111 protein-coding genes, 1 tRNA gene, 2 pseudogenes and 1 riboswitch (2 of these 115 only partly in view) are annotated in these 115,343 nt (G+C 43.3%); of the genes and pseudogenes, 84 read left to right on the top strand and 30 right to left on the bottom strand.

From position 1 onward, the window contains the following. The 11 genes from NYE65_RS12360 to rbsB form a co-directional block, all read left to right on the top strand. Positions 1-145, top strand: the 3' portion of a protein-coding gene (locus NYE65_RS12360; RefSeq protein ID WP_340861014.1) for a pyridoxal phosphate-dependent decarboxylase family protein. 1,364 nt of this gene lie to the left of the window's left edge; only the last 145 of its 1,509 coding nucleotides appear in the window; the start codon falls outside the window, past its left edge; its stop codon occupies positions 143-145. 2 nt (positions 146-147) lie between these two features. Further along, positions 148-1,950 carry an IucA/IucC family protein gene (locus tag NYE65_RS12355; protein ID WP_328175823.1) on the top strand — a complete coding sequence of 601 codons (1,803 nt, stop codon included), beginning with the start codon at positions 148-150 and terminating at the stop codon, positions 1,948-1,950. Continuing rightward, positions 1,940-2,524 carry a GNAT family N-acetyltransferase gene (locus NYE65_RS12350; protein WP_223255865.1) on the top strand — a complete coding sequence of 195 codons (585 nt, stop codon included), beginning with the start codon at positions 1,940-1,942 and terminating at the stop codon, positions 2,522-2,524. Before NYE65_RS12355 ends, NYE65_RS12350 begins: the two co-directional genes overlap by 11 nt. Further along, a complete protein-coding gene (locus tag NYE65_RS12345; RefSeq protein WP_328175822.1) occupies positions 2,499-3,827 on the top strand; it encodes a lysine N(6)-hydroxylase/L-ornithine N(5)-oxygenase family protein in 1,329 nt (442 codons plus the stop codon). Before NYE65_RS12350 ends, NYE65_RS12345 begins: the two co-directional genes overlap by 26 nt. Before the next feature lie 21 nt (positions 3,828-3,848). Then, entirely contained in the window at positions 3,849-5,660 is a 1,812-nt protein-coding gene (locus NYE65_RS12340) for an IucA/IucC family protein (RefSeq protein WP_328175821.1), read from the top strand. Between the two features lie 411 nt (positions 5,661-6,071). Continuing rightward, complete coding sequence (locus tag NYE65_RS12335) at positions 6,072-7,058, top strand: LacI family DNA-binding transcriptional regulator (protein ID WP_268591266.1); 987 nt, start codon at positions 6,072-6,074, stop codon at positions 7,056-7,058. After that, positions 7,055-7,939, top strand: a complete 885-nt coding sequence (gene rbsK, locus NYE65_RS12330; RefSeq protein ID WP_340861013.1) for a ribokinase — start codon at positions 7,055-7,057, stop codon at positions 7,937-7,939. The genes NYE65_RS12335 and rbsK overlap by 4 nt, the downstream gene beginning before the upstream one ends. Next, positions 7,936-8,328 carry a D-ribose pyranase gene (gene rbsD, locus NYE65_RS12325; RefSeq protein ID WP_034316088.1) on the top strand — a complete coding sequence of 131 codons (393 nt, stop codon included), beginning with the start codon at positions 7,936-7,938 and terminating at the stop codon, positions 8,326-8,328. The genes rbsK and rbsD overlap by 4 nt, the downstream gene beginning before the upstream one ends. A gap of 18 nt (positions 8,329-8,346) precedes the next feature. Continuing rightward, complete coding sequence (locus tag NYE65_RS12320) at positions 8,347-9,828, top strand: sugar ABC transporter ATP-binding protein (RefSeq protein WP_328110082.1); 1,482 nt, start codon at positions 8,347-8,349, stop codon at positions 9,826-9,828. A gap of 1 nt (position 9,829) precedes the next feature. Continuing rightward, positions 9,830-10,774, top strand: a complete 945-nt coding sequence (locus NYE65_RS12315) for an ABC transporter permease (protein ID WP_258832546.1) — start codon at positions 9,830-9,832, stop codon at positions 10,772-10,774. 15 nt (positions 10,775-10,789) lie between these two features. Then, positions 10,790-11,710 carry a ribose ABC transporter substrate-binding protein RbsB gene (gene rbsB / locus NYE65_RS12310; RefSeq protein ID WP_328175819.1) on the top strand — a complete coding sequence of 307 codons (921 nt, stop codon included), beginning with the start codon at positions 10,790-10,792 and terminating at the stop codon, positions 11,708-11,710. 194 nt (positions 11,711-11,904) lie between these two features. Here the strand turns inward: rbsB and gdhA are convergent, their stop codons facing one another. After that, positions 11,905-13,287: an NADP-specific glutamate dehydrogenase gene (gene gdhA / locus NYE65_RS12305; RefSeq protein ID WP_340861012.1), complete on the bottom strand. Its 1,383-nt coding sequence runs from the start codon at positions 13,285-13,287 to the stop codon at positions 11,905-11,907. Positions 13,288-13,442: 155 nt separating this feature from the next. On the opposite strand from gdhA, the gene NYE65_RS12300 reads away from it, so the two are divergent. From NYE65_RS12300 to NYE65_RS12290, 3 genes are all read left to right on the top strand, one after another. Beyond that, the gene (locus tag NYE65_RS12300) at positions 13,443-14,348 is read left to right on the top strand and encodes a LysR family transcriptional regulator (RefSeq protein WP_340861011.1); all 906 of its coding nucleotides are present in this window, start codon (positions 13,443-13,445) and stop codon (positions 14,346-14,348) included. 404 nt (positions 14,349-14,752) lie between these two features. Beyond that, on the top strand, positions 14,753-15,745 hold the full coding sequence (locus NYE65_RS12295) for a PTS transporter subunit IIC (protein WP_340862127.1): 993 nt from the start codon (positions 14,753-14,755) through the stop codon (positions 15,743-15,745). Positions 15,746-15,855: 110 nt separating this feature from the next. Then, on the top strand, positions 15,856-17,055 hold the full coding sequence (locus NYE65_RS12290; protein ID WP_340861010.1) for a class I SAM-dependent rRNA methyltransferase: 1,200 nt from the start codon (positions 15,856-15,858) through the stop codon (positions 17,053-17,055). Positions 17,056-17,139: 84 nt separating this feature from the next. Here the strand turns inward: NYE65_RS12290 and NYE65_RS12285 are convergent, their stop codons facing one another. Together NYE65_RS12285 and NYE65_RS12280 are read right to left on the bottom strand one after the other, a co-directional pair. After that, the gene (locus NYE65_RS12285; protein WP_328175815.1) at positions 17,140-17,811 is read right to left on the bottom strand and encodes a lysoplasmalogenase; all 672 of its coding nucleotides are present in this window, start codon (positions 17,809-17,811) and stop codon (positions 17,140-17,142) included. Positions 17,812-17,945: 134 nt separating this feature from the next. Then, a complete protein-coding gene (locus tag NYE65_RS12280; RefSeq protein WP_264639950.1) occupies positions 17,946-19,214 on the bottom strand; it encodes a dicarboxylate/amino acid:cation symporter in 1,269 nt (422 codons plus the stop codon). Between the two features lie 166 nt (positions 19,215-19,380). On the opposite strand from NYE65_RS12280, the gene NYE65_RS12275 reads away from it, so the two are divergent. The 3 genes from NYE65_RS12275 (at position 19,381) to NYE65_RS12265 (ending at position 21,690) form a co-directional block, all read left to right on the top strand. Beyond that, entirely contained in the window at positions 19,381-20,187 is an 807-nt protein-coding gene (locus tag NYE65_RS12275; RefSeq protein ID WP_340861009.1) for an alpha/beta fold hydrolase, read from the top strand. A 281-nt stretch (positions 20,188-20,468) separates the two neighbouring features. After that, positions 20,469-21,224 carry a threonine/serine exporter family protein gene (locus tag NYE65_RS12270; protein WP_134782783.1) on the top strand — a complete coding sequence of 252 codons (756 nt, stop codon included), beginning with the start codon at positions 20,469-20,471 and terminating at the stop codon, positions 21,222-21,224. A 16-nt stretch (positions 21,225-21,240) separates the two neighbouring features. Next, positions 21,241-21,690: a threonine/serine exporter family protein gene (locus NYE65_RS12265; protein WP_328175812.1), complete on the top strand. Its 450-nt coding sequence runs from the start codon at positions 21,241-21,243 to the stop codon at positions 21,688-21,690. A gap of 104 nt (positions 21,691-21,794) precedes the next feature. Here the strand turns inward: NYE65_RS12265 and NYE65_RS12260 are convergent, their stop codons facing one another. Both NYE65_RS12260 and NYE65_RS12255 read right to left on the bottom strand, forming a co-directional pair. Next, positions 21,795-23,333 (bottom strand): solute symporter family protein, encoded by a 1,539-nt coding sequence (locus tag NYE65_RS12260; protein WP_134782781.1) that lies wholly within the window; start codon positions 23,331-23,333, stop codon positions 21,795-21,797. 14 nt (positions 23,334-23,347) lie between these two features. Next, positions 23,348-23,668 (bottom strand): DUF485 domain-containing protein, encoded by a 321-nt coding sequence (locus NYE65_RS12255; RefSeq protein WP_412762676.1) that lies wholly within the window; start codon positions 23,666-23,668, stop codon positions 23,348-23,350. A 243-nt stretch (positions 23,669-23,911) separates the two neighbouring features. On the opposite strand from NYE65_RS12255, the gene NYE65_RS12250 reads away from it, so the two are divergent. The 9 genes from NYE65_RS12250 (at position 23,912) to NYE65_RS12210 (ending at position 32,763) form a co-directional block, all read left to right on the top strand. Beyond that, complete coding sequence (locus NYE65_RS12250) at positions 23,912-24,874, top strand: efflux RND transporter periplasmic adaptor subunit (protein WP_340861008.1); 963 nt, start codon at positions 23,912-23,914, stop codon at positions 24,872-24,874. A 1-nt stretch (position 24,875) separates the two neighbouring features. Continuing rightward, entirely contained in the window at positions 24,876-25,616 is a 741-nt protein-coding gene (locus NYE65_RS12245) for an ABC transporter ATP-binding protein (RefSeq protein WP_328175808.1), read from the top strand. After that, positions 25,543-26,733, top strand: coding sequence for an ABC transporter permease (locus tag NYE65_RS12240; RefSeq protein WP_340861007.1), 1,191 nt, complete (start codon positions 25,543-25,545; stop codon positions 26,731-26,733). Before NYE65_RS12245 ends, NYE65_RS12240 begins: the two co-directional genes overlap by 74 nt. Before the next feature lie 108 nt (positions 26,734-26,841). Next, positions 26,842-27,513 (top strand): response regulator transcription factor, encoded by a 672-nt coding sequence (locus NYE65_RS12235; protein WP_034316054.1) that lies wholly within the window; start codon positions 26,842-26,844, stop codon positions 27,511-27,513. A 10-nt stretch (positions 27,514-27,523) separates the two neighbouring features. Then, the gene (locus NYE65_RS12230; protein ID WP_340861006.1) at positions 27,524-28,762 is read left to right on the top strand and encodes a sensor histidine kinase; all 1,239 of its coding nucleotides are present in this window, start codon (positions 27,524-27,526) and stop codon (positions 28,760-28,762) included. A 112-nt stretch (positions 28,763-28,874) separates the two neighbouring features. After that, positions 28,875-29,330, top strand: a complete 456-nt coding sequence (locus tag NYE65_RS12225; RefSeq protein WP_340861005.1) for a hypothetical protein — start codon at positions 28,875-28,877, stop codon at positions 29,328-29,330. A 262-nt stretch (positions 29,331-29,592) separates the two neighbouring features. Beyond that, positions 29,593-30,777, top strand: coding sequence for a NupC/NupG family nucleoside CNT transporter (locus NYE65_RS12220; RefSeq protein ID WP_328175804.1), 1,185 nt, complete (start codon positions 29,593-29,595; stop codon positions 30,775-30,777). 149 nt (positions 30,778-30,926) lie between these two features. Further along, on the top strand, positions 30,927-31,886 hold the full coding sequence (gene msrB / locus NYE65_RS12215) for a peptide-methionine (R)-S-oxide reductase MsrB (RefSeq protein ID WP_328175803.1): 960 nt from the start codon (positions 30,927-30,929) through the stop codon (positions 31,884-31,886). 22 nt (positions 31,887-31,908) lie between these two features. Further along, positions 31,909-32,763, top strand: a complete 855-nt coding sequence (locus NYE65_RS12210; protein WP_328175802.1) for an STAS domain-containing protein — start codon at positions 31,909-31,911, stop codon at positions 32,761-32,763. 49 nt (positions 32,764-32,812) lie between these two features. On the opposite strand, the gene NYE65_RS12205 is transcribed toward NYE65_RS12210, so the two are convergent. The 4 genes from NYE65_RS12205 to NYE65_RS12190 form a co-directional block, all read right to left on the bottom strand. After that, positions 32,813-34,465 carry a glutamine--tRNA ligase/YqeY domain fusion protein gene (locus NYE65_RS12205; RefSeq protein ID WP_340861004.1) on the bottom strand — a complete coding sequence of 551 codons (1,653 nt, stop codon included), beginning with the start codon at positions 34,463-34,465 and terminating at the stop codon, positions 32,813-32,815. A gap of 298 nt (positions 34,466-34,763) precedes the next feature. After that, positions 34,764-35,504, bottom strand: a complete 741-nt coding sequence (locus tag NYE65_RS12200) for an amino acid ABC transporter ATP-binding protein (protein WP_034316039.1) — start codon at positions 35,502-35,504, stop codon at positions 34,764-34,766. Positions 35,505-35,515: 11 nt separating this feature from the next. Further along, complete coding sequence (locus NYE65_RS12195; RefSeq protein ID WP_264639941.1) at positions 35,516-36,181, bottom strand: amino acid ABC transporter permease; 666 nt, start codon at positions 36,179-36,181, stop codon at positions 35,516-35,518. 26 nt (positions 36,182-36,207) lie between these two features. Further along, a complete protein-coding gene (locus NYE65_RS12190) occupies positions 36,208-36,987 on the bottom strand; it encodes a transporter substrate-binding domain-containing protein (protein WP_098864442.1) in 780 nt (259 codons plus the stop codon). Between the two features lie 461 nt (positions 36,988-37,448). On the opposite strand from NYE65_RS12190, the gene purU reads away from it, so the two are divergent. Continuing rightward, positions 37,449-38,351, top strand: a complete 903-nt coding sequence (gene purU, locus NYE65_RS12185; protein ID WP_328175799.1) for a formyltetrahydrofolate deformylase — start codon at positions 37,449-37,451, stop codon at positions 38,349-38,351. Between the two features lie 340 nt (positions 38,352-38,691). Here the strand turns inward: purU and NYE65_RS12180 are convergent, their stop codons facing one another. The 4 genes and pseudogenes from NYE65_RS12180 to NYE65_RS12165 all read right to left on the bottom strand — a co-directional run. Beyond that, positions 38,692-39,351, bottom strand: a complete 660-nt coding sequence (locus NYE65_RS12180; RefSeq protein WP_328175798.1) for an SIMPL domain-containing protein — start codon at positions 39,349-39,351, stop codon at positions 38,692-38,694. Positions 39,352-39,493: 142 nt separating this feature from the next. After that, the gene (locus tag NYE65_RS12175) at positions 39,494-39,688 is read right to left on the bottom strand and encodes a YwbE family protein (RefSeq protein ID WP_034316239.1); all 195 of its coding nucleotides are present in this window, start codon (positions 39,686-39,688) and stop codon (positions 39,494-39,496) included. Positions 39,689-39,800: 112 nt separating this feature from the next. Then, positions 39,801-41,321 carry an FAD-dependent oxidoreductase gene (locus NYE65_RS12170; protein WP_340861003.1) on the bottom strand — a complete coding sequence of 507 codons (1,521 nt, stop codon included), beginning with the start codon at positions 41,319-41,321 and terminating at the stop codon, positions 39,801-39,803. An 857-nt stretch (positions 41,322-42,178) separates the two neighbouring features. Further along, positions 42,179-42,311, bottom strand: a pseudogene (locus NYE65_RS12165) (nucleoid occlusion protein); the annotation flags it as partial. A gap of 372 nt (positions 42,312-42,683) precedes the next feature. Here NYE65_RS12165 and NYE65_RS12160 point away from each other — a divergent pair. After that, positions 42,684-43,880, top strand: a complete 1,197-nt coding sequence (locus NYE65_RS12160; protein ID WP_057278235.1) for a ParM/StbA family protein — start codon at positions 42,684-42,686, stop codon at positions 43,878-43,880. A gap of 8 nt (positions 43,881-43,888) precedes the next feature. After that, the gene (locus NYE65_RS12155) at positions 43,889-44,431 is read left to right on the top strand and encodes a hypothetical protein (RefSeq protein ID WP_057278234.1); all 543 of its coding nucleotides are present in this window, start codon (positions 43,889-43,891) and stop codon (positions 44,429-44,431) included. Positions 44,432-44,526: 95 nt separating this feature from the next. On the opposite strand, the gene NYE65_RS12150 is transcribed toward NYE65_RS12155, so the two are convergent. Then, on the bottom strand, positions 44,527-45,819 hold the full coding sequence (locus tag NYE65_RS12150; protein ID WP_328175796.1) for an NCS2 family permease: 1,293 nt from the start codon (positions 45,817-45,819) through the stop codon (positions 44,527-44,529). 300 nt (positions 45,820-46,119) lie between these two features. On the opposite strand from NYE65_RS12150, the gene NYE65_RS12145 reads away from it, so the two are divergent. Genes NYE65_RS12145 through NYE65_RS12135 form a run of 3 tightly spaced genes read left to right on the top strand, consistent with a single transcriptional unit; the run spans position 46,120 to position 49,823 of the window. Next, positions 46,120-47,673, top strand: coding sequence for a DEAD/DEAH box helicase (locus tag NYE65_RS12145; protein WP_340861002.1), 1,554 nt, complete (start codon positions 46,120-46,122; stop codon positions 47,671-47,673). 14 nt (positions 47,674-47,687) lie between these two features. Further along, positions 47,688-48,602 (top strand): phosphotransferase, encoded by a 915-nt coding sequence (locus NYE65_RS12140; protein WP_340861001.1) that lies wholly within the window; start codon positions 47,688-47,690, stop codon positions 48,600-48,602. A 33-nt stretch (positions 48,603-48,635) separates the two neighbouring features. Then, a complete protein-coding gene (locus tag NYE65_RS12135; RefSeq protein ID WP_340861000.1) occupies positions 48,636-49,823 on the top strand; it encodes a class I SAM-dependent methyltransferase in 1,188 nt (395 codons plus the stop codon). A gap of 105 nt (positions 49,824-49,928) precedes the next feature. On the opposite strand, the gene NYE65_RS12130 is transcribed toward NYE65_RS12135, so the two are convergent. Beyond that, the gene (locus NYE65_RS12130) at positions 49,929-51,479 is read right to left on the bottom strand and encodes an ABC-F family ATP-binding cassette domain-containing protein (protein WP_034316019.1); all 1,551 of its coding nucleotides are present in this window, start codon (positions 51,477-51,479) and stop codon (positions 49,929-49,931) included. 216 nt (positions 51,480-51,695) lie between these two features. On the opposite strand from NYE65_RS12130, the gene NYE65_RS12125 reads away from it, so the two are divergent. Further along, a complete protein-coding gene (locus NYE65_RS12125) occupies positions 51,696-53,888 on the top strand; it encodes a DNA topoisomerase III (RefSeq protein WP_340860999.1) in 2,193 nt (730 codons plus the stop codon). 54 nt (positions 53,889-53,942) lie between these two features. Here the strand turns inward: NYE65_RS12125 and NYE65_RS12120 are convergent, their stop codons facing one another. Continuing rightward, complete coding sequence (locus NYE65_RS12120) at positions 53,943-54,107, bottom strand: hypothetical protein (protein ID WP_156404392.1); 165 nt, start codon at positions 54,105-54,107, stop codon at positions 53,943-53,945. 479 nt (positions 54,108-54,586) lie between these two features. Beyond that, positions 54,587-54,660 (bottom strand) — tRNA-Arg (locus NYE65_RS12115). 228 nt (positions 54,661-54,888) lie between these two features. On the opposite strand from NYE65_RS12115, the gene NYE65_RS12110 reads away from it, so the two are divergent. The 23 genes and pseudogenes from NYE65_RS12110 to NYE65_RS12005 all read left to right on the top strand — a co-directional run bounded on the left by NYE65_RS12110 (position 54,889) and on the right by NYE65_RS12005 (position 74,142). Beyond that, the gene (locus NYE65_RS12110) at positions 54,889-55,737 is read left to right on the top strand and encodes a polysaccharide deacetylase family protein (protein ID WP_445670448.1); all 849 of its coding nucleotides are present in this window, start codon (positions 54,889-54,891) and stop codon (positions 55,735-55,737) included. Positions 55,738-55,823: 86 nt separating this feature from the next. Continuing rightward, positions 55,824-55,998, top strand: a riboswitch (cobalamin riboswitch). A 172-nt stretch (positions 55,999-56,170) separates the two neighbouring features. After that, positions 56,171-57,145, top strand: a complete 975-nt coding sequence (locus NYE65_RS12105; RefSeq protein WP_328175790.1) for an ABC transporter substrate-binding protein — start codon at positions 56,171-56,173, stop codon at positions 57,143-57,145. Continuing rightward, positions 57,108-58,163, top strand: a complete 1,056-nt coding sequence (locus NYE65_RS12100; protein ID WP_340860997.1) for a FecCD family ABC transporter permease — start codon at positions 57,108-57,110, stop codon at positions 58,161-58,163. The genes NYE65_RS12105 and NYE65_RS12100 overlap by 38 nt, the downstream gene beginning before the upstream one ends. Before the next feature lie 5 nt (positions 58,164-58,168). Further along, positions 58,169-58,918: pseudogene (locus NYE65_RS27240) on the top strand (heme ABC transporter ATP-binding protein); the annotation flags it as partial. 6 nt (positions 58,919-58,924) lie between these two features. Continuing rightward, entirely contained in the window at positions 58,925-59,641 is a 717-nt protein-coding gene (locus tag NYE65_RS27235; RefSeq protein ID WP_445670447.1) for an adenosylcobinamide amidohydrolase, read from the top strand. Beyond that, complete coding sequence (gene cbiB, locus NYE65_RS12090) at positions 59,638-60,603, top strand: adenosylcobinamide-phosphate synthase CbiB (RefSeq protein ID WP_340860995.1); 966 nt, start codon at positions 59,638-59,640, stop codon at positions 60,601-60,603. The genes NYE65_RS27235 and cbiB overlap by 4 nt, the downstream gene beginning before the upstream one ends. Then, a complete protein-coding gene (cobD, locus tag NYE65_RS12085) occupies positions 60,578-61,651 on the top strand; it encodes a threonine-phosphate decarboxylase CobD (protein ID WP_340860994.1) in 1,074 nt (357 codons plus the stop codon). The genes cbiB and cobD overlap by 26 nt, the downstream gene beginning before the upstream one ends. Next, positions 61,624-62,199 (top strand): bifunctional adenosylcobinamide kinase/adenosylcobinamide-phosphate guanylyltransferase, encoded by a 576-nt coding sequence (locus NYE65_RS12080; protein ID WP_340860993.1) that lies wholly within the window; start codon positions 61,624-61,626, stop codon positions 62,197-62,199. The genes cobD and NYE65_RS12080 overlap by 28 nt, the downstream gene beginning before the upstream one ends. Then, positions 62,196-62,987 (top strand): adenosylcobinamide-GDP ribazoletransferase, encoded by a 792-nt coding sequence (cobS, locus tag NYE65_RS12075; RefSeq protein WP_264639926.1) that lies wholly within the window; start codon positions 62,196-62,198, stop codon positions 62,985-62,987. The genes NYE65_RS12080 and cobS overlap by 4 nt, the downstream gene beginning before the upstream one ends. Further along, on the top strand, positions 62,945-63,562 hold the full coding sequence (locus NYE65_RS12070) for a histidine phosphatase family protein (protein WP_340860992.1): 618 nt from the start codon (positions 62,945-62,947) through the stop codon (positions 63,560-63,562). The genes cobS and NYE65_RS12070 overlap by 43 nt, the downstream gene beginning before the upstream one ends. Next, positions 63,478-63,942, top strand: coding sequence for a bifunctional adenosylcobinamide kinase/adenosylcobinamide-phosphate guanylyltransferase (locus tag NYE65_RS12065; RefSeq protein WP_328175782.1), 465 nt, complete (start codon positions 63,478-63,480; stop codon positions 63,940-63,942). Before NYE65_RS12070 ends, NYE65_RS12065 begins: the two co-directional genes overlap by 85 nt. Before the next feature lie 14 nt (positions 63,943-63,956). Beyond that, positions 63,957-64,541, top strand: a complete 585-nt coding sequence (locus NYE65_RS12060) for a cob(I)yrinic acid a,c-diamide adenosyltransferase (protein WP_340860991.1) — start codon at positions 63,957-63,959, stop codon at positions 64,539-64,541. 2 nt (positions 64,542-64,543) lie between these two features. After that, positions 64,544-65,038: an ECF transporter S component gene (locus NYE65_RS12055; protein WP_340860990.1), complete on the top strand. Its 495-nt coding sequence runs from the start codon at positions 64,544-64,546 to the stop codon at positions 65,036-65,038. Then, positions 65,035-65,733 (top strand): ATP-binding protein, encoded by a 699-nt coding sequence (locus NYE65_RS12050; RefSeq protein WP_340860989.1) that lies wholly within the window; start codon positions 65,035-65,037, stop codon positions 65,731-65,733. The genes NYE65_RS12055 and NYE65_RS12050 overlap by 4 nt, the downstream gene beginning before the upstream one ends. Positions 65,734-65,924: 191 nt before the next feature. Then, entirely contained in the window at positions 65,925-66,191 is a 267-nt protein-coding gene (locus NYE65_RS12045) for a GntT/GntP/DsdX family permease (RefSeq protein ID WP_340862126.1), read from the top strand. 49 nt (positions 66,192-66,240) lie between these two features. Further along, the gene (locus tag NYE65_RS12040; protein ID WP_340860988.1) at positions 66,241-66,417 is read left to right on the top strand and encodes a hypothetical protein; all 177 of its coding nucleotides are present in this window, start codon (positions 66,241-66,243) and stop codon (positions 66,415-66,417) included. A gap of 91 nt (positions 66,418-66,508) precedes the next feature. Next, complete coding sequence (gene gntK, locus NYE65_RS12035) at positions 66,509-68,053, top strand: gluconokinase (RefSeq protein ID WP_340860987.1); 1,545 nt, start codon at positions 66,509-66,511, stop codon at positions 68,051-68,053. A 213-nt stretch (positions 68,054-68,266) separates the two neighbouring features. Further along, positions 68,267-68,743 carry a Cys-tRNA(Pro) deacylase gene (gene ybaK, locus NYE65_RS12030; RefSeq protein WP_034315977.1) on the top strand — a complete coding sequence of 159 codons (477 nt, stop codon included), beginning with the start codon at positions 68,267-68,269 and terminating at the stop codon, positions 68,741-68,743. A gap of 89 nt (positions 68,744-68,832) precedes the next feature. After that, on the top strand, positions 68,833-69,951 hold the full coding sequence (locus tag NYE65_RS12025) for a PRK06851 family protein (RefSeq protein ID WP_241636630.1): 1,119 nt from the start codon (positions 68,833-68,835) through the stop codon (positions 69,949-69,951). Positions 69,952-70,117: 166 nt separating this feature from the next. Next, positions 70,118-70,984, top strand: coding sequence for a Cof-type HAD-IIB family hydrolase (locus tag NYE65_RS12020; RefSeq protein WP_340860986.1), 867 nt, complete (start codon positions 70,118-70,120; stop codon positions 70,982-70,984). 36 nt (positions 70,985-71,020) lie between these two features. Next, positions 71,021-72,100 carry a PQQ-dependent sugar dehydrogenase gene (locus NYE65_RS12015; RefSeq protein WP_340862125.1) on the top strand — a complete coding sequence of 360 codons (1,080 nt, stop codon included), beginning with the start codon at positions 71,021-71,023 and terminating at the stop codon, positions 72,098-72,100. A gap of 398 nt (positions 72,101-72,498) precedes the next feature. Further along, positions 72,499-72,918: a MarR family winged helix-turn-helix transcriptional regulator gene (locus tag NYE65_RS12010; RefSeq protein WP_053536927.1), complete on the top strand. Its 420-nt coding sequence runs from the start codon at positions 72,499-72,501 to the stop codon at positions 72,916-72,918. Positions 72,919-72,936: 18 nt separating this feature from the next. Continuing rightward, complete coding sequence (locus NYE65_RS12005) at positions 72,937-74,142, top strand: MFS transporter (protein WP_328175776.1); 1,206 nt, start codon at positions 72,937-72,939, stop codon at positions 74,140-74,142. A gap of 150 nt (positions 74,143-74,292) precedes the next feature. Here NYE65_RS12005 and bshB2 read toward each other — a convergent pair whose 3' ends face one another. The 3 genes from bshB2 to pdxK form a co-directional block, all read right to left on the bottom strand. After that, positions 74,293-74,958 (bottom strand): bacillithiol biosynthesis deacetylase BshB2, encoded by a 666-nt coding sequence (bshB2, locus tag NYE65_RS12000; RefSeq protein WP_034315960.1) that lies wholly within the window; start codon positions 74,956-74,958, stop codon positions 74,293-74,295. Positions 74,959-75,058: 100 nt separating this feature from the next. Next, entirely contained in the window at positions 75,059-75,406 is a 348-nt protein-coding gene (locus NYE65_RS11995; protein ID WP_048683611.1) for a YojF family protein, read from the bottom strand. A 123-nt stretch (positions 75,407-75,529) separates the two neighbouring features. Beyond that, positions 75,530-76,357: a pyridoxine/pyridoxal/pyridoxamine kinase gene (gene pdxK, locus NYE65_RS11990; protein ID WP_170946897.1), complete on the bottom strand. Its 828-nt coding sequence runs from the start codon at positions 76,355-76,357 to the stop codon at positions 75,530-75,532. A 350-nt stretch (positions 76,358-76,707) separates the two neighbouring features. Between pdxK and mobA the strand changes: the two genes are divergently transcribed. Genes mobA through NYE65_RS11970 form a run of 4 tightly spaced genes read left to right on the top strand, consistent with a single transcriptional unit; the run spans position 76,708 to position 79,065 of the window. Next, positions 76,708-77,328 carry a molybdenum cofactor guanylyltransferase gene (mobA, locus tag NYE65_RS11985; protein ID WP_340860985.1) on the top strand — a complete coding sequence of 207 codons (621 nt, stop codon included), beginning with the start codon at positions 76,708-76,710 and terminating at the stop codon, positions 77,326-77,328. A 2-nt stretch (positions 77,329-77,330) separates the two neighbouring features. Continuing rightward, entirely contained in the window at positions 77,331-77,795 is a 465-nt protein-coding gene (locus NYE65_RS11980) for a molybdenum cofactor biosynthesis protein MoaE (RefSeq protein ID WP_053536924.1), read from the top strand. Further along, positions 77,788-78,021: a molybdopterin converting factor subunit 1 gene (gene moaD / locus NYE65_RS11975; protein WP_328175773.1), complete on the top strand. Its 234-nt coding sequence runs from the start codon at positions 77,788-77,790 to the stop codon at positions 78,019-78,021. Before NYE65_RS11980 ends, moaD begins: the two co-directional genes overlap by 8 nt. A 24-nt stretch (positions 78,022-78,045) precedes the next feature. Further along, positions 78,046-79,065 (top strand): MoeB/ThiF family adenylyltransferase, encoded by a 1,020-nt coding sequence (locus NYE65_RS11970; protein ID WP_340860984.1) that lies wholly within the window; start codon positions 78,046-78,048, stop codon positions 79,063-79,065. A 76-nt stretch (positions 79,066-79,141) separates the two neighbouring features. On the opposite strand, the gene NYE65_RS11965 is transcribed toward NYE65_RS11970, so the two are convergent. Beyond that, entirely contained in the window at positions 79,142-79,489 is a 348-nt protein-coding gene (locus NYE65_RS11965) for a general stress protein (protein WP_053536921.1), read from the bottom strand. Between the two features lie 135 nt (positions 79,490-79,624). Then, complete coding sequence (locus tag NYE65_RS11960; protein ID WP_328175771.1) at positions 79,625-81,058, bottom strand: phospholipase D family protein; 1,434 nt, start codon at positions 81,056-81,058, stop codon at positions 79,625-79,627. A gap of 152 nt (positions 81,059-81,210) precedes the next feature. On the opposite strand from NYE65_RS11960, the gene NYE65_RS11955 reads away from it, so the two are divergent. The 3 genes from NYE65_RS11955 to NYE65_RS11945 all read left to right on the top strand — a co-directional run bounded on the left by NYE65_RS11955 (position 81,211) and on the right by NYE65_RS11945 (position 82,811). Beyond that, the gene (locus NYE65_RS11955; protein ID WP_328175770.1) at positions 81,211-81,891 is read left to right on the top strand and encodes a uracil-DNA glycosylase; all 681 of its coding nucleotides are present in this window, start codon (positions 81,211-81,213) and stop codon (positions 81,889-81,891) included. 270 nt (positions 81,892-82,161) lie between these two features. Next, positions 82,162-82,419 (top strand): YwdI family protein, encoded by a 258-nt coding sequence (locus NYE65_RS11950; protein ID WP_328175769.1) that lies wholly within the window; start codon positions 82,162-82,164, stop codon positions 82,417-82,419. A 23-nt stretch (positions 82,420-82,442) separates the two neighbouring features. Then, the gene (locus NYE65_RS11945) at positions 82,443-82,811 is read left to right on the top strand and encodes a DUF423 domain-containing protein (protein ID WP_053536916.1); all 369 of its coding nucleotides are present in this window, start codon (positions 82,443-82,445) and stop codon (positions 82,809-82,811) included. Positions 82,812-83,112: 301 nt separating this feature from the next. Here NYE65_RS11945 and gerQ read toward each other — a convergent pair whose 3' ends face one another. Together gerQ and hemQ are read right to left on the bottom strand one after the other, a co-directional pair. Beyond that, a complete protein-coding gene (gene gerQ, locus NYE65_RS11940; protein WP_328175768.1) occupies positions 83,113-83,628 on the bottom strand; it encodes a spore coat protein GerQ in 516 nt (171 codons plus the stop codon). A 414-nt stretch (positions 83,629-84,042) separates the two neighbouring features. After that, on the bottom strand, positions 84,043-84,792 hold the full coding sequence (gene hemQ / locus NYE65_RS11935) for a hydrogen peroxide-dependent heme synthase (RefSeq protein WP_053536913.1): 750 nt from the start codon (positions 84,790-84,792) through the stop codon (positions 84,043-84,045). A 239-nt stretch (positions 84,793-85,031) separates the two neighbouring features. On the opposite strand from hemQ, the gene pta reads away from it, so the two are divergent. Both pta and NYE65_RS11925 read left to right on the top strand, forming a co-directional pair. Further along, positions 85,032-86,018 (top strand): phosphate acetyltransferase, encoded by a 987-nt coding sequence (pta, locus tag NYE65_RS11930; protein WP_340860983.1) that lies wholly within the window; start codon positions 85,032-85,034, stop codon positions 86,016-86,018. Between the two features lie 34 nt (positions 86,019-86,052). Continuing rightward, positions 86,053-86,901 carry a lipoate--protein ligase family protein gene (locus tag NYE65_RS11925; RefSeq protein ID WP_328175767.1) on the top strand — a complete coding sequence of 283 codons (849 nt, stop codon included), beginning with the start codon at positions 86,053-86,055 and terminating at the stop codon, positions 86,899-86,901. Between the two features lie 231 nt (positions 86,902-87,132). Here NYE65_RS11925 and NYE65_RS11920 read toward each other — a convergent pair whose 3' ends face one another. After that, entirely contained in the window at positions 87,133-87,879 is a 747-nt protein-coding gene (locus tag NYE65_RS11920; RefSeq protein WP_095390579.1) for an RsfA family transcriptional regulator, read from the bottom strand. Between the two features lie 270 nt (positions 87,880-88,149). On the opposite strand from NYE65_RS11920, the gene NYE65_RS11915 reads away from it, so the two are divergent. From NYE65_RS11915 to NYE65_RS11905, 3 genes are all read left to right on the top strand, one after another. Beyond that, entirely contained in the window at positions 88,150-88,371 is a 222-nt protein-coding gene (locus NYE65_RS11915; RefSeq protein ID WP_268591314.1) for a DUF1450 domain-containing protein, read from the top strand. 235 nt (positions 88,372-88,606) lie between these two features. Then, positions 88,607-89,914: an HD domain-containing protein gene (locus NYE65_RS11910; protein WP_034315900.1), complete on the top strand. Its 1,308-nt coding sequence runs from the start codon at positions 88,607-88,609 to the stop codon at positions 89,912-89,914. A 32-nt stretch (positions 89,915-89,946) separates the two neighbouring features. Further along, a complete protein-coding gene (locus tag NYE65_RS11905) occupies positions 89,947-90,456 on the top strand; it encodes a YwgA family protein (protein ID WP_034315899.1) in 510 nt (169 codons plus the stop codon). A gap of 29 nt (positions 90,457-90,485) precedes the next feature. On the opposite strand, the gene NYE65_RS11900 is transcribed toward NYE65_RS11905, so the two are convergent. Continuing rightward, on the bottom strand, positions 90,486-90,671 hold the full coding sequence (locus NYE65_RS11900; protein WP_034315897.1) for a 2-hydroxymuconate tautomerase: 186 nt from the start codon (positions 90,669-90,671) through the stop codon (positions 90,486-90,488). Between the two features lie 139 nt (positions 90,672-90,810). Between NYE65_RS11900 and NYE65_RS11895 the strand changes: the two genes are divergently transcribed. Then, on the top strand, positions 90,811-91,485 hold the full coding sequence (locus NYE65_RS11895) for a site-2 protease family protein (protein WP_194719487.1): 675 nt from the start codon (positions 90,811-90,813) through the stop codon (positions 91,483-91,485). 41 nt (positions 91,486-91,526) lie between these two features. After that, complete coding sequence (locus NYE65_RS11890) at positions 91,527-92,036, top strand: YwhD family protein (RefSeq protein WP_054398584.1); 510 nt, start codon at positions 91,527-91,529, stop codon at positions 92,034-92,036. Between the two features lie 150 nt (positions 92,037-92,186). Here the strand turns inward: NYE65_RS11890 and NYE65_RS11885 are convergent, their stop codons facing one another. Beyond that, positions 92,187-94,256, bottom strand: a complete 2,070-nt coding sequence (locus NYE65_RS11885; RefSeq protein WP_328175765.1) for a transglycosylase domain-containing protein — start codon at positions 94,254-94,256, stop codon at positions 92,187-92,189. A gap of 211 nt (positions 94,257-94,467) precedes the next feature. Between NYE65_RS11885 and speE the strand changes: the two genes are divergently transcribed. The 4 genes from speE (at position 94,468) to argS (ending at position 98,557) form a co-directional block, all read left to right on the top strand. Next, complete coding sequence (gene speE / locus NYE65_RS11880) at positions 94,468-95,295, top strand: spermidine synthase (RefSeq protein WP_034315891.1); 828 nt, start codon at positions 94,468-94,470, stop codon at positions 95,293-95,295. 14 nt (positions 95,296-95,309) lie between these two features. Next, entirely contained in the window at positions 95,310-96,188 is an 879-nt protein-coding gene (speB, locus tag NYE65_RS11875) for an agmatinase (protein WP_034315888.1), read from the top strand. A 254-nt stretch (positions 96,189-96,442) separates the two neighbouring features. Then, positions 96,443-96,883 (top strand): DUF1934 domain-containing protein, encoded by a 441-nt coding sequence (locus NYE65_RS11870; protein WP_328175764.1) that lies wholly within the window; start codon positions 96,443-96,445, stop codon positions 96,881-96,883. Positions 96,884-96,886: 3 nt separating this feature from the next. Continuing rightward, positions 96,887-98,557: an arginine--tRNA ligase gene (gene argS, locus NYE65_RS11865; protein WP_106027205.1), complete on the top strand. Its 1,671-nt coding sequence runs from the start codon at positions 96,887-96,889 to the stop codon at positions 98,555-98,557. A 49-nt stretch (positions 98,558-98,606) separates the two neighbouring features. On the opposite strand, the gene uvsE is transcribed toward argS, so the two are convergent. Together uvsE and cls are read right to left on the bottom strand one after the other, a co-directional pair. Next, on the bottom strand, positions 98,607-99,560 hold the full coding sequence (gene uvsE / locus NYE65_RS11860) for a UV DNA damage repair endonuclease UvsE (protein WP_268591319.1): 954 nt from the start codon (positions 99,558-99,560) through the stop codon (positions 98,607-98,609). Between the two features lie 28 nt (positions 99,561-99,588). Further along, complete coding sequence (gene cls, locus NYE65_RS11855; RefSeq protein WP_328175762.1) at positions 99,589-100,791, bottom strand: cardiolipin synthase; 1,203 nt, start codon at positions 100,789-100,791, stop codon at positions 99,589-99,591. 292 nt (positions 100,792-101,083) lie between these two features. Here cls and NYE65_RS11850 point away from each other — a divergent pair, with 292 nt between their 5' ends. From NYE65_RS11850 to NYE65_RS11805, 10 genes are all read left to right on the top strand, one after another. Further along, on the top strand, positions 101,084-103,213 hold the full coding sequence (locus NYE65_RS11850; protein ID WP_057278311.1) for a heterodisulfide reductase-related iron-sulfur binding cluster: 2,130 nt from the start codon (positions 101,084-101,086) through the stop codon (positions 103,211-103,213). Positions 103,214-103,412: 199 nt separating this feature from the next. Further along, entirely contained in the window at positions 103,413-104,603 is a 1,191-nt protein-coding gene (locus NYE65_RS11845; protein WP_340860982.1) for an acetyl-CoA C-acetyltransferase, read from the top strand. A gap of 33 nt (positions 104,604-104,636) precedes the next feature. Further along, positions 104,637-105,488 (top strand): 3-hydroxybutyryl-CoA dehydrogenase, encoded by an 852-nt coding sequence (locus NYE65_RS11840; RefSeq protein WP_048683542.1) that lies wholly within the window; start codon positions 104,637-104,639, stop codon positions 105,486-105,488. 35 nt (positions 105,489-105,523) lie between these two features. Beyond that, positions 105,524-106,660, top strand: coding sequence for an acyl-CoA dehydrogenase (locus NYE65_RS11835; RefSeq protein WP_340860981.1), 1,137 nt, complete (start codon positions 105,524-105,526; stop codon positions 106,658-106,660). 26 nt (positions 106,661-106,686) lie between these two features. Further along, positions 106,687-107,826 carry an acyl-CoA dehydrogenase gene (locus tag NYE65_RS11830; protein WP_328175760.1) on the top strand — a complete coding sequence of 380 codons (1,140 nt, stop codon included), beginning with the start codon at positions 106,687-106,689 and terminating at the stop codon, positions 107,824-107,826. A 108-nt stretch (positions 107,827-107,934) separates the two neighbouring features. Beyond that, positions 107,935-108,567, top strand: a complete 633-nt coding sequence (locus NYE65_RS11825; protein ID WP_034315867.1) for a TetR/AcrR family transcriptional regulator — start codon at positions 107,935-107,937, stop codon at positions 108,565-108,567. A 30-nt stretch (positions 108,568-108,597) separates the two neighbouring features. Beyond that, positions 108,598-111,864 carry a fused isobutyryl-CoA mutase/GTPase IcmF gene (gene icmF / locus NYE65_RS11820; protein ID WP_340860980.1) on the top strand — a complete coding sequence of 1,089 codons (3,267 nt, stop codon included), beginning with the start codon at positions 108,598-108,600 and terminating at the stop codon, positions 111,862-111,864. Positions 111,865-112,001: 137 nt separating this feature from the next. Then, the gene (locus tag NYE65_RS11815; RefSeq protein WP_156319604.1) at positions 112,002-112,172 is read left to right on the top strand and encodes a hypothetical protein; all 171 of its coding nucleotides are present in this window, start codon (positions 112,002-112,004) and stop codon (positions 112,170-112,172) included. A 204-nt stretch (positions 112,173-112,376) separates the two neighbouring features. Beyond that, entirely contained in the window at positions 112,377-112,967 is a 591-nt protein-coding gene (gene rpoE, locus NYE65_RS11810; RefSeq protein ID WP_057278194.1) for a DNA-directed RNA polymerase subunit delta, read from the top strand. A 411-nt stretch (positions 112,968-113,378) separates the two neighbouring features. Continuing rightward, positions 113,379-114,986, top strand: a complete 1,608-nt coding sequence (locus tag NYE65_RS11805; RefSeq protein ID WP_048683527.1) for a CTP synthase — start codon at positions 113,379-113,381, stop codon at positions 114,984-114,986. A gap of 260 nt (positions 114,987-115,246) precedes the next feature. Here the strand turns inward: NYE65_RS11805 and NYE65_RS11800 are convergent, their stop codons facing one another. Next, positions 115,247-115,343, bottom strand: the 3' portion of a protein-coding gene (locus tag NYE65_RS11800) for a DUF2529 domain-containing protein (protein WP_145506368.1). 434 nt of this gene lie beyond the right edge of the window; 97 of the gene's 531 nt are visible here — the last part of the coding sequence; its start codon lies beyond the right edge, outside the window; it ends in the stop codon at positions 115,247-115,249.

Below are 115,343 nucleotides of genomic sequence, written 5' to 3'. Positions count from 1 at the left end.
GGCATTTTTAGCAAAAACGCGTTTTGACGGACAGGTATATTTAAAAATGACATTATTGAATCCAATGACAAGCCTTGAACACATAGAGGGAATTTTAGATGAAATCCGAGTATTAGGTGAAATGTTCAAGATAATGGAGGAATGAAGATGAATGGTAAGCAAATAGCTGAAAGGGCAACAATGCAAAGCTTTCTGAATTGTTATTTCCGGGAAACCGGAAATTACAATTTAGAAGAAACGAAAAACTGGCCAAACTTAGATGGGGCCATCCCGGATTCATTAGTGGTCAGTAAGCTCATGTCCCAAGATATTACAATGCTTGTTCCACTTAAATATTGGTCGGAAACGGGGCGTCATATTTTCAACTTCCCGATTTACTATCAAACGGCATCCAAGCAAGTACTTGAATTAGATTACGTGACAATGGTCTCGATCGTTTCTAAAGAATTATTGAATGAACAGGGCCGGACGGATAGTGAAGATGAATTGATGCTGCGTGTCATCCTTAGCAGCCAAAACATTCAACGGTATGTTGAAGCGAGGACGGAAGACGCTGATGCCCTTCAAAGTCCTGATTTCACCTATATCGAAGCAGAGCAGTCGCTTTTATTCGGGCACCTGTTCCATCCGACACCGAAAAGCAAGCAAGGCATTTCGGCAAAAGATGAATGGATCTATTCACCCGAATTAAAAGGGGAGTTCCAGCTGCACTACTTCCTGGCAGAACCTTCGATCGTCATCCAGGATTCCAGTGAAGTCCGATCGGCAAGTGAAATCATCAAACAGGAATTAGCCGGTGACTTGGAGATTTCCAGTGAATTTCGTGACACGTATTGCCAAAAGGAAAGCCAATACATCATTATCCCGGCACACCCGCTCCAGGCAAAAGTGCTTATCGAAAAAGAGGAGGTCAAGAGGCTGATCGAGCAAGGGTCACTAGTTTATGCAGGACCGCTTGGAAAAAAATTCACGGCCACCTCTTCATTTAGAACGGTATATAGTGCCACATCGAGATATATGTACAAATTTTCCGTTCCGGTTAAAATCACGAATTCCTTACGTGCAAATCTGCAAAAAGAATTAGATCGTGGTGTGGAAATCGCTAAATTAATAGATTCTAAGGTGGGAGACGATCTAAAAGAACGGCACCCCTCCTTCCGTATCATCAAGGATCCTGCTTACTTAACGATCAAAACGACCGAGCAAGAATCGGGATTCGATGTTGATATCCGGGAAAATCCTTTTTATGAAAACGATAAACAAGCAAGCCTGATTGCCGGCTTATGTCAGGATAATGCCTATGGTGCACCATCAAGGCTTGGAGCGATCATCCGCAAATTATCAGCTGAAGAAGACCGCAGTACCGAAGAAGTAAGTGAGGATTGGTTCAAAACCTATCTGTCCATGACATTAAAACCGATGCTTTGGCTATTTGAAGAGTATGGAATCGTTTTGGAAGCCCATCAACAAAATTCCATCATTCAACTTCAAGATGGGTATCCAGCCGCTTTTTATTATCGTGATAATCAAGGGTATTACTACTGTGAGTCCAAAGTGGACAGGCTGCTGAAGATCTTGCCTGAACTAAGTGAAAAAAGCTTCACGATTTGTTCTGATGAAGTCGCTGAAGAAAGACTGCAATACTATTTCTTTTTTAATCACTTATTAGGCTTAATCAATAATTTTGGAACGGAAGGATTAGTATCAGAAAACAATCTGTTACAGCTCGTTCAGGAACAACTGGAAACATGCAGCAGGGATAGCGAAGATGAAGGGTTGAATCGAGTTGTTTCAAAGTTGCTTCATGCCCGGGAATTAACTTGTAAGGCTAATTTACTGACACGATTCCATGATATGGATGAGCTTGTTGGTTCACTTGAGACACAATCCGTTTATACAACGATTGATAATCCGTTCGCGCAGGGGGTTATGGCCGTCCATGAAAAATAGTTATGAAGAAATGCTCAAGGACTGCAATAAACAGCTTTCATTTGTCAAAGTTGAATTTGAGAGGGATTTGGATACACTGCATGAATGGATGCATGAAGATCATGTGATACCCTACTGGAATTTGAATTTCACAAAAGAAAAATTCGCTGTTCATTTAAAAAAGGCATTGGCTGATACACACCAAACACTTTATTTAGGCTGTCTGGACTCCATTCCCATGAGCTATTGGGAATCGTATTGGGTAAAAGGCGATATCATCGAAGATCATTATGAATCCGAAGAGGGAGATCAAGGCATTCATTTACTCATTGGTGATCCGGATTATCTAGGGAAAGGACTGGCTTTGCCGTTTTTACGGGCAATGGTGAAGTTCCAACTACTGACTTCAACCACAAACAAAGTGATGGCTGAACCGGATATCAGGAATGCAAAGATGATTCATTTATTTGAAAAATGCGGGTTTACCCCAATTAAAGAGATAGAACTCCCTGACAAAACAGCATTGCTTATGTCATGCACACGGGGGAATTTCGAGAGGAAGTGGAACTATGGAGAAGCAACAATCTATCTATGACCTGGTAGGGATAGGGATTGGTCCATTTAACCTTGGACTTGCGGCCCTTTTGGAGAAAACCCCGGAGTTGAATGCCGTCTTTTTTGAGAAAAAGGGGGAATTTAATTGGCATGAAGGGATGCTGCTGGAAGGGACAACGCTGCAAGTGCCGTTCTTTGCCGATCTGGTTAGCATGGCAGATGTGACAAGCCCATATAGCTACCTGAATTATTTACAGCAGCATGATCGGCTTTATCATTTCTACTTCCTTGAAAAATTCTTGATTCCGCGAAAGGAATATAACGACTATTGCCGCTGGGCTGCCCATCAACTTGATAGCTGCCGTTTTGGCAAAGCGGTGGAGGCGGTTGAATATATAGGAGATCAAGGTGAACCCTGCTATCAAATCAGTGTAAGGGATGTACAAACACAAAAGATCGAAGTCTATTATAGCCGCCATGTAGTCATGGGAATTGGCAGTTCCCCGACTGTTCCATCGGCCTTTCAGCCCTATATGGGAGAGAGCATCCTGCATTCGGCCGATTATTTACGGAATAAAGAAAACATCTTAAAGAAAAAATCCGTAACGGTTGTCGGATCTGGACAGAGTGCAGCCGAGGTCTTTCTGGATTTGCTTAATGAGCAGGAGGAATATGGCTACCAGCTAAACTGGTATACAAGATCCAAGGGATTTTTCCCTATGGAATATTCAAAACTCGGATTGGAATACTTCACTCCGGATTACCTTGATTTCTTTTATCGGCTGCCGCAGGAAAAGAAGGATGAAATCCTGCCGAAACAGGATTTATTGTATAAAGGGATTAGCGCTACGACCATTGCAGCAATTTTTGACAAGATGTATGAGAAGTCGATTGGAAATGCCGAACTTGCCATTGAACTTCGGGCCATGACGGAAGTTGCGGCAGTTACCCCCGCCGAAAATGGCTGGCAATTGAAATGCCGACAGTGGGTTGAAGATAGCGAATTTGATGTGGACACAGAGGCGATTGTTTTTGGGACGGGATATAAATCAACCCTTCCGGCATTCCTTGAAACGATGGAGGACCATTTAGTCCGCGATGACTTGGGGCGTCTTGCAATAACGAAAGACTATAAGGTAGGAACGGCCATCCCTACACCGAATCACCTATTTATTCAAAATGGCGAGATACATACACATGGTGTGGGTGCTCCGGATCTAGGCCTGGGGGCATTCCGAAACTCGATTATCATCAATCAATTGGCAGGTAAAGAAGTTTATCCATCGAAGCCAAAGGGTGCATTTCAGTCATTCCGTGTAAAAACACCCGTAATGGCTTACTAAGAAAAGGGAAGGAAGAATTATATGCAGTTCATAAATGAAGTGGAACAGGCAGTTTCAGAAAAAAATTGGTCGATAGTAAACCAAAACCTGCTGGCCAAGATGATTTCTGAGTATATGTATGAGGATATGATCCATCCAGCTGTCCTGAACGAAAACGCAGCAGGAAATCTATATGAGTTAAAGATAGATGAGGGGAAATCTTATCGATTTTTAGCGTCGCCCCGTCTTTTTGACAGCTATGAAGTACAGACCGAGTCGATTCAGGTATGTGAAACGGAAGGTTTTACACAGGCTAAAGATGCTATTCAATTCATTTTGGACATCCAGCCATTAATTGGGATGACTGCAGAAACAACAGGACATTTAATCAAAGAATTCCACCATACGCTGCTTGCGGATCTCCAATTGCTATCCAAACCTGAACAAGATGCGGATGATTTAGTCGAACTGGATTATGCATTACTTGAAGGCGAAATGAGCGGTCACCCTTGGATTGCCTATAACAAGGGAAGAATCGGTTTCGGTTATGATGATTATTTGAAGTTCGCCCCAGAAAACCAGAAGGAAGTTCAGTTATCCTGGATTGCCGTCCATAAAACGAGGGGTGAGTTCAATTCAGTCGAAACGTTATCCTATAAGCAATTGATGGAGAATGAACTGGATGGGGAAACCCAAAAATCATTTGCAAAGACATTGACAGAAAAAGGTCTGAACGCAGAAAACTATTACTACCTCCCAGTCCATGAATGGCAGTGGAAGAATGTAATCATCCAGAACTTTACCGATGACTTGGCTAAAGGGCTGATTGTAGCTTTGGGAAATGGTCCTGATAAATATTTGCCGCAACAATCCATCCGGACATTTGTTAATGTATCGAATAAGGATAAACACCACGTCAAGCTGCCGATGAGCATTTTAAATACGCTAGTCTACCGTGGATTGCCAGCTGAACGCACGGTCATTGCCCCAAAAATCACAACGTATATAAAGAACATTTATGAAAATGACTCATTCTTGAAAGAACAATGCAAAGTAGTGCTTCCTGGTGAAGTGGCCAGTTTAAATGTTGATCACCCGTATTATTCCAAGCTAGAGAATGTACCGTATCAATATTTGGAGATGCTGGGGGGGATTTGGAGAGAAAGCATTTACAGTTATATGGAAGAAGGCGAAAAGCCCATTACGCTTGCGTCCCTTTTACATGTCGACAGCAAAGGTAAACCATATGTGGAAAGTCTTATTGAAAAATCGGGATTGACTGCAGAAGCCTGGACAGCTCAATTATTTGACGTCATCCTATCACCATTACTGCATTTCATCTATCAATATGGATTGGTCTTCTCGCCGCATGGTCAAAATACCATTTTAGTTTTGAAGGATTACAAACCTCACCGTTTGGCCATCAAGGATTTTGTAGATGATGTAAACGTAAGTGATCAGCCGCTTCCTGAATTAAGCAGCCTTCCCGATGATTTAAGGAAAGTACTAAGAAGTGAGACTCCGGAGGGGCTGGTTCAATTCATTTTTACGGGACTATTCATCTGTCATTTCCGATACTTGTCAACACTTTTGATGAAGAGGTCCCTTTTGGATGAGAATACTTTCTGGGAAGGCGTCGCTCGAACAATCCTGACACATCAGAAAAAATTCCCTATGTTACAGGATCGTTTCGATACGTTCAATTTCTTTGCGCCGAAATTAACAAAGCTCTGCCTGAATAGAAATCGGATGCTTCAATATGGGTATAGCGATGGTGAAGACCGTCCGCATGCCTCTGAGTTTGGGCATGTGAATAATGCCCTTTATGAAAAGTTACCTGCAAAATCGCTATAAAGTTAAACTGGCTCAGACTTTTGAGCCAGTTTTCTTATGGTTTTACAATTTGACCGTTGATTTCCGCTTCAGGCACTCGCTTTCCGCGGGCGGTCAGCACTCGGCTTGCGCCTGTGGGGTCTCCCCTAGACGCGCTTTCCCCGCAGGAGTCACGTACACCCGCTCCAATCAACTAGTTTTAACAGTTAGGTAGAGCTACAGTCTTTTTAGACTGGATTTTGACGTAATGAGAGTGTTAAACCTATATATGGGAAACTCAAAGAGACGAAATGTACGCATAAAAGAAGAATTGTTTTATACTTTTTTGGGTCAAAATTCCTAAAAATTATCTTTGGAATAAGGCTTGCCGTTCATTTAAATTGGTGATAAGCTATGTGTAAACGGTTACACAAAAGTATAGAGGGTGATATTTTGGCAACTATTCGGGATGTGGCAAAGGAAGCTGGAGTTTCTGTAGCAACGGTTTCCAGAGTTATGAATGGCAGTGGTTATGCACATGAGGACACAAAAAAGGTGGTCATGGCAGCTGTTGAAAAATTGAATTATAAACCGAATGAAGTGGCAAGATCCCTCTACAAACGTAAATCCAAATTGGTTGGTTTGATTTTGCCGGATATTACGAATCCCTTCTTCCCAGAAATGGCAAGAGGTGTCGAGGATTACCTGCAGCAGTTTGGTTATCGGTTGATTTTTGGAAATAGTGATGAAAAGCGAGATAAAGAAATAGAATATATTGACACTTTCCTGCAAAACAATGTAGTGGGCATGATTGCTTCGACTAGTGAAGAAGCCAATGAGAATTTCGATAATCTGGATATTCCAGTTGTCCTTCTCGACCGTACAGCAGAGAAATTACCAGCTGTTTATTCCGATCAAAAAACAGGCGGTAAGCTGGCAGCACGCGTATTGCTGGATAGAGGCAGTACGAATATCGTCCTCATTAGGGGGCCAGTCGAAATAAAGCCTGTATATGAACGGTACATGGCAGCATTGGAAGAATTGAAACAAGCAAAAGTGAACGTGCAAGTCATGGATTCATCCCTGACTCTTCATGGCGGCCAAACATGCGTGAAGCAGCTTTTCGAGCAATATCCGGAAACGGATGGAATCATTGCTTGTAATGATATTGTTGCAGCAGCAGCACTTCAAGAGATTTTAAAACGGGGAATACGGATACCGGAAGACATACAATTGATCGGCTATGATGATATCTCCTTCACAGCGTTATTGCACCCACCGTTATCGACCATTCGGCAGCCAGCCTATGAGATGGGGGCACAAGCGGCGGAAATGCTAATTAAAAGGATCAATCAAGAAAAAATGGAAGTAACACATACAAAGCTCCCTGTTTCTTTTGTGGAGAGACAAACAACAAGAAGGAAGGCGGAGAAGACATGATTAGAATTGCAGTAGTGGGAAGTTCGTCAATGGACTTAGTGGTGACATCAGCCAAACGGCCTATGGCGGGGGAAACGGTTTTAGGGGAGTCCTTTATCACGGTTCCTGGAGGAAAGGGAGCCAATCAGGCTGTTGCAGCGGCACGCCTTGGTGCAGAAGTGTCGATGGTTGGATGTGTAGGAGATGATGTCTATGGAGAGATCATTTTAGATAACCTAAAAAAAAATCATGTAAACACGAAGTATGTGGAACCGGTTACAGGTTCTGCTTCAGGGACAGCACATATTACCCTTTCGGAAGGTGATAACAGCATTATTGTCGTAAAAGGTGCGAATGATTTCATTACTCCTGAATATGTAGAAAAGGCGAAAAAGGTGATAGAGGGATCGGATATCGTGTTGGTTCAGCAGGAAATACCCGAGGAAACTGTGGAGTATCTGGCTGACTTGTGCAACATGCTTCAAAAGAGATTACTATTGAACCCAGCTCCCGCCCGCAAGTTAAGCGAGGCTGTCATTCAACAGGCATCATTCCTTACTCCGAATGAACATGAGTTCGAGATACTATTCGATGGGAGAGATAGAACGGAAGTCTTGACTGAGTATCCAAATAAATTATTCATTACCGAAGGGAAAAATGGCGTCCGTTACTTTGATGGACATGAAGAAAAGGTTGTTCCAAGCTTTGAAGTGGAGGCGGTGGATACAACAGGTGCAGGGGATACATTCAATGCAGCCTTTGCGGTGGCTGTTGCAGAAGGAAAAAGTTTTGACGAAAGTTTGTTGTTCGCGAACCGGGCAGCTTCCATTTCCGTGACGAAATTAGGTGCTCAAGGCGGCATGCCGCAAAGGGTAGAGGTCGAGAGGGGCTTTGAAGCATGAAACGTCAAGGAATCATCAATAGTTCAATAGCAAAGGTCTTGGTTGACCTTGGTCATACCGATTATATTGTCGTAGGTGATGCCGGGCTGCCGGTGCCGCCCGGAGTTTGCAAGATAGATTTAGCATTGACGCCTGGGACGCCATCATTTCAAGATGTCGTCCGGGCGGTTCACGAAGATATGGTTGTTGAAAAAGTTATCGCTGCCACAGAAGTGAAGGTTAAAAACCCGGAACAGCATCAATACATGGAGCAGCAATTCGGAGCAGCGATTGAATATGTTTCCCATGAGGATTTTAAAAGGCTGACAAGTAACGCGAAAGCCATTATCCGGACCGGGGAGACGACGCCATATTCAAATTGCATATTGCAGTCTGGAGTATTCTTTTAAAGAAATGAGATGATGAGCATGCAAATTGAAATGCACAATATTTATAAAGCATTTGGTCAAAACAAGGTATTGGAAGGTGTTCATTTTTCTTTAGAGGCTGGGGAAGTACATGCACTAATGGGGGAAAATGGAGCAGGGAAATCAACCTTGATGAACATTTTGACCGGGCTGCATAAACAAGATCAAGGAACGATCGAGATTAACGGTAAAGAAACCTCCTTCAAGGATTCAAAGGAAGCCGAAGAGGCGGGAATGGCCTTTATCCGTCAGGAATTGAATATTTGGCCCGAAATGACCGTGCTGGAGAATCTATTTATCGGCAGGGAAATGGTGAATCCCTTCGGTGTCCTGAAGACGAAACAAATGAAAGCGCGTGCAAAGGAGATTTTTAAAACACTTAATATTTCCCTTCCTTTTGATAAGGAAGCCGGATTCTGTTCTGTCGGTGAACAGCAAATGATTGAAATTGCCAAGGCGCTCATGACGGATGCCGAAGTCATCATCATGGACGAGCCCACAGCCGCTTTAACTGATAGGGAAATAGAGAAGCTCTTTGAAGTGATGAAGGGGCTTACCAAAAAGGGTGTATCGCTTGTTTATATTTCTCACCGAATGGAAGAAATATTCGCCATTTGTGACAGGATCACCGTAATGCGTGACGGAAAGACAGTCGATACGAAAAGAATTGCAGAAACAAATTTCGATGAAGTCGTTCAGAAAATGGTCGGGCGGGAGCTGGAGGACCGTTTTCCTCATCGTGAAGTGAATGCTGGCGACATAGTCCTTGATGTGAAAGGTTTAACCAGAAAGGGGCTTTTTGAAGATATCCATTTTGCGGTTCGGCAAGGTGAGATTGTCGGTGTAGCCGGATTGATGGGAGCAGGCAGAACGGAAATAATGCGCGCACTTTTTGGTGTCGACCAAATAGACAGCGGTGAAATCACCATTGAAGGCAAGAAAGTTTCCATACGAAAACCAACGGATGCAGTTCGACACGGCCTGGCTTTCATTACGGAAAATCGTAAAGAAGAGGGATTGATCCTGGACTTTTCTGTAAGGGAAAATATCGGCTTGCCGAATCTCAAGAGTTTTGCTCCTAGCGGTATCGTGAAAACGGAGGATGAGATGAACTTTGCCGAAATGATGATTAAGCGTCTTCACGTGAAGACATCTTCTGCTGAAACGGTCATCGGCAATCTATCCGGAGGAAATCAACAGAAGGTGGTAATCGCCAAATGGATCGGCACTTCCCCTAAAGTTTTAATTATGGATGAACCGACCCGGGGCATAGATGTTGGTGCAAAACGTGAAATTTACGAATTGATGAATGAATTGACGGAGCGAGGCATCGCCATCATCATGGTTTCCTCAGAACTTCCGGAAATCATTGGAATGAGCGATAGAATCCTTGTGGTTCACGAAGGTGAGATTGCTGGGGAATTGTTAAAGCAGGAAGCGACACAAGAAAAAATTATGGCATTGGCGACAGGAGGGAACTAGGATGAAACTTGAGGCTACAGGAAAAAGCGGGATTTGGCAAAAATTTGGTCCGTTACTCGCCCTGGTACTTTTATTTATCGTAATAACCGTTTTAAATCCATCATTCATGGAACCGAATAATATTTTGAATTTATTGCGTCAAACCTCCATCAATGCACTTATTGCATTTGGAATGACCTTTATCATATTAACAGGCGGCATCGACTTATCCGTCGGTTCCATTTTAGCTCTATCCAGCGCACTCATGGCTGGTATGATGGTCTCGGGATTAGATCCGATTTTAGCAATATTGGTAGGCATTCTACTAGGTGCAATAATGGGTGTAATCAATGGGATACTCGTTTCAAAGGGTAGGATGGCCCCTTTCATCGTGACACTGGCCACCATGACGATTTTCCGGGGATTAACGCTTGTGTACACGGATGGAAAGCCGATTACTGGAATTGGCGATTCCGTTATGTTCCAGATGCTTGGGAGAGGTTACTTCCTGGGAGTGCCAGTACCGGCCGTTGTGATGATCATCGCTTTCATGATCCTATGGTTCCTGCTTCATAAAACATCCTTTGGCCGTAAAACATATGCCATCGGCGGAAATGAAAGGGCTTCCCGGATTTCGGGGATTAAAGTTGACCGGGTCAAGGTGGCCATATATGGTCTGGCCGGTACGATGGCGGCAATTGCCGGTGCCATTTTAACGTCGCGTCTGAATTCGGCACAGCCGACGGCAGGACAATCCTATGAAATGGATGCCATCGCAGCCGTGGTGCTGGGCGGAACGAGCCTTTCAGGCGGTAAAGGGCGGTTGTTCGGTACGCTGGTGGGTGTCCTGATCATCGGTACCTTGAATAACGGCATGAACTTACTTGGTGTATCCTCCTTCTACCAGCAAGTGGTAAAAGGTGCAGTTATATTAATCGCGGTCTTACTTGACCGTAAAAAATCATAAGAAGAGGTGTAATCAATGAAAAAAATAGTATCGATCATCATGGTTCTTTCTTTAATGGTCTTGGCTGCCTGTTCAATGGATTCTGGTCTAACAGATGATAAAAAAGAAAAGAAAGACTCGATGAAAGACGTGAAAGTCGGGGTCAGCATCTCTACTTTAAACAACCCATTCTTCGTTTCCTTAAAAGATGGCATTGAAAAAAATGCAAAAGAAAAGGGCATGAAAGTCACAGTTGTTGACGCCCAGGATGATACCGCAAAACAAATCAGCGGAATTGAAGATTTAATCCTTCAAAAGGTTGATGTCCTTCTTGTGAATCCAACTGATTCTGCGGCAATATCTTCAGCCGTTAAAGATGCAAATGATGCAGGCATTCCCGTTATCACGATTGATCGCTCTTCAGACGAAGGCGACATTGAAACGTTCATCGCTTCCGATAATGTGGCTGGCGGGGAAATGGCTGCAGAATATCTAGTTAAAGAGCTTGGCGAAAAAGCGAAAGTAGTGGAACTTGAAGGGGTATCCGGAGCATCTGCAACTCGTGAACGCGGGAAAGGTTTCCACAATATTGCGGACAAGCAGTTAGAGGTCCTGACAAGTCAAACGGCGGAATTCGACCGGACAAAAGGGCTTAACGTAATGGAAAATATCCTGCAAGGGAATAAAGACATCCAAGCGGTATTCGCCCATAATGATGAAATGGCACTAGGAGCAATTGAAGCAATCAAGGCGGCAGGCAAAGACATCATCGTCGTTGGCTTTGACGGAAATGATGATGCATTGAAAGCAGTTGAAAGCGGTGAACTAAAAGCTACAATCGCCCAACAACCGGCACTTATCGGTGGAGAAGCGGTTAATGCGGCTGAAAAGATCTTAAAAGGCGACAAAGTGGATGACACAATATCCGTTCCATTGAAATTGGTCACCAAAGAGTGATTGTCTCCTAAACAAAAAGAGTGCCGGAAATCTTCCGGCACTCTTTTTGTAGTGAGAAAGAAATGTTTTGATCTCATTGATGTGATCTTAGTGTGGATACTCAGCTTGAAATGATATCAATAAGAGGAGATAGAAAAGTAGTTCATTTTTTTAGGCGGCCCCGTGTCGGAACCGCCCATTACATCCATTGATTGCTAGAGTACACCTTGAGTCAGCATCGCATCCGCCACTTTAAGGAATCCGGCAATATTGGCCCCGACAACTAAATTGCCAGGCGCACCATATGCTTCGGCAGCCTCTATGCTGTTTTTATAGATATTTTTCATGATCTCATGCAGCTTGGCATCGACTTCTTCGAAAGTCCAAGGCATCCTGGCACTGTTTTGGGCCATTTCGAGTGCAGACACGGCTACGCCGCCTGCATTGGCTGCTTTTGCTGGTCCAAAAAGGATGCCGTTATTAAGGAATACATCAATGGCCTCAAGGGTTGAAGGCATATTAGCGCCCTCACCGACTGCCTTCACATTATTTTTGACCAGTAATTTTGCTGCTTCTTCATCGATTTCATTTTGTGTGGCACAAGGCAGTGCGATGTCGCATGGTACAGACCAGATGCCGTAGCTTCCTTCATGGTATACAGCCTCCGGGTGCGCATCGACATACTCGCTTAAACGTTTTCGTTCCACTTCTTTTAGACGTCTGACTGTATCAAGATTCAGGCCATTTTCATCATATATGTAGCCATTGGAGTCGCTGCATGCAATAACTTTAGCGCCTAGCTGTGTAGCTTTTTCAATGGCATAAATGGATACATTGCCAGACCCTGAGATAACCACAGTGCTGCCATGGAATTGTAACCCTTTGTCTTTTAGCATTTCTTCGACAAAGTAAACCGTTCCATATCCAGTCGCCTCTGTACGGGCCAAGCTTCCGCCGTAACTTATCCCTTTACCGGTTAAAACACCGGCATGGTAGCTGCCTTGCATCTTTTTATACTGACCGAACAAGTAACCGATCTCCCTTGCACCGACTCCGATATCACCAGCCGGTACGTCTGTATCAGGGCCGATATAGCGAGCTAGTTCCGACATGAAGCTTTGGCAAAAACGCATGATTTCCGCGTCCGATTTTCCTTTTGGATCGAAGTCCGACCCGCCTTTACCCCCACCGATCGGCTGGCCAGTAAGCGAATTTTTAAAGATTTGCTCGAAACCAAGAAACTTTATGATGCTGGAATTGACAGTGGGGTGGAAACGGAGACCGCCTTTGAATGGTCCGATTGCACTGTTAAATTGCACCCGGAAACCACGGTTGACTTGAACATTGCCCAGGTCATCAACCCAAGAGACACGGAAGGTGATCATTCTTTCGGGTTCTACCAGCCTCTCCAATATCCCGCTTTTCATATATTCTGGATGTTTTGCAAAAACCGGGACCAATGAAAGGAATATCTCCTTTACGGCTTGATGAAATTCACTTTCGTGAGGATTACGTTCCTTTACCTGCGCGTATACTTGACTTACGAACTCTCTGGCAACCTGCAATTCCTCATGTTCGACTTCCTGTGAAGTGGTCATTGTTTTCTCTCCTTTAGTTAAAGTCATAAAATATTAAATAGGGTAAGTCTATCGGTTTTTAAATGATACTTTCATGATATAATTTAAGAATGAAACGAACAATCTGAATATTAGATAAATAACATGCTGTTTTGATATGAAAGAGGGAGCTTAGATTGGAATTAAGGCAAATTGAATATTTCATTGAAGTGGCAAAGCGTGAACATATGACGGAAGCAGCAGTGGATTTGCATGTTGCCCAGTCTGCTGTCAGTCGCCAAATATACAATTTAGAAGAAGAGCTGGGTGTGCCCTTATTTATCAGGGAAGGCCGAAAGATTAGATTGACGCCTATAGGCCATACATTTTTATCTCATATGGAACAAGCTATGGATATAATCAATCGTGCCAAGCGTGAGATGGCCGAAAGTCTGGACCCGGAAAAAGGGACAATCCGCATTGGCTTTCCCAGCAGTTTGGCTTCTTATGTATTGCCAAGGGTCATTTCCGACTTCAGGGAAAGCTACCCCCAGGCGAAATTCACATTGAAACAAGGTTCCTATCGCTACCTGATAGATTCTGTGATTAAAGGAAACATTAACATGGCCTTGATTGGCCCCCTGCCGGTGAATGAAAAGAAAATCAAAGGGGAAACGCTGTTTATTGAGAACTTAGTTGCCCTTCTGCCAGAAAGCCATCCTTTGGCCCTGAAGAAATCACTAACCTTGAATGAGCTTCAAGGAAATCCGTTCATCTTATCTCCAAAGGGTTATGTTTTAAGGGATCTCGTCATGAAAGCTTGCAAATTGCATGGCTTTGAACCGGAAGTGGCATTTGAAGGGAAAGATACTGATGCCATAAAAGGCCTGGTGGCGGCAGGTCTGGGTATAACCTTGATACCTGAGACTTCCTTGATCGATAGCTTGCCGCGTTTTACGGTTAAACTGCCGCTGGAGAATCCGTCTGTAACCAGGGCTGTAGGGGTCATCGTTCCGACTGATAGGGAACTGATGCCAACGGAGAAATTGTTTTACCAATACTTGAAGGACACTTTTGCCAAATTGGAAGGATTTCAAAAATAGGATGATATCTATTAGAAAGTCATAAATCCAGCTAATGAGAGAATCCTTATCGGATTCTTTTTTTTGCTCGCAAATGTACATAAATATTCCATGTAGGCATCCTTAAAAGGGGGTAACTTATTTTGAAATAATAAATTATTGATTTTTATTGAATAGTAATGTGTTAAACCTTTATTTTTGAAAGCGCTTTTATTTTTTTAGAATAAAAATATCACTTACATTATCAGAAAATTCATGTTATTATACGAACAGACATTAACAGACATTCAGGTAATGGTACGATATACTTAATGGGCTTTTTAAATGAAGACCTTTATTTTTTTTTGATTTTCCCAAATTGAATATTCTGATAATTAGTAAGGAGTGGAGATAAAGTGAGCAGGAAAGAATACATCAGCGATCGAATGTACAAGGCATCAACAGGGATAGCCAACGCTGTTTTGGTTACATTAGGGATCGGATTATTGTTTGAATCCATAGGGGGATATTTAGGTTGGGAGGTCTTTCTGGCAATAGGCGGGGCCGCAAAGGTCTTGCTGGCACCAGCTTTAGGAGCAGGAATCGCCTATCAGCTAGGAGGAAATTCATTAATTATCTTTAGCGCCATGGCTTCAAGTGCTGTTGGAGGTGCTGCCATTCACAAAACGGCTGAGGGTGCCTTCACGATTGTTACGGGCCAGCCGCTAAGTGCTGTCTTGGCAGCGGTGATTGCAACATATATAGGTAAGCGCCTAATCGGCAAAACGAAGTTGGACATCATGGCCATACCGATGGGTGCTGTTCTTGTCGGTGGAGTTTCGGGATATGGCCTGGCTCTTGTCACCACTCCGCTCCTAACATGGATAAGCAGTCAAACTACCGCTGCGGTCGAGGGTTCTCCCTTAATCGGTTCCATGGTCATAGCCTTGGTATGGAGCATTTTATTGATGACACCGGCGTCTTCCGCCGCACTGGCAATCGCCCTGCAATTAGATCCGGTTTCCAGTGCTGCAGCCCTAATCGGATGTACCGTTCAGTTTGTCGGGTTCACTGTCATGTCTTATAAAGATAATGATATGGGCGGGTTCCTGGCACAGATGGTCGTTACGCCAAAAGTTCAATTTCCTAATTTAATCAAAAAACCATTATATGTAGTTCCGCCTTTTGTGGCAGCAATCATCTGTGCGCCTATCGCTACCTTGGCATTCAATTTTCAAGTGCCGTATGAGCTTGGCGGCATGGGGTTAAGTTCAATGATTGCCCCGATTGCCATCATAACAGGTCAGGGGTTATACACATTCTTGATTTATGTGGCAGTGGGGATGGTATTGCCAGCTGTGATCACACTTGCCTTACATCGCGTATTGAAGATGATGGGAAAAGTTAAGCCAGGCGATCTTCATTTGGAAGTTTCATAATCAAAGTTTTCTTGGAAACCAGCCAGGTTAAGGAACCGGGCTGGTTTTTATTTATAAGGGGATTAGGGTAAAATGGGGAGGAAAGCATTTGCAAAGATAGGATGATATAGATGGGAAAAGAAATCGATATAAAAGTGAAAGCTAAGTTCGTGAGTAAAATCAGCAAGGGTTTTCCCTTGATTGTTAAAGAGTCGATAGCCAATCTTAATGACCTTCAAGAAGAGGGGTCCTTGGTGCGCTTGGTGGATGAGAACAACCGCTTTCTGGCAAAGGGATATTATGGTATACAGAATAAGGGCTATGGCTGGATATTGACCCGAAGAGAGAATGAAAAGATCGATCAAGCCTTCTTTAACGGAAAAATCCAGGCAGCATATGAATTCCGAAAGTCCTTTTTTGAAGATGGGGAGACTTCTGCTTTCCGCTTGTTTAATGGGGAAGGTGATGGAATTGGCGGTTTAATCATTGATCATTATGATGGCCATTATGTCATTAGCTGGTATAGCAAAGGAATATATTCCTTTAAGGACTACATCCTTAAGGCATTGCAGGAAACGGTCGAGGTCAAATCGATTTATCAGAAGAAACGCTTTGATACAAAGGGACAGTACGTGGATGAAGACGATTTTGTCATGGGCGAACAGCCGGAATTTCCGCTTCTTGTAAAGGAAAATGGAGTCCATTTTGCTGTTTATCTGAATGATGGCGCAATGGTCGGTGTCTTCCTTGATCAACGCGATGTCAGACGGAAAATCCGCGATGAATACGCAAAAGGGAAAACGGTTTTGAATATGTTCTCCTATACGGGGGCATTCTCCGTGTTTGCCGCTTTAGGCGGTGCTGTTAAAACAACGAGTGTCGACCTGGCGAATCGAAGTTTACCGAAGACGATCGAGCAGTTCAGTGTGAATGGGATAGATCCTGAAGCTCACAATATCGTGGTGATGGATGTTTTCAAGTATTTTAAATATGCGGTGAAGAAAGCCTTGAAATTTGAAATGGTCATCCTTGATCCGCCTAGCTTTGCCAAATCGAAGAAGTTTACTTTCAGTGCCGGAAAAGACTATACGAATCTACTGAAGGATACCATTTCCATTACGGAAGACAACGGGGTCATTATCGCCTCGACTAATTGCAGTACGTTCGACATGAAAAAATTCAAGAACTTCATTGATGTTGCTTTCAGGGAAATGAATGGAAAGTATGAGATCATGGAACAATTCTCATTGCCGGCTGATTTTAAAACAATTCCTGAGTATAGGGAAGGGAATTATTTAAAAGTAGTCTTCATTAAGAAAATTAAAGGATAAGAAAAGGCGTCCACAGTTCAAGCAGAACTGTGAATGCCTTTTTTATAATGTAAATGTTTCATGTGGAACGATTGGACATTAGATTCACTGGATAGGCCGTTCACTTTTCAAACCTCTCGATACATGAAAGGAAGGTTTCCTGCGAATGCTGTTAGCGATGCAAAACTGTGCTGCATAGTAGGTAAGCATGATCAGTGGACCTGAAAAGGCAACATCATCGATAAACTTGTTCCAAGATAAAATGGAGTCTGAAATCATGAAGAGGAGCCCTCCGATGATTGCGGCCGCATTGCCGGTCATAAAAGCTGCCCAGCCCATAAGGGAGATGACCGTTACATAGCAGATCACAGGGATGATGAGGTTATGTTCACCTTTTTCGATTAACGAATGTACAATTTCACGGCTAATCCAAGTGGAGTAAATGCTAATCGGAAGAATCGTCGCAAATCGGAGCCATGAAAAGTTCCATCGTCCAAAGAATGCCGAAATATAGAAAAGGTGGCCGATCAAGAAGGCGGAAAGCCCGATGACGAACCAAATCAACAAACCATCTCCAAGCATGCAAAAGAATAAACCAAGAAGGATTAAGGATTGGTAATGACCCCGTCTTCCTACATTAGTGCGGGCGTAGAGCAAAATCAATAACATGGGGAGTACCTTGAACAGTATTTTTATGATCAAAGGCTCTTCCGGTATAAGAAAAATATAGGATAGTCCCGTGATAAGGATTGCCGCAGGTAAGCATTTCATTAACATTCCATTCCCTCCTTCAATCTTTAATTCTATTCAAGCGGAAGGAACCCTTGTCAATGAAAGAACTATTTGAAGGAAAGTCATGAAAATGAAAAAACTGACCCCTGTTTTAACCAGGAGCCAGTCAGTCATAAGAATCATACGGCTGAGTTTTCTTTAACGAAAGCTTGTTTTAACCAGTTTTTCCCCTCAACAAGCCTTGTGACGAGCATGGCACAAACCGTGTTTCCTGTTGAGTTAAGCAATGTAGCGGGAGCATCGATGATCGTGGATATAACGGCAATGATAGGCAGGACTTCCACAGGGAAGCCGAATACGCTAAGAATCAACATTTCCCCAATCATGCCTCCCCCAGGAATGGCACCCATAACAGCTCCAACCAAAAAGGCAACAGCAAGTATACTTAAAATGCTTGAAATGCTTGTCATATCCTTTCCAAATAAGCTGAATAGGAAAACGATTTTCAATACACCGCCGAAAACCGAACCATCTTTATGAGTATTGGCTCCGAGTGGGATGACAGTCTCCGCTATATCCTTAGGCACGCCCATTTTCTTGACTGATTCCAGATTGACTGGAATGGACGCGGCACTTGAACAAGTTGCGATGGCTGTAATGGATGGCGTCAGGGCATTTTTCCAAAATAGCTTAACTCCATCTTTCCCTCCGGCGATAAAGGCATACAAAGTGAAGAAGCCGAAATAATAAATCAAGGCCAAGACTAGATAAAGAATGAAAGTACGAGCATAGCCTTCTAAAATCTGCGGCCCAAGCTGCCCGATAATCGCCGCAAAATAAGCACCAAGTCCAATTGGCGCATAGTACATGACGATTTTGACGACCTTCATCATGACAGCTGTACCTGCTGTCAAAAATTCAGTAATCGGTCTTGCTTTCTCACCGACCAGTGCAGTGGAAAGCCCGATTAATACTGAGAAAACGATAAGCTGAAGCATATTGCTTCTGGAGAACAGTTCTGGAAAGTCGGAAACGGTTACAGTGCTGACCAGTTGACTGAAGAAGGAAACTTCTTCGATGGTCTCTTCAGGGGAACTGTTTTCCATCAGTTCTTTAATGGCTGTCGTATCTGTGCCCTCCAACGGATTGACGATGGTTGTCCCAATAAATCCAATGACGGCAGCTAAAGCGGCTGTTGTCAGGAAAACGAGAACGATACTTCCCATGATTTTTCCGAGACGCTTCATTCCGCTCATATTGGCAATCGCTGAAGCAATGCTGAAAAATACCAATGGCACGATGATCATGAACATCAGATTTAAGAATAAGTCCCCTAGCGGCTGTATGACCGAGGTTTTCTCCCCGAAAACCACGCCCGCTATCCCACCAATAATGATGGCAGTGAGCAGTATTAAAGAGGATCGATAGTTTTTGATAAAGCTCTTCATTTAAATTCCGTCCTTTCAGGATGAAGATATCAATAAAAATATACTTCATTATCAACTCTAATACCGGGTTTGACAATATTTTTTTATAGGAAGGAATGTTAAAAGAATAAATGTAATAAGTAATAATGGAGAATGGATGGTGAAAATATCAAGAAGGAGGGATAGAATGGCATTTGTTGAGGTGGAAGAAGGCGTTCGGTTATTTTATGAAGAAAAGGGCCAGGGGAGACCGATTATCTTTATCCATGGTGTGTGGATGAGCAGCCGGTTCTTTAAAAGGCAGCTGCCGTACTTTTCAGATAAATATAGAACGATATTGCTTGATTTAAGAAGTCATGGCCAGTCAAATCATGTACATTACGGAAATACGGTCTCCGTTTATGCAAAAGATCTTCATGCGTTCATAGGTGAACTGGGATTAAAGGATGTCATACTTGTAGGCTGGTCGATGGGGGCATTTGTCGTTTGGGATTATCTTAAGCAATTCGGTGAGGGAAATGTTCATTCAACTGTGATCGTGGATGAATTGGCCTCTGATTTTAAGTGGCCCGATTTTCATATCGGTGCATTTGATATGGAAACGTTGATTGCCTTCATGACAGAAATTCAAACGAATCGTACCCCGTTTCTGCAAAAATTCCTTGCTTCCATGTTCAACAATGAATTATCTGCAGAGGATGCAGGCTGGATGCTTGGGGAAGTGACTAAAATGCCGGAATCCATTGCTGGCAGCATTCTATTTGACCAATCAATTGTGGACTATCGTGACTTCTTGCCAGCAATCAAAATACCTACACTTCTCTGTTTTGGAAGGCATGAAAAAGTCATTCCTGTAGCAGCTGGGGAACATTTGCATGAAAACATTCCGAATTCCAAACTAGTAATCTTTGAAGATAGTTGCCATTGTCCGTTCATGGAAGAAAGCGATTTGTTTAATGAAACCGTGAATTGCTTCATTCAAAAGGGAGTATAGTCGTACAGGATAGGAAAAGGGGGATGCAGTGACCGTGTCTGCACTCCTTTTAATTATGGATATAATTGAATTTTCTTCAAACTAAATGGTTTCGGCATGGAATAAGGGGAATACTGGTATTAGGAGATAGTAGTGAAGGTTAATGGAATTGATAAATTAAATAGGTAATATTTTTATATCCTTTTCATAGGAATTGGGCTATTATGAGGTGGATTTAAATTGGTGTGATCATTTATCTGTTATTGAGCGAAACTCATGCAGGAAGTAATGGAGAGGATAAAATGGATGATCGTTTACCATACAATGAAATTATAGATGTATGTTTACTTGCGGGGAAAATCATGCTTCAGAACGGAGCGGAAACATCAAGGGTGGAAGATACGATGGTTAGAATCGCTGCAGCGTTTGGGTGCGGTGAATCACACAGTTTTTCGACCCCTACAGGAATTATTTTTTCGCTGGATGGCATGCACCCAGCTTCAAAATTGATCCGGGTTTCCCAACGATCTACAGATTTACATAAGGTAACGCTGGTTAACAGTATATCCCGAAGCATTTCCAGCAAGGAAATGACACCTGAGGAAGCATATTTACGGTTAAAACAAATCGAAAAGGCCGGGATGGGGTATCCCATGTGGGTGCAGATCTTTGCTGCATTTATAGCGAGCGGCTGCTTTTTAATCATGTTCCAAGGACAGTGGAGTGATTTCATCTGGTCCTGTATAGCTGGAGCAATGGGATTCTCATGCCTGCTTTATTTGCACTGGTTACTGGAAGTCCGTTTTTTTGCTGAATTCATCGCCTCTTTAGTCGTAGGATTAGTAGCTATGTTCTTTGTCCAGATTGGAGTAGGGAGTAATTTGGACACGATAATCATCGGAGCGGTGATGCCGCTTGTGCCAGGGCTGTTAATAACAAATGCAGCCAGGGATTTAATTGCAGGGCATTTGGTTTCGGGTCTATCCAAGGGTGCGGATGCAGGTTTGACTGCTTTAGCCATTGGGGCGGGAATATCGGCCGCGTTTGTTTTCTTATGATTTTAGGGGAGGAAGAATGATGATTGCACAGCTTATTACAAGTTTCATTGCCTCAGCCGCCTTTGGAGTCATCTTCAATGTACCAAAGAATTCATTGTTGCAATGTGGTTTCGTAGGGATGTTGGGGTGGATCTTATACTTTGCTCTGGTTGAAAATGAGATAAACAGCATCATTGCAACATTAGCTTCTGCATTTATCGTTGCGGTCATCAGCCAGTATTTTGCTAAAAGGTATAAAACGCCGATCACGATTTTCAATGTATCGGGAATCATCCCCCTCGTGCCTGGAGGTTTGTCGTATGATGCGATGAAGCACTTTGTCGGAAATGATTTTTATGTCGCCGTTCAGCTGGCAGCCAAGGTTTTCATGCTGGCTGGTGCCATTGCGATGGGACTGATCTTTGCAGAAGTCATGAACCAGTTAGTAACTAAGTACAATAGAAGGAAGGTAAGATTGAGAAGTTAGCGGAATCTTCCTGATGTATATGTTCTGAATAAAGAGAAAGGAGAGCAGGCCGAAGCCTGATCTCCTTTCTCTTTTTAATATTTTAAAATAATAATGAATCTAGTCTATATAGGATCTTTCATCCCAGTGTTGGCAGTAACCAAAATTTCGTCGAATTTTTTGGCATCAGCTTTCTTGCTTGACAGAAGTGTTCCGGCGATGGCTGCGATAAAACCAACCGGGATGGAGATGATGCCTGGGTTGGCAAGTGGGAATAATGGTTCCCCAACGAATATTGCCGCTCCCTCCACCGGAGACCAGACATTGGGACTTAGGAATACAAGCAATAAAGAACTGATCAGTCCAACTAACATGCCCGTTACAGCCCCAGTCGTGTTAAAACGTTTCCAGAAAACCGTGAAGACAATGATGGGCAGATTGGCACTGGCAGCGACGGCAAAGGCGAGTGAAACAAGGAAGGCGACATTCATGTTTTGGGCAAATAAGGCCAGGATGATGGAAAGGATGGATACTCCGATGGATGCCCAACGAGCAGCAACGACTTGTTCTTTGTCGGTGGCTTGACCTTTCCGGATGATGTGGCCATAGAAGTCATGGGCAAAAGCAGATGCTGCCGATAGAACGAGACCTGCCACAACCGCTAAAATGGTAGCGAAAGCAACTGCAGAGACAAAGGCGAACAGGAAGTCTCCCCCAATGGCTTCGGCAAGCAGCGGAGCAGCCATATTGCCGGCCGCATTCGCGGCTATGATCTTGTCATAACCAACAAAGGCTGCTGCTCCAAAGCCGAGGAAAATGGTCATTATATAAAAGATGCCAATGATCCAAGTGGCATATACCACGGACTTTCGGGCTGTGATGGCGTCTTTCACCGTAAAGAAACGGATGAGAATGTGAGGTAGTCCAGCCGTACCGAGTACAAGCGCTAAATTAAGGGATAAAGTATCCAAAGGATCCTTGAATTTATTACCGGGGTTAAGGAAATCCCCGCCCAAAGGGGTGGCTGTTTTCATCTGCCTGAACATCTCGATCACGCTAAAGTCGAATTTCGCCAACACGATGATCGAGATGATGAATGTACCTGCCATCAATAAAACGGCTTTAACGATTTGGACCCAACTGGTGGCCGTCATACCGCCGAATACGACGTATACGGTCATTAAAATACCTACAATGATGACGGAGTAAAGATAATCAATTCCAAGTAAGAGTTTTATAAGGGCACCTGCACCGACTAATTGGGCGATCATATAAAAGGTTGAAATCGAAATGGTGTTAAGGGCAGCAACACCGCGTACTTTCTTTTCATTGAAACGGGCAGCGATCATGTCCGCCAATGTATACTTGCCAAGGTTACGAAGCGGTTCGGCCACGATATAAAGAACGACCAGGTACGCAACCAGAAAACCTATGCTATAGAAAAAACCATCAAATCCAGAGAGTGCGACCATGCCGGCTATTCCCAAAAATGAGGCGGCGGACATATAATCTCCCGCAATGGCCCAGCCATTCTGCCAGCCAGTGAGGCTGCTGTCCGCCGTATAAAAGTCCGCGGTCGTTTTGGTGCGCCGTGAAGCAAAATAGGTAATGACCAATGTTAGTCCGACAATGATAAGAAATAATATAAAAGCAAGAATATTCATTGTAAATTCACCTTTTATCCTTTCGCCTCTTTAACGATTTTTTCTACTAATTGGTCAAATGTCGCAGCTTTTCTGGAATAGAGGATGCATAAAGTCCAGGTCATGATAAATTGGGCGAAGGCAAAAATCCAGGCCCAGCTGATTGCCCCGAAGGCAATTGAGTTAAGAACTTTAGAATAGGAAGTTAGTATGGGTAGGGTGAAATAAAAGACCATGAAAAAGATGGATAGCGGGACGATGAAATTGCGTTTTTTCCTTAAGAGTTCTTGAAAAGATTGTGATTGGACGATCTTGGTGTAGTCCGCGGAAGCGCTTGCCTCGGTTTCCTTAACGATTGAATCGTTTGATGCCAAGTTGGTTCCCCCTTCATCATTATTGATTTGGTTTTCATTACCAATTTCCGATAACAGTATTAGTATATATTTTTCAGAATATATTGTAAATTTAAATGCTGAAATTAAAGTTTTTTTCGTTCGACATCGTTTTTTCTTTTTACGCACAAGCAAAACCATTAAGGAAAAGTTAAGCTTCTTTCACGATACTGGTTTCAACGAAGGAAACCTGAAAGGAGAAAAGTGATGAAAAAGTTGTTGGTGATAGGTACGGTTTTAGTGCTTTCGATTGGGGGATGCTTTTGGTTTTTCATGAAGGACAATGCTGAGCCTGTCATTGCGAAATCGGTGACGGCTACAGTTGAAAAGGGAGATCTTGAAGTGCAAATAAGCGGTTCCGGATCGGTCGCCGCAATAAATAGTGAGGACATTACATCTTCCGTAACGGGTGAAGTGGACGAAGTCCTTGTAGAGAAGAATGAATTGGTTGAGAAAGGTGATGAACTTATTACCTTCACGGATGGAAGTGACCCGATAACGGCCCCATTCGATGGTACCGTTACAACAATGGATGTTGAAGAAGGGGATCGTGTATCAAGCAGTGAAGTGTTGGCACATGTCACGGATTATAAAAAATTGAAAACCACGATCAGTATTTATGAATTGGATGTTCCAAGTGTTAAAAAAGGACAAACGGTTGATATTAAGGCCAGTGCCTTTGAAGATGAAACGTTTAAGGGGGAAGTAACCAGTGTAGCAAAGGAAGGTACATATGAGAATGGAGTTTCTTCATTCGATGTCACTATCAAAATTGACAAACCCGGCGATATAAAAATTGGGATGTCGACTGAGGTGAGCATTTTGACGAATAGTGTAAAAGATGCCTTATATGTTCCGATTGAAGCAGTCCAAATCGACGGGGAAGAGAAATATGTGAATATACAACAATCCGGTACAACTGAAGGAGCTGCCAGTACAAAGAAAGTGGTTGAGACTGGAATCAGCAATGATAGATATATTGAAATAACTTCAGGGCTTGAAGAGGGACAGTTTGTTTCCTTGCCTATCACCATCAATGAAAGCTCCACTGGCAGCGAAGGAATGAGGGGAGGCCAAGGAGGCGAGATAAGAATGCAGAGCGGCAGCGGAATGCCAAGCGGCGGGATGCCAAACGGTGGCGGAATGCCGAGTGGAAAGGGAGTTCAGTAAAATGGCGAAACCCATCATAAAAATTAAGAACATGTCTAAATCATATGAATTAGGCGGTGAAACGGTCAAGGCACTTCAGGATGTCTGTCTTACAATCGATAAAGGCGATTTCATTTCGATCATCGGTCCTTCTGGGTCAGGGAAATCGACGTTCATGAATATGATTGGCTGCCTTGATAAGCCTGACATAGGTGAATATCTTCTTGATGGAAAAGAAGTGGAAAAGATGAAGGATAATGAGCTAGCAGCCATTCGTAATATTAAAATAGGATTTATCTTTCAAAATTTCAACCTGTTGGCAAAACTGACAGCGTTGGAGAATGTCGAACTTCCCCTGGTTTATAGAGGGGCAAGCGTGAAGGAAAGAAGAGAAGTGGCCAATGCATGCCTTGATATGGTAGGCCTTGGTGACCGGAAGAATCATCTGCCGACCCAACTGTCGGGCGGACAGCAGCAAAGAGTTGCGATTGCAAGGGCACTTGCCGGTAACCCTCCCGTTTTATTGGCAGATGAGCCGACGGGGGCGCTTGATAGTAAAACGAGTAAAGAAGTTCTGCAGATGCTGAAAGAATTGAACGGGAAGGGACAAACAATCATTCTTATAACCCATGACCTGGAAGTGGCTAAAGAAGCGACTCGTGTCGTCCGGATACAGGATGGTCAGCTATTTGAAAACGGAGGTGATTGGATTGAACCTGGGCGAATCAATGAAGATGGCTATACGCAGTATCAAAACCAATAAAGTCAGAGCATTTTTAACCATGCTTGGGATCATAATTGGAGTTGCCTCCGTAATCGTTCTGGTTTCGATTGGGCAGGGTTCCTCACAGTCCGTTCAGGATGAAATCAATAGCCTGGGAACGAACCTGATAACGGTAAGTGTCACGGATACCGACTCCGTGGAGCTGACGGATGATACAATTGAACAGTTTAAAGAGCTGAACGGGATATCGGAAGTGGCGCCTGTGGTCACTGGACGCGTTTATGCCAAGAACGGAGAAGCTACGGCGCAGGTTTCAATGACCGGTGCAACTCCATCCTACTTATCAGTCAGGGATCTAAAGCTCAGTCAGGGCCGGTTTTTGACGGATATGGAAACGGAATTACGCTCCAAGGTCGTTGTCCTGGGGTCGGATGCAGCCACCACGCTTTTTGAAAATCAAAAAGCCGTGGACCAGAACGTGCTTATCGGCGGTGTTTCCTATCGCGTGATCGGTGTCCTGAAATCGGTAGGCAGCTCAATGGGATCGAGCGGGGATGATGTCATCATTGCACCTATCACCACTGCCGAAAGGGCTACAGGCAGCACGACAATCGGAACCGTCTATTTAAAAGCGGAGAACGAGAATATCATGGATAGGGCAATGTACCAGGTACAAGGTGCGATGACCACATCATTCCCGGAACAGAGTGATAACTACTCGGTGTCCAATCAAGAAGATCTGATGGATACAATGAGCTCTGTATCGGACACGTTCACACATATGCTTGGCGGTATTGCCAGTATTTCGTTACTGGTAGGCGGAATCGGGATCATGAATATCATGTTGGTTTCCGTCTCGGAGAGGACAAAGGAAATCGGGATTAGAAAAGCAATTGGGGCAAATCGGAAATCGATTCTTCTTCAGTTTTTAATTGAAGCGATGGTCCTGAGCTGCCTCGGGGGACTGTTGGGAGTTGGTATTGGCTTGGGAATCGCAAAATTGATTTCAGCCTTTTCAAGTTTAACGATTAGTTATTCATGGACGGTGACATTGTTTGCCTTTTTATTCTCCATTCTAATCGGGATAATGTTTGGTGTATTTCCCGCCAATAAGGCATCCAAATTAAATCCAATCCAGGCACTGCGTCACGAATGAACATACCATTTTGAAAGGAAGCAGGCATTAAAAGCCCGCTTTCTTTTGCATATGAAAAAGGATAAAATCAACATATATCACAATTGAGGCGGTTGGGAGGTACCCTGCATGAAGGTTTTGGTGGTAGAAGATAATGTTTCATTATTAGAGTCGATCCGACAGATTCTGACGGATGAATATGAAGTCGATACAGCGGATAATGGGGAAGATGGGCTATTCATGGCTCAACAAAGTATTTACGATATCATCATTTTGGATGTAATGCTTCCGGGAATCGATGGATTTGAAATCGTACGGAAAATCAGGGAAGCAAAAATAGATACAAGTGTCTTGTTTTTGACGGCAAAAGATGCACTTGAGGATCGTGTCAGAGGGTTGGAAATGGGTGGCGATGATTATTTAGTCAAGCCGTTTCAGGCACCGGAACTTAAGGCCAGGATTCGTGCCCTGCTTCGAAGGAGTGGCATTATTTCGCTAGAACAGCATGTAAAATACCGCAATATTGAACTGTTGGAAAAAGAAAAGGATATTTTGGTTGATGGAAAGGTCATTAAAATGACCTTGAAACAGTTTGAATTACTGGAATACCTGATTCAAAATAATGGGAAAATATTGACCCGTGAGCAGATTTTCGACCGCATTTGGGGGTTTGATTCAGATACGACGATTGCCATTGTGGAAGTGTTCATCCATCACCTTAGAAAAAAATTGGAACCTTTCAATTATCATAAAGATATTCAAACCGTTCGGGGTATTGGTTATATGCTAAAACAACCATAAGGGGATCATTATGTTCCAAAAAACAAGGCTTCAACTAACAATATTGAATTCTATCGTCTTTATTGTCTTAATAGCCATATTAAGCAGAACGATTTATTTCTATACGGAAGACCAGATCTATAAGGATGTCAATGATTCACTTATAAAGGATTACCGGGATTTCAATAATGGCGGCATGCCAGGCGGACGTCCGCAAGGTGAGTTTCTCTTAGGACCGGGGCCAAGCGTCATCGTTTGGGGACCGGATGATACGATCATTGAGCCAAGACTGAGTGTAGATAATTTTTTTAAGGTCAATGAACAAAAGTTTTTCCCTAAAACTTTTGATGACATTGAAGAAATTTCAGTGAATGGATACACGTATCGGGCCCTTTCCACCCAGGTCGATACGGGGTATGGACAGATGGCCGTACAATTCATCAGGAATGTGGATACAGAAAAGGAAATGCTCGATCGCTTGCTGCTCATATTGTTTGTTGGTGGAGGAATTGGAAGTCTAGTGGCGGTGGGCGCTGGCTATCTTCTGGCAGGACGGGCCTTAATCCCGGTCAAGAAATCCTGGGATCAGCAGCAGCAGTTTGTCTCGGATGCTTCGCATGAAATTCGAACGCCGCTTGCTGTCATTCAATCGCGGGCTGATTTGCTATTTCAATCACCTAACGCGACAATCGAGGAAAAAGCCGTTGATATATCCATCATTTCGAAAGAAGTCCGCCGATTGAATAAGCTTGTTAACGGACTTTTGACCTTGAGCAGAACGGATTCGAATCAAATGGAGGTTAAGAAATCGAACTTTTTCCTTGATGATCTACTTATGGATATCGTGGAACAGTATTCGGATATAGCTTCTTTTCAAGAGAAATCAATCATTAGCCATGCTCCCGAACAGGTAGTGTTTCATGGGGATAAAGAGAGAATTCATCAGCTATTGGTGATCTTGGTGGATAATGCCATGAAATTCACCGAGGAAGGCGGGGAAATTTCCCTATCCTGCATCAAGAATGCTTCATCCATCATTCTTACTGTAGAAGATAATGGAATAGGCATTCCACAGGAAGAACTCCCCTTGATTTTTAACCGTTTTTACCAAGTGGAGCAATCCCGTTCAGCTAACGAAGGCTCTGGCTTAGGTCTATCCATAGCCCAATGGATTGTAAACACACATCAAGGGAACATCAAGGTTACAAGTGAGCAGAATGAACGGACCCGTTTTGAAATCACTTTTCCGAGAAATCAAAGGAAAAATTAGTTACCATCCAATACGAAAAAGACCCTTACTTTCTTCCTTGCTGCTTAAGGAAAAATTAAGGGTCTTTTTAGAAAATCATCTTATAAATACATTTATTTTCGGAGGAGAATCATTGAGGAAGAGACTTGGTAGGTTACACTTTTTGGTTGGAATATTGGTTTCGGTCCTTTTAATGGCCCAAGCAGTCATCGGGATCATGATGTATGTTGATGGCATCGGCAATGAGCCCATGAATCGACAGGCGGTGATGGGGGAGCCTGCCTACCGCAGCAATACAACAGATTCGGATGATACGGAAAAATCGGCTAATAGCAGTACGGCGACTGATGATTCATCGACGGAAACGGCAACTAATGATACGCAGGGCACTCCACAAGGGGGGCCTAATGGTTCCGGGACTCCAGGAGAAATGCCAAGCGGCGGCGTTTTCCAAGGCAGAGATTCTTTTGCTGGGAAATTCATCGACTTTTATCAAGCGGCAGGTGGCTTGGCCGCTTCCATCATCATCTTTGTAATTGGAGTCACTGGATTAGCGACAACGGTGATATCCAGAAAAACAGCTGCCTGAATAGTGATATTTTGAGGCAAGAGAAGGTTCCTTTCGAAGGGGAGCCTTCTTTTTTATTCACGAAACCCATTATTGTCACTAATTGTCATTTTAAAAAAGGGAAATAATAATTGCACTAAAAAAAATATTAGTTTAATATAGACTTCTGGAGAGGTACGTACATGTATTTTGGATGAAAGAGAAAACGTTTGCATAAATTATTTGAGGGTATCCTACTATTAATGCACGAACATTAAATTCACCCTTAGTGGAGGCAGAATATATGAAATTTCTGATTGCAATTTTAGGACTGCTTATTGTTTTTGGACTAGCTATCTTAGTCAGCAGTGACCGGAAGAAAGTTAAAATAAAACCGATCATCCTCATGGTGTTCATTCAGCTTGTTTTAACTTATTTATTATTAAACACGAAGTTTGGCTTAGTGATCATCAATTCAATTGCCGATGGCTTCGGAAAACTTTTGGAATGGGCAAATGAAGGGATCACCTTTGTATTTGGCGGGATCGTAAATGAAGGAGCATCGCCCTTCTTTTTAAATGTCCTTCTTCCTATCGTATTCATCTCCGCATTAATCGGGATTTTACAGCACTTCAAGATCCTTCCGTTCATCATGAAGTGGATTGGATTCGTTCTAAGTAAGGTGAATGGGATGGGTAAATTGGAGTCTTACAATGCGGTTGCATCAGCAATAGTAGGCCAATCCGAGGTTTTCATAACCTTGAAAAAACAACTCGGTGCCATTCCGCCATCTCGCATGTATACGCTTTGTGCATCAGCCATGTCAACTGTATCGATGTCGATTGTCGGTGCTTATATGACGATGATTGAACCAAAGTACGTTGTGACGGCCATTGTTATTAACATGTTTGGTGGATTTATCATCGCATCCATTATCAATCCTTATACCGTAACGGATGCAGAGGATATTCTCCCTGTTGAAGAAGGGGCAGAAAAGCAGTCTTTCTTCGAAATGCTTGGGGAATATATCATGGATGGGTTCAAGGTTGCCATCACTGTAGCGGCGATGTTAATTGGTTTCGTTGCTTTAATAGCCGGGATCAACAGCATATTCGACATGATTTTCGGCATCAGCTTCCAAGACATCATGGGGTATATCTTTGCACCGTTTGCCTTTATCATGGGTATACCGATTTCAGAAACCGTGACTGCTGGCGGAATCATGGCGACGAAACTGGTAACCAATGAATTCGTTGCCATGCTGAGCTTAGGGGAAGCATCAGCTGCCTTGAGCGAAAGGACGATAGGGATCGTTTCGGTTTTCTTGGTTTCATTCGCCAATTTCTCATCAATTGGTATCATTGCCGGTGCAGTCAAAGGACTTCATGAAAAACAGGGAAATGTTGTAGCCCGTTTCGGCTTGAAGCTGTTATATGGTGCGACTCTTGTCAGCATCCTATCAGCGATCATTGTAAGTGTGATACTTTAAATAACGGATTTAACACAAAAAGGCACTTGGGTTTACTCCTAAGTGCCTCTTTTATATTTGTTAAGCAAGGTAGAGTTTTTGAATTTGAAGGTGCTTGGCTTGCTGATATATAATACATAAAATGACAGGAGTGAAAGGGGAGTTTTAGGATGACGATGGATGGAAAAGAAACAGCTATCTTTGCAGGAGGCTGCTTTTGGTGCATGGTTGCTCCCTTTGATGAAATGGACGGTATCATTTCAGTGACATCAGGTTATACAGGCGGTGATTTTGTCGCTCCAAGTTATAAACAAGTGATTACCGGTGCGACTGATCATGTTGAAGCGGTTCAAGTGGTATTCGATCCATCAATCATTTCCTATAAAACGTTATTAGAGATATTCTGGCAGCAAATCGATCCAACAGATGATAATGGACAGTTCTCGGATAGGGGAAAGCAATACAAGGCAGCCATTTTCTATCTTAATGAACGTCAGAAACGGGAGGCAGAACAATCGAGGGAAGATTTAATGATGAGCGGGCGGTTTAAGAAACCTATTGTTACGGGTATTCTACCCTCGGGGGAATTTTACGCCGCTGAGGAATATCATCAAGAATTCTATCGAAAAAACCAATTTCGCTATGCATTGTACCGTAAAGGCTCAGGACGGGATGCTTTCATTAAAGAAAATTGGCCTAAGGATAATGCACACCTTAGAAAGACCTTAACGGAGAGTCAGTTTCATGTCACCCAGGAAAATGGCACGGAGCCGCCTTTCGATAATGCTTATTGGGATCACTTTGAAGAAGGCATTTATGTGGATGTCGTTTCTGGGGAGCCCCTATTCAGTTCGCGGGATAAATATGATAGCGGTTGTGGGTGGCCAAGCTTCACGAAGCCCATCATGTCGGCAAGTGTCAATGAAAAAATGGATCTCAGCCACCGAATGACCCGGACCGAGGTGCGCAGCAGGGATGCCGATTCACACCTTGGACATGTTTTTCCCGATGGTCCAAGTCCTAAAGGCACGAGATATTGCATAAACTCTGCGGCCCTTCGATTCATCCCCAGAAATGAAATGGAGAAAGCGGGATATGGAGATTTATTAATACTATTCAAAATGAAATAACTAGGGAGATAGGGGAACACAAATGGATAAAATAGATAAAAATTTATATCGATATATCCTTGATAACTCGTCTAAGATTACGGAAAACTGGCTGGCTTTAAGGGAAAAGCAGTCTGGGTCGATCTATTCAATAGATTCTAATGAGGAAATCGAAAAGCTGCTTAGGGAACAGAATACATGGACCATCAAGACAGTGACAAGTGCTTTACTTGAAGATGAAACTGCTTTTATGGAAACGATGGAGCAGTGGGCCACACTTGTCGCGAAGAGCAGGGTTGAATCGGACACCCCCATTTACGAAGTGTTGGAAGCGCTTAATAAGGTACGTGAAACATATTGGGCATTCATCACTGATTATATGCTCATGGATACGAAGATAACGAAAGAAATAATCATCCGGTGGAGCCGGCTTATTAATCGTGCCTTCGATCAATTGAACCGTGAGTTCACCGAGCAGTATTACCTTTTGACAAAAGAACGTTTGTCGGCTCAACAGGCGCTGATTAATGAACTGGGCGCACCTGTCATTCCCATTGTTGATGCCATTGCGGTATTGCCGTTAATCGGTGAAATCGATACCTATCGGGCTAAGGAAATTTTGAATGGGACTCCAAGCAAATGCATTAGCAAAAATATCACCCACTTATTCATCGATTTATCGGGAGTCTCCCTTTTGGATACGATGGTTGCCCAACAAATCTTTCAATTGATAAGTACCCTGAACCTGTTAGGCATTCAATCGACCATTTCCGGGATTCGACCTGAAGTGGCCCAGACATCGATTCAGTTAGGCCTTGATTTTAGTCAGGTTTCGACACATAGTACTCTTAAACAAGCCCTTTCCAAACAAGGGATCAAGCTATACGAGAAAAAATGATAAATGAAAAGAACCAGATCCGTTAGGAATCTGGTTCTTTTTCGTGATTCTATAACTTGAATGAACTTTTCAACCCGACGATTTGGTTGAAGACCAAGTGATCGGCCGCAGTGAGTTTTGAATCAACATTATAATAGCCATGCCTGAAGAATTGGAACTTATCCTGAGGCTTAGCATCTTTCATGTTAGGCTCGACAAATCCTTGTAAAATTTCGATAGAATCAGGGTTTACCCGGTCCAGGAATGATTTTTCTTCCTCTTCATCATTTTCCTTATCCAAGATTAAAGGCTGAAAGTTGCGGAATTCTGCTGTAACCGCTTGTGAAGCTTCGACCCAGTGCAATGTACCTTTCACTTTACGGCCAGTGAAGCCCGATCCGCTTTTCGTTTCAATATCGTATGTGCAGCGAAGTTCAATGACGTTACCGGCTTCGTCCTTAATCACTTCTTCACATTTAATGAAATAAGCATGCTTCAAACGGACTTCATTGCCCGGGAAAAGTCGGAAATACTTTTTCGGCGGGTTTTCCATGAAATCGTCCTGTTCGATATATATTTCACGTGAAAACGGGATTTGGCGTGTACCCATTTCCGGTACTTCCGGATTGATCTCAGCATCCAGCCACTCTATCTCGCCTTCTGGATAGTTGGTGATGACCACTTTAAGCGGGTTCAGGATGGCCATAGTCCGTGGAGCCTTCAGCTTTAAGTCTTCCCGCACGAAATGATCAAGCATTTGAGAATCTACGATACCGCTTGTTTTGGCGACACCTATCTCTTGGCAGAATGCACGAATCGCTTCGGGTGTATACCCGCGTCTCCGTAAGCCTGAAACAGTAGGCATCCGCGGATCGTCCCAACCGTCCACGAAGCCCTCATCGACAAGCTGCTTCAGTTTTCGCTTGCTCATTACTGTGTTGGTCAGGTTAAGACGGCCAAATTCATATTGCTTTGGTTTGCTTTCCATTTCACAATTCTCAACGATCCAGTCATAAAGAGGGCGTTGATCTTCGAACTCAAGCGTACAAATGGAGTGTGTGACTCCCTCGATGGCATCTTCAATCGGGTGGGCAAAGGCATACATTGGGTAGATGCACCATTTGTTGCCGGTATTATGGTGTTCAGTATGGGAGATACGGTATATGACGGGATCACGCAAATTAATGTTAGGTGAGCTCATATCGATTTTTGCACGCAATACTTTTGCGCCGTTTTCGAATTCGCCGCTGCGCATCTTTTCAAATAGTTCAAGGTTTTCCTCGACGGTTCTATTGCGGTGGGGGCTGTCTTTTCCCGGCTCTGTCAGCGTTCCGCGATATTCACGGATTTGGTCGGCATTAAGGTCGTCCACATATGCCAGTCCTTTATTGATGAGCAGCACAGCTCTTTTATACATTTCATCAAAATAGTCGGAAGCGAAGAAAAGGTTATCCCAGTCGTAACCGAGCCATTTTACATCTTCCTTGATGGAGTTTACAAACTCAATATCCTCTTTCAATGGATTCGTATCATCGAAACGAAGGTTGGTTTTCCCATTGAAATCATCAGCCACCCCAAAATTCAAAATGATTGATTTGGCATGCCCGATATGTAAATATCCGTTCGGCTCAGGAGGGAAGCGGGTGATGACATGATCATGTTTTCCGGACTCTAGGTCATCTTTTATAATATTTTTAATAAAATTCGAAGAGTTATTTTCCAACTGAATTCGACCTCTTTCATTTATATACTTCTTTTAATTTTACCTGTATATATACCATAAATACAGATATTTTTCCATGTTCGAGCCGGAATCACGGTTTATCTGAAACAATTCATCAAGTATTTAGTTTGTACAATCCGAGCGGAAATATCCCTGAAACTTTGATCATGTAATTTAGGGAACGACCTAACTGGACATTAAAGAAACAAATTAGCCCCTTTTCATCTAAAAAAGCAATACAGGAATTCATGCCTGTATTGCTTATAAACTCGCTAGCAGTCAGATTTTAGAATTAAAATCAAAAGACTGTCGTTTGCAAAAATTCTTTTGTACGTTCTTCTTTTGGATTGGTGAAGAATTCTTTTGGCGGTCCGCTTTCGACAACCCTCCCATTATGCATGAAGACAATCCAATCCCCGACCTCACGTGCAAAGCTCATTTCATGTGTAACGACTACCATTGTCATCCCTTCCAAGGCAAGTTCCTTCATCGTGGCAAGAACTTCACCCACAAGTTCGGGATCCAGAGCCGAGGTAGGCTCATCAAAGAGCAGGATATCAGGTTTCATGGCAAGGGCGCGGGCGATGGCAACACGCTGTTTCTGCCCGCCTGAGAGCTTGCTTGGATAGACATCCGCTTTATCTGATAAACCCACTTTGGCAAGCAATGTCTTTGCTTCTTCAATCGCTTGGGCCTTAGGGACTTTTTTGACGTGTGTCGGTGCTTCGATGACATTTTCCAGTACGGTCATATGCGGGAAGAGGTAGAAATGCTGAAATACCATTCCGACTTTCTCGCGGATTTTATTAATATCATGGGTACCAGGATTGATTTCCGTTCCTTCAATGAGGATTTGGCCGCTGTCTTTCTTCTCTAAATAATTCAAACAGCGGAGCAGGGTGCTTTTTCCGGAACCGCTTGGTCCGATCAGACAGACAACATCGCTGTCGAGTACCTTCATATCGATATCTTTAAGTACATGCAGGTTTCCATACGATTTATTTAAATTCCTAATGCGAATCATTTCTTTTTGTTCCATTTCAATTCCCCCTATCGATCACTGATGGACAGTTTCTTTTCGAATAAATTGACGATAATGGTCAGGAAAGCCACTAGAATCAAGTAGTAGACCGCTACAATCAATAAATAAGTCATTTCATCGAAATTATTCGAGCCCAACGTAGTGGCTACATTAAACAGCTCATTCATGGATATGAAGGCTGCCAGTGATGAATCCTTCAGTCCGATGATGAATTGGTTGCCAAGCGGCGGCAATGCGCGGCGGAAGGCTTGAGGCAAGATGATTCTCCTTAAGGTGAGCGAATTGCTCATGCCAAGGGAGCGGCCGGCCTCCATTTGGCCTTTGTCGATGGATTGAATCGTACCACGTAAAATCTCTGAAATATAAGCTCCATTATGGAAAGCCAGGGCAAGTGACGCCGCCCAGAAGTCCGGCAGTAAGAAGAGATTGCTGATACCGAAATAGAGTATGAATATCTGTACGATTAAAGGCGTTCCCCGTACCAGGAATACATATGTATCTGAAATCCATGCAAGAATTTTTATATTGGATATTTTTAATAGGGCAAATAGCAAACCGATCAAGATACCCACCAATATGGAGACTACCGTCAGTTCCAATGTGAGGAGCATGGCCCGGATGAATACGTCCGAGGAGCTAAATAATGTATCAAAAAAATGTGAAAAACTTGGCAATGTAATGACTCCCTTTCTATCAATCTTTATTCAGGCTTAGTTGTGATGTCTTCACCAAAATACTTTTTGCTGATTTCAGCAAGCGTTCCATCTTCACGGAGATTTTCAAGAGCTTCGTTGATGCGTGCAAGCAGCTGAGGGTTGTCGTCAGGCAGTACGATGGCCTGTTCGCTTCGTTCGATCAATTGCCTTCCTTCGATGTCGAAACCTTCCTTGGTTGCTTCCTTGCCGGTTACGAAGTCGGTGATGACGGCATCATGACGTCCTCCGCTCAATGCCTTCAGGGCGGTGATATCACTGTCATAGGTTTTTACATTGTTTGTATATTTTTCTGCTGTCGTTGCGTACGTGGAGCCTTTAGAAGCCGCAACTTCCTTACCCTTTAAATCTTCAACCGTTTTAATATCACTATCCGGGCGAACGAAAATTTGAGGACCTGAGTAGTAATAAGGGGTCGAGAAGGCAACATGTTTACTTCGTTCTTCATTGATTGTATGGCTGGCAACCGCGGCATCTGCCCGACCGGTTTTAACACCTTCCACGATACCTTTGAACTTTATCCGTTTAGGCACAGGTTCTAGGTCGAGTTCCTTTGCAATTGCATCGCCAACTTCAATATCGAATCCGGTTACGGTCATGTCATCATTGACATAACTGAATGGCTTGAATTCACCTGAGGCAGCAAAAACAAACTGGTCCTCATTGATTAGCTTACTCCCGTCCTCCAGCTGGTCCTTTTCGGCACAGCCGGACAGAAGACCAAGGACAGCCAGAATGGATACAATGAATGTAACGGATGATTTCATGATAATTTCATTTCCCCCTTTGAAAAAAACTAATAGAATGGTCTATACCCTTATGAGGCAATGAATAACCTTATTAACTATGGAAAATAAAACTGAAACCAAAAAGGCTGTCCAGCACATACCGACATTTCATCCAAGAATCCCCCTTCACTATGCATTTCATAAAGGTTCTCGGCCTTTGCCTTCATTTCCTTCCAAATTACATGTAATTTCCTGAAAAAGTGACAAAAATTACTTGATAGGAGAAGAAATTTTGAAACAATTCAGGCTGATGATGTATCTATCGAAAGCGAAAAACTGATGATAACCGTATCTAATGAATGGGATGGGATAAAACTGTGGAGTATTTTAGGCAATGTTGATTTTGTCTGCCAACAAAGTCCCGATTTGATTGACTGACTTTAATTTCAGACATGAATTGAAGTATAATATAGCAAAATAGAAGAAGGGCAGTTGGGAAAATGGTTAGCAACTTTGTGCAAGAGCAGTTACAGGAATATCGCGAAAGAAATCAAGATAGAGGCCGTTTAATTATAAAATGTCCGGACCAGCCGGGAATTGTTTCGACAGTTACGGCTTTTCTTAAAGAATATGATGCAAATATTGTTGAATTGAGTCAGTATTCGATGAATCCTGAGGGCGGTACCTTTTTCACCAGGATCGAGTTCGATTGTCCAGGATTGAATGACAAGGCAGCGGATATGCAACTGGCATTCCAGGAAGTTTCGACAGCATTCTCGATGCAATGGACATTTAATCATGTGAGTGATCTGAAGAGGACGGCAATCTTCGTTTCGAAGGAACCCCATTGCCTTCTGGAATTGCTATGGGAGTGGCAAAGCGGGGATTTATTGGCTGACATTGCACTGGTCATCAGCAATCATGAAGATACGAGGGAAATTGTCGAATCGATGGGCATCCCGTTTTATTACATTCCTGCCAATAAGGATATACGTAAGGAAGTGGAGACTAAACAGCTTGGACTTTTGGAAGAATTCAAAGTGGAACTTATTGTATTGGCCAGGTATATGCAGATATTGACGCCGGACTTCGTAGCGGCCCATCCGAACAGGATCATCAATATCCATCATTCATTTTTACCTGCCTTCATTGGAGCACGGCCTTATGAACGAGCTTATGACAGAGGTGTTAAGCTGATTGGGGCGACTTCCCATTATGTGACGAATGATTTGGATGAAGGTCCAATCATCGAGCAGGATATCGAACGTGTGGACCATCGTGATTCTGCCGGGGATATGAAGAAAATCGGTCGTTCTGCTGAACGCCGGGTGCTGGCACGTGCCGTTAAATGGCATTTGGAGGACCGCGTCATTGTTCATGAAAATAAAACGGTAGTCTTTTAAAATGAAAAACCCCCCTTTGGGTTGCCAAGGGGGGATTCCGTTTGCGCCCATCCTAGAACCATGATTTTAGTGGAATACTGAATTATCCTGCATGTTTTTTAACTGCTTACTAGATTGAAGAAATTTGCGACACTCCTGCCGAATACTGGCTAGCTGAGACCCCGGGAACGCTTGCCGGCGAGGAGTCTTGGCAGACAGTCGGCGGAAAGGGAGCGGATTTCTGAAATCACCTGGAACCTTTTTAAACGAATTGAAAGTAAATTAGTTCTTCTCTAATTTGTCTACAGTCTGAATCCCCCTTTAGGTTAAGGGGGTTTTTTAGGATGGAATTAAGTGAGTGCTAGTACGAGTATTCCACCCTTACTGAGGCAGTTATGTTCAATTCACCAGGCTGAATCGGGGTAGTCGCCATTTTTGAAAGAGTACTTGTTTGAAAAAGCATTGGAGTTGCCGTTTCAGATAGTTCTTCAACCCTATTAGGGACTGGGTTCAATGAGATTCCTAGCGTTCGAGCCATGGAAAGAGCTTTTTCGTATGCATTTTTTAAAGCGAGAGAAAGTGCCTGGTTATAGTATGCATCTGGATTGGATAAAGAGAAGCGGATGCTGGTGATTGAATTGGCACCGCTTCTGACGGCCGTGTCGATTATGCTGCCTATTTTTTCGATGTCGGTCGTTTGGGCTTGTATGATGTGCTGGACTTTGTAGTTCTTGAACAATTCTTTTCCGTCAATATAATCATATTGTGGATCGATTCTGTAATCGCTCGTTTTCAATTGCTCTTCGGGAATGCCTGCGGATTTAAGTGATGCGATGACATTTGCGATTGCTTGGGAATTGGCTTGCTGGGCCTTTTGCGGTTCCTCATCCTCCGTTATGACTCCAAGGGTGATCGTGGCTTGATCCGGAGCAGCAGATAGCGTCTCTGAGCCGGAAACTTTCAATATATGTTCATCGGTGCGGTAATGATCCCTAAAGGGGGCATTGTATTCTTGATTCATTTTGACACCAGCCTTTTTATAGAGATAATCTCACCCCTATTGTACGAATTATGAATGGGAAACATGATGAAAATATCCCCCTTTGTCATTAATTCATCGAACATCACACAAAAAAAAACACTCGGCCTGGACCGAGTGCACATTACTTATGAATGACTTGAACCCTGCCTACCTGGCCATCAGTCAATCTTACTTTAATTCCATGAGGGTGGGTGCTGGAGTTGGTTAAAATATCCTTTACAGTGCCACTTGTCAGTTTTCCGGTGCGTTGATCTGCTTTAAGTACAATGTCCACAGAGGCACCTGGGGTAATATCTTTCCGGTTTTTACCGTTCATGTTCGATTCATTCCTTTTCAGAGTTATTTGCAGCCATTCAACCATGCAGTAACTTCAGTATAAGGAAAACGGCGGGCCCAGTCGACTATTAGATAAAATCACAAATTGGCAGTCAGCGAATTTTCTTCAATGGTTCGACAGCAGGGCCATTTAACACTTCACCAGCGATGGAGTAGCGGGAGCCATGGCATGGGCAATCCCAAGTACGGTCGCCGCTATTCCAGGCAACTTCACACCCCATGTGTGTACATGTGGAATCAACAATATGAAGCTGGCCATCATGGTCACGGTAACACCCAGCTTTGTCTCCATCCACCTTCACGATTGCTCCTTCATCAATTCCTATGTCTTCCGGCGTTTTATGATTGACAGCCAATTTGCCTTTGATGAGATGCTTCGCCACATCAGCATTATCTTGAAGAATATTCTTCACGCCTTTTAAACGGGCAGGATCATACAATTCCGCATACCGGTTATCTTTTTGCAAAATCCGGTCAGTTAAGATCCTGGCGGCAATCGATCCATTCGTCATTCCCCATTTCGCATAGCCGGTAGCTATCAGGACGTTTTGTTGGTTGGCTGTCACTGGACCGACGAAGGGGATATTATCCGGTGTCACGATATCCTGTGCCGACCAGCGGTAGGGAATGTCTTTCACATCGAAATACTGGGCACTGAAGTCCTTCAGTGCTTCATAATGCTCGATCGTCGATATTCCCTGGCCTGTTTTATGGCCATCTCCGCCAACAAGTATAAGTTTTTCCCCATTGTCCAATTCCGTATAGCGAAGGGAGCGGCTAGGGCTGTCTGCACTGTAATACATCCCGCCTGGATACTCCTGTTCAGTCCTGATGCCAAGCACATAGGACCTACTTACATGAACACGGGCAAAGTATAAGCCCTTTTCATCATTGAAAGGGAAGTGGGAGGCCACGATTACCTGATTGCTTTTGATGGAATGTCCCGTATCAGTCAGAACGGTTGGTGGATCGCCATCTTCAATTTTCATTGCCGTTGTCCGTTCATAAATGGTGCCTCCTGCATCGAGAATTGTCGAAATGAGGGCCGTTAAATATTTTAATGGGTGAAACTGTGCTTGATCTTTCATTATCACAGCAGCTTTACATGGAATGGAGAAAGGGATATTCTCCGCATAATCCCCCCGAATGCCAAGTTTTTGATAAGCTCTCAGTTCTTTTTGGATTTTGCTTATATATTCGTCCGTATTTGCGTACACATAGGCATCCTGTGCAGACAAATTACATTCAATGGAATGTTCTTCTACCAAGTCTTTAATCAGCTTCATTCCATCTGTATTGGCTTCATAATAAAGCTTGGCATTCTCTTCGCCATGGTCAGTGATCAACTGGTCGTAAATCAGGCCATGCTGGGCCGTGATTTTTGCTGTAGTGTGTCCTGTCGTTCCGGTAAGGATTTGGCCTGCTTCAATCAGTGTGACTTTTACACCTTGTTTGGCAAGTAGGTAAGCAGATGTGATTCCGGTAATTCCGCCGCCTACTATTAAGACGTCAGTGGTTAGATCTGTATCTAGTTTAGAAAAAGAAGGGAATGTTAACGCACTGCGCCAATAAGGTTCCGGAAATCGGGGAAGGTCTGTATTTTTTTCAGTCATTTGAATACCTCCATACAGTTCATTAGTGAATCGTCCATTTATTACCATACCCAAATCCGCTATTTATACGCTAATTTTTCTAAGAAGAAAGACTAAAAAATACATTATTTGGTTCGTTTACAATTATGTATACATGTAAACAAAAATAGATACTTTGTACACAAATATGTATACATGTTTACAAATGAGTACACATGGCTATATATATGGTGTATACATATTTGTTCCTATTGTAAACAATTTGAAAACAATTCGACAAATATAGCTACAACTTATGAAGGAATGACTATAGTGGAAACTTTTTCAACTTCCAAAATCGTGGAGAGGAGGGCCGTTAAATACTTTAAAGGGGTGAAACTGTGCTTGAATATGGAAGAATTAAAGGAAAGGAGAAAGGGATTTTTTCTGCATAATCCCCGCGAATGGCTAGTTTCGATAGGCTTTTGGTTCTTTTGGGATTTTACATTTATATCTATCAGTATTTGCGTGAATATCCATTGCAGTCAAATTACCAATGCAATGTTTTTTCTACATAAGCCCATTCTTTCTGCATTGGCTACATAATATAGTTGGCTTTCTCTTCACCATGTTTTAGTGAACAAAAAAGTCGTAAACCAGTCATGCTGTGGTGTGTCCCGTTGTTCCGTTAAGGATTTCACCAGCATCTATCAGTGTAACTTTAATACCTTGTTCCCTGTAATTCCGCCGAAGGACTGACACCGATTGAAGAAGCTTTGGCTTATGGAAAACTATTGGAGCTGCATAGTTCTTCCCAAATTCGGGAACACGATTGTCGCAGTGCGTTAAATTCCCCTTCATTTTCTAAATACAGATATAACCACTTACGTCTTCGAGAGGGCATGGCGTTCCGTAATTTGCTTTTGAAGAAAGTGCATCCTGAACCTCCTGGGGCAGCTTAAGCAGCCGAAGCTTATTCGCCACGGTAGATTGACCTATTCCCAGTCTTTGTGACAGAGCTTCTTGCGTTAAGCCATTTGAATACCTCTTTACAGTTCATTAGTGAATCGTCCAAGTATTACCGTATTTAAAATCAGCTATTTATCCGCTGATTTTTGTAAGAAGAAATATTTAAAAAAAATACATTATTCGGTTTGTTTACAAATGAGTATACATGTAAACGAAAATAGATACATTGCAAACAAAAATGTATACATGTTTACAATCAAGTACACATAGCTATTTATATGGTGTGTACATATTTGTTCCTATTGTAAACAATTTGAAAACAATTCGACAAATATAGCTACAACTAATGAAGGATTGACTAACGTGAAAACTTTTCCTATTCTTAAAGGGAATGCTTCACTTAAATTTTTTCCATGAAAAAGGGGATGTTTTTAGATGAGTTCTAGAATCGCAGCAGTAGACGTAGGAAATGATGCTATCAAGGCTATTTTTGGAAAGCTAGAGTCTGAACTATATATACCGAATGTCATTGCAAAAGACATAGAGGACCGTCCGGTCATTGGGATTGAGGAACTTGATGAAAAAAACCCATTGGAAGGGATTCATATCAGGGTCCATTCACCGGCTCTGCAAGACAATAATGCGATTTATCGCGTTGGGAACTTGGCGACAAAAAGTGATAATCCTACCGAATTGGATTTAGGAAGCAGTAAATCGGAAGAAGATCAAACATTAGTCATGCTTTTTGCGGCTCTTGCATTAGACGCTGCCAAGTTGGGGGACAACGATACATTCAAAAAAGTGAATAACGTTGTGGAAGCCAACTATACTCTTGGAACAGGGTTGCCACTTCGGGAGGTTAAAGAAGGGAAAGATGTCGGGTACCGCTCGAAATTACTTGGTTCAGTCCACCAGGTGGAATTTTTAATTACTCCTAAATACCAAGGCATGAAGGTTAATATCAAATTTGATGAAGTGAAAGTCTATCCAGAGGGTTTTGCAGCATACATAAATTTGGTCATGGATAAAGATTTGAATATCATTAATCGTGAATTAATAGATAGAAGAATACTGATTCAGGATATCGGTGGATTATCGACGGATATCGCTGTCATTAAAAATCGTAAAGTTGACGATGACAAAGCGCAAGGATTCAATTTGGGGGTAGCTGAAGCCCTTGAATCGATTCGTGAAGAAATCAGGAAGAAACATGGTGTCGAGTTGGATAGCAGGCGCGACGTCGTTGAAATCATCACGAAGAAAAATGATCGCAATCATATTATGGTTCGCGGAAGCCGGACAAGCGTTCATGATATCGTTGACCGTATTTTGGGAGAACTGGCCAAAAAGCAATATCGCCACCTGCGCAACGTGTGGCAAAAAAACTCACAAACGGAAATCTGCTATTTTGTAGGCGGGGGATCGATTGTCTTGAAAGATTACTTGAAAACCTTGAATCAAAACTTCGATGGCTACAATATAGACTTTTTCGAAGATGAGCGGGAAAGCGTTTGGATGATGGCAAACGCTTATTATAAATTGATTTCGGATTTTAATCGCCGCCGGAATGCAAAGGAACAGAATCAGTCCCAGCAAAAGAAGAAAGAACAAAGAACGGGTTCCATTAAATAGGTGAGAGAATGAAAAAAACAGCTTCTTCTGAAATTAAAAGAGGACAAGCCATCACTTTTCGTATCCCTTCGGATGTCTCAGACTATACGTTAAGACAGCTGCAGAAATTGAAGGAAACGGAAAGAAGGAATTTTTCCAGTAAAATTGCTGAGTATGTTCTCGATGGAGTCGGGCAATCCACCCATCAGGATCGGGAAATGATTGCCCTGCCGATGCCGAACAAGCTAAGCAAATCTCAGCGTGATTGGCTCAAGCATTCCCACTCAGAAGCTATGCTTGGAACGATTATGTACCACCTTTTATCCGATCCTTTACGCGCTACGGCCTTGCTTGCCTCTTTGAATAATAATGTATTGAGTGAGGAATTGTATGTGCAGGCCGAGCCCGAGGAAAAGGAACCCGTGGAGGTCCAGGAGGACCTGCCTAAGAAAGATTTGGATGACTTTGATTGGAATTTGAATGAACCCTCACAACAAGAGGAAGAAACAGAACCTGAAGAGGAAAATCTTGACGATCTCCTGGGTGATTTTCTTGATCAAATGAACCAGTGAATATGTAGGAGGATATCTGACGACAAGTTGGATATCCTCCTTTTTCTTTGCAGGGGCCAAAAAAAGAGGAACCCCAAGGATTCCTCTTAAGATGATCAAGCCAGGAAAATCAGTTGGTAAAGGAATAAAACGGCAAACATGTACACGAACGGATGCACTTCACGGAAATTGCCTCTTGCCATTTTTAAAATGGGGTAGGCGATGAATCCGAGTGCTATCCCGTTGGCGATGCTTGATGTTAAAGGCATGGCGACAATGACCAAAAAGGCTGGAAATGATTCATCAAAGTGTGTCCAGTCAATTTCATTAATGCTTTTAATCATCATGCTTCCGACGATGATCAAGCTAGGTGCCGTGATTGCCGCTACATTTGAGACAGCTCCTATCAGCGGGCTGAAAAAGGCGGTTATTAAGAATAGGATGGCCACCACCAACGCGGTTAAACCTGTCTTGCCGCCCGCTCCTACACCAGCTGATGATTCAACCGAGGCAGCGGTCGGGCTTGTGCCGAACATGGCGCCGACAGTAGTGCCGATCGAATCTGCAAAGAAGGCACTGCCTGATTTTTCAAGCTTGTTCTCCTTTAGCAATCCAGCTTGACGGACAATGCCCAATAAAGCACCGGTCGTATCGAAAAGCATGACAAGCAAAATAGAGAAGACGACGCCATAAAGCCCATAGTTAATCACATCGGCGATAGATGTGATTGGATTGGCGACTATTATCCCTTCAGGTAACGAAGGGGTGGAAACCAGGCCGTTAATTTCCAATTGGCCTGTAAAGAAAGCGATGATGGCAGTCACGATCATTCCGATGAATATCGCTCCCTGCACATTGCGAACGATCAGCACGATCGTTATGACCAAACCAACCAATGTGAGTGCCACACTGGGATCCCTGAAGCTTCCAAGGGTAACCAGGTTGGATTCATGCTGTGTGACGACACCTGACAAACGAAGTCCGATGAAGGTAATGAAGAGCCCGATTCCGGCACTGATTGCATGCTTTAAGTTATTAGGGATGGCCTCGATCAATTTTGAGCGGAAGGAGGTTAGGGATAAAAGGATAAAGATGATACCGGTAACAAAGACTGCAGAGAAGGCAACTGTGTATGAGATATCATGGGTTCCCAATACCGAGTATGCAAAATAAGCATTCAATCCCATTGCCGGGGCTATGACAATAGGGTAATTGGCTAAAAGGGCCATGCATAGTGTACCGACTATTATTGCGAGTATGGTTGCTGTGAATGCTTGGTCGAAGGGAACACCCGCATCAGAAAGGATCATGGGGTTTACAACGATGATATAAGCCAGTGTTAAAAAGGTTGTAAGCCCCGCAAGTACTTCCGTTTTAATATTTGAATTCCGTTCTTTTAATTTAAACATGCGGTCACTCCTTTTTTATATACAAAAAATCCTTGCAAAAATCTACAAGGAGGAGATGCTTACCCTATTTCAAGTAAGTAGCTCTATAGATGGATAATAAATCTTATAAATTATATTAGAAAAATAACTAAAGTACAATAGGATGAAAAATTTTAAGGTACAGGTTTTCTCGAAAATAGATAATGATATACTAACAAATAGCTTAGACTAAGGATAATGACTTGAAATGAAGGAAGCTGTTACCATTTAAGTGGATTTATCAGTAAATTAAATGAAGAAATTCAGAAAGTAGGCCCATACATGACAGAATTCATCGACCTTGGCGTCAGCCCGGCGATTAACAACATATTAAAGCAAATAGGAATATCCGCCCCTACCCCGATTCAGGAGAAATCGATACCCGATATCCTTGCTGGAAGGGATGTCATCGCGAAGGCGCAGACAGGAACGGGGAAGACTTTGGCCTTTTTGCTGCCAACCCTGGAAAAAGTCGATCCCGCCGCATCCCACATACAATCACTGATCGTCACGCCAACAAGGGAACTGGCTTTGCAAATCACTGCTGAATTGAAAAAATTCGCTGATGAAATCGAAGGACTTCAAGTGCTTGCAGTTTATGGTGGACAGGATGTCGAGCAGCAAATGAAAAAGCTGACAAGAAACATCTCCGTGGTGGTCGCCACGCCCGGCAGGTTATTAGATCATTTAAGAAGAGGCACCATCGATCTCTCACAAACTGGAACGCTTGTGCTAGATGAAGCTGATCAAATGCTTCATATTGGGTTTTTACCAGAAGTGGAAGAGATCATGGAACAGCTTCCAGAGGAACGCCAAACGCTGCTCTTTTCAGCGACGATGCCAGAACAGGTTCATCAACTGGCTAAACGCTATATGACTAAACCATTAACTGCCGCTGTGAAGGCTGAGCAAGTAACGGTCGAGAAAATCAGGCAGCTTGTCATCGAGACGACCGATCGTGCCAAACAATCTTCATTAATCAACATGATCAAAGAAGAACAGCCATACCTTGCAATCATATTTTGCCGTACAAAACGTCGCGTTTCGGTATTGAATGATGCCCTGAAGGCAGCTGGATTCAATTCTGAAGAACTTCATGGTGACCTTTCACAGGCAAAGCGGGAACGTGTCATGAAAAACTTCAGAGACGCAAAGCTTCAATATTTAGTGGCGACGGATGTTGCTGCACGAGGGCTTGATGTAGAAGGCGTGACCCATGTGTTTAATTACGATGTTCCCGAGGATGCAGAAAGTTACATCCACCGAATCGGGCGGACGGGCCGTGCGGGTGAGAATGGCTTGGCTGTCACCTTCATAGCAACGAAGGATCTTCAGCTATTAAGCGATATTGAAAAAGGGATCTCCATGAAAATCGAAAGAAGGACGATTGAAGGTGTGAAAATGTTCCAACCCGATGAGGTGAGGCAAAAAAGGAAGCGTCATGAAGACCCTTCCGATGAGGGTACTCGCCGCCCGCGTTCGGGAGGGGGAAGGAAACATCGGGAAAGGATCGATACGAGAGGACCGAATCGGGGCAGTCACCGTTCTGTAAATCAAGCGGACAATCGTGAAGTCGAGAGGGAGAAACCACGTGGAGGCCGGATGGAAAACAGCCGCGGGCCTATACGTGAGGATTCACGGGGAGTTCGTTCGGAAAACGGCCGCGGACCAAGGAGAGAGAATCCGCGGGGTGGCCGCTCGGAAGACGGCCGTGGACAAAAGCGTGACAATCCACGAGGAGGTCAAAGATACAGCCGTAGATCAACTAGTACACAAGGCGCGAGCAATCGCAGAGGTGGATCTGGCAGCAGCCCCAATAGAGGGAGAAACCGGTAAAAGGGGGAGACGGAGTGAACAAGCCTTGGTTGGCAGAATATCCAGTTTCTCTGGATCTGGCAGGGAAATTGATCATGCTGCAGTTTCCGGAAATTGAGTTGAAAGAAATCAAGCAACTTGGAGAGGGTTTCGATAACACGGTCATACAAATCAATGGGCAATTTGTATTCCGTTTTCCCCGCCGCCCTATTGCAGTTACGTTGATTCAAGTGGAAAATCAGCTTTTGCCTTCTATTGCAGGAACTTTTCCGCTTGCTATCCCTGAACCAATCTTTTTTGGGAAACCAAGCACTTTGTATCCTTATCCTTTTACCGGTTATAAAATGGTGAAGGGACACTTGCCTGTAGAAGGAACAAAAGAAAATAAGGTCGAATCCGCAAAAAGATTTGCCCGCTTTTTGAAGGTACTTCACAGTTTCCCTGTCGAAAAGGCTATGCGTTTAGGTGTGCAGCCTGATGGGATGATGAGGCTTGATGTACCCTATCGAAAGAAATCACTTATGGAAAATGTCTCGAATCTAATAAAGCTAGGATACTTTGAACAGGCGCATGCAGTTAAGGATTTTGTTGAAGCCTTAGGTGAAGGTGAATTGGATGTTCAGCATCCGATTTCGCTCGTTCACGGAGACATCCATATCCGGAATGTTTTACTTGATGACGAAGGCGTTCTCGCAGGTGTCATTGATTGGGGAGATGTCCATATCGGGAATCCAGCCATTGATTTCTCCTTTTTATACAGTTATTTCCCAAAAGAGGTGCGCAGTGCTTTTTTCGAAATCTATGGTGAAATCGAAAAGGAAACAGAGAGCCTAGCACGGTTCAGAGCCATATATATGCTTGTTACATTACTCGTTTATGGCATAGATCGCCACGATGAAGAGCTGATTGCCATTACGAGTACCGGTTTGAAATTTGCTATAGAAGAATAATTGTCATGCTCTTTTGATGTTTAGGAGGTACATATGAAGGCAAGTTATTATCATACAATCATTTTAATGGCGAACATATTGGATCAAGCTAATATTCCCTACCAATATACAGGTCGATCTGCGCTTTTCGTACAAGGAGTGGATATCGATGAATATAAGAAAATCAGCATGGATGTACAATGGGATGTCTTTAATGAGGCTTTGGATCTTTTTTCCGAATACGCGCCAACAAAGCCTGAAAGAAGTCCTGAGACTGCATTCTTTCTAATGGATGTCGAGGGGATTTCTGTCACTGTTCGCTGCCGGTTTAACACGACCATTAAAACGGACCCTTATCGTTTATCCATAAAGATGGGGGATATGGAGGTTTGGTGCAGGTCGTTATACAGCTATTTATACGAAGAAGAAATGAGAAAGTTCAGTGCCGAGATTCATGCTTACTTATCAGCCGAGCAGAAGGGGTTCACAGCGGAAAATGAACAAGCCTGGAACCAGAATAATTATTTAGCGCTTGTCAATCGTTATGGAAATCCCGTTGAATTGGCATCAAAAATCAAACAAAACCCAAAATGGAGACTTCACCCTTTTTATAAATATATGGGGGAAGTATCCGGCAAAAAAATCACACATTTGATGGGATCGAACGGTGTGAAGGCAGTTGCACTGGCCATATTGGGAGCAGAAGTGAAAGTTGTTGATTTTTCCAAGGAAAACGCAATGTTTGCAAATGAGCTGGCAAGTGGCGCCAATGTCTCCATCGAGTATATCGTTTCGGATGTCCTTTCGCTATCATCCGGGCATGAATCAGGGAATCAGGATTTGGTTTTAATGGAGCTCGGTGTACTTCATTACTTAATAGATCTGCAGCCGTTATTTGAAAAAATTAAAAAGATGCTGAAACCTGGAGGCCGATTCGTACTGCATGAATTTCATCCAATTTCAACAAAGCTCATTACTTCAAATGGTAAAAAACATAAAATAACAGGCAACTATTTCGCCCCGGCAATCGAAAACAATGAGGTCGCTTTTTCGAAGCATATGCCGGATGAGGAAAAAGGGAGCCTTTCAAGAGTTGTACAGCGTAAATGGACAATCGGGGAACTTATAACGTCAATTGGTCAATCAGGGCTCGTTATTAAAGTGCTCGAGGAAGAACCGAATCATAAAATCCATGATATCGGGCTTCCGAAAACATATACCTTGGTGGCGGAACGAGTTTAAGCTGCGTGATGAGGGAATGAAAGCTGACTGAAGGAGCGTTTTCAGTCAGCTTTTTATTTATTCCACAATAAAGGGGATGCCGCTTCTGCAGCATCCCCGAAATAATTAATTTTGGGCCGACCATTCCTCTACATCCCATACTTTGGTTACCCAATCTTCATAGAAATCAGGTTCATGGCATACAAGGACAATCGTTCCTTTATACTCTTTCAATGCACGTTTCAGTTCTTCTTTTGCAACGACATCCAAATGGTTTGTCGGTTCATCGAATAACAGCCAATTGCTTTCGGTAAGCATGAGTTTACAAAGGCGCACTTTTGCTTGTTCCCCACCGCTTAAATGGCTCATCGGACGTGTAATGTGCTCGTTTTTCAAACCGACACGGGCAAGAATCGCACGTACCTGCGGTTGGTCCAGATGAGGAAATGCATTCCATACTTCATCGATCGGCGTCGTATCGCCTGCTTTCACTTCTTGTTCAAAATACGAAGAAAAAAGGAAATCGCCAAGTGATCTTTTACCGCCTAGAGGATCGATTTTACCTAAAATCGTTTTTAATAGAGTGGATTTACCAACTCCGTTACAGCCGACCACGGCAATTTTTTCTCCCCGCTCGATGGTCATGGACAACTTCGGAAGCAGTGGGCGGTCATATCCGATTTCCAGATCTTCACCTTCAAAGACATAACGGCTGCTCGCACGTGACTCTTTAAAGTCAAAGGTAGGTTTCATTGCAGTTTCCGGACGGTCGATGCGTTCCATGCGATTCAATTGCTTTTGACGGCTCTTTGCCCGTCCGGTCGTTGAATAGCGTGCTTTATTCTTTGCAATGAAATCTTCCTGCTTTTTAATGAATTCGCGCTGTTTTTCATAGGCGTTAATATGTTGGTTTTTATTCAATTCAGCCAGCTCAAGGAATTTTTCATAAGTTGCCGTGTAACGGGTCAGTTTAGAAAATTCAAGATGGAAGATGACGTCGACGACGCCGTTCATGAACTCGGTATCATGCGAAATTAATAAGAATGCATTAGGATATTCCTTTAAGTAGCTGCTCAGCCAGCGGATATGCTCCACATCCAAGTAGTTCGTCGGTTCATCTAGGAGCAGTACTTCAGGCTGTTCCAAAAGTAGCTTGGCTAGTAAAACCTTTGTCCGTTGTCCGCCGCTCAGGGCAGAGACATCACGGTCCAAACCGATTGCATCCAACCCTAAACCGCGTGCCGCTTCTTCAATTTTAATATCCAGATTGTAAAAGCCGCCGGCTTCCAGCTTGTCCTGGATTTCACCCATTTGTTCCAAGAGTTCTTCAAGTTCCTCCGGAGTGGCCGTACCCATTTTCTCTGTAACTTCATTCAGTGCTTTTTCCTGCTCGAATAAAGGTAAGTATGCATCCCGTAAGACGTCGCGAATCGATTTACCTTTTGAAAGTATCGTATGTTGATCAAGATAGCCATATTCGACACCAGGTGTCCATTCGACCCGGCCATCATCATGGATGAGTTGCCCTGTAATGATATTCATCATCGTTGATTTCCCGACACCATTTGCCCCGACCAGACCAACATGTTCGCCGGCCATCAGGCGGAATGATACATCCTTGAATAAGGTGCGGTCGCCAAAGCTGTGTGCTAATTTATCTATAGAAAGTAAGCTCATTTTATATTGAACCTCCCAATTAATTTGAAAAAATCCCTACGTTTCATCATACTAAAATCTGCACGGGAATGCTATCTAATCTATTAATTTACATATATGTGGGTACGGGGAATCCTTAAAGTGAACCAACCGATCCAATGCCATGGTGCATTATCGCCCTGTCATAAATTATATGAGATAATAGAGGAACCAGTTTAAAAGCGAAAGGATGTTAATATGAGTAAAACAGTCGTTCTGGCCGAGAAACCCTCGGTCGGCAGAGATATAGCGAAAGTGTTGAATTGCGGGAAAAAGGGGAATGGCTTTTTTGAAGGCGATCAGTATATCGTCACTTGGGCACTGGGTCATTTGGTTACCCATGCAGATCCGGAATCTTATGATGAAAAATATAAAACGTGGCGCCTTGAGGACCTGCCCATGTTGCCGCCTACTTTGAAATTGGTCGTGATCAAGCAATCAGGCAAACAGTTTCAATCGGTTAAAACACAATTGAATCGCAATGATGTTAAGGATGTCATCATTGCAACGGATGCAGGCCGTGAAGGGGAACTTGTTGCACGCTGGATCCTCGAAAAAGCGAATGTGAAGAAGCCGGTCAAGCGGCTTTGGATTTCCTCTGTAACGGATAAAGCGATCAAAGATGGATTTAAAAATCTGAAAGATGGCAAGGAGTATGAAAACCTATTTGCCTCTGCTGTAGCAAGGGCGGAAGCGGACTGGATCGTTGGGATGAACGCGACGCGTGCCCTAACGACCAAGCATAATGCCCAATTATCCTGCGGGAGGGTCCAAACGCCGACACTTGCGATGATTGCAAAAAAAGAAGAGGAAATAAAACAGTTCCAGCCTAAGAAATATTATGGCGTTTCGGCTATTGCAGAACCCAATTTGCGCCTCGTCTGGCAAGATGCCCAATCAAAAGATATCCGCACTTTTGATAAAAACAAGGTAGAAAAGGTTCTTGCAGCCGTTAAGGGGAAAAGTGCAGAAGTGGTTGAAGTGAACAAGGCACATAAGAAAAGTTTTTCCCCTTCTTTATATGATTTAACAGAACTTCAACGGGACGCCAATAAGAAATTCGGCTATTCGGCGAAGGAGACGTTATCGATCATGCAGCGCTTATATGAAAGCCATAAGGTCTTGACTTATCCAAGGACGGATTCACGCTTTTTATCAACGGATTTGGTTGATACGCTAAAAGAAAGATTGCAGGCTGTAAGCATTAAACCATATGCCCAGTATGCATCGAGGATCCTGCGCAGCCCGATTAAAACAAATAAATCGTTCGTGGACGATAGCAAGGTTTCTGATCACCATGCAATCATCCCCACTGAGCAAACGCCGCTGCCGGGAAAACTGAGCGACAAAGAATCGAAAATCTATGATTTGGTCGTTAAAAGGTTCCTTGCTGTATTGATGCCGCCTTTTGAATATGAACAAACGACCATCACCGCAAAAATGGGGCAGGAGATGTTCATGGCAAAAGGGAAGGTCATCCTGAAGTCAGGTTGGAAGGAAGTTTATGATCACCAATTCGATGAGGAAGAAGCTAAAGATGGCCTTGCGGAGCAACTGCTTCCGAACGTTCAAAAAGGTGACAGATTAACCATTTCGACTGTGAAACAAACAGAGGGTGACACGAAACCGCCGGAACCATTCAATGAGGGGTCGCTTCTTTCGGCAATGGAGAATCCCGCTCGTTTCATGGCAGGGGAAAGCAAAGAGCTCATCAAGACTCTTGGTGAAACTGGCGGGATTGGAACTGTTGCAACACGTGCGGATGTCATTGAAAAACTGTTCAATAGCTTCCTGATCGAGAAGAGAGGAAAGGGCCTTCATGTCACCTCGAAAGGAAAACAACTTCTTCAATTGGCACCTGAAGATTTGCGTTCTCCAGCTTTGACAGCTCAATGGGAGCGAAAGTTAACTGCGATAGCAAAAGGAAAGCTGCCAAAACAGGCTTTCATCGGCGATATGCGCTCCTACGCCAAAAATATCGTCCATGAAATCAAAAATAGTGACCAAAAATTCAAGCATGATAACGTGTCAGGAACGAAATGTCCTGATTGCGGCAAGCTGATGCTGGAAGTGAATAGTAAAAAGGGAAAAATGCTTGTCTGTCAAGATCGTGATTGCGGCCACAAAAAAAGTGTTTCACGTGTAACAAATGCCAGATGCCCGCAATGTCATAAAAAGATGGAAATGCGCGGTCAAGGAGAAGCACAGACATTCACCTGTAAGTGCGGTTTTCACGAAAAACTATCTTCTTACAATAAACGAAGAGGTCAAAATAAAAATCAAAAAGTATCCAAAAATGAAGTATCCAATTATATGAAAAAGCAAAATAAAGAAGAGCCGATCAATACTGCATTGGCAGATGCCTTGGCGAAACTGAAATTAGATAAATAAAAGAAAAAGGATGGAGCAATCGCTCCATCCTTTTTCGGTATATTCCTGCTACGACTAAATTTCATTCAGTACGGTGCCATGTAATTCATATTCAAGTGTTTTGTCAGTGTGTGTGTGTTTATCCGAGTCTACTCGTATGAGCGTACTGAATGGTTTTTGATCACCCGGACTGAAAATTGCTTCATCATTCTCTGGATTCCATAGGCTGTAAATACTCATGATCGTATCTTCCTCCTTTGGATGAGAAGACTAGTAATTCCCATGCTTGATTATCATCCAACTCTTCAATTGACTCTAACGCTGATCACCGGGACTAAACACCGCTGCGTCATTCTCTTTGTTCCATTGGCTTCTGATTGTACTAATCATGCACTATCATCTCCTTTGGTGAGAATGTCTTACAGTATTTGTATACCCGGATGGGACAGGTTAAAACATATATTATAAAAAAACATGATTATATCCAGAAATCAGTATTTGTATATATCGACGTGATAAATAAGAATTTTTTTAGTTTCAAACAGTTGTATGGTTGTTCGCCAATATTTCCAACCTTTATGCATAGTTTGCAATCAGATTTTAAATCTATATGGCTTGATGTAATAATTGAGACCTGCGTTTCCCATCAAAAAATCAACAGAAAAAAACCCTGCTACAACACGGAGAAACCGCATTATAACAGGGCTTATAAACTTTAGCGTCCCAGATAGGAATCGAACCTACGACCTACAGCTTAGGAGGCTGTCGCTCTATCCTGCTGAGCTACTGGGACATATATTAAAGTCGACGACTTATTTATTATATTTCTTATAGGCAAACTTTTCAAGCTAATAGCACATACTTATGAAAAAAAATCCTCATAAATGCTTAGCGTGTCGCTAAGCTTTCATTTTTCCTCTTTTTTCATTAAATGGAATACTTTATTGTTCATTGGTTTTCTGGTACTATTATACTATAAAAAATCAGGAGAATGATAGTGAAAAAATATAGAGTGTTAAGAATGGCGGCATTGCTGGGGGTTTTGATTTTACCTGGATGCACACAATGGATTTTAGAGGGGATAGGCACAAAGACGGCTGCACCGGTTGCGGAAGATGACATTGAAGTGGCCGAAGCGGCTGAGAATGGGACCGGGCAGGATACGGAGGGGCAAATCGATACGGGAGACTGGTTAAAGGCCGAGTCCCCGGTCCAGCTTCCGATCTTGATGTATCACAGCATTTCTGAAGGGAATGGCCTTCTGGTTCCAAGGGAGGAATTCCGATCACAGATGGCTTGGCTTCGGGAGAATGGTTACTATACATTATCCCCTGAAGAAGCATTCCTCGTTTTAACCGTGAATCGGATGCCAAGTGAGAAGTGCGTCTGGATTACTTTTGATGATGGCTATACAGATAACTACACGGAGGCATTCCCGATATTAAAAGAAAATGATATGAAAGCAACTGTCTTCATGATTGGGAAGTCCATTGATAAAGGTCATCACCTGACTGAAAATCAAATGTTGGAGATGAGCAGGGATGGGATTTCAATTGAAAGCCATACCATCAGCCATTTGGAGCTGAACCGCATGACGGCAGAGCAGCAAGAAGCCGAAATGGTTCAGTCGAAGGTGCTGTTCGACCATATCCTCGACCAGGACACGACAGTGCTTTCCTATCCGGTTGGCCGGTATAACGAAGAGAGTCTCAGGCTGTCAGAAGAAGCTGGATATAAGATGGCAGTCACTACCGAACCTGGGGGAGCTTCAAGCGACCAAGGGATGCATGCTCTGCATCGAGTTCGGATTTCACCAGGGTTATCGATCAATGGGTTTGCGTCGCTGATTGAAAATGCTTCAAAGCATTGAAGGTGGAAGGGGCATTTCGCACTTGTTCAGAAAAATCATATAATAATCGATTCTTACATGGTGTATAATGAAGGCAGTGAAAATTATATACATATGAACGATTTGGTGTCTTAATGACTTAAAAGGGAAGTTGGTGAAATGCCAACGCGGTCCCGCCACTGTATATGGGAGCTGACGGCTGTGTACCACTGTATGAGATATGGGAAGGTGCCGTTGACGATGACCATGAGCCAGGAGACCTGCCAGAATTCGTACACCTGTAACCTACGCGGATGGGAAGGTGTGTGGCAGACCCTAAGAAAGAGTCCGTATTGATATTGTTGCCATGCAAGCATCTTCCGTTTAACGGGAGATGCTTTTTGTTTTTGGGGTATCTTCCAGTATTGGTTTTCTCTGTTGGATATAAAGAAATTAAATAAAAAGATTGTGGGGAATGAAAATGAAGAAGATTTTTGGTCTGATACTGTTGATGTTACTTACTGCAGGCATGATGGTAGGCTGCGGTGCTGCTGATGAAGGAAAAGAAAAAGAAAAAGAGCAAACGAATCATGCACAACACGAAGCTTTCCCGGTTACGATTAAAGATGCAAGTGGGGAAAAAGTTACGATAGAAAAAGAACCGAAGAAAATCGTTTCGTTGATACCAAGTAATACGGAAGTGGTCTTTGCACTTGGTTTGGGTAAAAAGGTCGTTGGTGTTTCCGACAATGATAATTACCCGGAGGAAACGAAAGAAATTGAAAAAGTAGGCGGAATGGAAATGAACACGGAGCTGATTGTCTCCATGAAGCCTGACCTTGTTCTTGCGCATGCATCAAGTGCCCATAATTCAAATGAGGGTTTACAGCAGCTTAAGGATGCCGGAATAGATGTACTCGTAGTCAACGATGCACAAAGCTTTGACCAAGTCTATGAATCTATTGAAATGATTGGAAAGGCAACGGGAGAACATGATAAGGCAAATGAAATCGTTGCGGATATGAAAACGAAGCTCAAAGATATCCAGGAAAAAGCCAAATCCGTAAAGAAAGAGGATAGGAAGACCGTTTTAGTGGAAGTTTCGCCTTCACCGGAAATATACACACCTGGGAAAAATACTTTCATGAATGAGATGCTTACTATTATTTCAGCGGATAATGCCGCTGCTGATTTGGACGGTTGGGCAAAAATTGATGAAGAGTCGATGATTGCTGCAAATCCTGATGTCATCATTACAACGTATGGTTATTATACGAAAGATGCAGTAAGTGAAGTGACGGCCCGAAAAGGATGGCAAGACGTAAATGCTGTTAAGGATGGCCAAGTCTTTGATGTCCATTCTGACTTGGTGACCCGTTCCGGTCCACGCTTAATAGAGGGAGTAGAGGAACTTGCCAAAGCAGTCTATCCGAACCAATTTGACAACTAAATGGGCGTTTGCTTATTTGATTGCGTTTTTCATTTTGTTATTCGCAATGACGATAGGCATTTCCTTTGGTTCGGTGCCAGTACCGATTCCCGTACTTATGCAAATAATCGGCAAGGAGATTTTCCACTTGCCGATTTCTGCCGATCCGGATGTGATGCTTACGAATATCGTGATGAACATCCGCTTGCCGCGGGTGCTGCTCGCTGGTTTGGTTGGGGCATCACTTGCGATTGCGGGTGCGGCTTTTCAGGGACTGCTCCGGAACCCGCTCGCTGATCCTTACACATTAGGTATTTCATCAGGAGCATCGGTCGGAGCCGTATTGACGATATTTTTGAATATATCACTGCCATTCATCGGTTTATATACCCTTCCGGCATTGAGTATCTTATGTTCAGTGCTCACGATGCTCTGCGTACTGACTTTTGCAAAAAAAATGGATCGATCGATGAAAGTGGAAACGATCATTTTAACGGGAATCATTTTCAGCTCGTTTTTAAGTGCCTTCATTTCATTGATGATTGCGCTGACGGGTGACGAATTAAGACAAATCATCGGCTGGCTGATGGGAAGCGTCTCAATGCGCGGATGGAATTATATCGTAATCATTTTGCCGTTTTTTATCATTGGTTCGTTGACCTTGATCATGAATACAAGTGAATTGAATGCGATGACTTTCGGGGAAGACCGGGCAAAACACTTAGGTGTGAATGTCAAGCGGCGGAAAATGTGGATCTTGATAGCCGGTTCGACATTGACAGGGGCAGCCGTTGCCGTTTCAGGGGCGATTGGCTTTGTAGGATTGGTCATTCCTCATTTTGTTCGAAAGATTTGGGGACCTGACCATAAACATTTGCTTCCGTTGTCATTGCTGATAGGAGGCGGATTCTTGATATTGGCCGATTTTGTAGCACGAACGATCATTGCCCCATCGGAACTGCCGATCGGGGTGATCACCTCACTTATCGGGGCACCTGCATTTGCGCTGATTTTATTAAAGAGACGGAGAGAAGGGTAAAACGGATGCTTGAAGTAAAAGGGTTAACAGGTGGATATCACAACAAAGCTGTTTTGGACTCTGTCTCTTTTGATGTACATAAGGGGGAATTATTCGGGATTCTTGGTCCTAATGGCAGCGGGAAAACGACGCTTTTAAGTATGCTTAGCGGGGTGCTTGATTATAAAGGCGGAAGCGTACGGATAAGCGGCAGGGATTTGAAGGATTATTCGTCAAAGCAACTTGCACAGGTCATTGCCGTGCTCCCTCAACATTCCTCATTAGCTTTCTCCTATACAGTAAAAGAGACGGTCTCGCTTGGGCGATATGCCCATCAATCAGGTTGGTTCCATAGTTGGTCCGCAGAAGATGAATCGATTGTCCAGCGGGTGATGGAACAAACGGGAGTAGCTGATTTTCAGGATCTTCATTTCGATCGATTATCAGGAGGGGAAAGACAGAGGGTCCTGCTGGCACAGGCCCTTGCCCAAGAGCCGGAAATCCTTTTTTTGGATGAACCTACGAACCATTTGGATCTTTCCTACCAAAAAGATCTTCTTGATCTAATGAGGAAAATGGCAAAAGAGCAGAAGTTGACCGTTATTTCAATTTTTCATGATTTGAATTTGGCTGGATTATATTGTGATCGGCTTATGCTGCTTGAGAAAGGGCAGATTCAGGTTGTTGATGTCCCGAATGAAGTGCTTCAACAGGAACGGATTCAGGGTGTATATCATACGACGATCGAAAAACATCCGCATCCCGCCCTTCCGAAACCGCAAATGTTCATCGTTCCGGAAAAGCATGGCCAGGATACTATCCCGTTGGAAATTGATGAATCTTATTTGACAGTCGGATCTGAGATGATTCAATTGAAGTCTCCGATCCCGCTTAGAACGATGTCTTCTGGGGTGACTGGTTCGGGGACGGGCTGGCATAAGTATTTTGTGAATAGGCACGTCCATCATGGTTATGATTGCGAGGATCATCATGTTGAAATGGCCGACTATTTAACAGCTCATGGTTTTGAGCCTCAGGAAACGGTAGGGATGATGACAGCTGTCTTTCTCGATACGGTCGCTTTCAAGCTTTTAAGAGCTGAAGATTTCTCGGTTTTTATCATTGTGACGGCCGGTGTGGGGAATGCCATCGACGCTTCATTAGCTGACCGGCATTCTTGGAGTTCCGCTCCAGGAACGATAAATACATGGATATTCGTAAATGGGCATTTGGCAGAAGAGGCATATATCCACAGTATAGTGACTGCGACCGAGGCAAAAGTAAAAGCGCTTCATGATTTGCTTGTCATGGATAAGGTGACAAATACTTGTGCAACAGGAACATCGACAGACAGCATGTTGATTGCGGCAACTCAAAGAGGGGCAAAGCTTCAATATGCAGGCACCATCACTCCGTTAGGGAAGCTGATCAGCCGCGGTGTATATGATTGTACAGTGGAAGCATTGACGAATAATCGGAAACGGATTGAGGAATTATGATTTATCATCATCTTTTTGCGGTTACGCTGGCGTTCTTCCTTGATTTATTAATTGGAGATCCGCCAAGTTGGCCGCATCCAGTCAAATGGATAGGAACGCTGATTAGCAAGTTGGACCTGGCATTCAATAAAGGGGCATATAAGAAACGGAAAGGGCTCTTCATGTTGATCATCGTCCTATCGGCGGTGTTATTGATTACACTTCTTACCGTCTATTTGGCTTATCTAATCCATCCGCTTGCAGGTATCCTTTGGGAAGCTGTTGTCATTTCCACAACGATAGCTCAGAAGGGCTTGAAGCAAGCTGGGATGGATGTTTGCCTTCCGCTTAATGAACGGGATTTCCCTGAAGCGAGGGTAAAGCTTTCCTATATCGTTGGCCGTGATACGGCTGATCTTGATGAGCCAGAAATCGTCAGGGGCACCGTGGAAACCGTAGCGGAAAATACCAGTGATGGGATTACAGCGCCATTATTTTGGGCAGCTATCGGCGGTGCGCCGCTCGCGATGGTGTACAGGGCGATTAATACCTGCGATTCCATGGTAGGGTACAAGAATGATAAATATGGGCAATTCGGATGGGCTTCAGCCAAGCTCGATGATATCGTCAACTGGATACCCAGCCGCCTCACCGGATTCCTGATGTTGCTGAGCTCGAAATCCGGCTATCATGGATTCGGCGCCAGATGGAAGATATTATTCAATGATGCAAAAAAACATCCAAGCCCGAATAGCGGGTGGTGTGAAGCAGGCGTTGCTGCGATTTTGGGAATACAGCTTGGAGGCCGTAATATGTACAAAGGAATTGTTTCCGACCGTGCGAGGATGGGAGTTCCGCTTGTTCGATTGGAAGCAAAACATATACCACAAACGATTACCATCATGCATCGGTCATCTTTTCTATTTCTGCTGATGCTATGGTTAGGGGGAATTATTCTTGACGTTACCTTCTCATGGCTCTAATCCTCATTATCTTTATGAAGCGCTGAAAATCGAAATGCCTGAATCTGTTCTCGACTTCAGTGCCAACATCAACCCATTGGGTCCGCCTTTACGCATAAAGGAACAGTGGTCTGGGTTTTTTGAAGGAATCCTTCAATATCCAGATCCGCATGCCATTGAACTGACAAAATTAATTGCAAAAAAAGAAGCACTTCCCAAGGAATCCATTTTGATGGGGAACGGTGGTGCTGAAATCATCATGCTGGTAGCGAACGGATTAGCCAATCAAAGGGTGCTGATCATACAGCCGGCATTTGCGGAATATGCTGAAGCTTGTTTGGCAGCAGGATGTAAGGTCGATTTTCACCAGCTTGATGCTCCTGGGTGGCAATTGGACCTGGAACGTTTGATTCCGCGACTACCCGAATATGATGCCATTTTCTTATGTACGCCCAATAATCCGACGGGAGTTTCATTTAAGCGGGATACGGTTAGGGAATTGATCATGGAATGCCAAAAAGCGGATTGCCTGGTTGTCCTGGATGAGGCTTTTTATGATTTCACGGAGGATGCCTTTAGTTATGCTTCTTTAATCAATGCATTTCCACATTTACTCATATTAAGATCAATGACTAAAATCTTTGCGATCCCCGGTTTGAGACTAGGCTATTTGCTTGCGTCACCTGACATCATAAAACGGGTAAGGAATTATAAACCGCATTGGAGCGTCAACCATGTGGCACTTGAAGTAGGGAAAATCTGTCTTGCAGAAGAAGCCTATATGAGAAAAACAAGAGACTATATTGCATGGCAAAAGCAAAAACTATTCCGGTTTTATGAGGAGCAGGGGTTGGATGTCTCCGATAGCACAGTTAATTTTTATTTGGTGAAAGATGAATCTTTATCCCTTTTCCCCTTTTTGCTGAAAAAAGGAATCGTACCGCGCCATACCTATAATTTTCCGGGCTTGGATGGAAGGTGGCTTCGGTTTGCAGTGAAGAGTGAACATGATAACGAAGCACTGATGGAGGGGGTAAGACAGTGGAGAAAGCAAGGCTCTGTTTTATAACCGGGGGTGTCCGTTCTGGAAAAAGCAGCTTCGCGGAAAGAAAAGCCCTGGAGTATGCACTCCAGATGGATGGGAACTTGCATTACCTCGCCTGCGGCCGAGTCAGTGACGTTGAAATGGGTGAACGCATCCTTAGGCACCGGAAAGATAGGGAAAGCAGCCCGATTGCGTGGAAGACCTCCGAATACGCAACGGATATTACAAGAATAGGGGCGGATATTGATCAGGATTCCATAATTCTGCTCGATTGTCTGACAACCCTGCTTGATAACGAACTATTTGGCCCTGGCCTTCCGCTTGAAGAAGAATTCTTAAATAGCGTTTTTTCAAAAATAATAACCGGAATCAATGAGATAAAAAAACAATCCAATTGTTTAATTGTCGTGAGCAATGAATTGGTGCAGGAACCGATTTTCCAGGATGATTTCCTTCATATTTACGGAAAAACACTGGGATTGCTTCATCAAACGATCGTCGGGCTGGCCGATGAAGCCTATCTAGTGGAAGCGGGAATTCCATTGCGGAAGAAAGGGGGCATGCAGGAATGAGCGGAGTGATCGGATTTTTAATTAACCTGCAGTTCTTTACGGTCTTTCCAATAAAGAAGCAGCTTCCGATGGAGAAGAAGTATATTCACCGTGCCATTCAAACCTTTCCATTAGTAGGTCTTTTGCTAGGCTTGATATTGGGCGGCGTTTTGTATGCACTTGTGGAATGGACCCCATTGTCATCGCTTTCGATTGCCTTTTTCCTTTGGTTTTTGACCATGGCATTAACGGGAGGCTTGCATCTCGATGGCTGGATCGATGCAAGTGATGCTTTTTTTTCCTATCAGGATAAAGAGCGGCGATTGGAAATCATGAAGGATTCCAGGACAGGTGCCTTCGGTGTCATCTCCGTCATAGTCCTATTGGCCGCACGGTTTCTATTTATCTATGAAATTGTCGAAAGGGTAAATGAATGGACATACTTCTTGATCATTGCCCTTCCGCTCTTAAGCAAATGTGTGATGGGTTATTTACTCATCCAAATGCCGCTCGCTAAAAAAGAGGGGCTCGGTGCTTTTTTTCAAAGTGCAGGTACGAAAAGCAGTTTGCCCATTTATTGGCTGTACCTCCTTGTAAGTCTGGCGATTGCCTGGACCATCGATTCTAAGCTTGTCACCTTATTTTTCATCATGTGCCTGGCTGCAATGACTTTCCTGGTTTATATAAAACGTAAAGTCGTCAGTTGGTTCGGTGGGATAACGGGGGATGTGCTGGGGGCATCCGTGGAAGGGGTTGAGCTTTGGTTATGGCTGATATTGTGGCTATTACACTACTTCGCCATGGGCTGACAGTAGCGAATGAGCGAAGGGCCTATTTAGGCTGGACGGATTCTCCATTAAGTGCCGAAGGAGAAAAGGAAATATTGGACTTAAGGGGTTCTTACCCACAGTATGAAAAAATTCACAGCAGTGATTTGCCACGCTGTGTGGAAACTGCACGACTTCTGTTTCCAGATGCAGTTCCGCTCAAAAACCCTTTGTTCCGTGAGATGAACTTCGGCAGTTGGGAAGGGCGGACGTATCATGAGTTGAAGACAGATGGAGAGTATCTTAATTGGCTGGAACGTCCCATGGAGGCACTGGTGCCTGGGGGTGAAAGTTATCCGGCATTTTCCGAACGTGTGAATAATGGCTGGAAACAATTGATTGCCTGTAAGGAGAACCGATTTGCCCTAATGACGCATGGAGGGGTAATTCGTGATTTATTGGTCCGCTATGCCCCGAAGGAAAAGTCTTTTTTTGATTGGGGAATTTCCCATGGCAGGGGATATGAGCTCATATGGGAAGACCGGAACAGCTTAAGGAGGGGAGAACGCTGCACTTTGTTACAGGAGGCGCCTATAATGGGAAAACTAAGTGGGTAAAGCAATTGTATGGTTTGGAAAATGATGTCCTTTGGTTATCCGGTTATCGACAAGAACAGCCGGAATTGATTGATTTCCAAGGCAAGGCAGTTGTATTGCAAGGTTTGGATGCATGGATTCAACAAGATGCAGAAAAGATGGATTCAGATTCGATTCGAAGAAGATGGAAGGAAATCATGGCTGATTGGCGAATATGGGAGAATGAAAGGGATGAACATTGCTGCATTGTGATAGGTTCTGATATTTCCAAGGGAATAGTCCCGATTGAAGCAAGAGACCGCAGATGGCGCGATGCCTGCGGATGGGTCTATCAAGATGTAGTATCCATATCAAAGCGCGTTGATATCATCTGGTATGGAATTGACCAGCGAATAAAGTAGAGGAGGTAATTGGGATGAAAATCTATACACGTACAGGGGATAAGGGACAAACAAGCGTAATCGGAGGTCGGCTCGACAAGGATGACATTCGTGTTGAATCTTATGGAACGGTGGATGAAGTGAATAGCTATATCGGTCTTGCGGTGACAGAATTGGATCCTGCGATATTTTCGGATGTACTGGCCGATCTAGAAAAAATCCAGCATGAGTTGTTTGACTGCGGAGGAGATTTGGCAACCGTTTCCGATAAGGCCCCGCAAAAGCTGACGGATGAGACCATTACCTATTTGGAAGAACGGATAGATGCCTTCATACTTGAAGCGCCGGAATTGGAAAAGTTTATCCTGCCTGGCGGCTCAAAAGCGGCTGCAACGATTCACATTGCCCGAACCGTGACAAGAAGGGCAGAACGGCTGGTCGTTTCATTGATCAAGTCGGGTGCGGCCGTTTCACCATTATCACTTCAATATTTAAATCGTTTGTCGGATTACTTCTTTGCTGTTGCACGTGTGATCAATTTCCGTCTTGGTGTAAAAGATGTGGAATATATCCGCAGCGCAAATGTGTTCCGAGGAGGGAAAAGAAAGGAAAAAGAGTAAACATGGATGTAAGAAAAATTAGTGCAATTGCTATATTCATCGCCTTATCGGCGGTAGGGGCAATGATTAAAATCCCTTCACCGATCGGAAGCATCGCTTTGGATAGTTTTCCGGCCCTTTTGGCGGCTGTCATACTTGGACCGGTATCGGGGGCTATAGTTGCTGGGCTTGGTCATATCATTTCAGCGTTCATCGGCGGCATGACACTTGGGCCATTCCACTTTTTGATCATGGTCGAAATGGCTGTCCTGACATGGATGTTTAGCATTTTATATATAAACGGGAAAATAGTAGGCGCATTTTTCCTTTTCTTTATCAGTAATGCCTTCGTTTTGGCCCTGCCTTTCGCATTTCTGATCAGCCCTGGCTTTTACACGTTATTGGTTCCGGGCTTAACGGTGGCGACGGCGGTAAATGTAGTATTGGCAGTCCTTTTATTGCCGCGCTTGGAGCCTGTTTTGAAAAAAATCATTTTTAAAGATGGATTAGCAGAATGAGTGATTCATTGATTTTGCCATTTTCCGAATCAGATTCCTTGATCGTCTCAAGTGACAATAGCGGCGGGATCGGGCTGAAGGAAAAAGATCTTGTCCATGTCCCTTATGAGGTCGTTGGATATTATTCCTTTCGGGTTGCCGTCATGGAGTGCCTGGGCGTTGGCGGAAGACCCGTAGCCGTCGTACTAAATAATTTCTGCGGTGATGAAGCCTGGGAGGACTTGACCAGGGGTGTCAGGAAGGGGCTGAATGAATTGGGAATGGAGGATCTCCCCATCACTGGCAGCACAGAAAGTAACATGCCGCTTCTTCAGTCGGCACTTGGTCTTATGGTGATTGGTAAACGAGTGAATGAACGTGTTAAAAAGCAACAGCCCTTACGGAAAATCGCTCTGATCGGCAGGCCGCTCGTTGGAGAGGAAGTTATGGAACAGCAAGAGTGGGTCGCGCCATTATCTTTATATAAAAGCTTATGTGAAATGGAAGGTGTTCAGGCACTTCCAGTCGGCTCAAAAGGGATAGCGTATGAATGGGGGCATCTGGATCAAAGTGGTGAAGGCGTTTCTGTGCATATAAGCAATAAAGTCGATATTGAAAAATCATCAGGACCATCCACCTGCTTCCTCATTGCCTTTCCTGAACAACTGGAGGAAGAAATCAAGCAAAGATCCGGTCCTCTTTTTATTGGCGGTTGATCGATCCATGACTGAATCAGGCATCGAGTTTAGTTCATAATGAACGGGTTCGATGCTTTTTTCATTGAGATCTTACCTTGATGGATTCCTTTCCTATTTAGAGTGAATGCTTGAATAAGATGTTTGGTTTATTTTGGATAGGTGGGCTTTTTGCCCGGTTTTATCATGCCAAAGTAAAATGAAACCCATATATTGCGTTACTGCTCGTTTCCGTCACTTTAGGGATCATCACAGGTATGGATATTCGGGATGTTGCAGATGCTGTTCAGAAAGGGGTAGGTATTACTCTTGGTAATGTTGATCGGAGCTTTGGTGAAGATTCAACATGGAATGATGGGTTGATTTCATTGGAAAACCAATCATTGCGCCTCATGGTTTCACTCTTTACATTAGGTTGCGCTAGAGGTTTTAATAAAGGGGAGCAAAACCAATTCATGTCCGCTGCCTCCGTCATCTAGATTATTGGAGCGGGCGGTGCATTTAAAAATGTATGGCAAGAGCTGGTTAATGAAGCCATTGCAAGTCAGTCTAGCGACATCCTTTGATATTGTTGGGCTGGCTCGTTACAGACATGATGAAATCTGCTGTCCTGGTGTTATAGTAAATTGCCGGTCCATTACTCCATCACATGTGAATGGAGCAGATTTTGGATGGTCAGCAGTCGCACACACGATAAAGACTTGAACGGTTATGGAAATGATTATATCAGTCGTTTCACTTATCCTAATCTTACTATTGAATTCAATTGTTTAAGAGAAAGGAGCATGATGTATATATGAAACATTCAGGTTATATGATGGGGATCGATATTGGCACGACGAGTACGAAAGTTGTTCTTTTTTCAAAAGGGGGGGAAGTTGTCCAATCTTGTTCAAGGGGATATCCTCTGCACAGTCCAACTCCTTCCGTTGCGGAACAAGATCCCGAAGAAATTTATAAAGCGGTCATCATTGCTATAGGCGAGGTCATGATTGCAAGCGGAATAGAAAAGCAAGAACTGGGCTTGATATCGTTCAGTTCGGCGATGCATAGCTTGATCGCCATGGGTAAGGACGGCAGCCCGCTTACGAATAGCATTACATGGGCGGATAATCGAAGTGTTGCCTACGCGAGGAAACTGAAGGCATCGGAACAGGGGATGCAATTGTATCACAGGACCGGAACGCCTGTTCACCCAATGTCCCCAATCACGAAAGTAATGTGGTTAAGAAATGAGCATCCCGGGATTTTTAACGAAACGGACAAATTTATAGGAATTAAAGAATACATCATCTATAAATTTTTCAATGAGTATGTAATGGATTATTCACTCGCTTCTGCAACGGGCATGTTCAACATGAATGAACTGAAGTGGGATGAAGAGGCACTCACCATTGCTGGAATTGGGGCTGATAAGCTGCCGATGCTTGTCCCTACAACGCATATCCTCTCAGGGTTAAGTGAAGAATTAGCTTCAAAAATGAACATTCATGCTGGTACACCGTTTGTGATTGGAGCGAGTGATGGCGTGCTTGCCAACTTAGGTCAAAACGCAATCAAGCCAGGCGTTCTGGCAGTGACAATCGGAACGAGCGGTGCGGTAAGAACCGTCAGTGACAGGCCGCTTACCGATCCCAAAGGCCGGACATTCTGCTATGCCCTTACTGAGAATCATTGGGTAATCGGCGGACCGGTCAACAATGGGGGAATCACCTTCCGATGGGCACGCGATCAATTGGGCCGTGTGGAAATCGAAAAAGCGAAGGCTTCGGGACAGGACTCCTATGAGATTCTGACGGATATGGCTTCTAATATTGCACCTGGTTCTGATGGGTTGATATTCCATCCGTATATGGCAGGGGAACGGGCACCATTATGGAGTGCCGATGCAAGGGGCTCCTTCTTTGGACTGGCGCTTCATCACACTCGTGACCATATGGTCCGGGCAGTACTGGAGGGTGTAATGTATAACTTGTACAGTGTCCTTATAGCCGTAAAGGAATTGACTGGTGCTCCCGAGAAGATTCATGCAAGCGGCGGATTTGTCCGTTCGAAGCTCTGGCGCCAAATCATGGCTGATATATTCAATCAAAACGTGACAATTCCAGAAAGCTTTGAGAGTTCGAGCTTAGGTGCCGCCGTTCTTGGATTATATGCTTTAGGCGAAATCGAAAGCCTTGATGAGGTTGAGGGTATGGTTGGTGAAACGAATGAACTTGTCCCGATCGAAGAGAACGTCAAAGTGTATGAAGAATTGATGTCAATTTATTTATCAGTAAGCAGGCAATTGGAAGGCGACTACAAGAGGATAGCGGATTTCCAAAGACGCCATTTAGAATGACTCTTAGGATGAATGAGCACTGTGCTTTAATTTGTCGAAAAGAGAGCGGACTTCAGAAAACAACTGGAACTTTTTTTAATAAAAACTGAGGAAAACAGGATTTTCCTCGAATTTGTCTATAGTCTAAAAGCACAAATGCATAAGCACTGTGCTTTTCTTTTTGCCTAGTAATTAAAATGGTAAGATGGAATAAAACGATAAGGGGAATTTCTTATGGGAGCCAGTAAAACGAATGCAATGCGAATTCTTGATAACAAACGTATAGAGTATGGCATGATGAGTTATGATGCCCGCGATGGAAAAATTGATGGGATCACTGTTGCGGACAAGATTGGAAAAGCGCCAGAAACCGTTTTTAAAACGCTTGTCACCCATAACGGACCCCAGCAGCTTTACGTATTTGTCATTCCTGTAGCCACCGAACTAGACTTGAAAAAAGCAGCGAAGGCCGCAGGTGCAAAAAAAATTGAAATGCTTGCGGTTAAAGATCTGCAAAAATACACAGGGTACATTCGGGGAGGCTGTTCCCCGATCGGAATGAAAAAACAATACCCGACCTTTATCGATGAAAGTGCAGCAAACCTGACTGAAATCATCGTAAGTGGAGGGAAAATCGGTACACAGATCGTTTTAAAACCGTCAGAATTCCTGGAAGTCACACAAGCGGAATCTGCAGCCCTAATAAAATAAATTGTTTATCTTTAGGTATTCACCTATTAGGCACTTTTTTCATACGCTGTCTTGAAGATCACATCTTTATTGTGAGGGAGAGTGTGAAAGTGACAGGAAAAGTGATGAATTATTTTGCTGGAGGCAATACGGCTAAAGGTTTTTATAGTTTATATGATTCAAATTTAAAAGGTCTGGAAAGATTATTCATATTAAAAGGCGGACCTGGTTCCGGTAAATCGACCATTATGAAAAAAATCGGCCAAGAATGGCTGGATAAAGACTATGACATCGAGTATTTACATTGTTCGTCCGATAACGATTCCATTGATGGAGTAATCATACCGGCTTTGAAAATCGGTATCGTGGATGGGACTGCGCCGCATGTGATTGAGCCGAAGGCACCAGGGGCGATTGAGGAATATGTGAATCTTGGGGCTGCCTGGGATTCCCAGCAGCTGGCTTCTGAAAGAGCGGCCATCATAAAGTTGACGAATGCGAGAAGCAAGAGTTTCGAAAAAGCATATGCCCTATTCGCTGAAGCATTAAAGATACATGATGAATGGGAAGACATTTACAAGTCAAATATTGATTTCGCAAAATTGAATGGGTTGACCAATAAATTGATTGAAAGCTTTTATAGAGATATCGTCCTTAATAAGAAGTCGGATGTTCGTCACCGATTCTTAGGTGCAGCTACACCAACGGGTGCAGTTGATTTCATACCCAATATTACTGAGGGAATACAAAAACGGTACTTTTTAAAGGGGCGTCCAGGTTCAGGGAAATCAACGATGCTGAAGAAGATTGCAAAGGCTGCGGAGCAAAGGGGCTTTGATGTGGAAATATATCATTGTGGTTTCGATCCGCATAGCTTGGACATGGTAATCGTCCGGGAGGTGGGAATCGCCATCTTTGACAGCACATCGCCTCATGAATATTTCCCGAGTTGTGGAGGGGACGAAATCATTGATATATATAAAACGGCCATTTTGCCAGGAACAGATGAAATATATGCCGATCAATTAAAGGATGTTTCCACCAGGTATCGGACGAAAATGAATGAAGCGACAGCAAATCTGGCTAAGGCAAAAGAGCTGCATGACGAACTCGAAAAGATTTATGTAAAAGCAATGGATTTTACAGCCATCGATGATATTCAAAAAGACATCAATGAACAGATTACTGAACGGGCACAAGATGCCGATAGAAAAACGATTCTACATTAAGAAAATAAACTGCGCCTACCTTAAATAGGCGCAGTTTATTTATATACATAAAAGGATTTTTTAACCCCTGAAGCCACATCAAGAATATATACGGGTTTGTTAAACGTGTTTATCCACGCCCTTTCGGTTAAAATAGGGATTATATTGAAAAAAGGGGCCGATTGAATTGATAAAGACGATTGCGATTGATATGGACGGAACATTGCTAAACAAAATGCAAAAGGTCAGTGAGGAAAATAAGCAAGCAATCCTGAGGGCGCAAAGCGAGGGAGTGGAAGTGATCATTGCTACTGGAAGATCTTATGTGGAAGCAAGGTTCGCTTTAGATGAAGCAGGCATCGTTTGCCCTGTCATCTGTGTAAATGGTGCGGCCCTCTTCACGGAGGAAGGGGAGATTGCCGCTTCCAATCCAATGTCAGCAGCCACTGCTAAAATGGTCGCTGGATTCCTCGAAGAACAAGGGATTTATTTCGAAATATATACGAGTCAGGGGATTTATTCCAAAGACTATGAAAACGCAATATCTGTTTTGGTTGATGTATTTGTTACAGCCAATCCCGACATTGATCCTGAGGGTATGCGAAAATTTGCAGAGCAGCGTTTACAGCTGGGACAGGTAACTTCCATTTCCGATTATTCCGAGTTATTCAGCCGTTCGAATGAGGAATATTATAAAATTCTCAGCTTCTCAAAGGATTTAACTTTATTAAATCAAATTGCTTCGAAATTGGAAGGACAGGGAGTTACAGTCACTTCATCAGGACGTGAAAATGTAGAAATCATGAGTGAAACGGCTCAAAAAGGTACGGCACTTGAAACATATGTGAATGGAAAATCCGGCTCGATGCAGGAAACCATGGCTATTGGGGATAATTATAATGATGTATCCATGTTTGAACGGGTAGGTTTGTCTGTCGCAATGGGAAATGCCCCGCTCGAAATTAAAAAACTGTGTGATGAAGTAACAGGCAAGAATGATGAATCAGGCGTCGCGGAGGCCATTTTAAAGGTACTTAAACAGGCAGCCTATTAAACTCATGAATCAAAGGGGGAAAAGACATTGAAAAAAATGCTCTTATTTTTCCTAATGGCGACATTGTTTTTAACTGGTTGCAACATGAATGATGACGAAAGCAAAAACCAGCCGAATCCTGACAAGGAAGTGACAGGCACTTTAGGGGAAGATCCGGATGTGTTGGTAACGAAACTGCAGGCCCCGTGGTCGATTCAGAAGAATGGGGACATAATGTATGTGTCAGAGCGGACTGGAACAATCGTCGAATGGGACAAGGATAAGATGACACGGCAAAAGGTCAATCTTAAAAAGACATTGTCGGCTAAAGCGGAAGCTGGATTGCTTGGATTTTTGCTAGCTCCCGATTTCTCTAAGAGCGGGCAAGCTTTCGCCTATTATACTTATGAAGAGGGCGGGAATTCCATCAATCGCATCGTCATTTTAGAAAAAAATGATGATATATGGCAGGAGACGGAGACCTTAATCGACGGAATACCAAGCGGGGACTTCCACCATGGCGGCAGGATCAAGATTGGACCGGATGATAAGCTATATGCAACAACAGGTGATGCAAGAAAGTCTGAAATTGCACAGGACATAGAATCTTTAGGTGGGAAAATTCTGCGCTTGAACCTGGATGGCACCATTCCTAAAGATAATCCTTTCGGGAATTCATATGTCTATTCATACGGTCACCGCAATCCACAAGGTCTGGCTTGGGATGAAGCAGGACAGTTGTATGAAAGTGAGCACGGAGATTCGGCCCACGATGAATTAAATAAAATTGACCCCGGTAAGAACTATGGCTGGCCAGAGATACAGGGCGATGAGCAGAAACCGGATATGGTAAAACCATTGATTCATTCCGGTGAAAATACATGGGCTCCTTCAGGCATGGCCTATTTTGACGGAAAGCTTTATTTTGCAGCCTTAAGGGGCGAAGCACTAATGAGTTACGATGTAAAGAGCGGAAAACAGACCAATATCATTACGGGCTCAGGAAGGATACGTGATGTATTCGTTGATGAAGAATTCATATATTTCATAAGCAACAATACGGACGGCCGAGGAAATCCTGATGAAAAGGATGATAAGCTATATCGTTTGCCGCTATCTCGGTTAAATATGCCTTGATGTTATCAATGAGCAGAAAAGAAGCATATATTTGGGAAACCTCGCCAATAGCGGGGTTTCCTTTTTGTGTATGGCACCAAATTCACGAGTAAAAGCATGAAACTCACGAATAAAAGCGTGAAACTCACGAGTAAAGGTGTGAAATTCACGAGTAAAAGCGCAAAATTCACGAATAACGCCCAAACTCACGAGTAAAAGCGTGAAATTCACGAGTAAAAGCATGAAAATCACGAGTAAAAGCGCGAATCCCCTGAAAAGGGTATTTTTTTGTCTCGGAAGTAGTGTAGAAGCTGAGGATACTGTGTCCCTACGATTGTTTTCGTTCTTCCTGAGGGCTAGACATTTTTATTGAATAGGTGTATAGTTACCTAGGTAACTACTTTACAGGAGGAATACCTTTGTCCTTTCAAAATGGTTTTTTTCATCATAACTTACAATTTTCAAGGTCATTTACGAAAAAGTTAAATGAACAATTGGCCAAGGTTGATCTTTATCATTCCCAATGGTCAATTGTATATTATCTAAGTCAGTTCGGCTGTTCTACGCTTGTTGAAATAAGCACTTATTTAGATGTGGAGAAACCGACGGTAACCAGGACGGTAAACCGGCTGGAAGAGCTTGAGTTGATTGAACAAGTTCCAGGAAAAGATAAACGGGAACGGAGAATACAGTTAACGGAGTCAGGTTTAAGGACTTATCAAGAGGCCAAAAAGGTGGTTGAGGAATTTGAACTTCAATTAATGAGCGGTTTGGCTGAAGAAGACCGGGAGGCAACGTTACGTACGTTGATTTTCCTGAAGGAAAAATTAAAACAATAGTAAGGAAGAAGGATTGAAATGAATCACAAACCGAAATTGTGGACGAAAGACTTTCTGATTGTTTCGTCTGTGAACTTTTTTCTATTTTTAACTTTTTATGTCCTGATGGTGACATTGACCATTTATACGATGGATAATTTTAATGCGTCGCAAGCACAAGCAGGGCTTGCTTCAAGTATTTTTGTTCTGGGGGCTGTGCTTGTCAGACCGATTGCAGGGAAAAAAATTGACAAGATCGGCCGCAGAAAGATGTTGCTTGGCTCGTTGGTTCTATTCCTGATCGCATCCATCGGCTATTTCCTTGTGAATAGTTTATCCCTCTTATTGATCGATCGGCTTATTCACGGTTTTGCTTTTGGCCTTGCCACTACGGCAACTGGAACGATTGCTGCGGATATCATTCCGAATGAAAGACGCGGGGAAGGTACGGGTTACTTTGCCATGAGTACCAACTTGGCAATGGCATTCGGTCCGTTCATTGGCTTGCTGATAACACAGCATTTCAGTTATTCCATCATTTTCTATGCAGCCTCCTTATTTGCCGCATTTTCTTTAGTTGCATCATTATTCATGAATGTGCCTGAGGGGGATAAGGGCGGAGCTTCGCCACAAAAAGGATTTAAAATCAGCGATTACTTTGAAAAAAGGGCACTGCCCATTTCCATTTTTATCGGGTTTGCCGGATTTACCTATTCGAGCATCTTGTCCTATTTAACGTCTTTTGCAAAGGAAATGGATTTAATGGATGCGGCGAGCTTCTTCTTTGTCGTTTTTGCTGTTTTCCTTTTGGCGTCCCGTCCGTTTACAGGACGGATGTTTGATGTGAAGGGGGAAAATGCAGTTATTTACCCATCGCTCTTACTATTTGCCGTCGGTATGGTCATCCTCAGTCAATCCCATCATGGTATCACGCTTCTGATTGCAGGCGCCTTGATCGGAGTGGGGTACGGTACATTCCAATCAAGCTGTCAAGCGATTTCCATCAAGGAAGCCCCATCAAATCGGATGGGATTAGCCACATCCACATTTTTTACAATGTATGACTTCGGTATTGGTGTTGGTCCATTCCTATTGGGATTCCTTATTCCATTTACAGGGTTCAAAGGGTTATTTATAGGAATGTCGGTTTTTGCATTCGTACTTATTGGCATTTATTACTTGGCACATGGGAAAAAAGCCTCGGCAAGAGTGAAAATGCAGCATGAGGAACGATTGTCTGCCTAAATTTTTTCAATAGGATTGTATAAAAAGAAAAATTTTGGGGATGCTTATATTATGATTGATTTTCCAAAGTATCCCCCTTTTCTCCGCCTGTAATCCAACAGGCGTTTTTTTATGCCATAAACAAAGAAAACCGCCTTATTGGCGGTTTTCTTAAAATTTATAGGTCCATAATCTTTCTTTGCGGATCCAGTCTAGGAAATCTGCATCCTGATTTTCGAATTTCTCTTTCCAATCGATCACCATCGCTTCCGTTTGCGAACGGTGGGCGGTGAATGTGGCTACCTTTTTTTCTTCGACGGCAGTGATATCATGGACGATGTCGGGCTGTCCCAATTCGTCAATGCAGTTATTCGAGAAGGCGACACAATGAAGTTTAGGTCTCTCTTTCTCTTCCATTCTTTCCACGGCCCGAACTACAGCTCGTGCTGTCGCTTCATGGTCCGGATGGACACTGTATCCTGGGTAAAACGTAATGATCAATGAAGGATTCAATTCATTGATGGCATCGGTGAATAATGAAGTCAGCTTTTCATCATCTTCGAATTCAATCGTCTTATCACGCAATCCAAGCATGCGTAAATCTTGGATGCCTATCGCATTTGCTGCATCGATTAATTCCTTTTTACGAATTTTAGGAAGCGATTCCCTTGTTGCGAATGGAGGGTTTCCTAAATTACGTCCCATTTCTCCTAAGGTTAAGCATAAATAGGTGACAGGAGTGCCCGCTTCTCTATGAAGGGCAAGCGTTCCGGAGACCGAGAAGGCTTCATCATCGGGATGTGGGAATATAACTAATACATGGCGTTCTTTTTCCAAGGTATATTTCTCCTTCCGTACTACTTACAGTAAGTATGTTTATCGGTGAATGGGAGTTTTCATCGGAATCATCATATGATATATATCAAGCAAGTTGTCATCATTCAAAGGGAGTGGGACTGAGCTGCATGGAGACAGCAAGCTTTCCGGAAAAATCAAGGCCTGCCAATAGTAATCTCCCCTGTTCATCCATTTCGAAGTGGTTAACGCCTTCTGCATATACCCAGCCAATATTGAGCTTCAATCCGACACGATAGGGTCCATCCCCAACTATCTTGCCATGTTCATACTGAATAAAAGCGTTACGAATATAAGCACCTGCCGAGAAGAAAGCTTCATCTACATGAGTGGCATAGGCGCCATTTGTCGTTTCAAGGTGAAGATATACATCTTGTCCGGCGAAAGAATCAATGGCATTTTGCACCTCTGTACGGTCTATAGGTTTCATTCGATAATTTCCTCCTTAACTGGGCGGCTAGATAAGCTTTTCCTTCTTTCTATTTTACTAAATAAAAACAAAAAAAGCGAAAAAGGCCGCTCGATGAATTTGAGCGGCCATAAACTTGATGTTTTATTTTTGTGTTTTTTCCGCAACTCCATATTTATGGTATGCACCATGATTGACGGGTCCGACATAGTCATTCATTTTCCAAGAATGGCGAACCGCTTCGGTGATGAAGTCTTTGGAAACGAGGATAGCTTCACGCGGGCTTTTCCCTTCAGCCAATTGAGCTGCAATGGCGGCAGAAGATGAACAGCCGGCACCATGTGTATTGGTCGTTTCGATTTTTTCCGATTCAAGGATTTCAAATTCTTGTCCATCATATAAAAGGTCGATGGCTTTATCATGATCAAGCTTATTTCCACCTTTGATCAAGACATATTTTGCACCTAGTGCATGAATCTTTTCAGCTGCAGCCCTCATATCATCAATCGTCTTGATAGGAGCAGTTCCCGCTAACTGAGCGGCCTCGAACAGGTTAGGCGTGACTACAGTTGCACGTGGAACAAGCAGTTCGCGCAGAGCTACAGCCGTTTCAGGGTGCAATACTTCATCTTCACCTTTACATACCATAACTGGATCGATTACGACTTTGTCCAGCTTCAATTCATCTATTTTACGGGCAACAAGTTCAATGATTTCCACTGATCCAAGCATTCCCGTCTTCATGGCATCAATGCCGATTGATAGAATCGTTTCGATTTGGGCTTCCAAAACTTCGACCGGTGTAGGGAATACATTATGGGCCCAGCCATTCTTCGGATCCATCGTCACGATTGTCGTTAAAGCGGACATACCGTAAACGCCGAATTCTTGGAATGTCTTTAAATCTGCTTGAAGACCCGCGCCGCCGCTCGAATCAGATCCTGCAACTGTCATAGCTCTTTTCATAGTCATTATGTGACCTCCTCAGGAGAATTAGATATCGATATTATCAGCATACCAGTTAATATCCTATTTTTAGAATATACCAAAATTTCTTTTATGTAAAACTTAGTTTTCAGCCTAATATGAGTGTCTTGGCGAAGGAAGGGCAATCGCCTCGCGTAAGTCATTTTTCGAACCTGTAATTAAGGAAATTGGATGGATGTCAGCCCCTACTTCCATCTTTTGATGGACAAAGCAAAGGTTGTGAAAGTGTCATTATTTTCAAATTTGATTTAATATATTTAAATATAGTGTAGACACATTTAGTATAGCTTTTCCGTTCGATGCTGGATTAAACCCAAAAAGGGAGGTTGATTTCTATGGAATGGACCATGTTGCTTTTAGCTGGCGGGAAATCAAGCCGTATGGGAGTGAATAAGGCACTTTTGACCGTAGGCGGCATTGTGAACATTTCAAGAGTGGCATCTGAATTGAAAAAGGTGTCAGAAAACATTATGGTCATTACGAATACATTTGAAGAATATCATTTTCTGCAACTTCCGCTCGTTCCGGATTTACATAAAAATCAAGGACCTCTTGGCGGATTGCATGCAGGGCTGACCTCATCGAAAACGGAGCTTCAGTTCCTTACAGCGTGCGATATGCCGTTTGTGAGTGCAGATGCCATAAAGGATATCATTACCCATTATGAACCTGGATTCGATGCTGTCATTCCAGAAATAAATGGCAGGCTACAGCCGCTTTTTGCTGTTTACCATAAAAGGTGTCTTCCTGTACTGACGGAGTGTTTATTAAAACATGAATTAAAAATGAGTCTATTCTTGGAAAAGATCTCGGTGAAAATCATGAAAGAAACCGACTTTTCGTTATATCGCGAGAATCCTGAACAATTTCACTACCTTTTTTTCAATATGAATACGAGGGAAGATTATCAAGAAGCAGCTTATATTGATCAAACTGAATTATATAAAGGATGGTAGACATGAATTATAATATTTCAAAAGAGCCGATTGTCATCCAGGAAGTGATTGATAAAGTAGTCAGTCGAAATGCGGGTGCCGTCACGACTTTTATTGGTACAGTGAGGGAAATGACGAAAGGAAAAAAGACTCTCTTCTTAATTTACGAAGCGTATGTACCGATGGCCATCAAGAAATTGGAGCAAATCGGATCTGAGATCAAGGAGCGTTGGCCTGATGCAGAAACGGCGATCACCCATCGTGTAGGTAAACTTGAAATCACGGATATCGCAGTGGTTATTGCCGTTAGTACGCCACACCGAAATGATGCATATGAGGCGAATAGGTATGCGATCGAAAGAATTAAAGAAATCGTCCCGATTTGGAAAAAAGAACACTGGGAAGATGGGGAAACATGGGTAGGAAACCAGTTGGAAACCGTTCCATATCCATCAGGGAAACCGGAAGAGGGGGATATTGATGATTAATGTACTTTTATTTGCACAATTGAAAGATGAGCTAGGCAAAGAGACTGTTTCAATAGAAGGAAATGGAATGAGTGTTGCCCAGCTAAAAGGAAAGATGAAGGCGGATTTTCAATTGGAAGGTCTTGAAACCGTGATGACAGCGGTCAATGAGGAATTTGCTGATGATGACACGACTTTATCTGATGGAGATACAGTTGCTTTCATTCCGCCGGTAAGTGGAGGGTGAAGCGTCCGGAAGGGAGGGCTCACGGTGAAAGAGCGATATTCAAGGCAAACTTTATTCGCCCCAGTTGGTGAAGGGGGCCAATTGAAAATTATGAAGAAGCATGTCTTGCTTCTTGGTGCAGGGGCTTTGGGATCTGCTAATGCCGAGGCCCTTACTCGTGCAGGAGTAGGGAAGCTTACCATTGTCGACAGGGATTATGTCGAGACCAGTAATTTACAGCGCCAACAAATGTATACGGAACGGGATGTCGCAGAGAGACTGCCAAAAGCAGAGGCGGCAAAGCGTCATTTATTGGATATCAACCATGAGGTTGAAGTGAATGCCATCATCATGGACGCAACTGCTCAGAATCTCGAACAGCTGCTTGGTGATGTTGATTTGATATTGGATGCAACCGACAACTTTGAGACACGGATGATTATTAATGATTTATCACAAAAGCTTCATATACCGTGGATTTATGGGGCATGTGTGGGGAGCGTGGGCATGACTTTGACGATCCTTCCCGGGCATACTCCATGTTTGCACTGTTTGCTTAAAGCGATCCCGATTCAAGGAATGACCTGTGACACAGGAGGGATCATATCACCAGCTGTTACGATGGTAGTGGCACACCAAACTGCCGAGGCTTTGAAAATCCTTGTTGAAGATTGGGAATCGGTACGGCCTGCACTTGTTTCTTTTGATCTGTGGAGAAATCAATACCAAACCGTTAAATTGACAAAAGCGAAAAAGAAAGATTGTCTCTCATGCGGAGAGCAGAGGACATACCCCTTTTTAACAATGGAAAATGCAACAAAAACGGCTGTTCTTTGCGGGAGGGACACTGTACAGGTAAGACCGCCAAAACCTCTGGAACTGCAACTCGAAAAATTAGCCAAAGATCTGGACGGCAGCGGTTATTTGGTGAAATTCAATCCATTTCTTCTCTCCTGTGAAAAAGGTGGGGAACGTATCGTCATTTTCAAGGATGGCAGGGCGTTGATTCACGGTACGAAGGATATGGTCCATGCAAAGGCCGCGTACCAAAGCATCCTGGGATAATGCTCATAAAAAAACGAGGCCCCAGGTTTTGGGGCCTCGTTTTTTTATGAATCCATATAGGGTAATGGTACGGGTTTTAGTGTGTGACCCCGTCTTTGTTATCTTGTTTGGAAGCAACGATGACTACTTTTCCTTCGTCAAGAACTTCCTCGTAACGCTCTGCCTCCATATCACTAAGGCCAAGGTTGCTCATTCGATTACGAAGTTCATCTCCGCGAGATTTAAAGAGATTTCCGACGGTATCAAGGAAACCTTGTTCCTTCATGCCTACACCTTCTGTATTTGTATTCTCGGTAAGGTGTTTAGAACGGGTTTTATCATGGGCAAACAAATATACATCGTCTTTCGTATAACCTGATGTAACTAATTCATCGATTTTTTCCTTTGCTTGTAAACCGTTTTCTACTACATGTACTTGATACATATAAACTCCTCCTTGAATTTCATTAAGATTTTCTTGAAAATAGGTAAATGGATTCTTGCTTATTACAGTTGCTGATTGGCTATAGTAGTATATAACCTCATTTGGGCCCTGTTAAACATTTATCTCAAAGAATATTTAGTAAGTGGTGAAGCGGAATACCTTCTGTATGCGGTAGGTCAAGTATTTGAAGACAGGCAGTTTCTTTTGGTATTCACTGTAATCCACCGTGTATGTTCCGTTTTGATTTGTCCAGAGTCTATGGAAATAGCTGTCGACATCCTTGGAAACGTCCGCATCATTTGGAGCATGGATTTCAACATTCGCTTCAAGGTTATAGTCATCTAGATTTCGTGAAGTATAATTAGCCGATCCTCCAAGAATGACCGTTTCATCAGCCTTTTGGATCATCATCAATTTTGTATGGAACTGTTCTTTATCTGTTTTATACCAGCGGATCGAGATGTTTTCATCCCCAAGTTTTTCGAATTCGGCGGCAACCGGAAGATTGGGCAGCCCGATTTTTTCACTTCCGAATGCGTTTTGATTCGGATCCAATATCATTTCAATCTTCACACCCCGTTTAGCTGCATCCGTTAATGCCTCGACAACCTCGCGATCGGCAATGTAGAACATGGCAAGATGGATCTTGTCACCATTTTTGGCATCCTTAATTGCCTTTAGGACATGTTCATTGATTTTTCCTTCCGTTAGCAGTTGTACTGATATTGGCCCTTTATCAGCTGATTTCTCCTTGAACTCAGGAAATGACTTTGGTCCTCCCGAGAATTTCGAAGCGGCTTCTTCGGCTTTAACGAAATCGCCGATGATATTCCCGTCCATCTGGAAGGCAATATTGGAGTGGAAGCCACTTGCGTCATGAGGATTGGCAGATGAGATGATGGCCGTTTTTTCAGTCGCGACCACTTTTCTGTGATTGGCTTTGATATTCATCAGTCTAAGATAAGAACGCAAGGTGACCTTTGGTGCGCTTTTAGCCATTGGATTGACGATCCAGCCTTTCCCGCTTTCACCGAACCATTGGAAAAAGGTCCGATACACACCTGAATAGAGAGGATTCGGATCCCGGAGGCGGTCTAAGTTGGTAACAATGACATCAATTCCATTTTTCTTCATCGTTTCCAATGCCTCTAACTGGTAGGCATTATAGGAAGTATTCACTTCATCAGTAATGAATATAATCTGGAGGTCAGGTTTCTTTTTCTTCTGTTCAACTAGATTATCCTTCAGCGTCTCGGTTAACTTCGGGAAGTTTATCTTTTCATCATAAAAAGCATTAAACAAAAACATATCGATTACGATATAAGAATCAGCCTCTTCTATGGCTTGATTTATGGTTTGGAAAATTCGCTGCTCATGTTGCAGATTCCCTTGTTCGTCGTGATAGGAAAGATTATAGATGAAATCGATTTCCTCGACATGATGAACCTTCCCTTCATAAGAAATGCCATCGGGAAGTGGCTTGTAGCTGTTATAGGCAATGACGATTGCAATGATGATCAAAATGCTGACAAGCAGATAAAATCGTTTTCTTTTGTACCACTTTTTCATAGGAAAGCCTCCAACATGGTTAAATTGCTTGCTAGCTTTCTATTTTCCCCTTTTTGGGGTATATAGAAACATAAATCGTAATCTATGGAAAAAGGCAAGGCGATGGAGTTTGATATAATATAGTTTCAATAAGCGGAGAGGGGCTGTGGCAGATGGCAAAGCAGTTTTTAACAAATGATTGGTGGCCTCTATTGAAAGAGGAATTCAAAAAAGAATATTACCAGGAGCTATGGGAATTCATAAAGCAAGAGTACAGTCAGCAAGTCATTCATCCGGATCAGGACGATATTTTCAATGCGCTTCACTATACTCCTTTTGAAGATGTAAAGGTTGTCATCCTTGGACAGGACCCATACCATGGCCAGGGTCAGGCGCATGGCCTTAGTTTTTCAGTCCAGCCGGAGGTGCGCATCCCGCCCTCTTTAAGAAATATCTTTAAAGAGTTACACACCGATCTTGGCTATGAGGTACCAGATAATGGTTACCTGGTCGAATGGGCAAAACAGGGAGTGCTTCTATTGAATACCGTCTTGACTGTCCGTGAGGGAGAGGCGCACTCACACCGCGGAAAAGGATGGGAAATCTTTACGAATCAAATTATTCGCCTATTGAATGACCGTCCGAAACCGGTTGTATTCATCCTGTGGGGGAAACCTGCTCAAACCAAAATCCCTTTGATTGATGAAGCCCGCCATAAAATCATTAAGTCTGTACATCCGAGTCCGCTGTCGGCTTCCCGTGGTTTCTTTGGCACCAAACCATTTTCCAAAACAAATCAATTGCTGATGGAAATGGGGGAATCTCCAATTGATTGGAAAATCCCGAACCGATGATATCGGCAAAAGAACGAAACGGGTGAATTGTATGGCTTGCCGTCATTTCTATATAACTTGGGATCTCAGTTTTCCAAAAGGCTGCCGTACTTTTCAATTCAAAACATCAAACCAGCCTTCTCTTGATGTCTTTCGTTCTTCAGGAGAGCCATGCTTTAAATTTCAAGCAAAGCCAATTAAAAGGTAGGAAATATGCAAGGTGTTTTCTTCTCTGATTTTTGCTATGCTAGTTATGATAGTTTTGACCTGTATATAGACGAGGTGGTAAAGTTGGATATTTCATCAAGACAAATGTTAGATAAAATCGAAGAGCTTGTTTTAAAAGCGAAACAGGTAAATTCAGAGGATAAGGTGCAAGGGTATGTAATGGCCATTAAGTCCCTTTGTGAAGTGATGGTTGATGAAAAAGCTGCGAACATCAGCATACAGAAGCCAATCACATTGACCCAGCCCGTCATGTCGGCTACACCGAATGTAGAACCGGTTAAAATGGATGAGGCCAATGGGGAGTCCTTGTTCGATTTTTAAATTAGGGAAGGGGAGCGAAATAATTGAAACTGTTCATCATTTTAGGTGCATTGAATGGGTTTATTGCTGTGGCACTTGGTGCATTCGGTGCACACGGACTGGAAGGGAAAATTCCTGATAAATATTTGGAAACTTGGCAAACCGCTGTTCAATATCAAATGTTCCACGCGGTGGGTTTATTGGTACTCGGTTTATTGGCTGGGAAAATTGATAGTCCGCTGATCAACTGGTCCGGCTGGCTTATGCTAATAGGAATTATCCTATTTTCCGGAAGCCTATTCGTTCTAAGCGTTACGCAAATCAAAGTCCTTGGTGCCATCACACCGCTTGGCGGAGTTTCTTTCTTGGTTGCTTGGGTCTTAATGATCATTGCTGCGTATAAATACTTGTAAGGTCAGCTGAGGCTGTAGACAAATTCGAAGAAATCGAGTTTGCCTGCAGTTTTTTTATGGATTGTACAATTTGGACGTACATTACCGCTGCAGGCACTCGCTTATCCAAAGGCGCGCTCGCACCTTTTTATCCAATCAACTTTGTTATTACATATAGATAGAAACCATACCTGATGGGTTGAAGGTGGAATGTTCCGAACCTCTACAAACTGAGCTGATCGATCTTTTTGGAAAAAGTCATGCCAATATAAGAAGAGCCTCAGAATCAAATAGATTCTGAGGCTCTCTATATAGGATTTTTTTACCTTGGCGAATAGGTGGTAAGCCCAGTGCCTCCAAATGGATATTCATATTCGATTTCTTCATCGAACGTTATATAATCTAAGTATACCATCGGGATTAAGTATCGTTTTCCCGTTTGAGGATCGCTTATGATTAAGTGATCGCGTCCTGCAGCCTCGATGATTCCTTTGAAGATCTTGGCATTCCATTCCTTGTTGTTTTCAAACGTTGTATAAACAGTGGCCAATTTCCCTTTATTCAAACGCAAGATGTTCTCGATGTACGACTGTTCGACCGGAAGCATGCCAGGTATCTGCGGTCCGGAAGTGGCTGGACTCACCTGCATCGGCATTTGTTGTGGCGTGCCTGCCATAGTGGGCTGTTGTGGCTGGTATGGTGGTTGTTGGTATCCTTGCTGCGGGTAACCCTGTTGCTGGTTAGGATTCTGCTGTCTTAGTTCAAGCTCATTATTTTCATAGGGGTAATAAGGGCTTCCTCCGTACGGATAATTACCATAAGGATTATTTTGTGACATTGCATTCCCTCCTGAATTCAAGGTTTAGTTGATGCTGTGGAATTTGGATAATCCGAGAGTGTGGACTGGGAGAAACAGTGCGATTTATAGCGACCGGTAGTATTGTATATGTTTTCTGGACAATCCCCGGGTGGCTTAAAAAACCACAATGAATGTTAAGCGATACATAACGGCTGCCGTTCATGATATAAGCCATATCCTCTTGCCGGCTAATGAATAGATGTAACGTTCCTTCACCTCGCTGGAGTCAGGAATTGCCTTGATTAATTTTCCTGAAGCTGAATGGGACTGTGAAAAAATAAATTCATCACTATTGAAAATGTATGGGATGGGGATTGGATTTATTCCACAGCCGGTGAAAAAATAAAAAGGAGCGGACGCAAAAAAGCTTCCGGAAACCGGAAGCCCTTCGTCTTAAACGTATAGGAATGAAGATACATTTTCTTCAGGCAGGATATTGCCTACAAAGAAAGAGCCAAATGCAGCGTATCGTGCACTCACTTCATCAAAACGCATTTCATAGATTAATTTTTTGAATTGAAGGACATCATCTGCGAATAGAGTCACGCCCCATTCATAATCGTCAAAACCGACAGAACCTGAAATGATTTGTTTTACTTTACCGGCATAACTGCGGCCAATCAAGCCGTGGGAACGCATTAAGCCTTTGCGCTCTTCCATGGAAAGCATATACCAGTTATCATCGCCATCACGACGCTTGTCCATTGGATAGAAGCATACATGTTTCGCTTTTGGCAGTATCGGATAAAGTCTGGAACGAACATGAGGGTTCTGGTATGGGTCCTCACCATCTCCGCCAGCTAAGTAATTGCTTAATTCCACGACCGAAACGTATGAATAAGCGGGAATTGTATATTCGGCAAGCTTCGTTTTGTTGAATTCGTTTTCGATTGCATTCAATTCTTCCATGGTCGGGCGGGCAAACATAAGCATGAAGTCCGCTTTCTGACCAACGATGGAATATAGGGCATGGCTGCCTTCATTGTCGCTTTGTGTCATATTCCATTTATCCAGTAAACCTTGGAATTCCGAGATGGCCAATTGGCGTTCGTCACTTGATAACGTTTTCCAAGAAGCCCAGTCGATCAGGCGGAAATCATGTAAACAATACCAGCCGTCCAGTGTTTGTGCTGCTTCACTCATTACAATCACTCCTAAGTCTTATTATAACTTTAATATAGCATAGTTTCAGTATAAGGAAATTTATATCAACCCGCAAACACCATCACTGTTTTTCGGTGTTTCTGTAATTTTCAAATTTGCGGAGGGCTGGAATTTACCTGGCTGCTGGAGTATTCTTAAAAGAAGACGACAATGGATTTTACCGGATGGTTAAATATAGAAAAAATGGGGGAAACGTATCTAAAAAGGAGGAAGAGCCAATGAGTGATTTATTTGAAATATTGGAATCGAAAATTATGGGGCATAATTTAAAGATCGTTTTTCCGGAAGGGTTGGATGAACGGATTTTGGGAGCAGCAGGCAGGCTTGCCCAAGCTAAACTAGTGACACCGGTATTGATCGGGGATATCGGGTTGATTCAAGAGAAGGCAAAAGACTTAAAGATCTCCCTTGATGCAATCGAAATATATGATCCGAAGAATTATATCATGATGGATGAAATGGTTGAAGCGTTCGTGAAGGTCCGTGATGGTAAAGACACTGATGTACAAGCACGTGAAATCTTAATGGATGAGAACTATTTTGGAACCATGCTTGTCCATATGAAACTGGCACATGGAATGGTTAGTGGCGCAACGCATTCTACTGCCGATACGGTTCGTCCAGCCTTAAAGATCATTAAAACAAAGCCGGGCGTCCAAAAAACCTCGGGAGTGTTCATCATGGTCCGGGAGGAAGAGAAATATGTATTCGCGGATTGTGCGATCAATATAAACCCGAGTTCCCAGGACCTGGCTGAAATTGCTATAGAAAGTGCGAAGACTGCATTAATGTTCGATATCGAACCGCGTGTGGCGATGCTGAGCTTTTCGACAAAGGGATCGGCAACATCCCCCGAGACCTTAAAAGTGGTTGATGCCGTCGATTTGGCAAAAGAAATGGACCCTGAAGTCATTCTTGATGGGGAATTTCAGTTTGACGCAGCCTTCGTTCCTTCTGTGGCAAGGAAGAAAGCACCGGATTCCCTTATTCAGGGGGATGCGAATGTTTTTATTTTCCCAAGTCTCGAAGCAGGGAACATTAGCTATAAGATGGTACAGCGCTTGGGTGGATTCGAAGCGGTCGGTCCGATCCTTCAGGGGCTGAATCGTCCGGTGAACGACCTTTCGAGGGGATGCAGTCAAGAGGATGTATATAAACTGGCTGTCATTACAGCTGCACAGGGATTTGTGGCGCAGTATCAATAGGCAGCTTGAGGATTAAATGTAGAGGGAGATTCGTATGGGTGAGACAGATTCATTATTAATGCAGCAAGAGTGGAGGATTATTGATCAATCTTCCGTTGGACCTCAGTTTCCTGCTCTGGAGTCCTTTGCGATGGATGATACATTTTGCGCTTCCGTTGGGTCAGGTAAGTCAGCGGCCGTAGCCAGGGCGTGGGTACACCACCGAACCATCGTCATGGGTATACAGGATACGAAGTTGCCTTTTCTTAAAAAGGGCTTGGATCATTTGGAGGAACATGGTTTCCGGGCCATCGTGAGGAATTCCGGAGGGCTTGCAGTCGTCCTGGATGAGGGGGTCCTTAATTTTTCGCTCATTTTTCCTGAAAACGAGCAGAAAATTGAAATCAATCGTGGATATGATGCGATGTGGGAGCTTGTCCAATTGATGTTTTCCGATTTCCCAGTCAAGATGGAGGCGCGGGAAATCGTCGGTTCCTATTGTCCCGGCAGTTATGATTTAAGTATAAATGGGCAAAAGTTTGCCGGTATATCCCAACGCAGGATCCGCAATGGTGTAGCGGTGCAAATCTATTTGTGTGTCAATGGAAGCGGGGCTGAACGTGCCAGTCTCGTGAAGGGTTTTTATGATGCAGCTAAAGGAAATGCAGAAACCAAATTCGCTTATCCTGATATCGTCCCTTCGGTGATGGCGTCCCTAACCGAATTGTTGGGTGTGCAATTGAGTGTTCAAGACGTGATGCTCAGATTCCTTCAAGTATTGAAGAAACATAGCGAAAGGATATTCTCCGACACACTTTCCGCTGAGGAATGGCCGCTGTATGAGGCGTACTTGACGAGAGTGGTCGAACGCAATGATAAAGTGTTCGATGCATTAAAGGATTGATATGAAAGAAGCCGTTCCATTAAGTCAGGAATGGCTTCTTTCATTTAATACGACTTTAGCATTCACTGAAACTGTAAAAGGACTGTATGATAGGCGGAGATAGTATTCCTTCTTTCTAGAAACAATGAAAAAAAAGAGCCTTGTCGGCTCCCTTTTTTCGGATAAATAAGGGTAAAACGTCCTCTGGCATGTGGTTGATCTATATAACAGAACCCCACATTATCTTATTTATTACTCGGCCATTTTTTCCAAATTTCCATTCCGGTCCATCTTGAACTTCGTTGCCGGACGTTCCTCTTCCTCCAACAAGACCAGCTTTCTTGCTCGATTCATGATATTCATCAAAGTTTCATAATCTTCCTGCATCAAGCCGCTGTTTTGTTCTAGATGGCTGATTTTATTCTCCAAATCTTCGTTTCGCTTTTTCAGCCCTTTAATTTCAAGCTTCAATCTTTCATTTTCGGTTTTTAATACTTCGGCTTGAAGCATGCGGCCGTTCATGGATTCCAAATAGGCGATGACGGCATCAAGGCTCATTGCCGATTCCAAAGTAACTGGTGTGTGCTGTGTCTTAGGAGTGAGGGCTTCTGCCACAACGAATTCCTCTGCTGCTTCATAATTGGCAGTATCGACTTCGGTATTCAACTCTAGTTCCTCCTCTTGTACATGGGGAACCATTATGTCGGAAATCGTTGGGGACGGCGGTGTATAAAGAAGCCGTTTTTTCCCTCCTTGATCTTTTCCAAGGATCCTTTGCCGCTGCTTACGCTGTTTCTTGGCAAGGGATAGAGCTTTATCATAATTATGGCGGACAACTGCATTCCAGCGGAATCCGCATGCTGCAGAGGTACGATTCAACTTATCTCCTACCTCTTCAAAAGCATTAAGCTGAGTGCTGCCTTCCCGCACATGGCGCAATACCGTTTCTGCCAAAAGCAAATCATCTTCTTCTGTCCAGGCGTCTTGACGAACCTTCATTTCTACATACTCCCTTTCTGGTAACTTTTAAAATAAATAACTATATAAAATATCGTGTGGCAGTGATTTATGGAGTGTTCTACTAGCATTTTGGACAAAATATGGATTTTTTATACAAAAAGGTTAAAAGGATACTAGTTTTTTGATTAATTACATCATTTTTCACATCATTCAGCCCTCTTGATATTCATAAGTAGAAACGGTAAAATACCTTTTAGTCATATAAATGGATGAAATACAGTTTGTCATGGAAAGGATGGTGACCGGAGGATGTCCAATGAATTCAGAGTGTGCGATGACTGCTTGGCGGTAAACATAAAAACATTGATCCCGCGTCTTAAAAAGCTTGATCCCGACGCGAAAATTGAAGTGGGCTGCCAATCCTACTGCGGTCCTGGCAGAAAGAAGTCTTTTGCCTTTGTCAATAACCGTCCGGTTGCTGCACTGACAGAAGACGAGTTACTAGATAAAATCAATAAAAAACTAAAGTAAGATCCATGATATATAGGTAGAGTGGATTGTTTCTTATGATATATGGAACCAGTAATCATCACCCAGATTCGACACACTGCGGTGATTTTTTATTTCCTTATTTTCGAGACAAAACCAGACTGGCACTTCCGTTTTCTTACAAAATGCCCCCTCTTACTATCAAGGTGGAAGTTAGGGTTTTTTGTCAAAACACGCTATAATGAGTGCATCGAGATTATGAAAAAGAGGGTAGTTCATGGGATATTCCGGCGAAAAATTACAAGAAGAAAAAGTATTCAAGGATCCGGTGCACCGATATATACATGTTCGTGACCGGGTTATATGGGATTTAATAGGGACGAAGGAATTCCAGCGGCTTCGTAGGATCAAACAGCTGGGAACGACTTATTTAACCTTTCATGGTGCGGAACATAGTCGGCTTAGCCATTCGCTTGGAGTATACGAGATTGTCCGGAGAATCGTGGATGATGTTTTCGAGGGCAGACCGGAATGGAAACCAGAGGAGCGGTTACTATCCTTGTGCGCAGCCCTCCTGCATGATTTGGGTCATGGTCCTTTCTCTCATTCTTTTGAAAAAGTGTTTGATCTGGATCATGAGCAATTCACGCAGCAGATAATCGTCGGCGATACGGAAGTGAATAAGATCCTCCTTAGAGTTGGGCGTGATTTTCCTAAAAAAGTGGCAGAAGTCATCGCGAAAACCTATAAAGGCAAATTAGTAGTCAGCCTGATTTCAAGTCAGATCGATGCTGATAGAATGGACTATTTACAGCGTGATGCTTATTTCACTGGCGTGAGTTATGGTCATTTCGATATGGAAAGGCTTTTGCGTGTGATGAGGCCAAGGGAAGAGCATGCCGTCATAAAGCAGAGCGGGATGCATGCGGTTGAGGATTATATCATGAGTCGCTACCAAATGTATTGGCAGGTTTATTTCCATCCAGTTACGAGAAGTGCGGAGGTCATACTTACCAAGATCCTTCATAGGGCGAAACATTTATATGAATCCGGTTATGAGTTTGCCCAAGAACCGCACCATTTTTATTCATTGTTCAAGGGAGAAGTGACTTTAACGGACTATTTGAAAATGGATGAATCGGTGATGCTCTATTATTTCGAAGCATGGGAAGAGGAAAACGATGCGATTTTAAAAGATTTATGCACTCGCTTCGTTAACCGTAAACTATTTAAATATGTGGAATTCCATCCGTCGAACAGTCAAATGAACAGATTGATGGAATTAAGGACGCTATTCAAGAAGGCAGGCATCGATCCGGATTATTATCTTGTCGTCGATTCCTCATCAGATCTGCCGTATGATTTTTACCGGCCGGGTGAGGAAGAGGAGAGACTTCCGATTCACTTGCTTAAAAATAATGGCGAAATTCGTGAATTATCACGTGAATCCGAAATTGTCGATGCAATTTCAGGGAAAAGAAGAACGGATCATAAGTTGTATTATCCAGCGGATTTATTGCGTGATGAATCTACGAAGAAAAATATTAAAAAACAGATCCGCAAGCTTTTGGAGCTATCGGATTAAAGTGGTACATTTTTGGTGAGGAGTGACGGGCCTTGTTTAAGGATCATGCAAACATTATCAATGCAATTTCTACTGCCGGTGAAATCTCGGGTCGAAAAAAATTACAAAAGATCGTTTATATCGCGAAGAAGCTGTCCTTCCCATTTCATGAAAAGTTTCAATTTCACTTTTATGGACCGTATTCGGAGGAGTTGACCTTACGGATTGAAGAGCTCTGCGAAATGGGCTACTTGAATGAAGTAAGGGAAAAAAAAGCAGGCTATTATCAATATTGTTATTCGATAACGGATGCCGGCCAGGATTTCCTATCCATACAGGAAGTGGAGATGCCGGCACTTGAGGCATGCTTACAGGATATGAACGAACAGAATGCCAGGTTTTTGGAGCTGGTTTCAACGGTGCTATACTTCGACACGCTTGAAAAAGAGGAAGTCACCGAGAAAATTTTTACGCTGAAAAGCAAACAAAAATATACCCTTGAAGAAATTGATGAGGCATATGAATATATTGAGCAGTTAAAAACAAAAGCTAAGCCGAATTGATGGCTTAGCTTTTCCCCATTATGTAAATCTTATAGATCGCTTTTACGGACACCGGCTACTGCTAAATGATTTTTTGACATTTCTTCAATGAAAATCGTCACGGCTTCAGCTGGTGCTCCAGTTGTTTCCGTCACGGCTGCAGTAACCTTTTCGACTAAAGCCTTTTTTTGTTCGTCTGTACGGCCTTCAAGCATTTTGACTGTTACATATGGCATCTCTTTTCCCCCCTTCCTCTCTTATCTTGTAGTGTTTCACAATGAAAAAAGAATTGCAAGACTCGGAAGTCAGAGTTTTTTCACTTCTTGAGCTTTTGATGTATACTAACGGTATTAAACATTGGGGGAGAAGCTATCGATGCAATTCTTGGAGCAAATAGAACGGTTTTTGGTTTATCCTTTGGAAAAGCTTCCATATGTCATTGTGTCACTGTTGATCGCATTTACGGTTCATGAATTTTCCCATGCGTATGTGGCCTATAAGTTCGGTGACCCGACAGCAAAGAATGAAGGGAGAGTCACGTTGAATCCGATTTCACATTTGGATCCGATCGGAACTCTGTTGATATTGATAGCCGGATTTGGTTGGGCGAGACCCGTACCGGTCAATCGTTTTCATTTCAAAAATCCAAAATTGGCAGGAGTGCTCGTCTCTTTTGCCGGTCCGTTCAGTAATTTGCTTGTTGCAATTTTGGGGTATTTGATTTTTTACGGGTTGCTGGCGGCAGGCGTTGGACCTGAGTTACCGTTTTTCGTCGAGCCCTTCTTAAATATACTCATAAATTTAAATGTCCTTTTATTTGTATTTAATCTGTTACCGCTGCCGCCTCTCGATGGTTATAGGATCGTTCAGGATCTTGTTTCCGCAGACTTGCGGGCAAAAATGACCCAGTATGAACAATATGGCTCCCTTATTTTTTTGATTCTGATCATCACACCGCTGAGTCAATATACAATTAGACCGATTTTGGATACTGGCATTAAATTTGTAGGAGGCACCTTGAGTCAATTTTTTTCACTTTTGTTTTTTTAACCAATAATAAGGAATGACAAACGATAAAGGGGGATATGAACATGGAAGAACAACCAAAGAAAAAGGTAGGCTTCAATATTATAAAAAACGACCCAACAGAAGGCCATGGCGGATATGGGGCAGGGGTATTAACACTCGATAATATTTCCCCGGTCATCATCGATGTGGATGCGGGAGAAGCAGAGGTCGATATCGGTGCGATGCATGCAAGAAGTGCAGTGGAAAAAGGGATCAAGTTTTTAAAGACTAAAGAGGAAGTCCCGAATGCCAAACCCTACTGGCTTGTTTGGGTGACCATTGAAGCCACTCAAAATGGTCCGCACTATGCAGGTGTGACAGCATGTGAAATGACGGTCGACAGGTCAATTAGACGCGGCTACAAATCGCTCCCGGAGCATGTTAACCGGATGGATAAATCGCTAAAACGAAAGATCATCGTTGAGGACATGGACGATAAATCAAAACGTGTACTCGCAGACTTCCTGAAAAACCATGATGCGGGAATGTGGGAGCGTTCTTCAGATCAGCTGAAGGAGTCATTGACGGTTTGAATCTCGTTTGATGGATGAAATGTTAAGTTTAGTGAAAAATGCACTTGTAGGAAAGCGATAAAATCAGTAAACTTAAAGACAGCAGTTTAGTCACTGTGGAACTAGGACAGAAAAACCCCCGAAGCCTCTGCAGGCTTCGGGGGTTTTTCGTTATCCCCAAGGTTTTAAGATTTTCTTGTACCAAGGGGCCTTTTTAAGTTCTTCTTCTTTTGGGACATGTTTAGGATTCCCACCCTTAAAGTGCTCGGGACAGTATTCGACAGGCTCGGTTCCTTTAACATAATAAGTCATTCTTGAGACGGGACAATCCTTTGTGGCCAATTTTCCGCTTACGGGATTCACGTTTACCCCGATTACGTTTTCGGTTTCCTTAAATGGTTTTGCCGGTTTACCTTTTAGACCCTTTTCCATATAGGAAGCCCAGATTTTCTTTGCATAGCCTTTTTCAGCAGGGATCTCGATTTTTTTGCCTTGGTCATATCCAGTCCATACTCCTGCTACAAGCTCCGGTGTGTAACCGATCATCCAGCTATCCGTCGGGGTGGAGCCTGATTTGCCGGCATATGGGCGGGTCAGCTGGGAACTGATGGTGCTGCCGGTCACTTTCGTATAACCATTTAACGTTTCATCGAAAACACCTGTAAGCATCTGGGTCATGACAAATGCCTTGTCCTTATCCAGAATCTGTTCGGGTTTCTCCTTTTCATCAAAAATCACTTCACCTTTTTGATTTTCCACCTTTTTGATAAACACGGGTTCAACCTTCTTGCCGCCATTAGCCAGAATGCTGTATGCGTTCACCATTTCAATCGCCCTAACACCTGACGTACCGAGTGCCAGGGAAGGGACCGCATCCATCTTTGCCGTGATTCCGAATCGACGCGCCGTATCGACCAATGACTGTTCCCCAAGGAACAAATGCGTTTTTACGGCAAAGATATTATCGGAAAGAGCAATGGCCTGAGCCATCGTGATTTCGCCTTCCGCATATTGATGGTTATAATTATGCGGTGTGTAAGATGAGTGACCATCATCGAAAGAAAAGGTAGTTGTCTCGCTTTTCAAGGTGGTGGACGGTGTGAAACCATTCTCCAGCGCTGAATAGTATAGCAATGGCTTCATGGTTGACCCAGGCTGGCGAACGGCCTGTGTGGCCCGATTGAATGGAGACTCGGAATAATCTTTACCGCCGACCAGCGCACGGACCTCCCCGGTATCCGGATCCATTGCCACTATCGAGGCTTGAATGCCTGAAGACTTGGGTATGGTACTGGAAAGGACCTCTTCGGCAGCATCCTGCTGGGTTTCGTCCAGTGTCGTATACACCTTAAGGCCGCCGAGCTCGATCGTCCGGTCATCTAAATGAAGCTGAGATTTTAAAGCCTGCTTGACGGCATCCTGGAAATAGGGAGCGGTCTTCTTGGTGACCGTTCCGTGTTCCCCTTTTAATGTAAGGGATGTTCGCAGCGCTTCCGCGATATCCTTGTCTGAAACGTAGTTTTTGCTTTTCATGGATTGCAGGACAACTTTCTGCCTTGATTTCGCTTTTTCAAAGTTATCCAATGGAGAATAGTTTGACGGCCCTTTTGGTATTCCGGCCAGCATGCTCGCTTCAGGAAGAGTCAAATCCTTGGCATCCTTGCCAAAGTAATATTGACTTGCAGCTTGGGCTCCATATGCGCCATGGCCATAGTAAATCGTATTTAAATAGCCTTCTAGAATTTCCTTTTTGGAGTAGTTCATTTCTAAACGTATCGTATAAAAGGCCTCATTAAGTTTACGCGACCATGTTTTGTCATGCCCAAGAAACAGGTTCCGGGCATACTGTTGGGTAATGGTGCTTGCACCCTGGACCTTGGACATTGCCTTAATATCGGCAAGGATGGCACCGCCGATCCTCTTTATATCAAATCCATAATGGGTGTAAAATTGACGGTCCTCAACGGCGACAGTCGCTTTGATGAGCTGTGGTGAAATCGACTCCATTCCGGCCCAATAACGCTTCTGGCCATTATCTGTTTCACCGATCACATTTCCATCATCACTGTAATAGAGAGTGGACTGCGGCACGACCAAAGGAGGCGGACCTAATATTTTTGCGTAAATCAGTAAAGAGAGAAGCAATACAAAGAGTATTGTCAGCCCGATTGTGGCAAGGATAATGAAGGCCCGTACATATTTAGTTGTCCTTTTAAATCGTTCGCTTGGAATCAATTCCATTGCTTTCACCTCTCTTATCGGGTAAGAATCTAGTATCTATCTATTACTATTATGGAAAAAAAAGAAAATTTTAAACATAAGAACTGCATTTAAGAAATTTATCTTGCAATTCTGCTAGATTCGTCTATAATTTTTCTAGCTAATGACTATACCGATTTTGGGGAACCTATAAGGTGACTGACAATATGAAATGGAAAAGGAGCGTTAATAAATGAGCATTTGGTTTACTGAAAAACAAACAGAGAACTTTGGTATTACGATGAAAGTGAATCGTACTTTACATACTGAGCAAACTGAGTTTCAAAAGCTTGATATGATTGAAACGGAAGAGTGGGGCAATATGCTATTGCTGGATGACATGGTAATGACTTCACAGCGCGATGAATTCGTTTACCATGAAATGGTAGCCCATGTTCCTTTATTTACCCATCCTAATCCAGAAAACGTTTTGGTTGTAGGTGGAGGGGACGGAGGAGTTATCCGTGAAATCCTTAAACACCCAAGCGTAAAAAAAGCTACATTGGTGGATATCGATGGGAAAGTCATCGAATACTCAAAGAAATACCTGCCGGAAATTGCAGGCATGCTTGAAGATCCGCGTGTAGACGTACAAGTTGGGGATGGCTTCATGCACATCGCCAAAAGTGAAAATGAATATGACGTGATCATGGTTGATTCAACTGAACCTGTCGGACCTGCTGTCAATTTATTCACAAAAGGTTTTTATGCCGGGATTTCCAAAGCTTTGAAAGAAGACGGGATTTTTGTGGCACAATCCGACAACCCTTGGTTTAAAGCGGACTTAATTCGCGATGTACAACGTGATGTGAAAGAGATATTCCCAATCACGAGCCTGTATTTAGCGAATATCCCGACGTATCCAAGCGGCCTTTGGGCGTTCACGATCGGATCGAAAAAATATAATCCATTAGAAGTGACTGAAGATCGTTTCCATGAAATGGAAACTAAATATTATACAAAAGAACTTCATAAAGCAGCATTCGTTCTGCCTAAATTCGTTCAAGATTTAGTGAAGTAAGGGAGGCATGGACCATGAAATTCGATGAAGCCTATTCAGGCAATGTATTCATTAAAAGCCACCCTGTTTTTGAGGAATCAGAAGCTGTGCTATACGGCATGCCGATGGACTGGACGGTAAGTTTCCGTCCGGGTTCTCGCTTCGGCCCTACCCGGATTCGTGAAGTTTCGATTGGTTTGGAAGAGTACAGCCCGTATTTAGATCGTGAATTAGAGGAAGTTAAATTCTTTGATGCCGGGGACATTCCATTACCATTCGGCAATCCGCAGCGCAGTATCGATATGATTGAAAAATTTGTCGACAGCTTGTTGGATGCAGGTAAGTTCCCTATGGGTATGGGAGGGGAACATCTTGTCACATGGCCTGTCATCAAAGCCATGTTCAAAAAGTATCCCGATATGGCCATCATCCATATGGATGCCCATACAGATTTACGTGAGGATTATGAGGGAGAGCCGCTTTCCCATGCGTCCATCATCCGTAAATCCGCAGAACTTATCGGCCCGAAAAATGTATACTCTTTCGGCATTCGTTCCGGTTTGAAGGAAGAATTCCAATGGGCAAAAGAAAATGGCATGCACATCTCTAAATTTGAAGTTCTTGAACCTTTGAAAGAAGTACTGCCGCAGTTAGCTGGCCGTCCTGTATATGTGACGATCGACATCGATGTTCTTGACCCTGCGCACGCGCCGGGAACAGGAACCGTTGATTGTGGAGGCATCACTTCCAAAGAGCTTTTAGCTTCGATTCATGAGATAGCACGGTCTGAAATAAATGTGGTCGGCTGCGATTTAGTAGAAGTCGCACCAATCTATGATCCATCCGAGCAAACTGCGAATACGGCGAGCAAGCTGATTCGCGAAATGATTCTAGGGTGGGTTCAAAAAGGTTAATGATGGAAGACTTGACTGTTCCTGTTTTTTTTAGCGGGAATGGTCTTTTTTTATCCATTGATAGAATTAAGGGCTCTTTTTGAATAATTCCGCCCAATGAGTCATTATTGCGTTAAAATCAAATGGATTGCAACAACTTGATTTCGACAGCACACTTTTGGTTTAACACTTTATTTTCCGCTCCAAGTTGAAACTTCCATGAAGAATATTTATACTTATAAAGTTAAGAACGACATGATGAAGGAAGTGTAGCTTTGACTCTTCATGATATAGATAAGCATGCTATTAAAGTGTCTTTACAGACAAAAATTAAGCACGGTCCAGAAACGGAAACGTATGAGCTGGTCACATTTGGTACAAAAATGTATAAAGGTGCAGATTTATATTTGCAATATAAAGAGGAAAATGAAACCGGTCAAACACAAACGACCATCAAGCACAAACCGGATGAAACGATCCTGCTTAGAAATGGTGCCATTAAAATGAGGCAGCTTTTCCGCTTGCAGGAAGCGACAAATGGGCATTACGAAAGTATATATGGCAGGTTAGGATTACGGACGACCGCGAAGAAGATCCATCATCAATGGGATGAGCAGGCCAAACAAGGGAAACTCGTCCTTAAATATACGTTACATATGCAGGGAAGCGAACCCGGTCAATATGAGATGACTATTTCCTACAAGGAGGAAGCATAACGCATGAATATAGTAAAAGAGGTACAGGAAAAACTGAAAGAAGAGATTAAAGCGGCAGTCATTAAAGCCGGTTTAGCAACGGAAGAGCAAATTCCGAATGTTGTACTGGAGTTGCCAAGAGATAAGACACACGGAGATTATTCCACGAATATGGCCATGCAATTAACGAAGATTGCAAAGAAAGCGCCAAAGATGATAGCAGAGGCAATCATCGAAAACTTTGACAATTCAAAAGCATCCATCGAAAAAATTGAAATTGCAGGACCGGGTTTTATCAATTTCTACATGGATAATGCTTATTTGACAGAACTGGTTCCTGTCATTTTGAAAGTAGATGAAGCATATGGGGAAAGTGACTTTGGTAAAGGCGAAAAAATCCAAGTGGAGTTCGTTTCCGCGAACCCGACCGGTGATCTCCATCTTGGTCATGCCCGTGGTGCAGCAGTAGGTGATACGCTATGTAATATCCTAGCTAAAGCAGGTTATGATGTTTCACGTGAATACTATATCAATGATGCAGGTAACCAAATCAATAATTTGGCCATTTCGATAGAAGCCCGTTATTTCCAGGCACTTGGCCTCGAAAAGGATATGCCTGAGGGCGGTTATCATGGCGAAGATATCATTGGCATCGGTAAGACGCTTGCAAGTGAGTATGGGGATAAATATGTAAATGCCGATGAGAAGGAACGTTTTGAATTTTTCCGTGAGTACGGCTTGAAATATGAAATGGAAAAACTGAAAACGGACTTGGGTAATTTCCGTGTCGGATTTGATGTATGGTACTCCGAAACATCCCTTTATCAAGACGGTAAAATTGATGAAGCACTTAAAGTGTTGAGGGAAAGGGGCCATGTTTACGAGGAAGATGGGGCTACATGGTTCCGCTCTACGGAATTAGGCGATGATAAAGACCGGGTGCTTATTAAGCAGGATGGGTCTTACACATACCTGACACCGGATATTGCCTATCACCGTAATAAATTGGAACGCGGCTTTGAAACGCTGATCAATATCTGGGGTGCAGATCACCACGGCTATATCCCTCGTATGAAAGCGGCGATCGAAGCATTAGGGTACAACCGCGAGCAGCTTGAAGTGGAAATCATCCAGCTTGTCCACCTGTACAAGGATGGCGAGAAAATGAAGATGAGTAAACGTACCGGTAAAGCAGTTACGATGCGTGACCTGATTGATGAAGTGGGTCTGGATGCAACACGTTATTTCTTTGCAATGAGAAGTGCGGACACCCATATGGACTTTGATTTGGATCTTGCGGTCTCACAATCCAATGAAAACCCGGTTTATTATGCACAGTATGCCCACGCCCGTATTTCCAGCATTTTGCGCCAAGGTGTGGAACAAGGGATCAGCTATGAAGGAGTCACTGATTTCTCTGCCCTATCTACTGAAAAAGAAGTGGAGCTTTTGAAGAAATTAGGAGAATTCCCGCAGGCAATAGCGGAAGCAGCCGAAAAACGGATGCCTCACCGTATGACGAACTATATATTCGACCTGGCCTCTACATTCCACAGTTTCTACAATGCAGATAAGGTTCTGGATGTTGAAGAAATAGAAAGAAGTAAGGCGCGTCTTGGACTGGTCAAATCCGTCCAAATTACGTTAAAGAATGCATTGGCCATCATCGGGGTTTCGGCACCGGAAAAAATGTAATGGAAAAAAGCGGCTGTTTCTAGCGAAACAGCCGCTTTTTTTAGGTTATTTAGCACTCAATGGCTCCGCCGCTCACCCTTTTTACACCTCGAATCTTAGCCATATCTTCAATCAGCTGCAACATTGCCCGATCCTTCATTTTGGCCTCGATCATGAAATCCGCGTCCTGTCCAAGCTCCTTAAGCACTTTAAAAAGGGGCATGATGAAGTCCAAATCTATATAATCTGCATGCGAGCGAAATTCACCTGCCGATTTTGGGGATGAAATATGGATCTTTGGTACCGCCCCTGCTTGATCCCAAGTGGTGAACACCTCGGTGAGCAGCTCGTTAAGCGGCTCATCTGAAAGGTTTGCGAGATGATGGTGATAATCGAATACAAGCGGGATTCCCTCCCTTTTACATACGCCGAGGGTTTCAGATGCTGTATAGGTTTTATCATCATTCTCCAAAGTCATTCTTTCCTTGATGTGCATAGGCAGTGATTTAAGGTTGTCATGAACCCTTACAAGGGCGGACTCTTTATCACCATAGGCCCCACCGACATGGATATTGATGAAAGAGGTGTCCGCAATGCCCATTGCATCAAGCATTTTATAATGGAACTCCATATCTTTCACTGCATTTTGTGTGATCTCGGGCTTAGGGCTGGTGAACAGTGTAAACTGATTGGGATGAAAGCTGAGCCTCATCTTGTGTGCAGTGGCCCAATCGCCAAGCTGTTTCCACTCTTTCTTAAAAGGAGTGACGAAATCCCATTCGATTTCGGGATGTGTGGCTAAAGGAACAATGGAACTGGACATCCGGTATACTTCTATTTGGTGTGCCGTGTTATATTGAAGGACCCTTAAGGTATTTTCAATGTTTTGCCTTGTCACATCCAGGAGCTTTTCCATTCCTTTTTCTGCGCCAAGTGTGCTATATCGCTTGAAAGTAAGTGTCTTAGCCGGAGAAGCCTCCCATAAACAGGTGGCATTGGATACGAACCCAAATCTTATTTTCATTATATTTTTCTCCTTGAGCAAAGGGTTGTCAAAGAAAAGGAGAAAGGATGGAAGCCAGCGATTCTTTTGCTGAACGGACTACATTCATTTTGGAAAGAGCGTCCCCGTTCAGCGGCTTGGATTCGGCCAGGTCCACTGCCAATTCCTTTTCTACATCTTTTATAAATGTCCGGTCAAATACGATGCAGTTCATTTCACTATTTAAAAAACAACTGCGTTTATCAAAATTAGCCGTACCGATATCGCACATTATATCATCGATCAGCATCACTTTAGAATGGTAGAACCCTCTTTGAAATTGCATGATTTCCGCCCCGTCTTTTATTAGTACCCGAAAATAGGGAAAAGAAGCTTCTTTTACAAGGGCGTGGTCTGAAATTTCAGGTACGATGACCGTAACGGAAACATTGCGTGCAAGGGCATCCCTCAATTCCTGAAATAAAGTTTCACTGGGAATGAAGTATGGAGTCCCGATAATGATTTTTTTAGTCGCTTGACGAATCATGTGTGTCAGTGACTGTTCAAGATCACTGCCATTCGAGACGACAAACTGATGGGCCTGCGTCCCGGGAGTCAATGTCGGAAAATAGGCAGGCGTTCCTCTGTAATCCTCGTTTGTATCATAGAACCAATCCGAGAGGAAGACTTCCTGAAGGTCCTTTACACCTTCCCCAGTCATTTTTAAATGGTAATCCCTCCATGGGTTCAGCTTCTCCCCTTGGTTTATATACTCCTTACCGATATTAAAGCCGCCAAGATAGCCGATCTTTCCATCTATCACCGAGATCTTACGGTGATTTCTTTTTTGTATGGTATAGAAAAGGAAGGGGAGTTTCGGTTTAAAGCTGAAAGAAAAATGAACGCCGCTTTCAGTCAGCTCCTGAATGGTTTGGCGGGACATTTTTTTACTCCCTATCCAATCGACTAAAAGCCGCACTTCCACGCCCTCTTCCGCTTTTGACTGCAGTAACTTCAAAAAGTCCTTGCTGAATTTATCGTTTTTTACTATATAAAAAAGGATATGGATGGAATCCTGAGCTTGCCTGACTTCCTTGATATAATCTTCAAACAGGATTTTCCCTGATGTGAATACAGTTATTTCGCTATTCCGAGGCGGATATTTAGTGTTGGTTGCGTGCTTCAAATAACGGCTATGCCCTACCTTAAGATCAACCCAGCACCAAGAGAAGATCAATAAAAATATAGAGGCAATCGTGGTGATTATCTTCAAAAAAAATCCCCCCTAAATGATTATATTTAGTTTGGCTCTAATTCCCTGTCAGTAACCATTAAAAAGGGGGAAAGGGTCTTCATTTTTTTTGAATGCGGAAGGGTAATGCATGGATTTGTCGAATTATATAATTAAGGGGCAGAAAAATTAAATGGTTTTTAAAAGAAAAAAGTTGACTGAATGCTCATTCATTATATAATGGAATTAATCAAATTTCAGAAAAATGCCAAATTTCCCATAATGGTACCTGGCATTTTGCAATTTACTAAAGAGGGGGAAAGACTGCATGGAAATGAATGGTTTACTGTGGATCAACTTAGTTGCATTCCTGCTTGTAACCGCTTACGCCGCCGGTTTGTTTGTCTATTTGATAAAGACTCGTATTGCTTATATAAAACTTGGCAAAAAAGTGGAATTCGATAACCGTGTGAAAGATCGTCTTGTCAAAATAGGGGTTTATGTATTTGGACAGAAGAAGCTCTTTAAAGATAAAAAGAGCGGGATCATTCATGCCTTGTTATTTTATGGTTTCATATTAGTGCAATTTGGCGCACTTGATTTTTTCGTTAAAGGCTTAAGGCCGGGGTGGCATTTACCGTTCGGCCCTGTTTATCCGGCCTTTACTTTCTTCCAGGAAATTGTGACGCTTACCGTTCTTGTTGCAATCCTATGGGCGGCATACCGCCGTTATGTCGAAAAGCTTGTTCGCTTGAAAAGGGATTTCAAAGCAGGTTTGGTTGTCATCTTCATTACCGGTATCATGATCACCGTATTACTGGGGAATGGAATGGGAATGATCTGGCATGGACACGATGCAACCTGGTCAGAGCCAGTCGCATCGAGCATTGCATTTCTATTCGGCTGGATGGGGACAACAGCGGCAACCGTCGTTTTTTATGTAGCTTGGTGGCTGCATTTACTGATCATATTATCTTTCCTTGTTTATATCCCGCAATCTAAGCACGCCCATTTGATTGCCGGTCCAATAAATGTATTCCTTAATCGCCTGGACAATCCGGGGAAATTGAAACCGGTTGATTTGGAAGAAGAGATTCTCGACAAAGAAGGCAATCAATATTACGGTGCCAAATATATCGAGGACTTGACGCAATATCAAATGGTGGACCTCTATGCCTGTGTGGAGTGCGGTCGCTGTACGAATATGTGCCCGGCTACAGGCACTGGGAAAATGCTGTCCCCGATGGATATCATAATCAAGATGCGTGACCATTTAACAAATACAGGCGCTGCCGTTACAACGAAGCAGCCATGGGTGCCATCTTTTGTTTTTGGAAATACGAAGGGAAATAAGATCGCTTTGGCTGGTGCAGCGCAGGGGGTGCAGGAATCAGCTGCAGCAACAGAAGCATACAGTCCGAGCCTGATTGGCGAAGTCATTACGGAAGAAGAACTTTGGGCTTGCACCACATGCCGGAACTGTGAAGATCAATGCCCGGTAATGAATGAACATGTCGACAAAATCATTGATATGCGCCGTTATCTAGTGCTTACTGAGGGCAGACTTGATCCCGATGCACAGCGTGCCATGACGAATATCGAGCGTCAAGGGAACCCTTGGGGATTGAACCGTAAAGAGAGAGAAGATTGGCGAAGCCTTCGGGAAGATGTCAGCGTCCCAACGGTGAAGGAATTAAAAAAGGCAGACGAAGAATTCGAGTATTTATTTTGGGTGGGTTCAATGGGGTCGTACGATAACCGAAGCCAGAAGATAGCCCTTTCCTTTGCTAAATTATTGAATGAAGCGGGCGTCACATTTGCAATTCTTGGAAATAAGGAGAAAAACTCAGGGGATACTCCACGTCGATTGGGTAATGAGTTTGTTTTTCAGGAACTTGCCATGAAAAATATAGAAGAATTCCAGAAGAATGAAATAACGAAAATCGTGACGATCGATCCGCATGCATACAATATCTTTAAGAATGAGTATCCGGATTTTGGCTTGGAGGCGGAAGTGTATCACCATACTGAGCTGTTGGCCAAACTTGTCAGTGAAGGCAGGCTGGTGCCGCAGTATCCAGTGAATGAGACGATTACATTCCACGATTCCTGTTACTTGGGAAGGTACAATGAAGTTTACAGCCCGCCGCGTGAAATCTTACAATCCATTGATGGAGTGAAACTTATTGAGATGGAGCGTAACCGTGAGAAGGGTATGTGCTGCGGAGCTGGAGGCGGTTTGATGTGGATGGAAGAAGAAACTGGAAACCGCATTAATGTGGCCCGTACCGAACAAGCGCTGGCCGTCAGTCCAACAGTGATCAGCTCAGGATGTCCTTATTGCCTTACCATGCTATCTGATGGGACGAAGGCAAAAGAAGTTGAAGAAAATGTTAAAACGTATGATGTAGCTGAACTACTCGAAAAAGCGGTCATTGGTGAAAATAAATCGATTGCCTCTTAATTTTAAATGGAATTGCCTGCTTCCTCTAAATGAGATTCAAATGGAAGCAGGCAATATTTTCAATATATTTATAAACTAAATATTTTCATTTTTGAGAAAAATGTGTAATATAATATAATATTAAGCGCTTACAACACTATTTTTTTAACTCCAAATTGAGCGAGCGTTCAATCAATGTTACTTATAGGGGGAAATAATGATGGCGAAAACAGTGATTATTAGCGGTGTGAGAACACCTTTTGGTAAATTCGGCGGTGGTCTTAGCAGTTTGACGGCATCACAACTTGGTGGAATAGCAATCAAAGAGGCACTTGTTCGGGCAGGGATTGAAGGAAGCCAAGTGGACGAGGTCATCATGGGGAATGTGCTTCAAGCAGGCCAAGGCCAAATACCGTCCCGCCAGGCAGCCCGTCATGCTGGATTGCCTTGGGAAGTGAAAACGGAAACCATTAATAAAGTATGCGCATCAGGACTTCGCAGTGTCACATTGGCTGATCAGATCATTCGCTTAGGTGAAGAAGAAATCATTGTTGCCGGCGGAATGGAATCGATGAGCAATGCACCTTATATCCTTCCAAAAGCAAGGTGGGGCCTAAGGATGGGTGATGGGGAACTGAAGGATACGATGATATCGGATGGACTTAGCTGCAGTTTTACGGGCGTCCATATGGGGACTTACGGTAACAGTACAGCCGAGGATCTTGAAATCACCCGTGAGGAACAAGATAGCTGGGCTTATGAGAGTCACCAAAAAGCGATAAAAGCAATCGATGGCGGAATTCTTGCAGAAGAAATCATTTCCGTACAGGTGCCAGTCCGAAAAGGCGCACCAATTACCATCGAACATGATGAAGCCCCAAGAAAAGATACATCTGCCGGAAAGTTGGCTAAACTAGGTCCAGCTTTCAATAATGAGGGGACCATTACGGCTGGTAATGCACCAGGTGTCAATGACGGCGCGGGAGCTCTCGTATTGATGAGTGAGGAACGTGCTGAAAAAGAAGGGAAAACGCCTTTTGCCTATATTTTAGCTCATGCAGAAGTGGCAGTGGAAGCAAAGGACTTCCCTAAAACGCCAGGTCTGGTCATAAATGAACTTCTGAAGAAGACAAGTAAATCGATAGAGGAAATTGATTTATTTGAAGTGAATGAAGCATTTGCTGCGGTTGCATTGGCCAGCGGGAAAATTGCCAACATCGAGCCGGGAAAAGTGAATGTAAACGGAGGGGCTGTAGCATTAGGTCACCCAATCGGGGCAAGTGGAGCCCGCATCATCATTACGCTGATGCATGAACTGAAACGCCGCGGAGGGGGATTGGGCATCGCAGCGATCTGTAGTGGCGGCGGTCAGGGAGATGCCATTTTAATAGAAGTGCCTAAGCAAGGATAATAGTTTCATAGATAAATGAGGAGGGATATTCCCATGGGCATTCAAAAAGTGATGGTCATTGGTGCGGGACAGATGGGATCTGGCATAGCCCAGGTCTGTGCAATGAGCGGTTATGAAGTTCTTTTACACGATTTAAAAGATGAGTATGTAGAAAAGGGTTTAGGGACTATTGCCAAAAACCTATCGCGGCAGGTTGAAAAAGGGAAAATGGAATCCGAGGAGAAGGATGCAATCCTTTCCCGGCTTACTTCCTCAACGAATTTGAAAAATGCAGCTGCAGTAGATTTGGTGATTGAAGCGGCAGTGGAAAACATGGAAATAAAAACAAGAATATTCGCCGAGTTGGATGAAATCACGCCCCGGCACGTCATTCTTGCATCCAATACTTCTTCGCTACCGATTACCGAGATAGCCGCTGCCACGAAAAGGCCGGAAAAGGTAATTGGCATGCACTTTATGAACCCGGTTCCAGTCATGAAGCTGGTTGAGGTCATCCGCGGCCTTGCTACAGCGGATGAAGTTTATCAAGAGGTTGAAAAGATGGCTGAATCCTTGAATAAGGTACCGGTGGAAGTCAATGATTTCCCTGGTTTTGTAGCGAATCGGATTTTGATGCCGATGATCAATGAGGCCATCTATACACTTTATGAGGGCGTCGCTACTAAAGAAGCGATCGATGACGTAATGAAACTGGGCATGAACCATCCGATGGGCCCGCTTACGCTAGCTGACTTCATCGGCCTGGATACATGCTTGTATATAATGGAAACCCTTCACCAAGGACTGGGAGACGATAAATACCGACCGTGTCCGCTGTTAAGGAAATATGTAAAGGCAGGGTGGTTAGGCAAGAAGTCAGGACGGGGCTTTTATGAATATAACTAATCATGGAAAGATGTGCAGCCAGGGAGGGATGTAGGATGGATTTCAAGTTTACCGAAGAACATGAAATGATGCGGAAAATGGTAAGCTCTTTTGCGGAGAAAGAGATCACTCCTCATATCGAGGCAATGGAAACAGGCGTGTTTCCAAAAACGATTCTGCAAAAAATGGGTGAGCTTGGTTTGATGGGAATTCCGATTTCAGAAGAATACGGTGGCGCGGGTATGGACTTCATGTCTTATATCATTGCCATCAATGAGATTTCCAAAGTAAGTCCCACTCTCGGTGTCATACTGTCCGTTCATACATCTGTGGGCACAAATCCAATCGTTTATTTTGGAACGGAAGAACAGAAGCGAAAGTATGTGCCTAAGTTAGCCGCTGGTAAAAATTTAGGGGCCTTTTGTTTGACTGAGCAAAGCTCAGGTTCCGATGCTGCGAGTTTGAAATCGAAGGCAGTGGCAGTAAAGGAAGGCGGACAATATCGAATAAATGGGTCCAAGGTTTTTATCACCAATGGCGGGGAAGCGGATGTGTTCATTGTTTTTGCCTCGACCGACCCACAGAAGGGAAGCAAGGGAATCTCTGCTTTTATTGTAGAAAAAGGGACGCCGGGCTTAATCATCGGTAAAGATGAACGTAAAATGGGCCTTCATGGTTCGAGCACCGTACAGGTGACGTTCGAGGATATGAAAGTCCCTGCAGCCAATCTCCTAGGCAAAGAAGGGGAAGGTTTTAAGATCGCCATGGCCAACTTGGATGCTGGAAGGATCGGGATTGCTGCTCAAGCGCTAGGTATTGCAGAAGGAGCCATGGAACATGCTGTCCGATATGCAAAAAGCAGGGAGCAATTCGGAAAACCCATTGCAGAACAGCAAGGGATTGGTTTCAAACTGGCCGATATGGCAACGAGCATAGAAGCTTCAAGGTTACTCGTCTATCGCGCGGCGTTTTTACGCTCACAGGGATTAAAGTCCGGTAAAGAGGCGGCAATGGCAAAGCTATTCGCTTCGAGGACGGCCGTTGAGGTGGCGATAGAAGCAGTCCAAGTGTTCGGGGGCTATGGATATACAACGGATTATCCGGTCGAACGATATTTCAGGGATGCAAAGGTAACTGAAATTTATGAGGGTACAAGCGAAATACAGAGAATGGTCATCAGTAAAAGTCTATAATTACGAGAAACTTAGGAGGCATTGCCATGCAATTTAAACTAACGGAAGAACATGAAATGATCAGGAAAATGGTGCGCGACTTTGCCCAGAATGAAGTGGCTCCGACTGCTGCCGAGAGGGATGAAGAAGAACGATTCGACCGTGAAATCTTCGATAAAATGGCTGAACTTGGATTGACCGGGATTCCGTGGCCTGAGGAATACGGCGGAATTGGAAGTGATTACTTAGCGTATTGCATAGCGGTTGAGGAACTTTCCCGCGTTTGCGCTTCTACTGGGGTGACTTTATCAGCCCATACTTCGCTCGCAGGATGGCCAATATATAAGTTTGGCACTGAAGAACAAAAACAAAAATACCTTCGCCCGATGGCACAGGGTGAAAAAATCGGTGCATATGGCCTGACTGAGCCTAGCTCAGGCTCAGACGCCGGAGGGATGAGAACGACTGCAAAGCTTGTGGGTGATGAATATGTTATCAGCGGTTCCAAAATCTTCATTACGAACGGCGGGATTGCGGATACATATGTCGTCTTTGCATTGACGGATCCTGAATCGAAGCAAAAAGGGACGAGTGCTTTTATCATTGAAAAGGACTTCTCGGGCTTCAGTGTTGGTAAAAAAGAGAAGAAGCTTGGAATCCGTTCATCACCGACTACGGAAATCATCTTTGATGAGTGCCGTGTTCCTAAAGAAAATCTCCTTGGAAAAGAAGGGGAAGGCTTTAAAATCGCGATGATGACGCTTGATGGCGGCCGTAATGGAATTGCAGCCCAGGCTGTAGGGATAGCCCAAGGTGCATTGGATGCCGCGGTTGATTATGCAAAAGAGCGCGTCCAATTCGGCAAGCCAATTTCTGCACAGCAGGGAATCGGTTTTAAATTGGCGGATATGGCAACGGGTGTTGAGGCTTCAAGGCTATTAACCTATCAGGCAGCCTGGTTGGAATCAGTGGGGCTTCCTTATGGGAAAGAGTCGGCCATGTCCAAACTTTTTGCTGGAGATACAGCAATGAAAGTGACGACGGAGGCCGTACAGGTTTTCGGTGGCTATGGATATACAAAAGATTATCCAGTGGAGAGGTATATGCGTGATGCGAAAATAACCCAGATTTACGAAGGTACACAGGAAATTCAAAAGCTGGTCATCTCACGGATGGTTACTAAATAGGGTTGAAACTGTGGTTTTCCGATGAGGCTCTGCCTTTACCGGAATTCCCTTTTCAATTTCTTCAGAATATCAATGGTTGAATGATGGGCTTTCAAAAGGAGTTTGGAAATGGAAAAAAGAGAGGTTCTTGCATCTGTAAAGGATGAGCGGCTGGTTGAAAAAAGGCGTACTCAAATGATTAAAGGAGCGGTGACCCTTTTTAAAGAAAAGGGATTTCATCGTACGACTACCAGGGAAATTGCCAAAGCGGCAGGCTTTAGCATTGGCACATTATACGAGTATATCCGGACCAAGGAAGATATATTATATCTCGTTTGTGACTTTATTTATGATGAAGTCCAGGAAAAGCTTCAGAAGGAAATAGAACAGAGTGATGGGACACTTGAAAGCTTGAAGTTGACGATCGCCTATTTTTATAAAGTGATGGATGATATGCAGGACGAAGTGCTTGTCATGTATCAGGAAGTGAAGGCCCTGACGAAAGATGCTTTACCATATGTTCTGAATAAAGAACTTCGGATGGTGGGCATGTTCGAAAAAGTGATAACGAAATGTGTTGAGAATGGGGAGCTATCATTAACGGAAAAACAAATAAGCCTTGTTTCACATAACATTTTCGTACAGGGACAGATGTGGAGTTTTAGAAGATGGGCTTTGCATAAACAGTACACGCTTCAAGAGTATGTTGAACTGCAGACGCAATTATTGATTCAAAATGTATCGGGTTCCAAAGTGCACTGATATAAATAAGTTTCAATAAGGGGGAGCTAAATGAGTACAGTTGAGGTGTATAAACCGAAGAACCATATTAGATTCGTTACAGCTTCGAGTTTATTTGATGGACATGATGCATCCATCAATATAATGAGGAGAATCCTTCAGTCCAGCGGGGCGGAAGTAATTCACCTAGGTCATAATCGTTCGGTGGAAGAAATCGTGAATGCGGCCATCCAGGAAGATGTCCAAGGCATAGCCATGTCATCTTACCAAGGCGGACATGTGGAATATTTTAAATATATGTATGACCTGTTGATGGAAAAGGGAGCCGGGCACATTCGGATTTTTGCCGGCGGTGGCGGGGTCATCATCCCTAGGGAAATTAAAGAACTCCATGATTATGGGATTGCCCGTATCTTTTCACCTGATGAAGGGAGGGAATATGGTCTTCAAGGAATGATAAACGTTTTGATGGAGGAGTGTGATTTCTCGACAGTCAAACCATCTTTACAGGAACGTTTTGATGAATTGATTGCCGGGGGAACGAATGCCATTGCCCAATTCATTACCTTTGCCGAAAATAGGCTCGATGTTTCACAGGAATCAGCGGCAGCGGTGGAGAGTCTTTTTGAGCAGATCAAGACTTCCGAAAAGAAGGTTCCTGTTCTGGGAATCACGGGGACTGGCGGAGCTGGAAAAAGTTCATTGACTGATGAATTGATACGAAGGTTCATTAACGAAATTCCGGACGAGAGAGTCGCCATTCTATCTGTAGACCCGACCAAACAGAAAACGGGCGGTGCCCTTCTTGGTGACAGGATCAGAATGAATTCGATCTTTTCAGAGCGTGTTTATATGCGGAGCCTAGCCACGCGCCATTCAAAAAGTGAGCTGTCTTTGGCGATAAAGGATGCCATTTCCGTCGTGAAGGCAGCAGGCTTCGATTTAATCATCGTTGAAACGAGCGGGATCGGTCAGGGTGATGCAGAAATTGCCGAAATATGCGATGTATCCATGTATGTAATGACGAGTGAATTCGGTGCTCCTTCGCAACTTGAAAAAATCGATATGATTGATTATGCAGACTTGATAGTCATTAACAAATACGAGCGCAAAGGTTCCGAAGATGCAAAAAACCAAGTTCAAAAGCAATACCAAAGAAGCCGTACGCTTTTTGATCAAGATCCATCTGAAATGCCAGTATACGGTACAATCGCTTCCCAATTCAATGACCCAGGCACCAATGCATTATTCGCTGCACTGATTGAAAGGCTTAATGAAAAATCAGGAACGGCTTGGAGTACGGCCTTTTCGAAAGAAGCGGATGTTTACAAGCAAAATGTCATCATTCCAACTGACCGCCGGTATTATTTACGTGAAATCAGTGATACGGTCAGATCGTATCATAAGCGTGCCGCTGAACAAGTGCGTATTGCCCGGAGGCTTTTCCAGCTTGAAGGAGCCATTGATGCAGTTAAGGAAAATGATAACAACGGCGATATGGTGGCTTCTTTAGAAAAACTGAAAAAGGAAACCGCTTCGAATTTATCACCTGAATCTAAAAAAATCCTTTCTGGATGGATGGATTTAAAAGAAAAGTATGCAGGAGAGCAGTTTGTAACGAAAGTCAGGGATAATGAAATCGTGACAAAGCTGAAAACGAAAAGTTTATCAGGTTTAATGATCCCGAGAGTATCACTGCCGAAATATGTGGATTATGGAGAGATTTTGGGATGGGTATTCCGTGAGAACGTTCCGGGCTTCTTCCCTTACACTGCGGGAGTCTTTCCATTCAAGCGTGAAGGGGAAGACCCGAAGCGGCAATTTGCCGGTGAAGGATCGCCCGACCGTACCAACAGGCGTTTTCATTATTTATCAAAGGATGATACGGCTAAACGGCTAAGCACGGCTTTCGATTCCGTAACTTTATATGGCGAGGACCCTGATCACCGACCTGATATCTATGGAAAGGTAGGAGAAAGCGGAGTCAGCATCTGCACGTTGGATGACATGAAAAAGCTGTATGCAGGTTTTGATCTTTGCCACCCCTCAACCTCTGTATCCATGACCATCAATGGACCGGCACCAATCATTTTGGCCATGTATATGAATACGGCAGTCGATCAGCAGATTCAACGGAAAGAAGAAGAGCTAGGCCGTCCCCTTACAGACGCCGAAGCTGAAGAAGTGCAGGCTTATACGCTTCAGACGGTACGCGGAACTGTTCAGGCGGATATTCTGAAAGAGGACCAAGGCCAGAATACATGCATCTTCTCTACGGAATTTGCTCTAAGGTTAATGGGCGACATTCAAGCATATTTCATCGATCGGAAAGTCAGGAACTATTACTCTGTATCCATTTCTGGCTATCACATTGCAGAAGCGGGTGCCAACCCAATTTCACAGCTGGCTTTTACATTAGCGAATGGCTTTACTTACATCGAATATTATTTAAGCCGCGGAATGAATATTGATGATTTTGCCCCGAATTTGTCGTTCTTCTTCTCAAATGGGCTCGACCCGGAATATACGGTGATCGGGAGGGTGGCAAGAAGGATCTGGGCGACAGTCATGCGGGATAAATATGGTGCGAACGACCGCAGCCAGAAGCTCAAATATCATATACAGACTTCCGGGCGCTCGCTTCATGCCCAAGAAATTGATTTTAATGATATCAGAACGACACTTCAAGCTTTAATGGCACTGCAGGACAACTGTAATTCCCTGCATACTAATGCGTACGATGAAGCCATCACGACGCCTACAGAAGAATCCGTGCGCCGGGCAATGGCCATCCAAATGATCATTACGAAGGAGCATGGTCTCTCAAAAAATGAAAACCCGATGCAAGGTGCCTTCATCGTGGAGGAATTGACGGATCTGGTCGAAGAGGCCGTCCTGCAAGAGTTCGATCGCATCAATGATCGTGGCGGTGTGCTGGGTGCAATGGAGACGCAATATCAGCGCGGGAAAATCCAGGATGAATCGATGCATTACGAAATGAAAAAGCATACGGGAGAATTGCCGATCATCGGTGTAAATACGTATTTGAATCCAAATCCTCCTTCCGAAGAAGCAGTGAACAGCATGGAAATTGCCCGTGCAACCAAGGAGGAAAAGGAAGGGCAAATCATAAATCTCCGGGCATTCCAGGAAAGAAATAAGGAGTTCACGGATGAAGCGTTAACTAAACTGAAATTGGCAGCCATGAATGGGGAAAATATCTTTGCTGAGCTCATGAACTGCGTGAGGGTGGCCAGTCTGGGTCAGATAACGAGGGCGTTATATGATGTAGGCGGTCAATATCGAAGAAATATGTAAACTTAGAAGGGGGCTCCGGACGTTTAGGGGCCCTTTTTTTAATAATTTCCGTCTTTTTTAACAAAATGAAGATTTTACCTTATAATTATTCGGAAAAGGGGCAAAAATGAAGAATCAGCCCTATTGGAGTTGAGAAAATGAACCTGAAGATGATTGGGTTGATCATAGGTTACATTCTTGCCATCATTTTTTTATTTGAGCTGTATGAGCATCAATTGGGAGCCATTTCTTTTTTTATCCTGACTGTTGTCTTTTTTACGGCAGCCTATCGTCAGAAATCGAAAAAGAAAAAAAGGAATGATCTTTAGCCTTGGTTTCCTGTGAATGATAGACAATTAGGTAAATCTGTGAAAGTATCATATAGAACTAGCATAAACCCATTTAGATTGTTTATAATGGAGTATATGTCTAGCAGGAATTGTCGTTATTTTATCGAACTACTGTTTTAGATTATTTTTTTATGTGAAAAAACACGGAATTCAGTGTTTGAATAGAGAAGGGAAGTGCGGAATTTGAGTTTAAAACAATACTCAAAAGAGCAATTATTGGAAATGTCCTTAATAGAGATGGCATATGATTTGTTAGTTGAAAGAAATGAACCGATTCCATTTAAAGACTTAATTAGTGAATTAGCATCGCTGCACCATTTATCCAAAGCGGAAGTGGAAAAGAAAATTGCCCAATTCTATACGGATTTAAATGTGGATGGCCGTTTCACTTCACTTGGAGATAACCGCTGGGGATTGAAAACATGGTACCCGGTTGACCAAATCGAAGAAGAAGTCGTGCATGTTGTAAAACCTAAAAAGAAAAAGAAAGCCAAAAAGGCTGCTGTCGTCATCGATGATTTCGATGAACTTGAAGACGAAGACCTTGACTTTGAAGAGGATATCGATGATCTGGACGAGGATGAAGATGACGACGATGATGATATTCTAGGTTCTCCAGTCATCGACGAAGTGCTTTTGGATGATGACGTGGATGATGACGACGACCTGGAAGAAGAAATAATCGAAGATGATGCATTTGTCCTGGAAGATGATGAGGACGAAGATGAAGACGAAGATGACTTGGATGACTTGAATGAAGAGGATGAGAAATAAATAATCGCCCTTGACTTTTTAAGGCGAAATTTGTAGAATCATTTTTGGGCTCCTTAAAAAAGGACACAATGATTAAATTATATCGCTCCCTTACTTTTTTGTAAGCGGAGCGTTTTTGTTTTTAATGATGGAATGAATAAATGACATCATTTTTTTATTTTTAAAAATGATTTCTCGTAGAATTGTAAAAACTATAGAGAACATATTTATGTTAACTGTCATTTAAGGAAATTTATTCTTGTTCATGTATCCTGCATGACTCTCACTAAAGACCTTTAAGTGATTAATGGTTTGTACTGGTTACGGTTTTTAGCTTTTAACCGCTCATGTGGCGGAAGATTTGATTCAGGTTCCGATCTAATGATGTGAAGAACTGAATTGGAAGAAAACATTCTATTAGGAGGATATAAGATGACAAAATATATTTTTGTGACAGGTGGAGTAGTTTCTTCCTTGGGAAAAGGGATTACGGCCGCTTCTTTAGGAAGATTATTAAAAAATAGGGGATTGAATGTTACGATCCAGAAGTTTGACCCTTATATCAACTTGGATCCTGGTACGATGAGTCCATATCAACATGGTGAAGTGTTTGTAACGGATGATGGTGCTGAAACGGATTTGGATTTGGGGCACTATGAGCGTTTCATCGATATCAACCTTGGTAAACACAGCAATGTGACTACAGGCAGAATTTATTCAACCGTCCTGAGAAAAGAACGCCGTGGCGATTATCTAGGTGGAACGGTTCAAGTCATTCCCCATATCACGAATGAAATTAAAGAACGGGTTTTCCGTTCAGGCAATGAAACGAATGCCGACATAGTCATCACTGAAATTGGCGGTACTGTAGGGGATATCGAGTCTCTTCCATTCCTTGAAGCGATTCGCCAAATCAAGAGTGATATCGGCATCAATAATGTTATGTATATCCACTGTACACTGGTTCCCTACATCAAAGCTGCAGGTGAAATGAAAACAAAACCGACACAGCATAGTGTAAAAGAATTACGCAGTCTTGGCATTCAGCCAAATATCATCGTTGCACGTACAGAAAGCCCGATTTCACAAGATATGAAGGATAAAATCGCTTTATTCTGCGATATCGATAAAAATTCTGTTATCGAATGTCTTGATGCGGATACGCTTTACTCCATCCCTCTAGCGCTTCAAGCGCAAAATATGGACCAAATCGTTTGTGATCACTTGCAATTGGACTGTGGCGAAGCGGATATGGAAGATTGGAAGGAACTAGTCAAAAAGGTTACTTCTTTATCAAAGAAAACGAAAATCGCCTTAGTCGGAAAATATGTTGAATTGCAAGATGCTTATCTTTCTGTAGTGGAAGCACTTAAGCATGCTGGCTACGCATTTGATGCAGATGTTGAAATCGACTGGGTGAATTCCGAAGATGTAACTAAAGAAAATGTTGCAGAACTTCTTCAAGATGCAGATGGAATCCTTGTACCTGGAGGTTTTGGAGATCGTGGAATCGAAGGGAAAATTGCAGCGACTGAATTTGCCCGCACGACAAAAAAACCATTCTTCGGAATTTGCTTAGGCATGCAGTTGGCGTCCATTGAGTATGCACGCAACGTCTTGGGATTGCCAGAAGCACATTCAGCTGAAATTAAGGAGGATACTCCTGATCCAATCATCGATCTTCTTCCTGAGCAGAAGGATGTAGAAGATTTGGGCGGAACACTGCGTCTTGGTCTGTATCCATGTAAGCTTATCGAAGGTACTAAAGCATACGAAGCTTATAATGACGAGGTTGTTTATGAACGTCACCGTCACCGTTATGAATTCAATAACCACTACCGTCAAGCTATGGAAGAGGCAGGATTCGTGTTCTCCGGTACAAGTCCAGATGGCCGTCTAGTCGAAATCATTGAACTGAAAGATCATCCTTGGTTTGTGGCTTCCCAATTCCATCCGGAATTCACGTCACGTCCTAACCGTCCACAGCCGCTATTCCGCGACTTTGTCGGTATGTCATTAAAGAACGGCGAAAATCGTTAATAAACAAAAAAACAGCCCCTGTGGCTGTTTCAGACTGTAGGCAAACTTGAAGAAAATCGAGTTTGCCTACAGTTTTTTTTGTGGTTTGTACTTTGGGAGGCTGATGGCCACTCCAAGCACCGCTTAGACGTGCTTTCCCGCATGAGTCCCGCACACCCCGCTCCAATCAAATTTGTTTTAACATTTAGAGGGTGGTCAGTGGGTTCGGGAACATCATTTGATGAAAGATATATTTTTCCGAACCTTTTTAGATGAATTCATCATTCTTCATCTTCATATTCTTTTATGATTTCTTCAAGAGTGAATTTAATTCCATGATAAGCGAAAAGAGCGGTAAGGAGGGTAGGGTACCCATAT

It is taken from the genome of Peribacillus sp. FSL R5-0717, assembly GCF_038002945.1.
Lineage (GTDB): Bacteria > Bacillota > Bacilli > Bacillales > DSM-1321 > Peribacillus > Peribacillus frigoritolerans.
Note: the sequence above shows the minus strand (reverse complement) of the source record. Positions and strands in the feature narration are given on the sequence as shown.

Coding starts and splice junctions, on each gene's coding strand:
- NYE65_RS12070 (WP_340860992.1), top strand. CDS start 62,945: ATGGCTGATATTGTGGCTATTACACTACTTCGCCATGGGCTGACAGTA.
- NYE65_RS12220 (WP_328175804.1), top strand. CDS start 29,593: ATGAAATTTCTGATTGCAATTTTAGGACTGCTTATTGTTTTTGGACTA.
- NYE65_RS11995 (WP_048683611.1), bottom strand. CDS start 75,406: ATGAAACCTATAGACCGTACAGAGGTGCAAAATGCCATTGATTCTTTC.
- NYE65_RS12230 (WP_340861006.1), top strand. CDS start 27,524: ATGTTCCAAAAAACAAGGCTTCAACTAACAATATTGAATTCTATCGTC.
- NYE65_RS12210 (WP_328175802.1), top strand. CDS start 31,909: ATGGATAAAATAGATAAAAATTTATATCGATATATCCTTGATAACTCG.
- gerQ (WP_328175768.1), bottom strand. CDS start 83,628: ATGTCACAAAATAATCCTTATGGTAATTATCCGTACGGAGGAAGCCCT.
- rbsB (WP_328175819.1), top strand. CDS start 10,790: ATGAAAAAAATAGTATCGATCATCATGGTTCTTTCTTTAATGGTCTTG.
- cobS (WP_264639926.1), top strand. CDS start 62,196: ATGAGCGGAGTGATCGGATTTTTAATTAACCTGCAGTTCTTTACGGTC.
- mobA (WP_340860985.1), top strand. CDS start 76,708: ATGGAATGGACCATGTTGCTTTTAGCTGGCGGGAAATCAAGCCGTATG.
- NYE65_RS12120 (WP_156404392.1), bottom strand. CDS start 54,107: ATGAGTATTTACAGCCTATGGAATCCAGAGAATGATGAAGCAATTTTC.
- NYE65_RS11890 (WP_054398584.1), top strand. CDS start 91,527: ATGGAAGAACAACCAAAGAAAAAGGTAGGCTTCAATATTATAAAAAAC.
- NYE65_RS11815 (WP_156319604.1), top strand. CDS start 112,002: ATGAACCTGAAGATGATTGGGTTGATCATAGGTTACATTCTTGCCATC.
- NYE65_RS12170 (WP_340861003.1), bottom strand. CDS start 41,321: ATGACTGAAAAAAATACAGACCTTCCCCGATTTCCGGAACCTTATTGG.
- moaD (WP_328175773.1), top strand. CDS start 77,788: ATGATTAATGTACTTTTATTTGCACAATTGAAAGATGAGCTAGGCAAA.
- NYE65_RS11900 (WP_034315897.1), bottom strand. CDS start 90,671: ATGCCATATGTAACAGTCAAAATGCTTGAAGGCCGTACAGACGAACAA.
- NYE65_RS12275 (WP_340861009.1), top strand. CDS start 19,381: ATGGCATTTGTTGAGGTGGAAGAAGGCGTTCGGTTATTTTATGAAGAA.
- NYE65_RS12155 (WP_057278234.1), top strand. CDS start 43,889: ATGAAAAAAACAGCTTCTTCTGAAATTAAAAGAGGACAAGCCATCACT.
- NYE65_RS12135 (WP_340861000.1), top strand. CDS start 48,636: ATGAAGGCAAGTTATTATCATACAATCATTTTAATGGCGAACATATTG.
- NYE65_RS12150 (WP_328175796.1), bottom strand. CDS start 45,819: ATGTTTAAATTAAAAGAACGGAATTCAAATATTAAAACGGAAGTACTT.
- NYE65_RS12180 (WP_328175798.1), bottom strand. CDS start 39,351: ATGAATCAAGAATACAATGCCCCCTTTAGGGATCATTACCGCACCGAT.
- NYE65_RS12270 (WP_134782783.1), top strand. CDS start 20,469: ATGGATGATCGTTTACCATACAATGAAATTATAGATGTATGTTTACTT.
- rbsK (WP_340861013.1), top strand. CDS start 7,055: ATGATTAGAATTGCAGTAGTGGGAAGTTCGTCAATGGACTTAGTGGTG.
- pdxK (WP_170946897.1), bottom strand. CDS start 76,357: ATGACTATGAAAAGAGCTATGACAGTTGCAGGATCTGATTCGAGCGGC.
- NYE65_RS11835 (WP_340860981.1), top strand. CDS start 105,524: ATGGATTTCAAGTTTACCGAAGAACATGAAATGATGCGGAAAATGGTA.
- NYE65_RS12250 (WP_340861008.1), top strand. CDS start 23,912: ATGAAAAAGTTGTTGGTGATAGGTACGGTTTTAGTGCTTTCGATTGGG.
- purU (WP_328175799.1), top strand. CDS start 37,449: ATGGTTAGCAACTTTGTGCAAGAGCAGTTACAGGAATATCGCGAAAGA.
- ybaK (WP_034315977.1), top strand. CDS start 68,267: ATGGGAGCCAGTAAAACGAATGCAATGCGAATTCTTGATAACAAACGT.
- NYE65_RS12055 (WP_340860990.1), top strand. CDS start 64,544: ATGGATGTAAGAAAAATTAGTGCAATTGCTATATTCATCGCCTTATCG.
- msrB (WP_328175803.1), top strand. CDS start 30,927: ATGACGATGGATGGAAAAGAAACAGCTATCTTTGCAGGAGGCTGCTTT.
- NYE65_RS12320 (WP_328110082.1), top strand. CDS start 8,347: ATGCAAATTGAAATGCACAATATTTATAAAGCATTTGGTCAAAACAAG.
- NYE65_RS12190 (WP_098864442.1), bottom strand. CDS start 36,987: ATGAAATCATCCGTTACATTCATTGTATCCATTCTGGCTGTCCTTGGT.
- NYE65_RS11840 (WP_048683542.1), top strand. CDS start 104,637: ATGGGCATTCAAAAAGTGATGGTCATTGGTGCGGGACAGATGGGATCT.
- NYE65_RS12200 (WP_034316039.1), bottom strand. CDS start 35,504: ATGGAACAAAAAGAAATGATTCGCATTAGGAATTTAAATAAATCGTAT.
- NYE65_RS12125 (WP_340860999.1), top strand. CDS start 51,696: ATGAGTAAAACAGTCGTTCTGGCCGAGAAACCCTCGGTCGGCAGAGAT.
- NYE65_RS12130 (WP_034316019.1), bottom strand. CDS start 51,479: ATGAGCTTACTTTCTATAGATAAATTAGCACACAGCTTTGGCGACCGC.
- NYE65_RS12005 (WP_328175776.1), top strand. CDS start 72,937: ATGAATCACAAACCGAAATTGTGGACGAAAGACTTTCTGATTGTTTCG.
- NYE65_RS11955 (WP_328175770.1), top strand. CDS start 81,211: ATGGCAAAGCAGTTTTTAACAAATGATTGGTGGCCTCTATTGAAAGAG.
- NYE65_RS12350 (WP_223255865.1), top strand. CDS start 1,940: ATGAAAAATAGTTATGAAGAAATGCTCAAGGACTGCAATAAACAGCTT.
- gntK (WP_340860987.1), top strand. CDS start 66,509: ATGAAACATTCAGGTTATATGATGGGGATCGATATTGGCACGACGAGT.
- pta (WP_340860983.1), top strand. CDS start 85,032: ATGAGTGATTTATTTGAAATATTGGAATCGAAAATTATGGGGCATAAT.
- NYE65_RS12235 (WP_034316054.1), top strand. CDS start 26,842: ATGAAGGTTTTGGTGGTAGAAGATAATGTTTCATTATTAGAGTCGATC.
- NYE65_RS12245 (WP_328175808.1), top strand. CDS start 24,876: ATGGCGAAACCCATCATAAAAATTAAGAACATGTCTAAATCATATGAA.
- NYE65_RS11960 (WP_328175771.1), bottom strand. CDS start 81,058: ATGAAAAAGTGGTACAAAAGAAAACGATTTTATCTGCTTGTCAGCATT.
- argS (WP_106027205.1), top strand. CDS start 96,887: ATGAATATAGTAAAAGAGGTACAGGAAAAACTGAAAGAAGAGATTAAA.
- NYE65_RS11830 (WP_328175760.1), top strand. CDS start 106,687: ATGCAATTTAAACTAACGGAAGAACATGAAATGATCAGGAAAATGGTG.
- NYE65_RS12260 (WP_134782781.1), bottom strand. CDS start 23,333: ATGAATATTCTTGCTTTTATATTATTTCTTATCATTGTCGGACTAACA.
- NYE65_RS12160 (WP_057278235.1), top strand. CDS start 42,684: ATGAGTTCTAGAATCGCAGCAGTAGACGTAGGAAATGATGCTATCAAG.
- NYE65_RS12295 (WP_340862127.1), top strand. CDS start 14,753: ATGTACAAGGCATCAACAGGGATAGCCAACGCTGTTTTGGTTACATTA.
- NYE65_RS12105 (WP_328175790.1), top strand. CDS start 56,171: ATGAAAATGAAGAAGATTTTTGGTCTGATACTGTTGATGTTACTTACT.
- NYE65_RS12015 (WP_340862125.1), top strand. CDS start 71,021: ATGCTCTTATTTTTCCTAATGGCGACATTGTTTTTAACTGGTTGCAAC.
- NYE65_RS11915 (WP_268591314.1), top strand. CDS start 88,150: ATGTCCAATGAATTCAGAGTGTGCGATGACTGCTTGGCGGTAAACATA.
- NYE65_RS11825 (WP_034315867.1), top strand. CDS start 107,935: ATGGAAAAAAGAGAGGTTCTTGCATCTGTAAAGGATGAGCGGCTGGTT.
- NYE65_RS11845 (WP_340860982.1), top strand. CDS start 103,413: ATGGCGAAAACAGTGATTATTAGCGGTGTGAGAACACCTTTTGGTAAA.
- NYE65_RS11805 (WP_048683527.1), top strand. CDS start 113,379: ATGACAAAATATATTTTTGTGACAGGTGGAGTAGTTTCTTCCTTGGGA.
- NYE65_RS12280 (WP_264639950.1), bottom strand. CDS start 19,214: ATGAAGAGCTTTATCAAAAACTATCGATCCTCTTTAATACTGCTCACT.
- NYE65_RS11910 (WP_034315900.1), top strand. CDS start 88,607: ATGGGATATTCCGGCGAAAAATTACAAGAAGAAAAAGTATTCAAGGAT.
- NYE65_RS12285 (WP_328175815.1), bottom strand. CDS start 17,811: ATGTTAATGAAATGCTTACCTGCGGCAATCCTTATCACGGGACTATCC.
- NYE65_RS12340 (WP_328175821.1), top strand. CDS start 3,849: ATGCAGTTCATAAATGAAGTGGAACAGGCAGTTTCAGAAAAAAATTGG.
- NYE65_RS12265 (WP_328175812.1), top strand. CDS start 21,241: ATGATGATTGCACAGCTTATTACAAGTTTCATTGCCTCAGCCGCCTTT.
- NYE65_RS11925 (WP_328175767.1), top strand. CDS start 86,053: ATGGGTGAGACAGATTCATTATTAATGCAGCAAGAGTGGAGGATTATT.
- speE (WP_034315891.1), top strand. CDS start 94,468: ATGAGCATTTGGTTTACTGAAAAACAAACAGAGAACTTTGGTATTACG.
- hemQ (WP_053536913.1), bottom strand. CDS start 84,792: ATGAGTGAAGCAGCACAAACACTGGACGGCTGGTATTGTTTACATGAT.
- NYE65_RS12290 (WP_340861010.1), top strand. CDS start 15,856: ATGGGAAAAGAAATCGATATAAAAGTGAAAGCTAAGTTCGTGAGTAAA.
- NYE65_RS11920 (WP_095390579.1), bottom strand. CDS start 87,879: ATGAAGGTTCGTCAAGACGCCTGGACAGAAGAAGATGATTTGCTTTTG.
- NYE65_RS12110 (WP_445670448.1), top strand. CDS start 54,889: ATGGCGGCATTGCTGGGGGTTTTGATTTTACCTGGATGCACACAATGG.
- NYE65_RS11895 (WP_194719487.1), top strand. CDS start 90,811: ATGCAATTCTTGGAGCAAATAGAACGGTTTTTGGTTTATCCTTTGGAA.
- NYE65_RS12175 (WP_034316239.1), bottom strand. CDS start 39,688: ATGAACGGTAAAAACCGGAAAGATATTACCCCAGGTGCCTCTGTGGAC.
- NYE65_RS12145 (WP_340861002.1), top strand. CDS start 46,120: ATGACAGAATTCATCGACCTTGGCGTCAGCCCGGCGATTAACAACATA.
- gdhA (WP_340861012.1), bottom strand. CDS start 13,287: ATGACCACTTCACAGGAAGTCGAACATGAGGAATTGCAGGTTGCCAGA.
- NYE65_RS12345 (WP_328175822.1), top strand. CDS start 2,499: ATGGAGAAGCAACAATCTATCTATGACCTGGTAGGGATAGGGATTGGT.
- NYE65_RS12050 (WP_340860989.1), top strand. CDS start 65,035: ATGAGTGATTCATTGATTTTGCCATTTTCCGAATCAGATTCCTTGATC.
- NYE65_RS27235 (WP_445670447.1), top strand. CDS start 58,925: ATGTTCATCGTTCCGGAAAAGCATGGCCAGGATACTATCCCGTTGGAA.
- NYE65_RS12355 (WP_328175823.1), top strand. CDS start 148: ATGAATGGTAAGCAAATAGCTGAAAGGGCAACAATGCAAAGCTTTCTG.
- NYE65_RS12040 (WP_340860988.1), top strand. CDS start 66,241: ATGAAGCCATTGCAAGTCAGTCTAGCGACATCCTTTGATATTGTTGGG.
- speB (WP_034315888.1), top strand. CDS start 95,310: ATGAAATTCGATGAAGCCTATTCAGGCAATGTATTCATTAAAAGCCAC.
- uvsE (WP_268591319.1), bottom strand. CDS start 99,560: ATGAAAATAAGATTTGGGTTCGTATCCAATGCCACCTGTTTATGGGAG.
- NYE65_RS11850 (WP_057278311.1), top strand. CDS start 101,084: ATGAATGGTTTACTGTGGATCAACTTAGTTGCATTCCTGCTTGTAACC.
- icmF (WP_340860980.1), top strand. CDS start 108,598: ATGAGTACAGTTGAGGTGTATAAACCGAAGAACCATATTAGATTCGTT.
- NYE65_RS11980 (WP_053536924.1), top strand. CDS start 77,331: ATGAATTATAATATTTCAAAAGAGCCGATTGTCATCCAGGAAGTGATT.
- NYE65_RS11965 (WP_053536921.1), bottom strand. CDS start 79,489: ATGTATCAAGTACATGTAGTAGAAAACGGTTTACAAGCAAAGGAAAAA.
- NYE65_RS12315 (WP_258832546.1), top strand. CDS start 9,830: ATGAAACTTGAGGCTACAGGAAAAAGCGGGATTTGGCAAAAATTTGGT.
- NYE65_RS12060 (WP_340860991.1), top strand. CDS start 63,957: ATGAAAATCTATACACGTACAGGGGATAAGGGACAAACAAGCGTAATC.
- NYE65_RS11885 (WP_328175765.1), bottom strand. CDS start 94,256: ATGGAATTGATTCCAAGCGAACGATTTAAAAGGACAACTAAATATGTA.
- cbiB (WP_340860995.1), top strand. CDS start 59,638: ATGATTTATCATCATCTTTTTGCGGTTACGCTGGCGTTCTTCCTTGAT.
- rbsD (WP_034316088.1), top strand. CDS start 7,936: ATGAAACGTCAAGGAATCATCAATAGTTCAATAGCAAAGGTCTTGGTT.
- NYE65_RS12065 (WP_328175782.1), top strand. CDS start 63,478: ATGGGAAGACCGGAACAGCTTAAGGAGGGGAGAACGCTGCACTTTGTT.